Annotated in this window: 112 protein-coding genes and 1 tRNA gene (2 of these 113 running past the window's edge); 55 read left to right on the top strand and 58 right to left on the bottom strand. The window is 62.7% G+C overall.

Annotation, left to right across the window (positions count from 1 at the left end; translation table 11 throughout):
• From AWT76_RS10155 to AWT76_RS10095, 13 genes are all read left to right on the top strand, one after another.
• On the top strand, positions 1-401 hold the final stretch of the coding sequence (locus AWT76_RS10155) for a two-component system sensor histidine kinase NtrB (RefSeq protein WP_072246252.1). 706 nt of this gene lie to the left of the window's left edge; only the last 401 of its 1,107 coding nucleotides appear in the window; its start codon lies off the left edge, out of view; the stop codon is at positions 399-401.
• A complete protein-coding gene (locus AWT76_RS10150; protein ID WP_072246251.1) occupies positions 401-1,795 on the top strand; it encodes a response regulator in 1,395 nt (464 codons plus the stop codon). Before AWT76_RS10155 ends, AWT76_RS10150 begins: the two co-directional genes overlap by 1 nt.
• Before the next feature lie 100 nt (positions 1,796-1,895).
• Positions 1,896-4,157, top strand: a complete 2,262-nt coding sequence (locus tag AWT76_RS10145; RefSeq protein ID WP_141655933.1) for a sensor histidine kinase NtrY-like — start codon at positions 1,896-1,898, stop codon at positions 4,155-4,157.
• Between the two features lie 5 nt (positions 4,158-4,162).
• A complete protein-coding gene (gene ntrX, locus AWT76_RS10140; protein WP_072246250.1) occupies positions 4,163-5,539 on the top strand; it encodes a nitrogen assimilation response regulator NtrX in 1,377 nt (458 codons plus the stop codon).
• A gap of 69 nt (positions 5,540-5,608) precedes the next feature.
• Positions 5,609-6,985 (top strand): Trk system potassium transporter TrkA, encoded by a 1,377-nt coding sequence (gene trkA, locus AWT76_RS10135; RefSeq protein WP_072246249.1) that lies wholly within the window; start codon positions 5,609-5,611, stop codon positions 6,983-6,985.
• Between the two features lie 55 nt (positions 6,986-7,040).
• The gene (locus AWT76_RS10130) at positions 7,041-8,561 is read left to right on the top strand and encodes a TrkH family potassium uptake protein (protein WP_072246248.1); all 1,521 of its coding nucleotides are present in this window, start codon (positions 7,041-7,043) and stop codon (positions 8,559-8,561) included.
• A 147-nt stretch (positions 8,562-8,708) separates the two neighbouring features.
• Entirely contained in the window at positions 8,709-8,942 is a 234-nt protein-coding gene (gene hfq, locus AWT76_RS10125) for an RNA chaperone Hfq (protein WP_072246247.1), read from the top strand.
• Between the two features lie 11 nt (positions 8,943-8,953).
• On the top strand, positions 8,954-10,261 hold the full coding sequence (hflX, locus tag AWT76_RS10120) for a GTPase HflX (protein ID WP_245638803.1): 1,308 nt from the start codon (positions 8,954-8,956) through the stop codon (positions 10,259-10,261).
• Positions 10,262-10,384: 123 nt separating this feature from the next.
• A complete protein-coding gene (locus AWT76_RS10115; RefSeq protein ID WP_176699380.1) occupies positions 10,385-11,245 on the top strand; it encodes a GGDEF domain-containing protein in 861 nt (286 codons plus the stop codon).
• Positions 11,246-11,379: 134 nt separating this feature from the next.
• Positions 11,380-11,616, top strand: coding sequence for a twin-arginine translocase TatA/TatE family subunit (locus tag AWT76_RS10110; protein WP_072246245.1), 237 nt, complete (start codon positions 11,380-11,382; stop codon positions 11,614-11,616).
• Positions 11,617-11,673: 57 nt separating this feature from the next.
• Complete coding sequence (gene tatB / locus AWT76_RS10105) at positions 11,674-12,198, top strand: Sec-independent protein translocase protein TatB (protein WP_072246244.1); 525 nt, start codon at positions 11,674-11,676, stop codon at positions 12,196-12,198.
• The gene (gene tatC / locus AWT76_RS10100; RefSeq protein ID WP_072246243.1) at positions 12,195-13,061 is read left to right on the top strand and encodes a twin-arginine translocase subunit TatC; all 867 of its coding nucleotides are present in this window, start codon (positions 12,195-12,197) and stop codon (positions 13,059-13,061) included. Before tatB ends, tatC begins: the two co-directional genes overlap by 4 nt.
• A complete protein-coding gene (locus AWT76_RS10095; RefSeq protein WP_072246242.1) occupies positions 13,058-13,909 on the top strand; it encodes an ATP-binding protein in 852 nt (283 codons plus the stop codon). Before tatC ends, AWT76_RS10095 begins: the two co-directional genes overlap by 4 nt.
• An 85-nt stretch (positions 13,910-13,994) precedes the next feature.
• Here AWT76_RS10095 and putA read toward each other — a convergent pair whose 3' ends face one another.
• Positions 13,995-17,435 (bottom strand): bifunctional proline dehydrogenase/L-glutamate gamma-semialdehyde dehydrogenase PutA, encoded by a 3,441-nt coding sequence (gene putA, locus AWT76_RS10090; RefSeq protein ID WP_072246241.1) that lies wholly within the window; start codon positions 17,433-17,435, stop codon positions 13,995-13,997.
• Positions 17,436-17,557: 122 nt separating this feature from the next.
• Here putA and AWT76_RS10085 point away from each other — a divergent pair, with 122 nt between their 5' ends.
• Positions 17,558-18,028 carry an Lrp/AsnC ligand binding domain-containing protein gene (locus AWT76_RS10085; RefSeq protein WP_072246240.1) on the top strand — a complete coding sequence of 157 codons (471 nt, stop codon included), beginning with the start codon at positions 17,558-17,560 and terminating at the stop codon, positions 18,026-18,028.
• Positions 18,029-18,049: 21 nt separating this feature from the next.
• Here the strand turns inward: AWT76_RS10085 and hpaR are convergent, their stop codons facing one another.
• Complete coding sequence (hpaR, locus tag AWT76_RS10080) at positions 18,050-18,556, bottom strand: homoprotocatechuate degradation operon regulator HpaR (RefSeq protein ID WP_072246239.1); 507 nt, start codon at positions 18,554-18,556, stop codon at positions 18,050-18,052.
• Between the two features lie 179 nt (positions 18,557-18,735).
• Between hpaR and AWT76_RS10075 the strand changes: the two genes are divergently transcribed.
• The gene (locus AWT76_RS10075; protein WP_072246238.1) at positions 18,736-18,993 is read left to right on the top strand and encodes a DUF2312 domain-containing protein; all 258 of its coding nucleotides are present in this window, start codon (positions 18,736-18,738) and stop codon (positions 18,991-18,993) included.
• A gap of 6 nt (positions 18,994-18,999) precedes the next feature.
• On the opposite strand, the gene AWT76_RS10070 is transcribed toward AWT76_RS10075, so the two are convergent.
• The 16 genes from AWT76_RS10070 to bchF all read right to left on the bottom strand — a co-directional run bounded on the left by AWT76_RS10070 (position 19,000) and on the right by bchF (position 36,120).
• Entirely contained in the window at positions 19,000-19,875 is an 876-nt protein-coding gene (locus AWT76_RS10070) for a hypothetical protein (protein ID WP_072246237.1), read from the bottom strand.
• 174 nt (positions 19,876-20,049) lie between these two features.
• Positions 20,050-20,496 carry a c-type cytochrome gene (locus tag AWT76_RS10065; RefSeq protein ID WP_072246236.1) on the bottom strand — a complete coding sequence of 149 codons (447 nt, stop codon included), beginning with the start codon at positions 20,494-20,496 and terminating at the stop codon, positions 20,050-20,052.
• Positions 20,497-20,563: 67 nt separating this feature from the next.
• Positions 20,564-21,775 carry a 5-aminolevulinate synthase gene (hemA, locus tag AWT76_RS10060; protein WP_072246235.1) on the bottom strand — a complete coding sequence of 404 codons (1,212 nt, stop codon included), beginning with the start codon at positions 21,773-21,775 and terminating at the stop codon, positions 20,564-20,566.
• Between the two features lie 24 nt (positions 21,776-21,799).
• Complete coding sequence (gene puhE / locus AWT76_RS10055) at positions 21,800-22,600, bottom strand: putative photosynthetic complex assembly protein PuhE (RefSeq protein ID WP_072246234.1); 801 nt, start codon at positions 22,598-22,600, stop codon at positions 21,800-21,802.
• A 50-nt stretch (positions 22,601-22,650) separates the two neighbouring features.
• Positions 22,651-23,745, bottom strand: a complete 1,095-nt coding sequence (acsF, locus tag AWT76_RS10050; RefSeq protein WP_072246233.1) for a magnesium-protoporphyrin IX monomethyl ester (oxidative) cyclase — start codon at positions 23,743-23,745, stop codon at positions 22,651-22,653.
• On the bottom strand, positions 23,742-24,038 hold the full coding sequence (locus tag AWT76_RS10045; RefSeq protein WP_072246232.1) for a hypothetical protein: 297 nt from the start codon (positions 24,036-24,038) through the stop codon (positions 23,742-23,744). Before AWT76_RS10045 ends, acsF begins: the two co-directional genes overlap by 4 nt.
• Before the next feature lie 40 nt (positions 24,039-24,078).
• Positions 24,079-24,555, bottom strand: coding sequence for a photosynthetic complex assembly protein PuhC (gene puhC / locus AWT76_RS10040; protein WP_072246231.1), 477 nt, complete (start codon positions 24,553-24,555; stop codon positions 24,079-24,081).
• A 13-nt stretch (positions 24,556-24,568) separates the two neighbouring features.
• Positions 24,569-25,207, bottom strand: coding sequence for a photosynthetic complex putative assembly protein PuhB (puhB, locus tag AWT76_RS10035; protein WP_072246230.1), 639 nt, complete (start codon positions 25,205-25,207; stop codon positions 24,569-24,571).
• A gap of 39 nt (positions 25,208-25,246) precedes the next feature.
• On the bottom strand, positions 25,247-26,050 hold the full coding sequence (gene puhA, locus AWT76_RS10030) for a photosynthetic reaction center subunit H (protein ID WP_072246229.1): 804 nt from the start codon (positions 26,048-26,050) through the stop codon (positions 25,247-25,249).
• Between the two features lie 20 nt (positions 26,051-26,070).
• Positions 26,071-27,504, bottom strand: coding sequence for a PucC family protein (locus tag AWT76_RS10025; protein ID WP_072247632.1), 1,434 nt, complete (start codon positions 27,502-27,504; stop codon positions 26,071-26,073).
• Positions 27,501-28,178 (bottom strand): magnesium protoporphyrin IX methyltransferase, encoded by a 678-nt coding sequence (gene bchM / locus AWT76_RS10020; protein ID WP_072246228.1) that lies wholly within the window; start codon positions 28,176-28,178, stop codon positions 27,501-27,503. Before bchM ends, AWT76_RS10025 begins: the two co-directional genes overlap by 4 nt.
• Positions 28,178-29,077: a ferredoxin:protochlorophyllide reductase (ATP-dependent) iron-sulfur ATP-binding protein gene (gene bchL, locus AWT76_RS10015; RefSeq protein ID WP_072246227.1), complete on the bottom strand. Its 900-nt coding sequence runs from the start codon at positions 29,075-29,077 to the stop codon at positions 28,178-28,180. The genes bchM and bchL overlap by 1 nt, the downstream gene beginning before the upstream one ends.
• Before the next feature lie 91 nt (positions 29,078-29,168).
• On the bottom strand, positions 29,169-32,720 hold the full coding sequence (locus tag AWT76_RS10010) for a magnesium chelatase subunit H (RefSeq protein ID WP_072246226.1): 3,552 nt from the start codon (positions 32,718-32,720) through the stop codon (positions 29,169-29,171).
• Entirely contained in the window at positions 32,710-34,287 is a 1,578-nt protein-coding gene (bchB, locus tag AWT76_RS10005; protein ID WP_072246225.1) for a ferredoxin:protochlorophyllide reductase (ATP-dependent) subunit B, read from the bottom strand. The genes AWT76_RS10010 and bchB overlap by 11 nt, the downstream gene beginning before the upstream one ends.
• Positions 34,288-34,348: 61 nt before the next feature.
• Positions 34,349-35,641 (bottom strand): ferredoxin:protochlorophyllide reductase (ATP-dependent) subunit N, encoded by a 1,293-nt coding sequence (locus tag AWT76_RS10000; protein WP_072246224.1) that lies wholly within the window; start codon positions 35,639-35,641, stop codon positions 34,349-34,351.
• A complete protein-coding gene (bchF, locus tag AWT76_RS09995) occupies positions 35,638-36,120 on the bottom strand; it encodes a 2-vinyl bacteriochlorophyllide hydratase (RefSeq protein WP_072246223.1) in 483 nt (160 codons plus the stop codon). Before bchF ends, AWT76_RS10000 begins: the two co-directional genes overlap by 4 nt.
• Before the next feature lie 268 nt (positions 36,121-36,388).
• Between bchF and AWT76_RS09990 the strand changes: the two genes are divergently transcribed.
• From AWT76_RS09990 to idi, 8 genes are all read left to right on the top strand, one after another.
• On the top strand, positions 36,389-37,225 hold the full coding sequence (locus AWT76_RS09990) for a cobalamin B12-binding domain-containing protein (RefSeq protein WP_072246222.1): 837 nt from the start codon (positions 36,389-36,391) through the stop codon (positions 37,223-37,225).
• Between the two features lie 57 nt (positions 37,226-37,282).
• Positions 37,283-38,710 (top strand): transcriptional regulator PpsR, encoded by a 1,428-nt coding sequence (gene ppsR, locus AWT76_RS09985; RefSeq protein ID WP_072246221.1) that lies wholly within the window; start codon positions 37,283-37,285, stop codon positions 38,708-38,710.
• 98 nt (positions 38,711-38,808) lie between these two features.
• Positions 38,809-40,500, top strand: coding sequence for a magnesium-protoporphyrin IX monomethyl ester anaerobic oxidative cyclase (gene bchE, locus AWT76_RS09980; protein WP_072246220.1), 1,692 nt, complete (start codon positions 38,809-38,811; stop codon positions 40,498-40,500).
• A 6-nt stretch (positions 40,501-40,506) separates the two neighbouring features.
• On the top strand, positions 40,507-41,097 hold the full coding sequence (gene bchJ, locus AWT76_RS09975; protein ID WP_072246219.1) for a bacteriochlorophyll 4-vinyl reductase: 591 nt from the start codon (positions 40,507-40,509) through the stop codon (positions 41,095-41,097).
• Positions 41,098-41,158: 61 nt separating this feature from the next.
• Positions 41,159-42,055: a chlorophyll synthase ChlG gene (gene chlG, locus AWT76_RS09970; RefSeq protein WP_072246218.1), complete on the top strand. Its 897-nt coding sequence runs from the start codon at positions 41,159-41,161 to the stop codon at positions 42,053-42,055.
• Positions 42,052-43,323, top strand: coding sequence for a BCD family MFS transporter (locus AWT76_RS09965; RefSeq protein WP_072246217.1), 1,272 nt, complete (start codon positions 42,052-42,054; stop codon positions 43,321-43,323). The genes chlG and AWT76_RS09965 overlap by 4 nt, the downstream gene beginning before the upstream one ends.
• 3 nt (positions 43,324-43,326) lie before the next feature.
• Complete coding sequence (locus tag AWT76_RS09960) at positions 43,327-44,508, top strand: geranylgeranyl diphosphate reductase (RefSeq protein WP_072246216.1); 1,182 nt, start codon at positions 43,327-43,329, stop codon at positions 44,506-44,508.
• Positions 44,505-45,062, top strand: coding sequence for an isopentenyl-diphosphate Delta-isomerase (gene idi / locus AWT76_RS09955; protein ID WP_072246215.1), 558 nt, complete (start codon positions 44,505-44,507; stop codon positions 45,060-45,062). Before AWT76_RS09960 ends, idi begins: the two co-directional genes overlap by 4 nt.
• Before the next feature lie 56 nt (positions 45,063-45,118).
• Here idi and tspO read toward each other — a convergent pair whose 3' ends face one another.
• From tspO to AWT76_RS09940, 3 genes are all read right to left on the bottom strand, one after another.
• Positions 45,119-45,577, bottom strand: coding sequence for a tryptophan-rich sensory protein TspO (gene tspO, locus AWT76_RS09950; RefSeq protein ID WP_072246214.1), 459 nt, complete (start codon positions 45,575-45,577; stop codon positions 45,119-45,121).
• Between the two features lie 120 nt (positions 45,578-45,697).
• Complete coding sequence (gene crtB, locus AWT76_RS09945; RefSeq protein ID WP_072246213.1) at positions 45,698-46,732, bottom strand: 15-cis-phytoene synthase; 1,035 nt, start codon at positions 46,730-46,732, stop codon at positions 45,698-45,700.
• Positions 46,729-48,270, bottom strand: coding sequence for a phytoene desaturase (locus AWT76_RS09940; RefSeq protein WP_072246212.1), 1,542 nt, complete (start codon positions 48,268-48,270; stop codon positions 46,729-46,731). The genes crtB and AWT76_RS09940 overlap by 4 nt, the downstream gene beginning before the upstream one ends.
• Before the next feature lie 133 nt (positions 48,271-48,403).
• Between AWT76_RS09940 and crtA the strand changes: the two genes are divergently transcribed.
• Genes crtA through bchO form a run of 4 tightly spaced genes read left to right on the top strand, consistent with a single transcriptional unit; the run spans position 48,404 to position 52,765 of the window.
• The gene (gene crtA / locus AWT76_RS09935) at positions 48,404-49,108 is read left to right on the top strand and encodes a spheroidene monooxygenase (protein WP_141655930.1); all 705 of its coding nucleotides are present in this window, start codon (positions 48,404-48,406) and stop codon (positions 49,106-49,108) included.
• Positions 49,105-50,106 (top strand): magnesium chelatase ATPase subunit I, encoded by a 1,002-nt coding sequence (gene bchI, locus AWT76_RS09930; protein WP_072246210.1) that lies wholly within the window; start codon positions 49,105-49,107, stop codon positions 50,104-50,106. The genes crtA and bchI overlap by 4 nt, the downstream gene beginning before the upstream one ends.
• Before the next feature lie 58 nt (positions 50,107-50,164).
• On the top strand, positions 50,165-51,889 hold the full coding sequence (locus AWT76_RS09925; protein WP_072247631.1) for a magnesium chelatase subunit D: 1,725 nt from the start codon (positions 50,165-50,167) through the stop codon (positions 51,887-51,889).
• Positions 51,890-51,892: 3 nt separating this feature from the next.
• Positions 51,893-52,765 carry an alpha/beta fold hydrolase BchO gene (gene bchO, locus AWT76_RS09920; RefSeq protein ID WP_072246209.1) on the top strand — a complete coding sequence of 291 codons (873 nt, stop codon included), beginning with the start codon at positions 51,893-51,895 and terminating at the stop codon, positions 52,763-52,765.
• Positions 52,766-52,797: 32 nt separating this feature from the next.
• Here bchO and AWT76_RS09915 read toward each other — a convergent pair whose 3' ends face one another.
• The 3 genes from AWT76_RS09915 to AWT76_RS09905 form a co-directional block, all read right to left on the bottom strand.
• Positions 52,798-53,571, bottom strand: a complete 774-nt coding sequence (locus tag AWT76_RS09915; RefSeq protein WP_072246208.1) for a gamma-glutamyl-gamma-aminobutyrate hydrolase family protein — start codon at positions 53,569-53,571, stop codon at positions 52,798-52,800.
• Between the two features lie 198 nt (positions 53,572-53,769).
• Complete coding sequence (locus tag AWT76_RS09910; protein WP_141655929.1) at positions 53,770-54,624, bottom strand: TIGR00282 family metallophosphoesterase; 855 nt, start codon at positions 54,622-54,624, stop codon at positions 53,770-53,772.
• Between the two features lie 105 nt (positions 54,625-54,729).
• On the bottom strand, positions 54,730-55,179 hold the full coding sequence (locus AWT76_RS09905; RefSeq protein ID WP_141655928.1) for a D-galactarate dehydratase: 450 nt from the start codon (positions 55,177-55,179) through the stop codon (positions 54,730-54,732).
• Positions 55,180-55,263: 84 nt separating this feature from the next.
• Here AWT76_RS09905 and moaA point away from each other — a divergent pair, with 84 nt between their 5' ends.
• Positions 55,264-56,268, top strand: a complete 1,005-nt coding sequence (moaA, locus tag AWT76_RS09900) for a GTP 3',8-cyclase MoaA (RefSeq protein WP_072246206.1) — start codon at positions 55,264-55,266, stop codon at positions 56,266-56,268.
• A gap of 20 nt (positions 56,269-56,288) precedes the next feature.
• Here the strand turns inward: moaA and AWT76_RS09895 are convergent, their stop codons facing one another.
• Positions 56,289-57,191, bottom strand: a complete 903-nt coding sequence (locus AWT76_RS09895) for a glycosyltransferase 61 family protein (protein ID WP_176699379.1) — start codon at positions 57,189-57,191, stop codon at positions 56,289-56,291.
• Between the two features lie 239 nt (positions 57,192-57,430).
• On the opposite strand from AWT76_RS09895, the gene AWT76_RS09890 reads away from it, so the two are divergent.
• The 4 genes from AWT76_RS09890 to AWT76_RS16985 all read left to right on the top strand — a co-directional run bounded on the left by AWT76_RS09890 (position 57,431) and on the right by AWT76_RS16985 (position 61,262).
• Positions 57,431-58,030, top strand: coding sequence for a (d)CMP kinase (locus tag AWT76_RS09890; protein WP_072246204.1), 600 nt, complete (start codon positions 57,431-57,433; stop codon positions 58,028-58,030).
• A 97-nt stretch (positions 58,031-58,127) separates the two neighbouring features.
• Positions 58,128-58,904 carry a 23S rRNA (adenine(2030)-N(6))-methyltransferase RlmJ gene (rlmJ, locus tag AWT76_RS09885; RefSeq protein WP_072246203.1) on the top strand — a complete coding sequence of 259 codons (777 nt, stop codon included), beginning with the start codon at positions 58,128-58,130 and terminating at the stop codon, positions 58,902-58,904.
• 253 nt (positions 58,905-59,157) lie between these two features.
• Positions 59,158-60,837 carry a 30S ribosomal protein S1 gene (gene rpsA, locus AWT76_RS09880; protein ID WP_072246202.1) on the top strand — a complete coding sequence of 560 codons (1,680 nt, stop codon included), beginning with the start codon at positions 59,158-59,160 and terminating at the stop codon, positions 60,835-60,837.
• 263 nt (positions 60,838-61,100) lie between these two features.
• Positions 61,101-61,262: a glycine zipper domain-containing protein gene (locus AWT76_RS16985; protein ID WP_176699378.1), complete on the top strand. Its 162-nt coding sequence runs from the start codon at positions 61,101-61,103 to the stop codon at positions 61,260-61,262.
• Between the two features lie 429 nt (positions 61,263-61,691).
• Here AWT76_RS16985 and AWT76_RS09875 read toward each other — a convergent pair whose 3' ends face one another.
• From AWT76_RS09875 to AWT76_RS09850, 6 genes are all read right to left on the bottom strand, one after another.
• Positions 61,692-62,156, bottom strand: coding sequence for a PTS sugar transporter subunit IIA (locus AWT76_RS09875; RefSeq protein WP_072246201.1), 465 nt, complete (start codon positions 62,154-62,156; stop codon positions 61,692-61,694).
• 77 nt (positions 62,157-62,233) lie between these two features.
• Positions 62,234-62,806, bottom strand: coding sequence for a ribosome hibernation-promoting factor, HPF/YfiA family (gene hpf / locus AWT76_RS09870; protein ID WP_072246200.1), 573 nt, complete (start codon positions 62,804-62,806; stop codon positions 62,234-62,236).
• Between the two features lie 173 nt (positions 62,807-62,979).
• Positions 62,980-63,741, bottom strand: a complete 762-nt coding sequence (gene lptB, locus AWT76_RS09865) for an LPS export ABC transporter ATP-binding protein (protein ID WP_072246199.1) — start codon at positions 63,739-63,741, stop codon at positions 62,980-62,982.
• Positions 63,742-63,747: 6 nt separating this feature from the next.
• Positions 63,748-64,203: an LptA/OstA family protein gene (locus tag AWT76_RS09860; RefSeq protein ID WP_072247629.1), complete on the bottom strand. Its 456-nt coding sequence runs from the start codon at positions 64,201-64,203 to the stop codon at positions 63,748-63,750.
• A 53-nt stretch (positions 64,204-64,256) separates the two neighbouring features.
• Positions 64,257-64,868: a hypothetical protein gene (locus tag AWT76_RS09855; protein ID WP_072246198.1), complete on the bottom strand. Its 612-nt coding sequence runs from the start codon at positions 64,866-64,868 to the stop codon at positions 64,257-64,259.
• Positions 64,868-65,479: a ribonuclease D gene (locus AWT76_RS09850; RefSeq protein WP_072246197.1), complete on the bottom strand. Its 612-nt coding sequence runs from the start codon at positions 65,477-65,479 to the stop codon at positions 64,868-64,870. The genes AWT76_RS09855 and AWT76_RS09850 overlap by 1 nt, the downstream gene beginning before the upstream one ends.
• A 137-nt stretch (positions 65,480-65,616) precedes the next feature.
• Here AWT76_RS09850 and trhA point away from each other — a divergent pair, with 137 nt between their 5' ends.
• The 6 genes from trhA to AWT76_RS09820 all read left to right on the top strand — a co-directional run bounded on the left by trhA (position 65,617) and on the right by AWT76_RS09820 (position 69,997).
• On the top strand, positions 65,617-66,297 hold the full coding sequence (trhA, locus tag AWT76_RS09845; protein WP_072246196.1) for a PAQR family membrane homeostasis protein TrhA: 681 nt from the start codon (positions 65,617-65,619) through the stop codon (positions 66,295-66,297).
• A 69-nt stretch (positions 66,298-66,366) separates the two neighbouring features.
• The gene (locus tag AWT76_RS09840) at positions 66,367-66,567 is read left to right on the top strand and encodes a hypothetical protein (protein ID WP_072246195.1); all 201 of its coding nucleotides are present in this window, start codon (positions 66,367-66,369) and stop codon (positions 66,565-66,567) included.
• Between the two features lie 166 nt (positions 66,568-66,733).
• On the top strand, positions 66,734-67,717 hold the full coding sequence (locus AWT76_RS09835) for an XdhC family protein (protein WP_141655927.1): 984 nt from the start codon (positions 66,734-66,736) through the stop codon (positions 67,715-67,717).
• A complete protein-coding gene (locus AWT76_RS09830) occupies positions 67,714-68,718 on the top strand; it encodes a molybdopterin-binding protein (protein WP_072246193.1) in 1,005 nt (334 codons plus the stop codon). The genes AWT76_RS09835 and AWT76_RS09830 overlap by 4 nt, the downstream gene beginning before the upstream one ends.
• 274 nt (positions 68,719-68,992) lie before the next feature.
• The gene (locus AWT76_RS09825) at positions 68,993-69,307 is read left to right on the top strand and encodes a hypothetical protein (protein ID WP_072246192.1); all 315 of its coding nucleotides are present in this window, start codon (positions 68,993-68,995) and stop codon (positions 69,305-69,307) included.
• A gap of 237 nt (positions 69,308-69,544) precedes the next feature.
• Complete coding sequence (locus AWT76_RS09820; RefSeq protein ID WP_072247628.1) at positions 69,545-69,997, top strand: MmcB family DNA repair protein; 453 nt, start codon at positions 69,545-69,547, stop codon at positions 69,995-69,997.
• Between the two features lie 18 nt (positions 69,998-70,015).
• On the opposite strand, the gene AWT76_RS09815 is transcribed toward AWT76_RS09820, so the two are convergent.
• Positions 70,016-70,609 carry an invasion associated locus B family protein gene (locus tag AWT76_RS09815; RefSeq protein WP_072246191.1) on the bottom strand — a complete coding sequence of 198 codons (594 nt, stop codon included), beginning with the start codon at positions 70,607-70,609 and terminating at the stop codon, positions 70,016-70,018.
• A gap of 526 nt (positions 70,610-71,135) precedes the next feature.
• On the opposite strand from AWT76_RS09815, the gene AWT76_RS09810 reads away from it, so the two are divergent.
• The 4 genes from AWT76_RS09810 to AWT76_RS09795 all read left to right on the top strand — a co-directional run bounded on the left by AWT76_RS09810 (position 71,136) and on the right by AWT76_RS09795 (position 76,127).
• A complete protein-coding gene (locus tag AWT76_RS09810; protein ID WP_072246190.1) occupies positions 71,136-72,647 on the top strand; it encodes a helicase HerA-like domain-containing protein in 1,512 nt (503 codons plus the stop codon).
• 98 nt (positions 72,648-72,745) lie between these two features.
• Positions 72,746-73,771, top strand: coding sequence for a GTPase ObgE (gene obgE / locus AWT76_RS09805; protein WP_072246189.1), 1,026 nt, complete (start codon positions 72,746-72,748; stop codon positions 73,769-73,771).
• Positions 73,759-74,874 (top strand): glutamate 5-kinase, encoded by a 1,116-nt coding sequence (gene proB, locus AWT76_RS09800; protein ID WP_072246188.1) that lies wholly within the window; start codon positions 73,759-73,761, stop codon positions 74,872-74,874. Before obgE ends, proB begins: the two co-directional genes overlap by 13 nt.
• On the top strand, positions 74,871-76,127 hold the full coding sequence (locus AWT76_RS09795; protein WP_072246187.1) for a glutamate-5-semialdehyde dehydrogenase: 1,257 nt from the start codon (positions 74,871-74,873) through the stop codon (positions 76,125-76,127). The genes proB and AWT76_RS09795 overlap by 4 nt, the downstream gene beginning before the upstream one ends.
• On the opposite strand, the gene hisA is transcribed toward AWT76_RS09795, so the two are convergent.
• The 3 genes from hisA to AWT76_RS09780 all read right to left on the bottom strand — a co-directional run bounded on the left by hisA (position 76,128) and on the right by AWT76_RS09780 (position 78,889).
• Positions 76,128-76,850 (bottom strand): 1-(5-phosphoribosyl)-5-[(5-phosphoribosylamino)methylideneamino]imidazole-4-carboxamide isomerase, encoded by a 723-nt coding sequence (hisA, locus tag AWT76_RS09790; RefSeq protein ID WP_072246186.1) that lies wholly within the window; start codon positions 76,848-76,850, stop codon positions 76,128-76,130.
• Positions 76,851-76,965: 115 nt separating this feature from the next.
• Complete coding sequence (locus AWT76_RS09785; RefSeq protein WP_072246185.1) at positions 76,966-77,433, bottom strand: DNA polymerase III subunit chi; 468 nt, start codon at positions 77,431-77,433, stop codon at positions 76,966-76,968.
• A 4-nt stretch (positions 77,434-77,437) separates the two neighbouring features.
• A complete protein-coding gene (locus AWT76_RS09780) occupies positions 77,438-78,889 on the bottom strand; it encodes a leucyl aminopeptidase (protein ID WP_072246184.1) in 1,452 nt (483 codons plus the stop codon).
• 126 nt (positions 78,890-79,015) lie between these two features.
• Between AWT76_RS09780 and eda the strand changes: the two genes are divergently transcribed.
• On the top strand, positions 79,016-79,657 hold the full coding sequence (gene eda, locus AWT76_RS09775; RefSeq protein WP_072246183.1) for a bifunctional 4-hydroxy-2-oxoglutarate aldolase/2-dehydro-3-deoxy-phosphogluconate aldolase: 642 nt from the start codon (positions 79,016-79,018) through the stop codon (positions 79,655-79,657).
• Positions 79,658-79,660: 3 nt separating this feature from the next.
• Here the strand turns inward: eda and AWT76_RS09770 are convergent, their stop codons facing one another.
• Positions 79,661-80,443, bottom strand: coding sequence for an FkbM family methyltransferase (locus tag AWT76_RS09770; protein WP_072246182.1), 783 nt, complete (start codon positions 80,441-80,443; stop codon positions 79,661-79,663).
• A gap of 208 nt (positions 80,444-80,651) precedes the next feature.
• Here AWT76_RS09770 and rpsB point away from each other — a divergent pair, with 208 nt between their 5' ends.
• Positions 80,652-81,437, top strand: a complete 786-nt coding sequence (rpsB, locus tag AWT76_RS09765) for a 30S ribosomal protein S2 (RefSeq protein ID WP_072246181.1) — start codon at positions 80,652-80,654, stop codon at positions 81,435-81,437.
• Positions 81,438-81,523: 86 nt separating this feature from the next.
• A complete protein-coding gene (tsf, locus tag AWT76_RS09760; protein WP_072246180.1) occupies positions 81,524-82,396 on the top strand; it encodes a translation elongation factor Ts in 873 nt (290 codons plus the stop codon).
• A gap of 270 nt (positions 82,397-82,666) precedes the next feature.
• Here the strand turns inward: tsf and AWT76_RS16755 are convergent, their stop codons facing one another.
• Together AWT76_RS16755 and polA are read right to left on the bottom strand one after the other, a co-directional pair.
• Complete coding sequence (locus AWT76_RS16755) at positions 82,667-83,617, bottom strand: hypothetical protein (protein WP_141655926.1); 951 nt, start codon at positions 83,615-83,617, stop codon at positions 82,667-82,669.
• Between the two features lie 264 nt (positions 83,618-83,881).
• On the bottom strand, positions 83,882-86,911 hold the full coding sequence (gene polA / locus AWT76_RS09750) for a DNA polymerase I (protein WP_082700162.1): 3,030 nt from the start codon (positions 86,909-86,911) through the stop codon (positions 83,882-83,884).
• A gap of 63 nt (positions 86,912-86,974) precedes the next feature.
• On the opposite strand from polA, the gene AWT76_RS09740 reads away from it, so the two are divergent.
• The gene (locus tag AWT76_RS09740; RefSeq protein WP_141655925.1) at positions 86,975-87,439 is read left to right on the top strand and encodes a hypothetical protein; all 465 of its coding nucleotides are present in this window, start codon (positions 86,975-86,977) and stop codon (positions 87,437-87,439) included.
• Positions 87,440-87,441: 2 nt separating this feature from the next.
• On the opposite strand, the gene AWT76_RS09735 is transcribed toward AWT76_RS09740, so the two are convergent.
• Complete coding sequence (locus tag AWT76_RS09735) at positions 87,442-87,624, bottom strand: zinc-finger domain-containing protein (protein ID WP_141656004.1); 183 nt, start codon at positions 87,622-87,624, stop codon at positions 87,442-87,444.
• 115 nt (positions 87,625-87,739) lie between these two features.
• Between AWT76_RS09735 and AWT76_RS09730 the strand changes: the two genes are divergently transcribed.
• Positions 87,740-88,669 (top strand): ABC transporter ATP-binding protein, encoded by a 930-nt coding sequence (locus tag AWT76_RS09730; RefSeq protein WP_072246176.1) that lies wholly within the window; start codon positions 87,740-87,742, stop codon positions 88,667-88,669.
• Here AWT76_RS09730 and AWT76_RS09725 read toward each other — a convergent pair.
• Positions 88,630-89,466: a glycosyltransferase family protein gene (locus tag AWT76_RS09725; RefSeq protein WP_072246175.1), complete on the bottom strand. Its 837-nt coding sequence runs from the start codon at positions 89,464-89,466 to the stop codon at positions 88,630-88,632. The genes AWT76_RS09730 and AWT76_RS09725 overlap by 40 nt on opposite strands.
• 3 nt (positions 89,467-89,469) lie before the next feature.
• The gene (locus tag AWT76_RS09720; protein ID WP_072246174.1) at positions 89,470-90,795 is read right to left on the bottom strand and encodes an HlyC/CorC family transporter; all 1,326 of its coding nucleotides are present in this window, start codon (positions 90,793-90,795) and stop codon (positions 89,470-89,472) included.
• A gap of 111 nt (positions 90,796-90,906) precedes the next feature.
• Here AWT76_RS09720 and prfA point away from each other — a divergent pair, with 111 nt between their 5' ends.
• From prfA to AWT76_RS09705, 3 genes are all read left to right on the top strand, one after another.
• A complete protein-coding gene (gene prfA, locus AWT76_RS09715) occupies positions 90,907-91,962 on the top strand; it encodes a peptide chain release factor 1 (RefSeq protein WP_072246173.1) in 1,056 nt (351 codons plus the stop codon).
• Entirely contained in the window at positions 91,962-92,825 is an 864-nt protein-coding gene (gene prmC / locus AWT76_RS09710; protein WP_072246172.1) for a peptide chain release factor N(5)-glutamine methyltransferase, read from the top strand. Before prfA ends, prmC begins: the two co-directional genes overlap by 1 nt.
• Before the next feature lie 206 nt (positions 92,826-93,031).
• A complete protein-coding gene (locus AWT76_RS09705; RefSeq protein ID WP_072246171.1) occupies positions 93,032-93,712 on the top strand; it encodes a DUF4167 domain-containing protein in 681 nt (226 codons plus the stop codon).
• Position 93,713: 1 nt separating this feature from the next.
• On the opposite strand, the gene AWT76_RS09700 is transcribed toward AWT76_RS09705, so the two are convergent.
• Together AWT76_RS09700 and AWT76_RS09695 are read right to left on the bottom strand one after the other, a co-directional pair.
• Positions 93,714-94,361 carry a MarC family protein gene (locus tag AWT76_RS09700; RefSeq protein WP_072247627.1) on the bottom strand — a complete coding sequence of 216 codons (648 nt, stop codon included), beginning with the start codon at positions 94,359-94,361 and terminating at the stop codon, positions 93,714-93,716.
• Complete coding sequence (locus tag AWT76_RS09695) at positions 94,361-95,437, bottom strand: 2'-deoxycytidine 5'-triphosphate deaminase (RefSeq protein WP_072247626.1); 1,077 nt, start codon at positions 95,435-95,437, stop codon at positions 94,361-94,363. Before AWT76_RS09695 ends, AWT76_RS09700 begins: the two co-directional genes overlap by 1 nt.
• 144 nt (positions 95,438-95,581) lie before the next feature.
• Here AWT76_RS09695 and AWT76_RS09690 point away from each other — a divergent pair, with 144 nt between their 5' ends.
• Positions 95,582-95,863: a sll1863 family stress response protein gene (locus tag AWT76_RS09690; RefSeq protein ID WP_072246170.1), complete on the top strand. Its 282-nt coding sequence runs from the start codon at positions 95,582-95,584 to the stop codon at positions 95,861-95,863.
• Positions 95,864-95,873: 10 nt separating this feature from the next.
• On the opposite strand, the gene AWT76_RS09685 is transcribed toward AWT76_RS09690, so the two are convergent.
• The 7 genes from AWT76_RS09685 to AWT76_RS09655 form a co-directional block, all read right to left on the bottom strand.
• Positions 95,874-95,950: transfer RNA gene (locus tag AWT76_RS09685), tRNA-Pro, on the bottom strand.
• Positions 95,951-96,015: 65 nt separating this feature from the next.
• On the bottom strand, positions 96,016-96,900 hold the full coding sequence (locus tag AWT76_RS09680) for a MerR family transcriptional regulator (protein WP_072246169.1): 885 nt from the start codon (positions 96,898-96,900) through the stop codon (positions 96,016-96,018).
• Between the two features lie 16 nt (positions 96,901-96,916).
• On the bottom strand, positions 96,917-97,222 hold the full coding sequence (ihfA, locus tag AWT76_RS09675) for an integration host factor subunit alpha (RefSeq protein WP_072247625.1): 306 nt from the start codon (positions 97,220-97,222) through the stop codon (positions 96,917-96,919).
• An 83-nt stretch (positions 97,223-97,305) separates the two neighbouring features.
• Entirely contained in the window at positions 97,306-98,283 is a 978-nt protein-coding gene (locus tag AWT76_RS09670) for a beta-ketoacyl-ACP synthase III (RefSeq protein WP_072246168.1), read from the bottom strand.
• Positions 98,280-99,392, bottom strand: coding sequence for a phosphate acyltransferase PlsX (plsX, locus tag AWT76_RS09665; RefSeq protein WP_072246167.1), 1,113 nt, complete (start codon positions 99,390-99,392; stop codon positions 98,280-98,282). The genes AWT76_RS09670 and plsX overlap by 4 nt, the downstream gene beginning before the upstream one ends.
• A 31-nt stretch (positions 99,393-99,423) precedes the next feature.
• Positions 99,424-99,630 carry a 50S ribosomal protein L32 gene (rpmF, locus tag AWT76_RS09660; protein ID WP_072246166.1) on the bottom strand — a complete coding sequence of 69 codons (207 nt, stop codon included), beginning with the start codon at positions 99,628-99,630 and terminating at the stop codon, positions 99,424-99,426.
• Positions 99,631-99,816: 186 nt separating this feature from the next.
• The gene (locus AWT76_RS09655; RefSeq protein WP_141655924.1) at positions 99,817-100,383 is read right to left on the bottom strand and encodes a YceD family protein; all 567 of its coding nucleotides are present in this window, start codon (positions 100,381-100,383) and stop codon (positions 99,817-99,819) included.
• 163 nt (positions 100,384-100,546) lie between these two features.
• On the opposite strand from AWT76_RS09655, the gene AWT76_RS09650 reads away from it, so the two are divergent.
• The 3 genes from AWT76_RS09650 (at position 100,547) to cysE (ending at position 102,745) form a co-directional block, all read left to right on the top strand.
• Positions 100,547-100,993 (top strand): outer membrane protein assembly factor BamE, encoded by a 447-nt coding sequence (locus tag AWT76_RS09650; RefSeq protein WP_072246165.1) that lies wholly within the window; start codon positions 100,547-100,549, stop codon positions 100,991-100,993.
• Between the two features lie 96 nt (positions 100,994-101,089).
• The gene (locus AWT76_RS09645; protein ID WP_176699377.1) at positions 101,090-101,842 is read left to right on the top strand and encodes a GNAT family N-acetyltransferase; all 753 of its coding nucleotides are present in this window, start codon (positions 101,090-101,092) and stop codon (positions 101,840-101,842) included.
• A gap of 90 nt (positions 101,843-101,932) precedes the next feature.
• The gene (cysE, locus tag AWT76_RS09640) at positions 101,933-102,745 is read left to right on the top strand and encodes a serine O-acetyltransferase (protein ID WP_072246164.1); all 813 of its coding nucleotides are present in this window, start codon (positions 101,933-101,935) and stop codon (positions 102,743-102,745) included.
• A gap of 61 nt (positions 102,746-102,806) precedes the next feature.
• On the opposite strand, the gene AWT76_RS09635 is transcribed toward cysE, so the two are convergent.
• From AWT76_RS09635 to pdhA, 4 genes are all read right to left on the bottom strand, one after another.
• Positions 102,807-103,238, bottom strand: coding sequence for an organic hydroperoxide resistance protein (locus AWT76_RS09635; RefSeq protein ID WP_072246163.1), 432 nt, complete (start codon positions 103,236-103,238; stop codon positions 102,807-102,809).
• A 142-nt stretch (positions 103,239-103,380) separates the two neighbouring features.
• Positions 103,381-104,697, bottom strand: coding sequence for a pyruvate dehydrogenase complex dihydrolipoamide acetyltransferase (locus tag AWT76_RS09630; RefSeq protein WP_072246162.1), 1,317 nt, complete (start codon positions 104,695-104,697; stop codon positions 103,381-103,383).
• A gap of 12 nt (positions 104,698-104,709) precedes the next feature.
• Complete coding sequence (locus tag AWT76_RS09625; RefSeq protein WP_072246161.1) at positions 104,710-106,065, bottom strand: pyruvate dehydrogenase complex E1 component subunit beta; 1,356 nt, start codon at positions 106,063-106,065, stop codon at positions 104,710-104,712.
• Positions 106,066-106,081: 16 nt separating this feature from the next.
• Positions 106,082-107,092: a pyruvate dehydrogenase (acetyl-transferring) E1 component subunit alpha gene (gene pdhA, locus AWT76_RS09620; RefSeq protein ID WP_072246160.1), complete on the bottom strand. Its 1,011-nt coding sequence runs from the start codon at positions 107,090-107,092 to the stop codon at positions 106,082-106,084.
• Positions 107,093-107,347: 255 nt separating this feature from the next.
• Between pdhA and AWT76_RS16745 the strand changes: the two genes are divergently transcribed.
• Positions 107,348-107,728: a DUF6455 family protein gene (locus AWT76_RS16745; RefSeq protein ID WP_141655923.1), complete on the top strand. Its 381-nt coding sequence runs from the start codon at positions 107,348-107,350 to the stop codon at positions 107,726-107,728.
• On the opposite strand, the gene AWT76_RS09615 is transcribed toward AWT76_RS16745, so the two are convergent.
• The 4 genes from AWT76_RS09615 to AWT76_RS09600 all read right to left on the bottom strand — a co-directional run.
• A complete protein-coding gene (locus tag AWT76_RS09615; protein WP_072246159.1) occupies positions 107,667-108,518 on the bottom strand; it encodes a universal stress protein in 852 nt (283 codons plus the stop codon). The two genes, AWT76_RS16745 and AWT76_RS09615, sit on opposite strands and share 62 nt — an antisense overlap.
• Positions 108,515-109,447, bottom strand: coding sequence for a Hint domain-containing protein (locus AWT76_RS09610; RefSeq protein WP_072246158.1), 933 nt, complete (start codon positions 109,445-109,447; stop codon positions 108,515-108,517). Before AWT76_RS09610 ends, AWT76_RS09615 begins: the two co-directional genes overlap by 4 nt.
• Positions 109,448-109,551: 104 nt before the next feature.
• Entirely contained in the window at positions 109,552-109,944 is a 393-nt protein-coding gene (locus AWT76_RS09605; RefSeq protein ID WP_072246157.1) for a DUF2147 domain-containing protein, read from the bottom strand.
• A 142-nt stretch (positions 109,945-110,086) separates the two neighbouring features.
• Positions 110,087-111,069, bottom strand: the 3' portion of a protein-coding gene (locus AWT76_RS09600) for a BCCT family transporter (RefSeq protein ID WP_072246156.1). It continues 679 nt past the right edge of the window; the window shows 983 of its 1,662 coding nt (coding positions 680-1,662); its start codon lies beyond the right edge, outside the window; it ends in the stop codon at positions 110,087-110,089.

The following is a 111,069-nucleotide window of genomic DNA, read 5'->3' as shown; positions in this document are numbered from 1 at the left end:
GGGCCGATGGCGACCAGTTGTTGCAGGTGTTCCTGAACTTGCTGAAGAATGCGGCCCAAGCGCAGCCTGATGGCGGCACGATCCGCATTCGCAGTTTCTTTGAACAATCGCTGCGCGTGCGCGCTGCGGATGGGCGCGATGTGGCGCTGCCCATTCATGTTGAAATCATCGATGATGGACCGGGCTTGCCCGCCGAAATTGCCGATGAGGTGTTCGACCCTTTCGTGTCGGGCCGCGAGAATGGCACGGGCCTTGGCCTTGCGCTGGTGTCGAAAATCGTCTCGGCGCATGATGGCTGGGTGTCTGTCGAAAGCCGTCCGGGCCGCACGATGTTTCGCATTTCCCTGCCGCGCGCGACCGATTTGGACGGGCGTTACGCACAACAAGAGGAGCTTTCCTGATGGATGGCACGGTTCTGGTTGCCGATGATGATCGCACCATCCGCACGGTGCTGACGCAAGCGCTGACGCGGGCAGGCTGCAAGGTGCACGCCACCTCCAGCCTGACCACGCTGATGCGCTGGGTCGAAGAGGGGCGTGGCGATCTGGTCATCACCGATGTGATGATGCCCGATGGCAACGGGATAGAGATGATCCCGAAGATCAGCCAGGAACGGCCCGATCTGCCGGTGATCGTGATCTCTGCGCAAAACACGATCATGACGGCGATTCAGGCCAACGAGGTCGATGCGCATGATTACCTTCCCAAACCGTTCGACCTGCCGGACCTGCTGAAACGCGCGGGCACGGCCATGAAGAACCGGAAACTTGTCGCCGCTTCGGCGCAGGTGGGGGCGGCACCCAAACCCGCGCCGCGCGGTGACATGTCCAGCATGGAAGGGCTGCCGCTGGTGGGGCGCACCCCGGTCATGCAGGAATTGTATCGCCTGATCGCACGTGTGATGAATTCGGTCATGCCGGTGCTGATAACCGGCGAATCCGGCACCGGGAAATCGCTGATCGCCCGCACGTTGCACGATCTGTCAGACCGGCGCGGGCAGCCCTTTCTGGCAGCCACGGCAGAGGATTTCCGCAGCCCCGACACGGCGCAAGCCTTGGTGGCGCGCGTGCGTTCAGGGTCGTTGTTGCTGGATGAGCTGGCCTCTTACAGCGCGGAAGCCCAGTTGCGCGTGGCGCGGCTGCTCGACAGCCTGCCCGATGACGGGCCGCGCATTATGGCGACGGCGCAGACCAATCTGACCCAATGCATGAGCGACGGCACCCTGCGCGAAGACCTGTATTACCGGCTAAGCGGTGTCACCCTTGCTGTGCCCCCGCTGCGCGAGCGGATCGACGATCTGGAACCTTTGACGCAGCATTTCCTGTCGCAAGCCGCTGATGATGGCGCGACCCTGCGCGCGCTTTCCCCAGAGGCGCTGGAACTGGTGCGCGGGTATTCGTGGCCCGGCAATGTGCGGCAGCTACAAAATACCTTGCGGCGGCTGACGCTGACTGGGCAAGACCCCTTGATTACGCGCTTGGAAATGGAACTGGCGCTGAAAAGCCAGCCCTCTGCCATGGCGATTGGCGAAGGGATGGGCGGAGAATCGCTGTCGGAATCGGCGGCGCGCCATTTGAAACGCTATTTCGACCTGCACGGCCAAGACCTGCCGCCGCCGGGCCTGTATGCACGGATATTGCATGAAATAGAGGTGCCGCTGATCGAAATCGCACTCGATGCCACAGGCGGCAACCAAGCCCGCTGCGCAGAGCTTCTGGGGATCAATCGCAACACCTTGCGCAAGAAAATCACCGAGCTGGATATAGAGGTATCACGCCGTCGCAAGCTGGCCTGATGGCCCGAGTTTGATGTAGAATTACCACATTGCCTGTGGCATAATCCCCACAACACGGGGCAGCAAAGACCCCTGTAAAACGGTAACTTGCGGGGGCTTTTTGAGGCAGGCGGCGTTTTATTCGGGTGTGCTGGAACACTTGGCCGGCCTGCGCGATCGGCGCAGATCGGTGGGTGGCACGGTCGTTCTGGTTCTGGCAGGCCCGTTTCTGGTATTGCTGACGCTATTGGCGCTGGGCCCGCTGAACGCGGTATTCAGCACGTCCGGCCTTGCCCTGGTGCTGTTGACCGACCTTGTTTACATGTTGCTTGTGGCCGGGCTTGTGGCGGTGCGGGTGGCGCGGCTGGTGGCCGCGCGGCGCAAGGACAGAGCGGGCTCGCGCCTGCATTTGCGGCTGACCACGCTGTTTGGCGCCATCGCCATGGTGCCCACAATCACGGTTGCGGTTTTTGCCGTCATCACGCTCAATGTGGGGCTGGAAGGGTGGTTTTCGGACCGCGTTCAGCGCGTGGTCGGCAATTCGCTGTCAGCGGCAGAGGCCTATCAGTTCGAACAGGAACGCGATCTGCGGACCGATGCGCAGGATCTGGCGGATTATCTTGATGCCGCGCGCAGGCTCTTTCCCATGATGGGCGAGGGCGAGTTGCGCGACCTGCTTTCAGAAGCGCAGGCGCGGGTGCAGCGCGGCTTGCGCGTTGCATTCGTTATCGACGGGGCGGGCGACATCCGGGCGCGCGGGGAACGGTCCTACCGGTTCAACTTTGTTCCACCAAGCGACCCGGACCTTGCCGCTGCGCGCGATGGCGTGGTGCTGATACGCGATTGGCCGCTGAACGAGTTCCGCGCCCTTGTGCCGTTGAGCGAATATTTTGACCGTTACCTGTATGTGTCGCGCGCGGTGGATGGCGATATCCTGTCACTGCTGGATGAAACCCGCGAAACGGTCGATTTCTACCAACAGTTGGAACAGGATCGGGGGCGCATTTTGTTCCAGTTTGGCGCGCTTTACCTTGGTTTCGCGTTGATCCTGATCCTTGCGGCGGTTTGGATGGGGCTGAATTTCGCCGAACGGCTGGCGCGGCCCGTCGGGCGGCTGGTCGAGGCCGCAGAGCAGGTCGGCGCGGGCGATCTGGACGTGCAAGTCCGCATCGCGCGCGAGGATGACGAGGTGGCCCTGCTGGGCCGCGTGTTCAACCAGATGACCCGCCAGTTGAAGGGGCAGCGCGAGCATCTGTTGGAAAACAACCGCCAGATCGATGCGCGGCGGCGGCTGTTCGATTCGGTGCTGGGGTCGGTGACCGCAGGGGTGATCGGCTTGGATGCAAACGGTCGGCTGGCCTTCATCAACCGCGCGGCTGAAACCTTGCTGGAAGTCGCGCCATGCCCCACGACCTCGCCAGAGCTGTCAGAGATTGCGCCGGAATTCGTGCCCCTGATGGAGAAGCTGCGCGCAGCGCCGCCCGGACCGGGACGCGTGCAGGAAGAGCTGCGGCTGGTGCGCTCGGGGCGGTTGGAAACCGTGCTGGTGCGCATTGCCGAACGCCGCCGCCGCGATGGGCAACTGGAAGGCTATGTGGTCGCCTTTGATGACGTGTCGGAACTGGTCAGCGCGCAGCGTATGGCCGCTTGGGGCGATGTCGCCCGCCGGATCGCGCATGAGATCAAGAACCCCTTAACCCCGATCCAGCTTTCGGCGGAACGCATTGCGCGCAAGTTTGGCCGCAAACTGGCCGAGGATGACGCCGAAAGCCTGTCGCAACTGACTTCGGTCATCGTGCGTCAGACGAATGATCTGCGCCGGATTGTGGATGAATTCTCGCGCTTCGCCCGTATGCCGGAACCCGACCGCCGACCGCATGACATGGTGGCGTTGCTGCGGGACTGCGCGCTTTTACAAGAAAGCGGCCAGCCCGATATTGCGTTCAGCCTGTCGCTGCCCGCCGAGCCGGTGGTGGTCGAAGTCGACGACACGATGATGGCGCAGGCCTTTACCAATCTTATCAAGAATGCCGGAGAGGCGATCGAAAGCCGCCGCGCGGAAGATGCCGACAGCCCGCCCGGCACAATCGACATCGCCTTTCATGCAGAGCCAGACCAGTTGCACATCACGATTACCGACAACGGCATCGGCCTACCGGAAGACCGCAATCGCCTGTTTGAGCCTTATGTGACCACGCGCGCAGAAGGGACCGGGCTTGGCTTGTCCATCGTGCGCAAGATCATCGAAGAACATGGCGGCAGCTTGCGCTTGGCCGATGCGACCGACCCCGACGGCACGCCCCGACGCGGCGCGATGGCCGATATTCGCCTGCCACGGCTGGCCGCCGTGCAGATCTCTGACGACCAACAGGAAGATGGTTAACGATTATGGGTGATATTCTGATCGTCGATGATGAACGCGACATTCGCGAACTGATTTCGGAAATCCTGCAAGATGAAGGGTTCAAAACCCGGCTTGCGGCCAATTCCGATCAGGCGATGGCAGCGGTGAATTCCGACCCGCCCGCGCTGATGATCCTCGATATCTGGTTGAAGGACAGTAAGATGGACGGGATCGACATTCTGATGTCGGTCAAGCGGTCGAACCCGGATATTCCCATTGTCATCATCTCGGGCCATGGCAATGTGGAAATCGCTGTCGCCGCGATCAAGCAGGGCGCTTATGATTTCATCGAAAAGCCCTTCAACATTGACAAGCTGCTGGTGGTGATCGGGCGCGCGATGGAAGCCTCGCGGCTGCGGCGCGAAAATCAGGACCTGAAGCGCCGCGATGTTGGATCGGCGCAGCTTTTGGGCGAATCGACCGCCTACCGGGCCTTGTTCGGCCAATTGGAAAAGGTCACGGGGTCGAATGCGCGGCTGATGTTCACAGGCCCCCCCGGCTGCGGCAAAGAGGCCGCCGCCCGCTATGTGCATGAAAATTCCGAGCGCGCCTCTGGCCCCTTCGTGACGGTGACATCGGCATCGGTCGAACCCGAACGCATGGAAGAGGTTCTGTTCGGCCGCGAAGGCCCCGATCGCGGGGTGGAACCGGGGTTGCTGGAACAGGCGCATGGCGGGGTGATCTTCTTTGACGAGGTCGCGGATATGCCGCTTGGCACGCAGTCCAAGCTGTTGCGGGTGCTGGTGGAGCAGCAATTCATCCGCACCGGCGGGGCCGACAAGGTGCGGGTTGACCTGCGGGTGATGTCAGCCACGACCCAAGACCTAAGCGCACGGGTGCGAGAGGGCTTGTTCCGGCAGGAACTGTATGACCGGCTGAACGTGGTGCCGATCCGCGTGCCGGGGCTGGAAGAACGGCGCGAGGATATCCCGCTGCTGGCCGAGCATTTCATCGACATGCTGCACGCCGCGCAAGGCTTGCCGCGCCGCACGCTGGACGACGCAGCGCGCGCGCATCTGCAAACCCTGTCTTGGCCGGGCAATATCCGCCAATTGCGCAACATGATCGAACGCGCGCTGATCCTTGGCGATGCGGGCCGCCCGATCGAGGTGGCCGATCTTCAGGCCGACAGCGTACCCGAGGAGTCGGGGCGCGGCCTGATGCTGTCGGGATCGTTGGCCACCTTGCCGCTGCGCGAAGCGCGCGAATTGTTCGAGCGCGAATACCTGTTGGCGCAGATCAACCGCTTTGGCGGCAATATCAGCCGGACCGCCAGTTTTGTCGGCATGGAACGGTCGGCGCTGCACCGCAAGTTGAAATCGCTTGGCGTGAACACGGCGCGCTTGTCGGCAAAGGGGTAAAGCCTTGCAAGCGCGCGCGCCTGCTGGCACATCAAGGGCTTCGATTTCCGCAACCAAGAGGCGCGGGCCATGAAGATCATCGTATGCGGCGCAGGGCAGGTGGGGTGGCAGATTGCGCGCCACCTGTCGGGCGAACGCAATGACGTCACCATTGTCGACAACAACCCCGTGCTGGTCCGCCGCGCGACCGAAACGCTGGATGTGCAGGGCGTGACGGGCTTTGCCAGCTACCCCGCCGTTCTGGAACAGGCCGGCGTGGGCGATGCCGATATGGTCATTGCCGCGACCTATTCGGACGAGGTGAACATGGTCACATGTCAGGTCGCGCATAGCGTCTTTGGTGTGACCAAGAAAATCGCGCGGCTGCGGGCCCAGACCTATCTGGACCCGAAATATGCCGACCTGTTCCGGCGCGAGCATTTGCCCATCGATGTTATCATCAGCCCCGAACGCGAAGTGTCGCTGGCGGCCATGAAGCGCGTGGCCTATCCGTCGGCCTTTGATGTGCACGAGTTCTTCGACGGGCGCGCGCTGCTTTTGGGGCTGGTGCTGGATGACAAATGCGCGGTGCTCAACACGCCGTTGCGGCAGTTGTCGGAACTATTTCCGACCTTGCGCGTGATGGTGGCGGGGGTGCGCCGGGCAGGCCATATGTTTGCTCCCGAACCCGAGGATCAGCTTTTCGCGGGCGATGCGGTGTATCTGCTGCTGGCGGCCGATGATGTGTCGCGCGTGTTCGAAGTGTTCGGCAAGGAAGCCCCCCGGCAGGAACGCGTGCTGGTCATTGGCGGCGGCAATGTCGGGCTGTCGGTGGCGCGGATGCTGGAAAGCCAGCCCCAGCGCGTGCGGGTCAAGGTTATCGAACGCGACCGCGCCCGCGCCGAGGCGGCAGCCGATGCGCTGGAACGTTCCATCGTGCTGCATGGCGATGCAATGGATTCCGACCTGCTGGAAGAGGCGCGCATCTCGAACACCGATGCCGTGGTCTTGCTGACCGATGACGACCGCACCAACCTGCTGGCGGCGGTGCGCGCCAAAAGCATGGGCGCGCGCATGGCGATTTCGCTGGTCAATGATCCGGGCATGGTGTCGCTGGCCGATGCCATGGGCGTGGATGCCTATATCAACCCGCGCGCGCTGACCGTCAGTTCCATTTTGCGCCATATCCGGCACGGGCTTGTGCGCTCGGTCTACATGCTGGGCGACCGAGAGGCCGAGGTGATCGAGGCCAAGGTGCTGGGCACATCGCAGATCGCAGGCCGGGCGGTGCGCGACATTGCCTTTCCCGAAGGCGCGCTGTTGATCGGGGTGCAACGTGCCGGGAAGTTCATGAAACCCAATAGCAGCATGGTCCTGCAAGAGGGCGATCTGGTGGTGATCTTTGCCCTGACCGAAGATGTGCCAAAGGTGGATGCTTTGTTGCAGGTTTCCTTCGAGCATTTCTGACCGCCATGGCTGCGCCATAGGCAAGCCGGTAAGGTCACAGCGCAAGGGGGCGCAGATGAAAGACAGCGCGCGCGGCACGATTGTCATGGCCGGGTTGATGGCGGTCACAGCCGGGGCAATGATCTTGCCTGCCGCGCTGGGCTTTACCCTGCGTGAGCATGAAAGCGCGCGCGCTTTCCTGTATTCGGCCAGCCTGCTGGGCAGTCTTGCGGGCCTGATCTACCTGTCGCGGCGCAACCTACAGCGCAAACCCGGTGCGCTGTCGCACCCGTTCTACATTCTGACAGTGTCCTACCTTGTCATCCCGCTTTTCATGGCGCTGCCGGTGACAGAGGCGATGCCGGGCGGTTTGCCGCTGTTCGATGCATGGTTCGAAATGGTCTCTGCCTTTACCACCACCGGTGCCAGCGCCTTGGACAGCGCGATGCCGCGCAGCCTGCTTGTCTGGCGCGCGATGGCGGCGTGGTTGGGCGGGTTGTTCGTGCTGGTCTATGCTGCGGCCCTGCTGGCCCCGATGAACATGGGTGGCTATGACCTTTTGACCGCACGCTCCCAAGCCATTGGCGAGGTGCCCGACTGGTCGCGCAAGATGCGCGCTACCCAGATCGGGGCAGAGGCAGGACAGGCCGATCTGGGCCGGCTATGGTCGCATATCCGCCTGATCGCCCCGGCCTATGCGGGTGTGACGGGGCTGTTATGGGTGGTCTTGTCGGTGCAGGGGATGCCGCCTTTGGTGGCGCTGGTCTATGCCATGTCCACCTTGTCCACATCCGGGATCGTGCCACATTGGGGGGCCGCGGACGGGATCGTGCAAGAGGTGGCGATCGCGCTGTTCCTTGGGCTGGCGCTGACCCGGCGCGGCTGGCCCGGTGCGGTGGTGCCGCAAGGCTCTGGCCCGCTCTGGCGCGATGACGAATTGCGCGTGGCGATTTGGCTTTTGGTTGCGGTCACCTTTGGGCTATGGGCTGTCAATGGCGCGGATGCGCTGGGCGCTGCCCCCGCTGCGGCACTGGCGGAACTGTGGGGCACGGGCTTTACCGCGCTGTCGTTTCTTGGAACGGCGGGGTTTGTCAGCACCATCGGCGCGCCCGAGGTGACGGCCTATGCCGGTCCCGGCGGGATCGTGCTGCTGGGGCTTGCAACGCTGGGCGGCGGTATTGCCACCACCGCGGGCGGGCTGAAGCTGCTGCGCGGCTTTGCGCTGCTGTGGCAGGCCAAGCACGAGGCCGAGAAGCTGATTCACCCCTCTGGCATGGGCGGCGACGGGCCGCGCTTGCGCGGGTTGCGCAGCGAAGGCGCGTTTTCCGCATGGCTGTTCCTGATGGTGTTTATCCTGACCCTGACCGCCCTTGTGATGGCGCTGGTCCTGTTGGGCCAGCCGCTGGAAGATGCGCTGATTTTCGCCAGCGCCGCCATAACCACCACCGGCCCTTTGGCGCAGATCGCCGGGCCAGAGCCGTTATCCTACGCAGCCCTTGCCGACCCGGCACGCGCCGTGCTGGCCCTGGGGATGATCCTTGGGCGGCTGGAATTGTTGATGCTGCTATCGGTGCTCTGGCCCCGCTTGGGGCGATAAACATTCAGGAAGGCTTGCAATTTTCGCCCATGGTGCAAATTTGTGCGCCGCAGGGCTGGAAGTTTCGCAAATCACGTTTCATACTGGGCGAATAGGGAGACGAGGCTCTCTGCGTATAGCAAACCGCCCTGACAAAAAGGCAAGCGCATGGCCAGCGATAAGCAAAATCTGCAAGATGCATTTCTGAATCACGTTCGCAAGAACAAGGTGCCGGTTACGGTATTCCTGATTAATGGGGTCAAGCTGCAAGGCGTGATAACCTGGTTCGACAATTTCTGCGTGTTGCTGCGGCGGGACGGGCAAAGCCAGCTTGTCTATAAGCACGCGATTTCGACCATCATGCCGGGCCAGCCGATCTCTCTCTATGAGGGTGAAGCGTAATCGCCCGTGAAGTGATCGACCTGACGGAACTGGGGGGCGAAGGCGGCAAACGTCTGACTCGCGCCTTTGTGCTGCATCCAGAGCTGAAATCGAAACCCGGTTCACGAGAGCCGGAAGATGCCTTGGCCGAAGCCATGGCGCTGGCCCATGCGCTGCCGGGGCTAGAGGTCGTGGGCGGGCAGGTCGTGCGCCTACCGCGCGCCCATCCGGGCCAATTGTTTGGCAAGGGAAAGCTGGAAGAACTGCGCCAAGCGTTGGAAGCGGATGAGATTGATCTGGTCCTGATCGATGGTCCCGTCAGCCCCGTGCAACAGCGCAATCTGGAAAAGGCATGGAACGTCAAACTTCTGGACCGCACCGGGTTGATTCTGGAAATCTTTGCCGATCGCGCGGCCACCCGCGAAGGCGTGTTGCAGGTGGAACTGGCCGCCCTTAGCTACCAGCGCACGCGGCTGGTGCGCGCGTGGACGCACCTTGAACGTCAGCGCGGTGGGCTTGGCTTTGTCGGCGGTCCGGGTGAAACCCAGATAGAGGCCGACCGCCGCGCCATTGACGAGCAGATGACCCGTCTGCGCCGCCAGTTGGACAAGGTTGCCAAAACTCGCGAATTGCACCGCGCCGCGCGGCGCAAGGTGCCCTATCCGGTGGTGGCGCTTGTGGGCTATACCAATGCCGGAAAATCCACGCTGTTCAACCGTTTGACCGGCGCGAATGTCATGGCCAAGGATATGCTCTTTGCCACGCTTGACCCGACCATGCGCGCGGTGCGGTTGCCCACGGGCAAGGATATCATCCTGTCCGACACGGTGGGGTTCATCTCGGAATTGCCGACACTGCTGGTCGCAGCGTTTCGCGCCACGTTGGAAGAGGTGCTGGAAGCAGATCTGATTTTGCATGTCCGCGATATCGCGCATCCCGCGACAGCGGCGCAGGCCGCCGATGTCGCCCATGTGCTTGCCGCTTTGGGCGTGGATGACGAGATCCCGCGCATTGACCTATGGAACAAGGCTGACCAGTTGGATGAAGCGACCCGGTTGCAGGTCGACCGTCAGGCGCAGCGGGCTGAGGGCGTGTTTGTTGGCTCTGCGCTGACCGGGGCAGGGCTGGACGCGCTGTTTGCTGCGATCACGGCACAGCTGGATGACGTGCGCCATCACGATACGGTCACCGTGCCCCATTCTGACGGGCGGTTGCGGGCGTGGCTGTATGGCCAAGGCGTTGTCGAATCCGAAGCGCAAGGCGAAACAGAGACCGTTCTGAGCGTGCATTGGTCTGACCGCCAGCAGGCGCGCTTTCGCGCCTTGCGCGACCGTACCTGACCGCAGCTTTTGCCTGCCGCCGGTTGTGGCTAATTTTTCGTTAACAAAATCTTACCACATTCTTGCCTTGTCCTTTGCATGGTTAAGAGCGACGAAAGACTTCGTTAACGAATGGGTCTTGTCATGAATGTTGCCGCGCAAAATTGCCACGACTTGTTCCCCGCCGCCGGGGCGCAGCCGTCCGAAATGTTTGAGGCCGACGCCCCCGCGCCGGGCCATTATGACACGATTTTCTATCTTGTTCGCCAGACCATTGGCGCGCGCCATGTCACGATCCAGCTTGATGGCGAACCGCGCCCGCCCGCTGACGAGCATATGGCGTGCCTTGAACACCCGCTTGTCACCCAAGGCCGCCGATTCGGCATGTTGCGCGCTTACGCCGAACAGTTCGAATCGGGCGCGTCGCACCTGTTGGCGGGTTTTGCCGTGCTGGTGGCCGAACAACATGCGCTGTGGTCCGAAGCCCATCTGGACGTGTTGACAAAGGCGTTGACCCGTCGCGCATTCATGTCGGACCTTGGGCGCGCGGCTGCAACCTTTCAGCGCAGCGGGCGGCAGTGCAGCCTGATCATGTTCGACCTTGACCATTTCAAGGCGGTCAATGACGTGCATGGCCATGCCGCGGGCGATGCGGTGCTGCGCGGCGTGGCGCATGTGGTGCAAGCCGAATTGCGCCGCTGCGACATTCTGGGCCGTCTGGGTGGCGAGGAATTCGGCGTTCTGGTCACAGCCGACCATCTGACGGCGCTGGACATTGCCGAGCGCCTGCGCGCCGTGATCGAGGCGACCGTGGTGCGCGATTACCCCCAGATCGACTTTACCGCCAGCCTTGGCGTGGCCAGCATGGACGCGCAGACCGACACCCGTGATGCCTTGATCGCACTGGCCGATGCGCGGCTTTATGCTGCCAAGGAAGGCGGGCGCAACCGCGTTCAGGGGGCCGAAGAGATGATGCGCGCCTTCGCGCTTCAGGCCGCTGAATAGCCTGTCGGCGGGCAAAGCCCCGCTGTTTTTGCTCCCAAGCGCAATTTGGGGCTTTGATTAGGGCGTGTTAATCCATAAATGGAATACGAGTAGTCCGGGCCCGCCACATGCTGGCCCGGCGAAGGGAGAATGACATGCTCAACAATATCGGCCCGGCGGGCTTTATCATTATCGCAGTGGTTGTGCTTGTCCTGTTCGGGCGCGGCAAGGTCAGCGCTCTGATGGGCGAAGTCGGCAAGGGCATCACCTCTTTCAAGAAGGGCCTGAAAGACGGCACCGACGAGATCGAGAAAAAGGATGACGACGCGTCCAAGACCGCACGCGACATCACGCCAGAAACCGACAAGGACAACGGCAAGGACCGGGTCTGATTGCCGCGCGCATGAGGTGTCTTGCTGTGAAATCCGCAAGCGGGCAAGGGTGTCGGCATGTTTGATCTGGGCTGGTCAGAACTTCTGGTCATTGGGGTTGTAGCGCTGATCGTGGTCGGCCCTAAAGACCTGCCCAAAATGTTCCGCACATTGGGTCAGATGACCGCCAAGGCGCGGTCGATGGCGCGCGAATTCAGCCGCGCCATGGAAGATGCGGCCGACCAGACCGGCGTCAAGGACGTGGCGCGCGACCTGCGCGGCATGACCAACCCGCAAGGGATGGGGCTGGATGAGCTGAACCAGATGAAAAACTGGAACCCGCTCAAGGACGACCCGAAATCCGACAAAACGGACGACAAGGGTGCCAAACCCTCTGCCCCCGGCGATGATGAGGACGAAATCGACCGTATCGCCGCCGAGATGGACAGCATGCGCAGTGACGCCGCGAAACGCGCCGCACCCAAGCCAGACCCCGCAGCCGCAGAGGCGCAGCCAGCGCCGACGGCCACGCCGTCCGACACGGGCAAACGTGACCAGACCGCCCCATCCAGCCCCAAGAGCGGCACGGACAGCAGCACATGAGCAAGGCGCAGCAAGACGACATTGACGATACCAGCGCACCGCTGATTGAACATCTGGCAGAGTTGCGCAACCGGCTGATAAAATCGGCGCTGGCCTTCATGGTCGGCATGGTGCTGTGTTTCACCGTTGCCACGCCGATCTTCAATTTTCTGACCGCGCCCTTGTGCAGCGCCTTGGCCGAACGTGGGCAGGATTGTGACCTGATCTTCATCAGCCCGCAAGAAGGGTTCTTCGTGGCGGTCAAAGTGTCATTCTTGGGCGGCTTCATGCTGGCCTTTCCCGTGATCGCGACCCAGCTTTGGCGCTTCGTGGCACCGGGGCTGTATCGGTCTGAACAGGGCGCGTTCCTGCCTTTCCTGATCTCCTCTCCGGCAATGTTCTTGCTGGGGGCCTCTTTTGCGTTCTACGTCGTCACGCCCTTGGCCTATGATTTCTTCCTTGGCTTTCAGCAATTCGGCGCAAGTGGCGAAGCCATGGTCGAAGAAGGCGCGGCGGCACCGTTGTCGGTCGTGTTCCAAGGTTCTGCGCAGGAATACCTGAACCTGACGATCCGCTTTATCGTGGCCTTTGGCATGTGCTTTCAACTGCCGGTGTTGCTGACGCTGATGGGCAAGGCCGGGCTGGTGTCCGAAGCGGGCCTGAAAGCCGGGCGCAAATGGGCCGTGGTTGGCATTCTGACGCTGGCCGCTTTGGTCACGCCGCCCGATGTGATAACCCAGATCATCCTGTTCGCGGTGGTTTACGGGCTATACGAAGTGTCGATCTGGCTGGTCGCCCGCGTGGAAAAGGCCCGCAACGAGCGTTTGCGCCGCGAAGGGCTGCTGGATGACGAGGACGAGGGCGAAGAGGCCGATAAGGCATGAATGACGACGCCCTGACGCGGATTGCCGAGGCGCTGGAGCGTCTGTCGCCCCCGCCCGGACGCGCGCCTGATCTGGACAGCGCCGAAGCTTTCGTCTGGCATACGGGGCCGGACAGGCTGCACCCCGTGGCACAGGTCAACCGCGTGGATCTGGATCTGCTGGTCGGCATTGGCCGCGCCCGCGACACCCTTTTGGCAAACACGCTGCAATTCGCACGCGGCTTGCCTGCGAATAATGCGCTGCTTTGGGGCGCGCGCGGGATGGGGAAATCGTCGCTGGTCAAAGCCGTGCATGGCGCGGTTACCGCGCAATTGCCGGATAGCGGGCTGAAACTGGTGGAAATCCAGCGCGAGGACCTGCCCAGCATCGGCCGCTTGCTGGACCTGCTGCGCGTGGCCGATGGCCGGTTCATCCTGTTTTGCGACGATCTGTCTTTTAGCCATGATGACCAGCATTACAAATCGCTGAAAGCGGTGCTGGACGGGGGCGTCGAGGGGCGGCCCGACAATGTGGTGCTGTATGCCACGTCGAACCGCCGTCACCTGATGCCGCGTGACATGATCGAGAATGAACGTTCATCCGCGATCTCGCCATCCGAGGCGGTGGAAGAAAAAGTCTCGCTCTCGGACCGTTTCGGGCTGTGGCTGGGCTTTCATGCCTGCGATCAGGATGATTTCCTTGCCATGATTGAAGGCTATTGCGCGGCCTATGGCCTGACGATTGACCCCGCGCGCCTGCGGGCCGAGGCGATTGAATGGCAAGCGACACGCGGCAGCCGATCGGGCCGCGTGGCATGGCAGTTCTTTACCGATCTTGCGGGGCGCGAAGGCGTGAGTCTGACCCGCTAGGCGTGTGGCCATTGTTGCCGGGGGCTTTGCCCCCGCCGCGGCTGCGCCGCGCCTCCCCCAGGATATTTGGGCAAGGATGAATGGGTCATGCCGCGACCTCTGCCAAAAGTTGCGCATTCCCGCCCGAAGCGGTGGTGTCGATGCACAGGTGGCGTTCAAACGCAATATGGGCGCGGTCGGGCCGGTCGGTGATAAGTGGCAGAATCGGCCCCTCGCGCCGTGCCAATGCCTGTGCAAGCTGGCGTGCGGTACTGTCATTGCCCCAATAGAGCACGCCGGAAAAGCCTTCGGCGCGGTCAAGGTCTTGCGGGATGCCCTGCAAGGCGACCGCGCGGCCACCAAGCGCCTGCACCGCCTGAACCTGTTGGTCCGCCAGATCGCGCCCCGGCCCAAGGCAGAGCAGTGGCGCACGGGTGACATCGCGCAGGCGGTTCGATTCGCCTGTCGGGCCGGGCAGGCCGTGTTCGCACAGCACGGTTTCCGGCGCAGGGGGTAGCGCCTTGGCCAAGGCAGCGGCGGGCAAAGGCGCAAGCTGCATGGCGGCTTGCGGCGCGGTGGGTTTGGTAAAGCGGGTCAGGTATTGGGGACCGCCCGCTTTGGGGCCGGTGCCTGACAGGCCCTCGCCCCCAAAGGGTTGGCTGCCCACGATGGCGCCAATCTGGTTGCGATTGACATACATGTTGCCCGCGCGGATGCGGTCCATCACATGCTGCACGCGCCCGTCTATCCGGGTGTGCAACCCGAAGGTCAGCCCATAGCCGGTGGCGTTCACATCGGCAATCACGCAGTCCAGATCGGCAGCTTTGAAGCGGGCGATATGCAGGACCGGGCCAAAAACCTCGCGCGTCAGATCGGCGATCCCGCGCACGCGCAGGGTGACGGGGGCGATGAAATGGCCCTCGGTCGGGGCGGTCAGGTCGTGCAGCACGCGGCCATCAGCGCGGGCTTGGGCGATATATTCAGCGATCTGGGATTGTGCCTGAGGGTCGATGACGGGACCGATATCAGTGGCCAGATGCCACGGGTCGCCCAGACGAAGCTCATCCATCGCACCAAAGAGCATTGTCTCGAACTCCTCTGCCACATCCTGTTGGATGTAGAGGCAGCGCAGCGCCGAACACCGCTGGCCCGCCGATTGAAAGGCAGATGCCAGCACATCGCGCACAGCCTGTTCGGGCAGGGCGGTGCTGTCCACGATCATGGCGTTCAGCCCGCCGGTTTCGGCAATAAGCGGTGCGCCGGGGGCAAGGTGTTCGGCCATGGCGGCCTGAATGCTCTTGGCGGTTTCGGTCGAGCCGGTGAAGGCCACGCCATTCACCCGCGGATCCGAGGTGAGCGCGGCCCCCACCGTGGCACCATCGCCCGGCAGCAATTGCAGCACGTCGCGCGGCACGCCGGCCTCGTGCAGCAGGCGCGTGGCGTAATGCGCGATGATGGGCGTCTGTTCGGCGGGTTTGGCCAGCACGCCATTGCCTGCCGCAAGCGCGCCTGCAATCTGCCCGGTGAAAATGGCCAGCGGAAAGTTCCACGGGCTGATGCAGGTGAAGATGCCGCGCGCGGGGTGCTCAAGGCTTTCGGCTTGGCCTGCATAATAGCGCAAGAAATCCACCGCTTCGCGCAATTCGCCCAGCGCGTCGGCTTGGGTTTTGCCGGCTTCGCGCGCAAGGATGGCAAAGATCGCGCCGAAATGGTCTTCATACAGATCGGCGGCCTGGGTCAGGATACGGGCGCGGCTGGCGGCATCCGTGCCCCACGGGTGCGCGGCGGCGAGGGCGGTCTGCACATCCTCGGGGCTGGCTTGGGTGACTGTGCCCAAACGGTCGCCGGGCCGGGCAGGGTTCTGCGCGGTATGGCTTGCCCCGCCCTTTGCGGTGCCTGCCATAAGCGGCGCGACCGTGAAGCTTGCCGTTTCCCATTCGGCGCGGGCCTTGGCAATCGCGTCCAGATCTTGGGCACTGGTCAGATCCCAGCCGCGCGCGTTGCGGCGGTTTGGGCCGAACAAATCTGGCCCATTGGCGATTTTCGGGTTTCCCCCGGTCACACCGTCAAGTGCGGCAAAGGGGCAGGCGGCGACGGTTTCGGGCGGCACGTTCTTATCTACGATCTGGTTTACGAAGGATGAATTCGCGCCGTTTTCCAGCAGGCGGCGGACCAAATAGGCCAACAGATCCTTGTGCGCGCCGACGGGTGCATAGATGCGGCAGCGCGTGCCCTCGCGCTTCAGGACAATGTCATGCAGCGCCTCTCCCATGCCGTGCAGGCGTTGGAATTCGAAATCGGCAGGGTCCACGCGCATCGCTTCGGCCATATGCAGCACTGCGGCGACGGTATGGGCGTTATGCGTGGCGAATTGCGGATAAAGCCGCGCGCGCGCCGCCAGCAATTGGCGCGCGCAGGCAATGTAATTCACATCGCTTGCGGGCTTATGGGTCAGCACCGGAAAGCCGCCCAGCCCCATGACCTGCGCGCGCTTGATTTCCGTGTCCCAATAGGCACCCTTGACCAGCCGCACCATCAGCTTGCGATCAAGGCTTTCAGCCTTGGAGGCCAGCCAGTCGATGACATTGGCGGCGCGGGGGCCATAGGCCTGCACGACCACGCCGAACCCGTCCCAGCCTTCCAAAGCGGGGTCGTCCAGCACGCGGTCTATGACCTGCAAGGACAGCGCCAAGCGGTCGCTTTCTTCGGCGTCTATGTTGAAGCCAAGCCCCAAGGCCGCCGCCAGCCGCGCCAATTCGCGGGCGCGGGGCACTAATTCGGATAGAACGCGGTCCTCTTGCGCAACCTCGTAGCGCGGGTGCAGTGCGCTAAGTTTGACCGAAATGCCCGGATTGGTGCGGATGTCATTGCCGGTGGCGCGCGCGCCAATGGCGCGGATCGCGCGCGCATAGGCGCTGTGGTAGCGCCGCGCATCTTCCATGGTGCGCGCGGCTTCGCCCAGCATGTCGTAGGAATAGCTATAACCGCGCGCTTCCATCTTGGCGGCGCGGGTCATGGCGCTGTCGATGCTTTCGCCCAGCACGAATTGACGGCCCATTTCCTTCATCGCGCGGGCAACGGCGGTGCGGATCACCGGCTCTCCCAGCCGCTTGACGGCACCGCGCAACGTGGCGGCGGCGGATGTGCCGCGCTCATCCAGCACGCGGCCCGTCAGCATCAGCGCCCAAGTGGACGCATTCACAAGGCTGGACGAGGACCGCCCCAAATGCTGGCCCCAATCCGAAGGCGCGATCTTGTCTTCGATCAGGTCGTCAATGGTGGCTGCATCGGGCACGCGCAACAAGGCTTCGGCCAGACACATCAGCGCTACACCTTCGGATGTGGACAGGCCATATTCCGCAAGGAACACTTCCATCAGGCCGGGCGCGTCAGAACTGCGGATATCGCGCACCAAGGCGCTTGCCCGGTCGGAAATCTGCGCGCGGGCGGTCGCATCCAGCCCGCAATCGGCAATGGCTTGGGCAATATGCGCGCCCTCGTCGCGCAGAATCTGCTGTGTTATGCTGTCGGGAACAGGAAAGGCCATTGCACGCTCCATGTGGCTTGATTGCCAATTTTCCGGATTATGACGGTTATGCCATTTCATTTCTCTCTATTTTGTGGTTTTTAGCAGTCATCTTTGCTGAATAATATGAGAAACGCAAAACAATGACCCGTATCAAGTTGGACAGCTTCGATCATGCGATTCTGCGCAATCTGGCGGTGGATGGCCGTGTCAGCGTAACGGAATTGGCCAATCGGATCGGGCTGACAAAATCGCCCACGCAAGCCCGTTTGCGGCGGCTGGAAGAGCAAGGCGTGATCCTTGGCTATCGGGCGCTGATTGACCCGCATCAGATTGACGCAGCGCATATCGCCTTTGTCGAGGTCAAGCTGTCGGACACCCGCGAATCCGCGCTAAGCGCCTTCGAGGCCGCGGTGCGCAAGGTGCCGGAAATCGAGGAATGCCACCTGATCGCGGGCGCGTTCGACTATCTGCTGAAGGTGCGTTCGCGCGATATCGCAACCTATCGGCAAGTGTTGGCCGAGCATATTTCGGGCCTGCCCAGCATTACCTCGACCTCGACCCATGTGGTGATGGAAGCGGTCAAGGAAACCGGGGCGAAACCGCCGGGCTAAGCGCAAACGGGGGGCGCGCCGTTAGCGGCCTGCGGCAAGTTTACGCCGGGGTTCCGCGATATCGCGCGCATCCTCGGCGTTCAGGGTTTCGACCGTGTCGCGCAATTCGCTAAGCAGGTTCATCAGGCTGTCCAGCCGTTCGGCGCCGAACGCGGCGGCAAGACGTTGATAATGCGGCTCGGATTCTTCCATCACGGCTTCAAACAGCGCGCGGCCGGTTTCGGTCAGCATAACGCGGTGGCGACGCGCATCAGAGCAGTCGACCTGCGAAATCAGGCCGCGCTGGGTCAGGCTGCGGAAGATGCGCGTCAAGGATGGTGGCAGGATAACGCAACGTTCAGACAAGGTGCGCGCGTCCAGACCTTCTTCTTCGGCCAAAGCGCGCAAGACCCGCCATTGCGGCATGGTCAGGTCACGTTGGTCAATGAAGGGTTTGAAGTAACGCGTTGTCGCCTCGCGTGTGCGCAACAGGGAAATCGGCAAGGATTTCTCGTATCTGCGCAGCTCGGTGGCTTTTCTATCGGACATCGCACCGCCTTTGCTGGTTTAAGAAAAAGGGTAACAGACTGGCCGCTGCTTTCAAATGAAAATTATTTCGCAGCTGCGATACCGCGCATTGCGTGGCAGTCTTGCCTCTTGCGCGTGCTGGCTTGTTTGGGCAAACCGGGGCGGAGCAACCCCAAGAGCCACCAGAAAGGCCAGACCCCATGTCCGACATCGCTGCCGACGCCTATAATGTGACCGCCGAAGAACTGCGCCAATTCGTAGAGCGGTTCGAGCATTTGGAAGCCGAAAAGGCCGACATCGCCGAACAGCAAAAAGAGGTCATGGCAGAGGCCAAGGGGCGCGGCTATGACACCAAGGTGTTGCGCAAGATCATCGCGCTGCGCAAGCGCAAGCCCGATGACATCGCCGAGGAAGAGGCGGTTCTGGAACTATACAAAACCGCCCTGGGCATGGTCTAAGCGCCGTCAGGGCTGAAGCAGCGTCACCCCGTCCATCGCGCCGAGGGTGGCGACATCATCGTCGTAAAGCTCTGATAGCAGGTCGACCATGTCTTCGGACCAGCCTGTGGTCGACACGTCGACATCAATTTTCGCTTCGTCGCAGAACTTGTCAAGAAAGGCCGCGATCACCCGTTGCCGTTGGTTGCGGTCCATGGGCGGGGCATTTTCCATATACTCTGCCAGTTTGGCCGCGCCGCCATCGACCAAGACGGTGTCAAACCAGTCATAGACATGGGCCAGCGGTTCGGGCCCGGCATAGCCAGAAACCGCGTGCAGCACATCTTCCCACAAGAAGGGGGTGTCTTCGTCGCACCAGATGGTGATCGGCGCTTCGGGAAACTGGTCGCGAATGGTGCGCACAAGGTCGGACCAGCGCAGTGCGGTTGGTTCCAGATCGCCGCGGATGATATTCGCCTGCTCGTCATTCACCGCGCCCAGCAGTGCCGGGATAAAGGATGCCGGGTTGCGGATGGACAGGAACAAGGACACGTTGTGCTCGCCAAACAGCGCACGCAGGGCTTTCACCCGTGGTTCCGCCATGGGGCATAATTGCGCGCGGCGCACGGCACTGGGCAGGGGCGCCAGGAAGCGCGCGGTCGACAGAACCAGACGTTCCGTGGTGTCAGAGGTGACGATGCTGTCAAGCAGCATCTCGCCTGCATCCGGGTCAAGCCCATGCTGCGCGTGCGATTTGATGGCATCAAGGATGCTCGTGCGAAACTGCGCCGCTTCCGGAACCTCTATTCCGACAGAGTGCAACAGTGGTTGGTTTTTTTCCAAGGTGCTGCGCAGCCGACCGTCATCGGTCAGATGTGCGCCCATATGTAAAGCAATGTCCATCGCGTGAAACCTCTTGTCGCCAATGGGTTTATTTCAGCGAATTGTGACAAGTTCTAGCTACAATTCGGGCCATATTCCGGCTTTGACCATCCGTGAAGGCAAAGGCCCCCGAGCGCAGGGGCGTCCGGGGGCCTGTTTGCAAAAGATGTGGCTTGCGCCAGCCGGCGGGCCGTTTTAGCCTTCTTCGACACCAAAGGTGGCAAGATAAGCAGCAACATCGGCCGCATCGCTTTCCGAACGCACCTGGAACGCCATCTGGCTGCGCGCGCGGTTGTCGTCCAGCGTTTCGCGCAGATAGCCGCGCGGGTCTTGCAGATAGGCGACAAGCTCTTCTTCGGACCAGACCACACCGGCTTCGGCCCCGGCCTCGACCAGCGAGTCGCCGTAGCGGAACCCGTCGACGATCCCGGCCTGACGCCCGATCACGCCATACAGGTTCGGACCGGTGCGCATATTGGGGCGCCCGGCAAGCACCTCGCCAGAATCGTCCACGACGTTGTGGCAGTTCTGGCACTGGCGCTGGAACACGGTTGCGCCATTCTCGGTATCCTGCGCGAAGGCTGGCAGGCCGGTCATGGTCAGCGCGAAGGCACCGATGGCGGCTTTGCTTGCGAATGTCATAGTAAGTTACTCCCTTGTGTTTCCCAGTATTGATGATGACCCGCGACAAGCACGAGTCAAGGAACGATTATGCGACCGCATGGGCGATTGCGCATTGCTTCCAGAGCGAGGCCAGCGCCTCGACCAGATGATCGATATCGGCATCCGAATGCAGCGGCCCGGGGGTGATGCGCAACCGCTCGGTGCCCTTGGGCACGGTCGGGTAGTTGATGGGCTGCACATAGACACCCCAGTCGCGCATCAGGATATCGGACAGCATCTTGCATTTGACCGGGTCGCCGATCATGACCGGAATGATATGGCTGTCGCTGGCCATATGCGGAATGCCGCGCGCATCCAGCTTGGCGCGCAACCGTGCAACCCGGTCGCGCTGCGCCATGCGTTCGATATCCGATTGCTTCAGGTGCCGGATAGAGGCGGTCGCCGCCGCCGCCACTGCCGGGGGCAGGGCGGTGGTAAAGATGAAGCCCGAGGCAAAGGAGCGCACGAAATCGCACATCGCCGCCGTGCCGGTAATGTAACCGCCCACCACGCCAAAGGCCTTGCCCAATGTGCCCTCGATCAGGTCAATGCGGTGCGCCAGCCCGCGTTCCTCGGAAATGCCGCCGCCGCGCGGGCCATACATGCCGACCGCGTGAACCTCATCCAGATAAGTTAGCGCGCCATGGGCTTCGGCCACTTCGACGATCTCGCGCATGGGGCAGATATCGCCATCCATGGAATAGACGCTTTCAAACGCCACGATCTTGGGGCGGTCGCCCACGGCTTTCAGCTTGCGGTCCAGATCGCGCCAGTCATTGTGCTTCCAGATCACCTTGTCGGCGCGCGAGTGGCGGATGCCTTCGATCATGCTGGCATGGTTGCCTTCGTCCGACAGGATCACGGCATTGGGGATCTTGGCGCCCAGCGTGGACAGCGCCGCCCAGTTCGACACATAGCCGGAGGTGAACAGCGTGGCCGCTTCCTTGCCGTGCAGGTCGGCCAGTTCTTCTTCCAGAATGCGGTGATAGTTGTTGTTGCCCGAAATGTTGCGCGTGCCACCGGCGCCGGTGCCACAATTCAGCACGGTCTGGACCATGGCATCCACCACATCGGGGTGGTGGCCCATGCCCAGATAATCATTCGAACACCAGACCGTGACCTCGTTCACGTCATCGCCATTGAAATGCCGAACCTTGGGAAAACTGCCGCATTGGCGCTCTACCTCTGCGAAAATGCGGTAATTGCCTTCGCTTTTCAGATCGCTCAGGCTGGCTTTGAAATGGGCGTCGAAGTCCATCTGGGTATCCCCTCGGTCGTTATTTCAGGTTTTTGTTTTGTCATTTGCCGGGGCCGGAAGCATCCAGCGCCAGAGTTTGTCGTCTTGCACGCGCCAGACCATGAACCAATGTTCCAGCAGCGCGAGTGCGGCCAGCATCGACAACAGCGTGAAGCCGATGATGTCGCCCATGTCGCCCGCCTGATGCGCGCGCCATAGCCGTTCCAGAAAACAGCCCACTGCAAGCGCCAGAAGCGTGACAGAGGCCGGGAAGAACCCGCTGACCGGGCCATGCCGAAAGTAGCTGGCCAGATGCGCGAGCGGCGAGGGCAAGAACGCCGTGTTGATATACGGCACCCCCAAAAATAGGTTCAGCTTGGCAGAAACCCGCGCGAAGAACAAAAGCGCGAAGGTCCAGAGCGCGAACGGGTTGGCCGCACCCCAAGCCGCATAGGCCAGTGACACAAGTGCCACGACCAGCACCGTTTCATGCCACGCGACCGTTCGGAATGCGGCAATAAAGCGCGCACGCGCCGCCAACCCCGGCGGGCATAGCCGCGTGTTCGGCCCCGTAATGATGCCCGACAGGAACGCCAGTTCCACCCAGCCCCAGATCGCCAGCGCCGACAGGAACGCGAACCACGCGCCTTGCGGGCTTGGATCGGCCAGCGTGGCATTCACCCCCAGCACACCGCCCGCGAACAAGGGCAGCGACAGGATGACCGACCACACATGGCTATCCGGCCCGCCCCGGTCGGCCGCATGCACGCGCCATAGCAGAATGCCCGTGGCAAACCACCACAGGAACAGCGCAGCCAGTGCAGCAATCCAAGGCGTGTCGAACATGCGCGCTCCCGTCAGGGGTGGGGTGCGCAACCGTCACGCACCCCACGGTTTCAATAGGCCGGTTCCAGCCGCACCGAGGCGGGCGGGGTCGATTTCTTGACCGGCAGCAGGTAAAGCCGCGCAAAGCCAAGCCCGGCGCTGGCCATGGCCGACCATTTCGCCAATTTGCCGCCCACACCGCCTTGCTTTTCCGCCGCTTCCATCTTGCGGAACGCGCGTTCAATCTTTTTCAGCGTGGGCATCCAGGCCGGGTGATCGATGTCCAACTCCATCGGGAAGACCTGCTTGGCGATCTCTCCGGTTTTGCGGAACACTTCCTGGTCATACCAGTCGATATCGACCCCCAATGCCTTGTGGAACTCTGGGCGCGCATGGTCGCGCACATACATCGTGGCGAAGACGGCGGTCAGGAAGAAACGAATCCACAGCCTGTTGGCAAAGCTGGTCGTCAGCTTGGGGTCGGTGCGCATCAGCAGGGCGAAGGCCTCGCCATGGCTGAATTCATCGTTGCACCATTCCTTGAACCATTTGAAAATCGGGTGAAAGCGCTGTTCGGGATGGGCCTCTAGGTGGCGGTAGATGGTGATATACCGCGCATAGCCGATCTTTTCCGACAGATAGGTCGCGTAATAGATGAATTTGGGCCGGAAATAGGTGTATTTCTTGGCCTTGGTCAGAAAGCCCAGATTCACCGCAACGCCCGCTTCGCGCAAAGCATCGTTGATGAAGCCTGCATGGCGCGCCTCGTCGCGGGCCATGTAGTTGAACAGCTCGCAAATATCGGGGTTGTTGCCGCGCCGCTTCATTTCCTTATACAGCACGCAGCCCGAGAATTCGGCGGTGCAGCTTGACACCAGAAAGTCGATGAACTCGCGCTTCAGGCCCGGCTCCATCCCGTCCCAATCGACCGTGTCCCAATCGGCGTTTTTCTTGAAATGGCCCTTGTTGGGGTCCGCTTTCATCTGCGCGATCAGAATATCCCATTCGGCGCGCACAGGCGTTACGTCGATGCGGTCCAACTCGTCGAAATCGGTAGTGTAGAAACGCGGGTTCAGCAGGGTGGATTCCTGCGCCATGGCGTTGGTGTCGAAACGGTCGCCCATTTCGGCGGCAAGTTCGTCATGGGTGGTGGCATGCATGTTCATAGCGTGATCTCCTCGGAAAATGAGAACTCGCAGAGTTCCATGAATTCGAAATCCCCCGTCATGCGGGTCCAGAACCGTTCCAGCGCGGTCGCGCGGGTGATGACGGCGGTGCGGTCTTCGGAAATGACCTCGCCCCAAGCGGCCAGCACGGGCGGGCCTTGGACCAGCACCTCGTCGCCGGGCTGAATGACAGAGCCGTCATTGAACCGCACATGTGCGTGCAGCGCTTCAAAGCGGTGGCTGACCTCTACGGTGCAGGGGACGTGTTCGACCTTTCGAGAGAAGAGTGACATTGTTTGGTTCCCTTGGTTTTTTATGGGTCGTCTGGTCGGCTTAGTAATCTTGCAGCATCGCTTCAAAAGCGGCGTGGTTTTCCGGGCCGAAGACCGTCAGTTCCACGCGGTAATCGGTCAGCGGGTCGATTGCGGCCAAGCGGCCATTTTCGAAGCGGATAATGTCAACCGGCAATGTGGGGTCTATCCCGTGGCGGCGGCGCATGGTCATCAGCCCATTCTGGATGACGGTAACGAAACCGCCATGATCCATGTCAGCCAAGACGCTGCCATCTTCGCGCAGCACGGTGACGGCTTGCGCGTCATGCCCGATCATGCGGATGGACCACTCTTCCAGCACGGGGGCCGGGGGCGGGATGGCGGCTTTCTCGCGGCCCGTGACGGCGGCGAAGGTGACAAGGACCAGCGCCAGAACCGGCAGCGCGAACATGGCGCGCACCAATCCGGTGGGGATCATGTCGTTCTTGTCTTCGCGCTTGAAGCCGGGCTTGAAACCACTGTTATCGGTGCTGGACATGTGCGTGCCCTCCTTATTCGGCGGCAACCAGATCGCCTTGCGGCGCGGTCTTGCGTTCGATAACGGGCTGGCTGATGCGCGCTTCGGCGGCTTCGGCCAGAATGCCTGCCACTTTCGCCGCGTCCGGGATGCAGCGCAAAGCCGGTTTGGTGACCTTCACATGGCCGGGGCGCAGATGCGGCCAAAGAACAAGGTAGGAAAACTGTGTTTCCCCAAGTGTTTCCAGCGCAATGGTGCCCGTGCCATTCTTGCGCAGTTTCAGATCGGCATTGGCAATCTGGCGGAAGGGCAGGTTCAGCGTAACCGTCAGCGCCGCCCCGATCCGCATGGCAACCCGCGCGGTGGTAATGGTATAGACGGTTGCGCGCGCCTGCACCCATGCCAGCAGCAGCACCACGGCAAAGGCCATGGCCCAAAGGATCGCATAGGGCAGGCCAAAGGCGAAGGCCCCCGCGCCCCCGCTTTCGGCCGCGCCGACACCGGCGCGCCACAGCACGATCACCGCGAAATAGGCGCTGATCCAGTTGATCTTGTAAGCCTCGACCGCCAGCGCCCAAGTATCGGGCCGGCCCTGCCACAGGATGTGTTCGTGTTCGGGGGGGCGCTCGGGCAACCCCTTCACGGGTTCGAATGCGAAATCATCATGTGACATGGGCCGGTTCCTTGTTTTCTTGGCGTTACGCGCGGTCGGTCAGGCAGGCTTCGACATCATGCCAGACAGGATTCGCAGCTTGCTCATGGGCGAGACACGCTTGTCATTGCGATACATGTAGCCACCCGCGTAGAAGGCCGAGACCTTCTCTTCTTCCAGCTTGGTGACCTGCGCGTCCGAGCTGATCTTCGGCGCATCGGTGAAAGAGCCCGAGTCGATCGAGTTGACATAGGCCATCGTCGCTTTCAGCCGCACCATGGTCATGGGCACAAGGCGCTTGCTGCCGTCATCCAGCGTCACTTCAAGGTAGCGCACAAGCTGTTCGGGCACATCCACCCACATATCAGTGACCTTGCCCGCCGGTTTCTGGTCATTGCCGACAACCGGCAGACCGCGCGGGTCGCGCCCGGCAGACACGGCGAATTCGCCGACCTTGGCCATGGGCTGGATCTTGGGGTGGCCGTGGCCGTCCAGTTCCGCCTCGTCGCGGCGCGCCGCCCAAGATGCCGGGCCAACACCGTCCAGCATCGGATCACCCGTGGGCGCAAAGGGAAAGCCGCCCGATTTCGCGGTGGGGGCCAGCGCCAGATCGCGGGTTTCGCGCTCGACCGGCGGGGCAAGGTATTCGCCGCGGCCATGCGGCAGCAAGAAGGTCTTGGGCTCTGGCACCGACAGGTTCGATCCCGCAGGGCTGCCATCGTCATTTTCCAGCGGGTAGCCTTCGCGCTGGTTCTCGCGCTGGATGTAGTAGATCAGCCCTGCGAAAAACAACCAGAAGGCATAAAGCGAGATCAACGCCAGATCGAAATTGCCAAAGAATATCCAGCCATATGGGGTTTCCATGGGTAGTCCTCCGTTTCAGGTCAGGTCGGAAAATCGGCAAGGCCGATCCGTTGGTTGCGTGGTTCGGTGGTAACGATACGGGTCCGCACCAGCGGCCCGAGGATGATGAGGGTCAGGAACAACAGCCCGATCTCCAGGTGGTAGACGACGGAATAGCCGATATCGGGGGTCATCAGGCCCGCGCCCAGATGGCCTGCATCGGCCAAGGTCTGAACCGTGTCGCGCAGCCCGCCGCCGATGATGGTGGCCAACCCCGCTGCCGTGGCTTGCGCAGCCCCCCAGGCACCCAGCGCCAGCCCGCCGCCGACACCGCCCCGGCGCGGCATTTCCATGGCGGCGGTCAGCGTGGTCACGGCAAACAGCCCCAGCCCCAGCCCGATCCCGAACGCCCCCGCAAAGAACAGCGGCGCAAATTGCAGCGGGCCTGCGAAGATGACGGCGGAAAAGGCCAAGATGCCGAACAACAGGCCCCGTCCGGCCAGCCGGAACGGGTCTGCATCTTGCCCCAACCCGCGCGCGGCCCACAAAAAGCCGATCAACGCGCCCACGGCCCAAACGGCGGTCAGCGTGGTCGTGGCGGCAACCGACAGGCCCAGCACATCGCCGCCATAAGGTTCCAGCAGCACATCCTGCATGTTGAAGGCCAGCCCGCCCACGAACACGACCGCCAGCAACCGGCCCGCTTGGCCGCCCTTGATGTAATCATTCCATGCATCGCGAAAGGACGGTTGCGGCGCCGCGCGCTCTGCGCGGGTCATGGGGCGGACATGCTCTTGCTTCCACAGCGCGACAATGTTCAGCGCCAGCGTGACCACGGCGCAGCCCTGCACCACGCGGATCAGGGTCAACTCGCTGAAATCGCGCAGCAAATAGCCCACGATCAGCGCTGAAATCGCCATGCCTGCAAGGTAGGTGACGTAAAGCAGCGCCACCACACGCGGGCGGGTTTCATCCGTCGCGCGGTCTGCGGCCAAGGCCACGCCGGCGGTCTGGGTCATATGCAGTCCAAGGCCGGTCATCAGAAAGGCCAGTGCCGCCAGAACCTCGCCTGCAAATGGCACGTCATAGACATTGTCGCCATTCAGCACGATCAGCGCAAACGGCATGACCGCAAGGCCCCCGAACTGCCAGAGTGACCCGAACCACAAATACGGTATGCGCTTCCAGCCAATGGCAGAGCGGTGATTGTCCGACCGGAACCCCAGAAACGCCCGAAACGGCGCGATCAGCACCGGCAGCGCGATCATGATTGCGACAAGGCTTGCGGCCAGTGACAACTCCACGATCATCACCCGGTTCAGCGTGCCCAGCAGCAGCACCGTGGCCATGCCCACGCTGACCTGAAACAGGCTCATCCGCCAGATCTGCGCCAGTGTCAGATCGGCGCTTGCCGCATCCGCGAAGGGCAGCCAACTGGCGCTCAGGTTCTTGATCGTGCCTTTGCCGATAATCATGGCCGCACCTTCAGGCATTCGGAAATGTAGAATCCGCGCGACACGCGGCCCACGCGGCCCAGACCCGTGACGTTCATGCGCCGCCAGTCATGCGGGATCATGGTGGGCGAGCGGTCCGAGCGCGGGAATATCTTGCCCGCGTTCCACATCGCCATCAGCAGCGGCGTGCGCGGGGCGACGGTAAACACGACCTGACCCGCGCGCGCCGACAAACCGTCGAGCGCCGCTTCCAGATCGGGCTGCGCGTAGTAGATCAGGCTGTCCATCGCGATCACATGGTCGAACCGGCCCAGACCTTCGGCCAGCATATCGCCGGAAGCGAACGTCACATTGCCGGCCAAACCCTTGGGCAAGCGAGTTTCTGCAATCTCGACCAGCTTGGGCGAGATATCAATCGCCACCACATCCGCCCCGCGTGCGGCAAGTTCCGCGCTTGCCGCCCCGGTGCCGCAGCCCGCATCCAGCACGCGTGCACCGCGCAGGTCGTCGGGCAACTGCGCCAGCATCATCGCGCGCATCGCGTCGCGGCCCTCGCGCACGGTCTGGCGCACGCGGCTGACCGGCGCGTCCGATGTCAGACGCTCCCACACGCGCGTGGCCGTGCCATCGAAGTAGCTGGCAACGCGAAGGCGCGTGGCGTCATAGCTCGCGCTGGAAGTGGCGGTGTCGCGCATCAATCGAACCCCAAAAGCTCAAAGATTTCGCGGTCGGGCAGGGATTGCGGGTTCAGCTCTTCCTTGGTGCCGGTCAGAAGCGCATTGGCCAGCCGCAGATATTCCGCGCGGCAAGCCAGAATGTCCTCATCCGCGTCCATCTCGAAAAGGGTCTTTTTCTTCAGGCGCGAACGGCGGATCGCATCCACATCCGGCATATGCCCGATGCGTTCGAACCCTGTCACGTCACAAAAGCGGTCCACCTCATCGGTTGCTTTCGAACGGTTGGCAATGCAGCCCGCCAGCCGCACCTTGTAATTGGCTCTTTTGGCTTGCACGGCGGCAATGATCCGGTTCATCGCATAGATGCTGTCGAAATCATTGGCGGTCACGATCACGGCCTTGTCGGCATGTTGCAAGGGTGCAGCAAACCCGCCGCAGACCACGTCGCCCAGCACGTCGAAAATGACCACATCGGTGTCATCCAGCAGATGGTGCTGCTTCAACAGTTTCACCGTTTGGCCCACGACATAACCGCCGCAACCGGTGCCCGCGGGCGGCCCGCCCGCTTCCACGCACATAACGCCGCCCCAACCTTCGGTCACGAAATCCTCGGGGCGCAGTTCTTCCGGATGGAAATCCACCTCTTTCAGAATGTCGATCACGGTGGGTTGTAGCTTGCCCGTTAGGGTAAATGTGCTGTCATGCTTTGGGTCGCAGCCGATCTGCAACACACGTTTGCCCATGCTGGCAAAGGCCGCCGACAGATTAGAGGAGGTGGTCGATTTGCCGATCCCGCCCTTGCCGTATATGGAAAACACCGTGGCGCCTTCGATCTTCTGCGCGGGGTCCAGATGCACCTGCACCGAGCCTTCGCCGTCTTGCCCATTCAGGCGCGGTATTTCGTCTCTCGGGCTCATGGCGTGTTTCCCTTCATCCTTGCAAAAATATCCCGGGGGTGCGGGGGCTGGCCCCCGCGGGTCGGAATGGGCGATATGGCGGCGGGGTGGCTCATTCGGCGGCTATCCCTTCCACGCGGTCTTCGATTTCGTCTGCGGCATCTTGCAACGCGGCCAAGGTGGCGGCGTCAGGTTGCCAGTAGTTGCGTTCCGATGCCTCGATCAATCGGCCCGCCATGCGGGCGCTGGCTTGCGGGTTCAGATCGGCCAGACGGCGGCGCATCGCCTCGTCCAGAACGAAGGTTTCGGACAGGCGCTGGTAAACCCATGGCTCCACCGTGCCGGTCGTGGCCGACCAGCCCAGCGTGTTCGTGACCTGCGCTTCCAACTGGCGCACGCCTTCGGCCTTATGCTCCAGCAGCGCTTCATAAAACTTGGGGTTCAGTGCGCGCGAACGGGTTTCCAGCGCGATCTGGTCGCGCAATGTGCGCACTTGCCCCGCGCCGCGCGTCTGGTCGCCAATATAGACCGGCGTGTCCTGCCCGCCGCGCGCGCGTTTCACGGCGCGGGCAATCCCGCCCAGCGTGTCGAAGTAATGGTCCACCGTGGTGACGCCCAACTCGACCGACTCAAGGTTCTGATAGGCGCAATCGACATTTGCCAGCGTCGCTTTCAGCAGGTCCGGTTGTGCAACGGGTTTGCCGTTCACGCCATACGCAAAGCCCTTGCGGGTCTGGTAGGCATCGGCCAATTCGTCTTCGTCGCCGAAGGTCGAGCTGTCGACCAGCGCGTTGACGTTCGACCCATAGGCCCCTTCGGCGTTGGAAAAGACCCGCAAGGCGGCTTCTTCCAAGGGGATGCCAAGCTCCTGCGCCGTGGCCATGGCATGCGCGCGGATAAAGTTTTGCGACGCGGGTTCCTCTGCCATTGCCGCTTTCAGCGCGGCTTCGGCCAAAAGGCGGGTTTGCAGCGGCAACAGATCGCGGAAAATGCCCGACAATGTCATCACAACGTCAATGCGCGGGCGGCCCAATTCGGCCAGCGGAATCAGGTCCGCGCCCGACAGGCGGCCATAGGCATCAAAGCGCGGGGTCGCGCCGATCAGCGCCAAGGCTTGCGCAATCGGCCCGCCATCGGATTTGATATTGTCCGACCCCCACAGCACCATCGCCACCGAACGCGGCAGGGTCGGGTGCGCATCCAGCAGCTTTTGCGCCTGCACGCGGCCTTCGCGCAGCGCGAAAGCGGTGGGCATGCGGAACGGGTCGAAGGCATGGATGTTGCGCCCCGTGGGCACAATCTGCGGCGCGCGGATCAGATCACCGCCGGGCACCGGCGCGATATACTGCGCAGACAGCGCGCGCATGATGCCGTCCAACTCGGCATCGCCCTGTAGCGCCAAATCCATCGCCGCGCGGGTGTCGTCGTCGCAATCGACCTGCGCCAGCAGGCGGGCACGGGCAGCCGCATCCATCTTGCGGCCCACGATGTGCAGACCTTCGGGGATCAGCGCGTCTTCCAGTTCGAGCAGTTTCAGCCACAGCGTCTCGGGCGCGCCTGCCATGTCCAGCGCCGCGGCCTGATCGGCAATCAAGGCTTCCAGATCGGCGCGGCTGTCGGCGTCGTCTTGCACGCTGCGCCAGCGTTGCAGGCTGTCCTTCAGTTCTTGCAGGCCCTTATACAGGCCCGCATGGGCAACCGGCGGGGTCAGGTGGGTGATGGTCACCGCACCCGAACGGCGCTTGGCAAGCGATGCCTCTGACGGGTTATTGGCGGCATAAAGATAGACATTCGGCATTTCACCAATCAGCCGGTCGGGCCAGTCGCGGGCCCCCATGCCAGCCTGTTTGCCGGGCATGAATTCCAAAGCGCCATGCATTCCGAAATGCAGCACCACATCGGCATTGTAGGTGTTGCGCAGCCACAGGTAGAACTGCGTGAAGGCGTGTGTCGGCGCAAAGCCGCGTTCGAATAGCAGGCGCATCGGGTCGCCCTCATATCCGAAGGTGGGCTGCACGCCGACAAAAACGTTGCCGAACTGGCGGCCAAGGATGAACACGCCGCGCCCGTCGGACTGGATGCGACCGGGGGCCGGGCCCCAGACCGCTTCGATGGCCGAAAGCGGCGGGCAGTTGCGTACCATCTCATCGGCGCTGATATGGGCCGCGACATTGGCCTCTTGCCCGTATTGCGCGGCATTGCCTTGCAGCACCATCTCGCGCAGCGCACCGACATTCTCTGGCAGATCAAGGGTATAGCCCTCGGCCTTCATGCGGGTCAGGGTGTTGAACAGGCTTTCAAACACGCTGAGATACGCCGCCGTGCCGACCGCGCCCGCATTGGGCGGAAAGCCGAACAGCACGATGCCCACCTTTTTCGCGGCATTCGCCTTGCGGCGCAGTTGCACCATGCGCAGGGTCTTTTCGGCCAGCGAGATGATGCGCTCATGGCAGGGCGCCATTTCGCGCGACCCGGTGGTCACTTGGCACCCCATATGGCAACCGGTGCATTTTTCCGCGCCGTGGCGTCCGGCAAAAACCGTGGGGCAGGTCGCGCCGTCAATCTCTGGCAGCGCGATCAGCATGGTGGTTTCCACGGGGCCAAGGCCGGTGCCCGACCCGCCCCATTGGCCAAGTGTCTGAAATTCCAACGGGTGCGCGACCATATAGGGCACGTTCAGCCCTGTCAGCGTTTCCACGGCGGCGGGGCTGTCATTATAGGCAGGACCACCGACCAAGCTGAAACCCGTCAGCGACAAAAGCGTGTCGACCTGGCCTTTGTGATAGGCGTCAATCGCAGGGCGGCCATCCAAGCCCCCGGCAAAGGCCGCGCGCACGGTCAGCCCTTTGGCTTCCAAAGCGCGTATCACCGCGTCGTAATGCGCGGTGTCATGGGCCAGCACGTAAGAGCGCATCAGCAGCACGCCCACGGTGCCAACCGACTGCGCCGGGCGCGGCAGGTCGTCGGGGTTGGTGGTAATGCGGTCGGGAAGGTCGGGGTGATAAAGCCCGACCTCTGGGTAGTCGATGGGCGCGGCGGCTTTGACCTGCGCCCAATCGGCGCGGCCCGAATAGCGCCCGATCAGGAAGCGCATCATGGATTCGATATTGTCGTCGGACCCGCCCAGCCAATATTGCATGGACAGGAACCAAGCGCGCAAATCCTGCGCCTTGCCGGGGATATACCGCAAAATCTTGGGCAGGCGGCGCAGCATGCTCATCTGTTTCGCGCCAGAGGCGGGTTTCGATTTGTCGCCGCCCCCGCGCAGTTTTTTCATGATCTTGGCGATGCCCGTGGCGGGCTTGGCCATGTCCAGATCGCCCATCTTGGTCAGCTTCACGATCTGGGGGTCGGAAATGACGCCGACGAACGCATCGCAGCGCGCACGCGCGGCCTGCATTTCGGGCAGGCAGGCTTGCACATGTTCTTCTATGAACAACAGGTTCGCGCAGACAATATCGGCGGCGTTGATCGCGGCCTTGGCGCGGGCCAGCGCTTCGGGGTTCTCGGCGAATTCCGCAGCGGCATGGATCGAGACGTCCAGCCCCGGAAAATCGGCCTGCAAGCGCGGCAGGACGCGTTCGGCAGGGCCGGCCGCATGCGCGTCGAGCGTGACGACGACAAAGCGGTAAGGCTTGGGCTGGATGTGCTGACTATCGAGCATAATGCGCCTTCGCTTCATAAAGCGTGTCGACCGAAATCTCGTGCAGGCCTTTTTCGGTGGCGAAGGCCTCGGTATTGCGCCGCGCCTTGCCGCGCACGAAAAAGGGGATTTTCTTCAACTCGCGTTCGGCACAGGACAGCCAAACCACGTTCTGATGCGCGGCGCTGACCTGTGAAGGGGGGGCGTCCGCCGGGGGCATCGAGCCCCCGCCCGCCGCGGCCGCAGGTGCGGCGGGCGCGCTGGCCTCTGCCCGTGGTGCGTGGCCGCCATGGTGCGAAGGGCCTGCGTCGTCGTGGAATTCGAAATCCTCGCGGAACATGTGCAATAGGTGCTCTTCCAGCCCCATGACCAGCGGATGCACCCATGTGTCAAACAGCACATTCGCGCCCTCGAACCCCATCTGGGGCGCGTAGCGGGCGGGGAAATCCTGCACATGCACAGGCGCGGAGATGACCGCGCAGGGAATGCCCAGACGCTTGCCGATATGGCGTTCCATCTGGGTGCCCAAGATCATCTCGGGCGCGGCGGCCTCGATCGCGGCTTCGACATCGAGATAATCATCGGTGATCAGCGCCTCTAGCCCGAATTCGCGGGCCAGCGCGCGCAGGGGCCGCGCCTGTTCGCGGTTGTAGCAGCCCATGCCGCAAACCTCGAAGCCCATTTCATCACGGGCGACCTTGGCGGCGGCCATGACATGCGTGCCATCGCCAAACAGGAACACGCGCTTGCCGGTCAGATAGGTGCTGTCCACGCTTGCTGCCCACCAAGGCTGGCGCAGGCGGGTTTCGTCCACCTGCAGGGTGCTGCCCGACAGCGCGCGCACTTCGTCGATAAAGGCGCGGGTGGCGTTTGCGCCGATGGGGATGGTTTTCGTAAACGGCTGGCCGTGTTCCTTTTCCAGCCAGCGCGCGGCGGATTCGGCGGTTTCCGGGTAAAGCAGCACGTTGAAATGCGCGGCCCCCATGCGCTTGATGTCCGCAGGCGACGCGCCCATAGGGGCCGCCACGTTCACCTCTATGCCCATTTCCGACAGCAGGCCGGTAATTTCGGCCAGATCATCGCGGTGACGGAAGCCCAAGGCGGTGGGTCCAAGGATGTTGCAGGTCACGCGGTCGGTGCGGGCCATGGGCGCGGCGAGGGCGCGGCAGATTTGCAAGAACGCCTCGTCGCAGCCGAAATTTTCCTTGCGCTGGTAGCTGGGCAATTCCAGCGCAATCGCGGGCACCGGCAGGCCCATGGTTTCGGCCAGACCGCCGGGATCATCCTGGATCAGTTCAGCGGTGCAGGACGCGGCGACGATCAGCGCTTCGGGCTGGAAGCGGTCATAGGCATCTTGGCAGGCGGATTTGAACAGACCTGCCGTATCGGCGCCCAGATCGCGCGCCTGAAAGGTGGTGTAGCTGACAGGCGGGCGGTGGTTGCGCCGTTCGATCATGGTGAACAAAAGATCGGCATAGGTGTCGCCCTGCGGGGCGTGCAGCACCATATGCATGTCGCGCATGCCGGTGGCGACGCGCATCGCGCCAACATGGGGCGGGCCTTCATATGTCCAGACGGCGAGCTTCATAGCTGATCTCCGGGGCGCTGCCCCGGACCCCGGGATATTTTTGCAAGGATGAAAGAGGCGGTCATTCAGCGGCCTCCAGACGGTTGGGATGCTGGCGCGCGAGAAGCGCGCGGCGGCGCAACGGGCGGGCGAAAAGCGACGCCAGATCGCCTGCCTGTTCGTAGAAATGCACCGGCGTGAAGACGAGTTCGATGGCCCATTTGGTGGCCAACCCCTCTGCCTCTAACGGGTTGGCAAGGCCCAGACCGCACACGGTCAGGTCCGGGCGCGCAGCGCGCACGCGGTCGAGTTGCAGGTCCACGTCTTGGCCTTCGGAAATGACCGGGCCTTGGGCGATCAGGTCCAGTTCCGGGCCGTGCAGATCGGCATGCAGATAGGGGGTGGAGATTTCCACCGCTTCCATGCCGCATTCGCGGGTCAGGAAACGCGCGAGTGGCAGTTCCAACTGGCTGTCTGGCATGAAGAAAACGCGTTTGCCGCGCAGCGTGGTCGCAGCCGCCGCGATGGCTTTTTCGGCGCGGGCACGGGGGGCGGCCACAACTTGGTCAACATGTTCGGGCGCGATGCCGAATTCGGCGGCGACAGCTTTCAGCCAAAGCGTGCTGCCTTCGGCGCCAAAAGGGAAGGGCGCGGCGATGCGCTTGGCACCCCGGCGCTGAAGGGCTGCGTGGGTTTCGCCCGCGAAAGGCTGGGTCAGCGCATAAACCGTGTTCGGGCCGATGCTGGGCATCGCTTCCGCGCGGCGGGCGGGCAGGCAGCGCACCGGCGAGATGCCGATCTGGGCCAGAAGGGCCAGCGCCTGATCTTCGACCACATCGGGCAGGGCGCCCACCAGCAGCAATTCACGCGCCTGCGTCTTGGGCAGCGAGGGCACGAGCGCTGCAAGGCAGGCATCCTCACCCTCGGTAAAGGTGGTTTCAATGCCCGAGCCCGAATAGTTCAGCACCCGGACCGAAGGCCCGTGCTGCGCGGTCAGACGTTCGGCGGCGCGGCTCAGGTCCAGCTTGATAACTTCGGACGGGCAAGATCCGACCAGGAACAACTGCTTGATGTCGGGGCGGCGCGCCAGCAGGCGGGCCACTTCGCGGTCAAGCTCTGCATTGGCATCGGCCATGCCCGCTAGGTCTTTTTCTTCCAGAATGGCGGTGCCGAAGCGGGGTTCGGCAAAGATCATCACCCCTGCTGCCGATTGCAGCAAATGGGCGCAGGTGCGCGACCCGACGACCAGAAAGAAGGCGTCCTGCATTTTGCGGTGTAGCCAGATAATGCCGGTCAGGCCGCAAAACACCTCGCGCTGGCCGCGTTCGCGCAGAACCGGGGTGTCGCGGCAGCCGGTATTCAGGGGGGCGTTCATGCGGGCACCTCTAACGTGCCGCCCATCCGCGCCATGCGCAATTTCCACAGAAACTGCCCGGCATTGATGAAATAGGCGATATAGGCCACGAGCGCGAGGATCATCAGGCTGGTCGGCCCCATGGAACCTGCGAACAGCGCGACAATGTAAATGGTATGCAGCGCGATCACGCCAAAGCTGACGACATCTTCCCAAAAGAAGCTTTCGGCGAACAGGTATTGGCCGAAGACCTCTTTCTCCCAGATCGCGCCGGTGACCATGATGGTGTAAAGGGCTGCGGTCTTGACCACGACCGAGATGGTCGCCGCGGTGTAGCCGTCGCCCGTCATCAAATAGCGGATCACCAGCGCGGCAGAGATAAGGCAAATCACCAGTTGCAGCGGGGCCAGAATGCCTTGCACCAGCGTCCAGCGCGAGGCGTCGCGGCGGGCGCGCTGCTCTGCGGTGTAAAGCGGTTTGTGGGTCCTCGTCCCGCCCATTTGGCGTTCCCTTCTCGATTCCTTGTCATGATGTTACTGCCCTGAATGGCAAAGTGTCAATTAAAACTTACAATCCTTAGGGCTGCTTGGCAGGCGTCCGAAATTCCAGCATATGGGGTTATATTCTAAGCAAAGCCCAAGTTTTACTGTAGCGAAGCTATGGATTTCCGATGGCTTTTGCGATGCTACCGAATTTGGTGTAAGTTTCTTTTGACATTCTTTTGGCCAACTGCGAAACTTGAAGCTGAAAATTGCTCTGGGCTGTTCGATGAGCGAACCCGCGCCCGGCGCAACCTGTGAGGGCGATGTGGAGTATCACGGCCAGACAGATCAGCGAGACAGAGGCGCATCGGGTGGTGCATTGACACAGTTCGCGCTGCGCGTCGTGTCGGAGTTGCAACGCAACACGCCCATCGCGACCGGTGTGCCGCAAGAGGACGTTCTGGCTTTGCTGCTGCGTCACGCCGTGAATGGCGATACCGAACCGCTGGGTCGCCTGTATACCGAGATGAAGCGCTTCGGCATCGCGGCCGAACAGATTATCGACATATACTTCCCCGCCGCCATCAGCCGGATCGGCAATGACTGGCACGAGGGCGATCTGGATATTCTGCAAGCCACGCTGCGCATGTCGCGCCTACAGGCGCTGTTGCGCGAATTGGGGCGGGCCTGGGTGTCGGACAGTATCGGCGATCCGCATGGCCCGCGTGTCCTGCTGCTGATGCCCGGCGGCGAGCAGCATACCCTTGGCGCCATGGTGGCCGCGAACCAGATGCGGCGTGTCGGGGTGTCCGTTCGCGTCTGTCTTGTGCCGACGCCGTCATTTTTAGAGCAACAATTGCAAAATAGCCGCTTCAATGCGGTTTTTGTCTCTGCGTCAAACCGTTCTTGCCTTGCGTCTTGTATCGAATTGGTGAAGAAAATTCGTAGGTTGCCGGTGAGTGATCTGCCGATAGTCTTAGGTGGCGGTATATTGAAAGAGTTGCAGAAAGACATGGATTTAAAGTCTTTGGCCAGCCATGTCGGGGCCGACTTGGCGACGTGTGATGTGACCAAGGCACTTGCGGTATGCGGCTTTAACAAAAGGGCGCAGGCCGCCGAGTAGGCGGGACGTCAAGCTTAGGTTTACCTCCGGTGAACCCTGTAAGGGAGCAAGTCGCACGTGTCGAATGATGGTGCCAATTTTCAGTCGGACGGCGCGGTCCCTATCCTAAGGGACCCGGTCGTCACCTCTGTGGTGGCAACACTGTCCGATGTGTCGATTGTGGTCGGGCATGACGGACGGGTGCGCGCCGCCGTTGCCAAGCCCGATTCCGGCTTTGCAGGGGTTGTGAAAGCTTGGGTCGGGCAAGAGTTTTCGGCATCTTTGGACGGCGATTCCGCCGACCGGTTCCGCGCGCGCTGCGCGGATCTGGCCGAGCGGGCCAAGACCGGAGAGGCGTCGCCTTTCCGCTGGGTCGAACTGGTGCATAAGGGCGTGGGCAGCGGCGGCGTGCCGGTGCGCTATGCCATGCATTGGGTCGCCCAAAGCGAAGAAGTGCTGCTGCTGGGACAAGACCAGCGCCCGGTCATGGAAATGCAGCAACAGCTTATGAATGCGCAAATCGCGCTGGAGCAGGATTACGAATCGCAACGCGAATTGGACACCCGCTACCGGCTGCTGATGGATTTCACATCTGACGCGGTGGCGCTGGTGTCGGCGACAACCGGGGCGATCGTGGACCTGAACCATAACGCGGCGTCGTTATTCGGTGCCTCGCGGGCCGATCTGCTGGATACCCCCTTTTCCGAACGGTTCAACGGGCGGCGGCGCGGAGAGTTGATGTCGGCGCTGACCTCGCCGCTGGCGATGGATGCGCCCAGCCCGATAGAGGTGGAACTGAAAATCTCGCAGCGCCAGCTTTTGCTGTCGTCCAAACTGTTCCGCGCGGCGGGCGAACAGCTTGTTCTTGTGCGGCTGAGCGACCCGGAATTGGGGTCGGTTGCCGATGGCAAGCTGGTGGCGAACCTGCGCCAGTTGTTCTATCGCGGCCCGGATGCCATTGTGTTCACCGACCGCGACGGCAATATTCTGGCCGCCAACGAAACCTTCCTGAACCTGACCGACGTGTCGAACCCCAGCGCGGTTCAGGGGCGTTCTGTCGCGGATTTCTTGGCGCGTGGCGTTGTGGACCTGAAAGTGCTGTTGGAGAACGCGCAGCGCGCGGGCCAGTTGCGCATGTATTCCACCAAGCTGAAGACCGATTTTGACGCCACCGTGGCCGCCGAAATTTCGGCCACATGGCTGGATGACCGCTTGACGCCGGTTCTGGCGCTGGTGATCCGCAATGCCTCTAACGCGGCGGCCCGGCGCGGCGATGCGGGCGCGCAAGATGCCGATATGCGCGGCGTGATGGAACTTGTCGGCTCCAGCACGCTGAAAGACATCGTGGCCGAAACCACCAACGTGATCGAGAGAATCTGCATCGAAACCGCCATCGAGCTGACGCGCAACAACCGCGTGGCCGCCGCCGAAATGCTGGGCCTGTCGCGCCAGTCGCTTTATCTGAAGCTGCGCAAATACGACATGCTGTCGCGCGATGAGGATTGAGGCGTTTTTTCCGCCCGAACCGCGCCTATCTTGATCTGTGTCAATTCATCTTGTCACCCTATGTGTAAACCTATGCTTACATATAGGGGAGTCGTCACATGCGGATCGTTTTCATCCACCCGAACTACCATTCCGGCGGCGCCGAGATTGCCGGGAACTGGCCGCCCGCTTGGGTGGCCTATCTGACCGGGGCGCTGAAGAATAACGGCTTTGACGACATCCATTTCATCGACGCGATGACCAACCATGTCGGCCCGGATGAATTGCGCGCCAAGCTGGCGGAACTCCAGCCCGATGTGGTGGGTGCCACCGCGATCACCCCCTCCATCTATGAAGCCGAAGAATGCCTGCGCATCGCGAAAGATGTGTGCCCTGATGCCCGCACCGTTCTGGGCGGCATTCATGCCACTTTCATGTTCCGGCAGGTTCTGTCGGAAGCGCCTTGGATCGACGTTATCGTGCGCGGCGAGGGTGAAGAGATCATCGTCGCCCTGATGCAGGCCATGGCAGAGGGGCGCTGGCCCGCAGACCGCCACAAGATCAAGGGTTTGGCCTTTGTCGATGACGGTGAAATCACCGCCACCCAAGCCGCCCCCACGGTCAAGGATCTGGACGGGATCAAACCCGACTGGTCCATTCTGGAATGGGATAAATACATCTATATCCCGCTGAACCGCAAAGTGGCCATTCCCAATATGGCGCGGGGCTGCCCCTTCACCTGTTCCTTCTGTAGCCAGTGGAAATTCTGGCGCGATTACCGCGTGCGCGACCCGAAAAAGGTCGTGGATGAGATTGAGGATCTGGTCGAAAACCACGGAGTGGGTTTCTTCATCCTCGCCGATGAAGAGCCATCCATCAACAAGAAGAAATTCGTCGAATTCTGCGAGGAATTGATCGCCCGCGGCCTGCCAGAGCGGATTCAATGGGGTATCAATACCCGCGTGACTGATATCATGCGCGACAAGGATTTGCTGGGCTTCTACCGCAAGGCGGGGCTGGTGCATGTGTCTTTGGGCACAGAGGCCGCCGCGCAGATGAAGCTGGATGTGTTCAACAAGGAAACCACCGTCGCCGAGAATAAAGAAGCCATTCGCCTGCTGCGCGAGGCCGATATTTTCGTGGAAGCGCAATTCATCGTGGGTTTGGACAATGAAACCCCCGAAACGCTGGAAGAAACCTACCAAATGGCGTGGGATTGGCAGCCAGACTTGGCCAATTGGGCGATGTATACGCCTTGGCCCTTCACGCCGCTGTTCCAAGAACTGCGCGATCAGGTCGAGGTGTTCGACTATTCCAAGTATAATTTCGTGACCCCCATCATGAAGCCCGCCGCCATGACGCGCGGCGCACTGCTGGAAGGGGTGCTGAAGAATTACCGCCGCTTCTACATGAAAAAGGCGCTGTTCCATTACCCGTGGCGCGGCACCGGCTACCGGCGCAAATATTTGCTGGGTTGTCTGAAAGCCTTTCTGAAAGCGGGCGTGCAGCGCCAGTTCTACGATCTGGGCAAGACCGATTATTTCACGATGAAATCGCGCGATGATATCGAGTTCGGCTTCGACATGACCCGCACCATTGCCGATGCGCAAATGGCCGATTGGGAAGATCACGCCGACAAGAAGCGCAAGGCGCAGGAACGCCGCGACGCGCTGCGCGCCCAAGGCAAAGCGCGGGCGGTCGAGCGCAACGCCGCCAAGGCCTGCGGCGGCGGGGCGCAGCAGATGGACGGGGCGCGCAGCTTCAAGATGCCCAATGGCGCAACCGCCACCCGCACAGAACCGGCAGAGTAATCGGCCATGTCTGCCCTTGCACCAGATAGGGCACGGATCGGGCCGAATGCGATCTTGCAGCATTTGCCTGTGTTGGATGCCGCCATCGGCGAAGCCCTGCGCGGCGCATTGTTGCACCGCGCGGGCGTCGCAGAACCGCCCCCGCATGCTGGCATGTTGCCAGAGGAAGATGTCGCGCGCCTGCACCATGCGGTGCGCCTGTTCCTGCCCGACCGCGCCCCCGCGATTCAGCGCGCGGCGGGGTTGGCGACGGGCGATTATATTTTGGCCCACCGCATTCCAAAGCTCGCGCAATGGCTGATCCGCGCCTTGCCAAGCGCATTTGGTGCGCGCTTGCTGGCCATGGCTATCACGAAACACGCCTGGACCTTTGCCGGGTCGGGCGTGTTCCGGGTGCTGGGCTATGGGCCGTTGCGGGTGGAAATCCGCAACAACCCCTTGGCGATTGGCCCGTCCGATCATCCCATCTGCGATTGGCACGCTGCGGTGTTCGAACGCCTGTTCGGCGCGTTGGTCTGGCCCGATGTGCAGGTTGTGGAAGAAGATTGCACCGCCATGGGCGCGCCTGCCTGCATTTTCAGGATCGCGCCCCGCTAAAAGCATCTGTCAATCCAACTTTACACTTGCGCGACTCAAGGTTGACAGGCAAGATTTACAGATGACCGTAAGCGATAGTATACAAGCGCGGCTGCCGCACCCCGCCGCCATGTTGGAGCTGATAAAGCCCATCACATGGTTTCCGCCCATGTGGGCCTATCTATGTGGCGTCATCTCTGTCGGCGTCTGGCCTGATAGCTGGGCCTTGGTGGTCTTGGGGGTGCTTCTGGCTGGTCCCATCGTGTGTGGCATGTCTCAGGCCGCCAATGATTGGTGTGACCGGCATGTCGATGCGATCAATGAACCCCATCGGCCCATCCCCTCGGGCCGTATTCCGGGCCGCTGGGGGCTGTATATCGCGCTGGCGATGAGTGTGCTGTCGCTGGGCGTTGGCTGGTTGCTGGGGCCGTGGGGTTTTGGCGCGACCGTGGTGGGCGTGCTGGCCGCTTGGGCCTATTCGGTCGAACCCATCCGCGCGAAACGCTCGGGCTGGTGGGGGCCGGGGCTTGTCGGCCTGAGCTACGAAGCCTTGCCATGGTTCACCGGCGCGGCCGTCATCGCCGCAGGCGCGCCGCGGTTCGAGATCGTGGCGATTGCCGTGCTCTATGGTCTGGGCGCGCATGGGATTATGACGATCAATGATTTCAAGGCAATCGAGGGCGACCGCCAAATGGGCCTGCGCTCTTTGCCGGTCACGCTTGGCCCGGTCAATGCCGCGACGGTCGCGGGCACGGTGATGGTGCTGGCGCAACTGGTTGTCGTCTGTCTGCTGGTGATCTGGGGCAAGCCATTGCACGCAGCCGCCATAGCCGTTGGCATCGGCGTGCAGATCTGGGCGCTGGGGCGCTGGCGGACGGACCCCGCAAAACTGGCCCCATGGTTCAACGGCACCGGCGTTGGCCCTTATGTTCTGGGCATGATGGTGGCCGCGTTCGCACTTCAAGGACTGCCTGCATGACATTGTCTTGGCTACAGATTTTCCGCCTTGGTCTGGTGCAGGCCGCGCTTGGGGCGATCGTCGTTCTGATGACCTCTACCCTCAACCGCTTGATGGTGGTCGAACTGGCGCTGCCCGTGGTTCTGCCCGGTGCGCTGGTTGCGTTGCATTACGGCGTGCAGATCACCCGCCCGCAATGGGGCCACTTGGCCGACCAGGGCGGCAACCGCACCCGCTGGATTATCGCGGGCATGGCGCTGCTGGCGTTGGGCGGTGTGGGTGCGACGCTGGCCATTCCGCTGCTGGAAAGCAACCTCGCCCTTGGTCTGGCTGTTTCGGTCGTGGCTTATATCGTGATCGGCCTTGGCGTTGGCGCGTCCGGCACCTCGCTTCTGGCGCTGTTGGCGACCGCGACCGCCGAACGCCGCCGCCCGGCGGCGGCAACGATCACATGGCTGATGATGATCGCGGGCATCGCGCTGACGGCGATCACGGCGGGCAGTTTTCTGGACCCCTATAGCCACGCGCGGCTGCTTATGGTTGTTTCGGTCATCTGCACCGGCGCGGTCGCCGTGACCATTCTGGCCGTCTGGGGCATAGAACGCCGCGTCATCGCGCGCCCGGCACCCCCCGCGCAAAGCTTTCGCGACGGGATGCGCGATATCTGGGCCGACCGCGCCGCGCGCAACTTCACCTTTTTCGTTTTCCTGTCCATGACTGCCTATTTCATGCAGGAACTTATCCTAGAGCCTTATGCGGGCCTTGTATTCAACTTCACGCCCGGCCAATCCACATCCATGTCGGGGGCGCAAAATGGTGGCGTGTTCCTTGGCATGGTGCTGGTGGGCGTGGCGGCCACGGGCTTTCGGCTTGGCAGCCTGCGGGCATGGGTTGTGGCGGGCTGTGGCGGCTCTGCCGTGGCGCTGGTCGCGATTGCCGGGGCCAGCACTTGGGCCTTGCCGCTTGTGCCGCTGGTTGTCACACTGGGGTTCTTCAACGGTATGTTCGCGGTCGCGGCCATCGGGTCGATGATGCAGCTTGCGGGCGAGGGCGCGGACAAGCGCGAAGGTGCGCGTGTGGGCCTGTGGGGCGCGTCCCAAGCCATCGCGGCGGGTTTTGGCGGGCTGACAGGTGCTGCGCTGGTGGATGTCGCCCGCGCGTTGATGCCCGTGGCAGATGCTTTTGCTGCCGTGTTTCTATTCCAAGCCATCCTATTCGTCGCGTCGGCCAGTCTGGCTGCGCGCATCATGACAGCGCGAGAGAACGCCGCGCTGGTTCCGGGGGAATAACCTATGACCTTTGATGTTTTCGTTGTGGGCGGTGGCCCTTCGGGCGCAACTGCCGCCGATGATCTGGCGCGCGCCGGGCACAAGGTCGCGCTGTTGGACCGGGCCGGGCGGATCAAGCCTTGCGGCGGGGCCATTCCGCCACGCGCGATTGCGGATTTCGACATTCCCATGTCTCAGGTCGTCGCCCAGATCACCACGGCGCGGATGATTTCGCCCACCGGGCGGGCGGTGGATATTCCCATCGAGAACGGTTTTGTGGGCATGGTTGACCGCGAGCATTTTGACGAATTCCTGCGCGCCCGCGCCGCCGAGCATGGGGCAGAGCGCCTGACCGGCACCTTTCTGCGGATTGAACGGGATGCGGCGGGCACCCATGTCGTCTGGCGCGACAAGGCCACAAAGGAAGAGCGCCGCAGCCTGACCAAGCTGGTCATCGGCGCGGATGGCGCGCGCTCCAACGTGGCCCGCGCCGAAGTGCCGGGGGGCGACAAGATCCCCTATGTGATTGCCTATCATGAGATCATAAAGGCACCGCCTGCCAATGACAGCTACAACCCCGACCGCTGCGACGTGATCTATGATGGCCGTATTTCACCCGATTTCTACGGCTGGGTTTTTCCGCATGGCAAAAGCTGCTCTGTCGGCATGGGCACCGAAAAGCCCGAAGCGGACCTGAAAGCCGCCACCGCCGATCTGCGTGCCATGTCGGGGCTGACGGGCTGCGAAACCATCCGCCGCGAAGGCGCACCCATTCCGCTGCACCCTATGGACCGTTGGGACAATGGCCGCGACGTGGTGCTGGCGGGCGATGCGGCGGGGGTGGTTGCACCCTCTTCGGGCGAGGGGATTTATTACGCCATGGTCGGCGGGCGCGTGGCCGCGACCGCGGCGCAAGCGGCGCTGGCATCCGGCAAGCCCAAGGATCTGGCCCTGGCGCGCAAGCTGTTCATGCGCGAGCATAAAACAGTGTTCAAGGTGTTGCGCTCCATGCAGGACGCTTATTACAAATCGGATGATCGGCGCGAGCGCTTCGTCAGCCTGTGCCACGATATCGATGTGCAGCGCCTGACATTCGAGGCTTATATGAACAAGAAACTTGTCGCGGCCCGACCGCTGGCCCATGTGAAAATCGGCATCAAGAACCTGCTGCACCTGACCGGGCTTGTGCGCCCCAATTTCACATGAGCTGGCTGATCCCCGCATGGGAAGACGGGGTTTTGCGCCCGCTCGACAAGCTGGACGTGCATCGCCGTGGGCTGAAACACAAGGCGATCAGCGTCTTTGTGACAGAAGGCGACAGGGTTCTGTTGCAACGCCGTGCCGTGCAGAAATACCACACGCCGGGGCTGTGGACGAATACATGCTGCACCCATCCGCATTGGGGCGAGTCCGATCTGGTCTGCGCCAACCGGCGACTGGACGAAGAAATGGGCATCACCGGGCTGCATCTGCGCCATGTGGCCGAAATTGAATACCGCGCCGATGTCGGTGGCGGGCTGGTCGAGCATGAACTGGTGCAGGTCTATACCGCGCGCGCCATGCCAGACCTGACCATTGCGCCCAACCCCGAAGAGGTGTGCGATATTGACTGGATCAACCTGTCATCTTTGAATGCCGTGATCGAACGGGTGCCAGAGCGGTTTACGCCTTGGCTGCGGATTTACCTACGCGACCATGCCGCGCAGATTTTCGGGGCAGACCGCGCGCAGGAAATGGCAGGGGCAACGCTGCACCACTAGCTTGGGCTGCCTGCGGCCTTGCGCAAGGCCGGTCCCAAGGGTTTCGCCAGATTGCCTTAGGCAAATTGCGGGTTGCGCTGCCAGACAGAGAAATTCAGCGCCCCCGCGATCGTGACCCAAAGCAGATAAGGCGCGATCAGGTAACCTGCAAGCGGGTCAAGCAGGTAGAAGCTGACAAGGGTCAGCGCCACTGCGACCCAAAGACAGCTTAGAATGACCATTGCCGCGCGCATCCGCCGCAGCCCGAAAAACACCGGCGACCACAGGGTGTTGAACGCGATCTGCATAGCCCAGAAAGCCAGCGCCTGTTGCGACCCATCGACCTGCGCCACGCGCATTGCGGCATAGGACATGGCGACATAGAGCGACAGCCAAACGATGGGAAATACCAATCCCGGCGGCGTCCAGACGGGTTTGTCAAGGTTCTCATACCATTTGCCCGGCTCGAACATTGCCCCGGTGGCCCCTGCGGCCCCGCAAGCCGCAAGAAAGGTCAGAAACAGCATCCAATCCATACGCGCACCTTTTCCGGCCAAGTGGGTTTGACCTAACTGCGCCCCCTTGCGGGGGCAAGACTTATCTTGGGCGCCCTTGCGGGCGCGCGCTCTTTGCTCGGTATTTGGGCGACATTTATGTCAGGCGCTGCGCTGGTCCAGACCGATTTGCGCATTGCGGCGTTGCAGGTCTTGCGCGCGCAGGCGGGTCAAGGCGTCGATCAGCGTGTCAGAGCGGCTGGCCGGTGCGTGCCCTGCTGCGGCATCGACCAGAAAGGCCACTTCGGGGGCGGGCACGGCATAAAGCGTCGCCATGCGCGGCTGGATGGTGCTAAGGCCCGCGCGCAGGCCCGACAGCGCCAGCCAGCCCAGTTTGCGCGCGCGGCCCGTATGCGCGCGACCCGTGACACTGTCGTATCCGCGCGCACGCACGGCCCTGCCAATGCCTGCATAGATATGGCGCGCGGCGAAAATGCCGGGGCGACAGGCCAGCGGCAGATCGGCAATTCCGGGCTCAGCGCGCAAATACAGGCGGTCGGCCTGCTGAAGCAGGCGCGCGGTCATGGCGCGGATTTCGGGCGTGGCCGTGGGGCGTTGCAGAAAGGTCTGCGCATTCACACCGGCTGCGGCAAACCAGTCGCGCGGCAGATAGATGCGGCCCAGTGCAGCATCTGCGCCCACATCGCGGGCGATATTGGTTAGTTGCATGGCCAGCCCCAGATCGCAGGCGCGGGCCAACCGGTGCCGGTCGCGCACCCCCATGAGCACGCACATCATGACGCCGACGACTGCGGCCACGCGGGCGGAATAGGCTAGCACGTCCGACAAACTATGATACTGGCGCTCTTGCGCATCCCATGCCAGCCCTTCCAGCAGCGCGTCAGGCAGGGCGCGGGGCAGGGCATGCGCTTCGATCATGCGGGTGAAACAGCGGTCGATCGGCGCGTTGAACGGCTGGCCCGCATAGGCGCGGTCCAGCCGCTCTTGCAAGTGCAGCACGGCTTGAACGGGGGCTTTTCCCTCATCCACCGCGTCATCGGCCAGCCGACAAAAGGCGTACAGCACCAGCGACGGGTCGCGCACCTTCGCGGGCAGCAGTTTCGACGCCGCATGAAACGACAGCGAGCCCGTGCGGATCGCCGCGCGGCATTCGGCCAGATCGCTTTCGGCGCTCATTCTGCGGCCATGGGCAAAGGCGGGGCCATCGGGCGCGGCGCGTCCGGCACAAGCTGGCCCATCACCTCTGCGGTGCCGATCACGCCGGGCACGCCCGCGCCGGGATGGGTGCCTGCACCCGCCAAGTAGAGGCCCGGCAGTTCTTCGGACACGTTATGCGGGCGGAAATAGGCGCTTTGCAGGATGCGCGGTTCGATGGAAAAGCCCGCGCCCAGCGGCGACAGATAGCGATCGCGAAAGGTTTCGGGCGTGAAGACAAGGCTCTCGGACACGCGGTCGGTCAGGCCGGGCAGCAGACGCTCTTCCAGCATGGCCAGCATTTTTTGGCGGTAGGGTTCCGCTTCGGTGGCCCAATCCACCCCGTTGTCATGGCCCAGATGCGGCACGGGGCTTAGCACATAGAACGTGTCATCCCCGTCCGGGGCAACCGACGGGTCGGTGACGGATGGGCGGTGGACATACAGGCTCATATCTTCGGCCAGCCTGCCGCGAATGAAGATATCCTTGATATGCTCGCGGTAGCGCGGCCCGACGACAATGGTGTGATGCCCCACATCGGGCCACATATCCGCTGTGCCCCGCGTGCCGAAATACCACACGAACAGGCCCATCGACCAGCGCTGGCGCTTGACCTTGGCATCGGTCCAGCGGCGGCGCGTGCGATTGCGCAGCAGGCGGGTATAGGTATGCCCGGCATCTGCGTTCGAGATGGTCACATCGGCGCGAAGCTGTGTGCCATCGGCCAAGCGAACGCCAGAGGCCCGCCCGTTTTCCACCGTTATTTCATCAACTTCCGTGTTCATCTTAATGTTGCCACCCTGGTCGCGAATGACCTGCGCCATGGCCTCGGCAATCGCCTGCACCCCGCCCATGGCGTAATGCACGCCGAATTGGCTCTCCAGATGGCTGACAAGGATATACATGGATGTCACGCGAAACGGGTCGCCCCCGATAAACAGCGGGTGAAACGACAGCGCGAAACGCAAGCGCGGGTCACGCACGCGGCGGGCGGCATGGGCATAGACGGAGCGATCCGCGCGCAGCCAAACAAAGCGCGGCAGCACCTTTATCAGCTCCCACAGCTCGTTCATGGGGCGGCGGCCAAGGTCTTCATAGCCGAACCAGTAGCGGTCCTCGGCATCTGACAGGAACTTGCGGAACCCCGGTAGGTCGCGGGGTGACAGCGCCGCGACCTCGGCCTCTGTCGCGGCCTTGTCGGCATGTAGCCGAAACGATGACCCATCCGGCCAGCGGATTTCGTAAAACGGTTTCATGGGCTTAAGCGTAACCTCGCGGTCAAAATCGCGCCCGCAGGCCGCCCATAGATCGCGCAGGCCCTGCGGCACGGTCACGATGGTTGGCCCAAGGTCAAACCGGTGCCCGCCCATGGTGATGGATGACCCGCGCCCGCCGACGCGGTCCAGCTTGTCAATGACCGTGACCTGATAGCCCTTGGCCCCAAGCCGCATGGCGCTGGCCAAACCGCCCAATCCTGCCCCGATCACGATTGCCTGCGAGGGCGCGATAGAATCACTCATCTTCGGTTCCCGTGCCTTTTCATTCAGGTCAGCCTACACCGCGCCGATGTGTCAATCAAGGTTTACATTTGTTCCTTTACTCTGTCTATCTGTTGTGACAGACTTCCGTAGAAGTCGCAGGATGGAATCGCCCATGCAGACGGTTACGCTCAGCTTGTTCCGCTTTGACAGCCCGCTTTCGCGCCTGTGGGTGCTGGGGCAAATGGGGGCGGCACGTTTCGTGCTGCCGCGGGTGCCCGGCCTTGCCTTCTGGAAGCTGTGCGGCTCTGGCACGGGTGAAGGCTTCACGCCGCGCCCGAATTGGGGTGTTTGGGCGATCCTTTCTGTCTGGGATAGCATGAAAGCCGCACGCGAAGGGTTTGAGAAAAAACCTTTTTCCAGTTGGACGGCGCGTGCGGATGAACGCTACACCATTTTTATGGAACCCGCATCTGCGCGCGGCCATTGGGGCGGCGTGCGCCCGTTTCAGCCGGCGGGCGAGGTAACCGGTCCCGTCGCGGCCATGACCCGCGCCACCGTCAAACCCGCCCGCGCGCTGCGCTTTTGGGGGCGGGTGCCGGATATTTCCGCCAAGGTGGGCGCCGATCCGAATGTCATGTTCAAGATCGGCATCGGAGAGGTGCCGCTGTTGCACCAAGTCACCTTCTCTGTCTGGCCCGACACGGCCACCATGGCCGCTTTCGCCCGCCGTGGTCCTCATGCAGATGCCATCCGCGCCGTGCGCGATGAAGGCTGGTTCAACGAAGAGCTTTACGCCCGGTTCCGCCTGACCGGCACAAGCGGCACATGGCAAGGGCATGACCCCTTGGCCCACAGTATTCAACAGGAGGCCGCATGACGCCGTTCCCCTTCGCTGCCATCGTCGGACAGGACGAGATGAAAACCGCGATGGTGCTGACCGCCATTGACCCGAAAATCGGCGGGGTTCTGGTCTTTGGCGACCGCGGCACCGGCAAATCCACCGCCGTGCGGGCACTGGCGGCGCTTTTGCCGCCGATTCAAGCGGTTGCGGGTTGTCCTTGCAACTCTGCCCGGCCAGAGGATTGCCCCGATTGGGCGCAGGTCAGCGACACCGCCTTGGTCCAACGCCCCACGCCGGTCGTGGACCTGCCCTTGGGCGTGTCCGAGGATCGGGTGACGGGCGCGCTTGATATTGAACGCGCGCTGACGCGCGGTGAAAAGGCGTTCGAGGCGGGGCTTCTGGCCCGCGCGAACCGGGGCTACCTGTATATTGATGAGGTCAACCTGCTGGAAGACCACATTGTCGATCTGCTGCTGGACGTGGCGCAATCGGGCGAGAACGTGGTCGAGCGCGAGGGGCTGTCCATCCGCCACGCCGCGCGTTTTGTGCTTGTGGGGTCCGGCAACCCGGAAGAAGGGGAACTCCGCCCGCAGCTTCTGGACCGTTTTGGCCTGTCTGTCGAAGTGACCAGCCCGAAAGAGATCGAGACCCGGATCGAGGTTATCCGCCGCCGCGATGCCTATGAAAACGACCATGCGGCCTTTATCGCCGAGTGGCAGCCAGAGGATGCCGCCCTGCGCGAGCGTATCCTTGCCGCCCGCGCCGCCTTGCCCGCGCTGCAAACCAGCAATGTCGTGCTGCATGACGTGGCCTCTGTTTGTCTGGCGCTTGGGTCTGACGGGTTGCGCGGAGAGTTGACGCTATTGCGCGCGGCGCGTGCGCTGGCTGCCTATGAAGGAGCGTCCGAGTTCACGCGCGACCATATTCGCCGCGCCGCGCCCATGGCGCTGCGCCACCGGCTGCGCCGCGACCCGCTGGATGATGCAGGGTCCACCGCGCGCGTGGCCCGGCAATTGGCCGAAGTGCTGCCATGATGCTGCGCTTCAACTGGCCCCAAATACGCGGTGGGGTGCCCCGCATATCGCAGCCCAGATGACCCCGTTCGACGATACCAGCGGATCGCGCCGCCCAGCCCCGCCGCCCGACCCTTGGGCGCAAGTGGGGCTGGCGCTAAGCTTGCTGGCCATTGACCCCAAGGGCCTGCGGGGGCTGTGGCTGCGTGGGCGCGCCGGGCCGGTGCGCGACCGCATTCTGGCCGCGATTACCCCGCTTGAGCCGCGCAAGCTGCACCCGTTCATGCCCGAAGATGCCCTGTCGGGCGGTTTGGACCTGTCGGCCACGCTGGCGCTGAACAGCGTGCAGCGCCATGCCGGGCTGTTGGAACGTGACGGGTTCCTGACCCTGACCATGGCCGAACGCTGCCCGCCGGGGCTGTCGGTGCGGCTGGGGCAGGCTTTGGATGCGCGGCCCGCGCTGACCCTGATCGCGCTGGACGAGGCCGCCGAAGAGGGCGAGGGCCTGCCGCAAGCCCTGGCCGACCGCTTGGCGCTGTTTCTGGATATTGACGCGTTCGGGTGGTCCGATAGCGCCGATCTGGCGCTGGACCGCGCCCGCATTGCCAAGGCGCAAGCGCGGCTGGCCCATATCCCCCTGACCCCCGACGCGTTGGAACAATTGACCCGCGTCGCGCATGGCCTTGCCATTGACAGCCTGCGCGCGCCGTGGCTGGCGCTGATGGCGGCACGCGCCCATGCCGCGTGGCGCGGCGGGCAGGCGTTGAGCGAGGATGATCTGAAAACCGGCGTGGCACTGGTACTGGCGCAGCGTGCGCGTGCGCTGCCCCCCGACGACGCCCCGCCGGATGACACGCCGTCCCCGCCAGAGCCACCGGAGAACGACCCCGAAGAGGGGCGCGACCGCGAGCAACAAGAGCCGCAACTCCCCGACGATCTGCTGATTGACGCGGCCTTTGCCGCGCTTCCGCCCGGCCTGCTGGCGCGGCTGCAAGCCGCGAAAGCGGCGCGCGTGGGGGCGGGCAATAGCGGCGCGGGGGCGGTGCGCAAGTCGCTCGCGCGCGGGCGGCCCATCCCGTCGCGCCCCGGCAAACCCGGATCGGGCGCGCGGGTTGATGTGATCGCCACCCTACGCCAAGCTGCGCCGTGGCAGGCCATGCGCCGCGCAGCCCGGCCCGATGCCCCGGCGGATCGGCTTTTGCTGATGCCCGATGACATCCGCATCAAACGCTACCGCGACCGCACCGACCGGGTGCTGATCTTCGTGGTCGATGCCTCCGGCTCTGCCGCCGTCGCCCGTCTGGCCGAAGCGAAGGGCGCGGTAGAGATCATGCTGGCCGAAGCCTATTCCGCGCGCGACCATGTGGCGCTTGTCACTTTTCGCGGCGACACGGCGGAACTGGCGTTGCCGCCCACGCGCTCGCTTGTGCAGGCCAAGCGGCGGCTGGCGGGCTTGCCGGGGGGCGGTGCCACGCCTTTGGCGGGCGCGATGCAGGTGGCCTTTGAAGCCGCCTTGCAGGCCCGCGCGCGTGGCATGGCGCCGACATTGGCCTTCCTGACCGACGGGCGCGGCAATATCGCGCTGGATGGCACGGCCAATCGCGCGCAAGCCGCCGAGGATGCGACCACGTTGGCCCGTGCCATTGCCGCGCGCGCCATTCCGGCGCTGGTTATCGACACCAGCCTGCGCCCCAAACCACAACTGTCGGACCTGGCCGCGACCATGAAGGCCACGCGGATTGCCTTGCCCCGTGCCGATGCACGCGCCATGGCGACGACGCTGGGCGCGGCTTTGGGGGACTAGGCCATGGACAACCTGCCCGCCGATTGGCCGCTGCGCGAGCGTTCGCGCATGATCCGCTGTCGCCCGCATGTCTGGCATGTGCAGACCATGGGGCAGGGACCGGATGTGCTGTTGTTGCATGGGGCGGCGGCCTCGGGGCACAGTTTTCACCGGCTGGGTCCGCATTTGCCCGGTTTTCGGCTGATCATGCCCGATTTGCCGGGGCATGGCTACACGCGCGCGGGCGGTCATCTGCGGCTGGGGCTGGATGCCATGGCCGATGATCTGACCAGCCTTTGCGCCGATCAGGATTGGCGGCCCATGGCGATCATCGGCCATTCGGCAGGGGCGGCGGTTGCCTTGCGCATGGCAGAGATCATGCCACGCCCGCCCTGTGCGGTGGTGGGGATCAACGCGGCCCTTGGCCCGTTTGACGGCTTTGCAGGCTGGCTGTTTCCAAAACTGGCGCGGGCCATGGCCACGGGGCCATTTGCGGCGGCGGTGGTGACGAAACTGTCGTCATCGCGCGCGCAGGTGGCACGGCTTTTGGCGGGGATGGGCTCGCCGCTGGATGCTGAGGGCGTCGAGATGTACCGCCGTCTTGTCAGCCGCACCCGGCATATCGAAGGCACTTTGGGCATGATGGCCCAGTGGCAGTTGGAACCGCTGCTGGAACGTTTGCCGCAGATCGCCGTGCCGACGCTTCTGATAACGGCGGCAGGCGACAAGGCCGTGCCGCCCCGCGTGTCGCAAGAGGCCGCAGCGCGGATGCCGCGCGCGCGCCATGTCGCGTTGCCGCGTTGGGGGCATTTGCTGCATGAGGAAGCGCCAGAGCAGGTCGCCGCGCAGATCCTGCCGTTTTTACAAGACAATCGCGGCGCGCTAAGCGCGGTCTAGCGCCTGCCGCCCATGTGCCGTCCGCGCGCCGTCTAGGCGCTGAGTCGCCATTCGCGCAGGCCGCTGGCCCAAGCGCGAGCGGCTTGGCCGAAAGCCTCGAACAGGGGGCGCGACACAGGGTCATCGCCCGCGCGCCATTCGGGGTGCCATTGCACCGACAGCGTAAAGCCCGGCGCACCGTCCACATACAGCGCCTCTGGCGTGCCATCGGGCGCGTGGCCGTCGATGACAATGCGCGCGCCTTCGCGTTTCACCCCTTGGCCGTGCAGCGTGTTGGTCATCACTTCCGGTGCGCCCATCAGGCGGTGGAACACGCCGCCGTCGGTAAAGCGCACGACATGGCGCAGGGCGAATTTCTCTTCCAGCGTGCCATCGGGGGGCATGCGGTGGTTCATCCGCCCCGGCAGGTCGCGGATTTCGGGGTAAAGCGTGCCGCCCATGGCGACATTCACTTCCTGAAAGCCCCGGCAGACGCCCAAGAAAGGCTGGCCGCGTTCGACACAGGCACGCACCAAGGGCAGGGTGATGGCGTCGCGTGCGCGGTCGAAGGCGCCATGGGCGGGGGTTTCCGCTTCGCCATATTCCTCTGGGTGCACGTTGGGGCGACCGCCGGTCAGCAAGAACCCATCGCAGACATCCAGCAATTCATTCACCGAGACGAGCGCCGGATCGGCAGGCACTAGCAGCGGAATGCCACCCGACACTTGCGAAATTGCTTCGGAATTCATCGTGCCGCCAGCATGGGCGGGGTATTCGTCGTTTATAAGATGTGAATTGCCGATAATGCCAATAACGGGCCTGCGCATGTCAAATCCTTGCGGTTATGTCCGTAACGTAACAATTTCCGCGCAAAGGTCGAGAGGTTGCGCGCCGCTTTGCCCATTTACACGCCACCGTGCCCGGCCATTGGGCGCAGCAATGCCACCATCCTTGTGAAGGTCGGCACCCTCCAGCTGCGCTTGCCCCGCACAGCCCGAACATGCGGGCGCGGGTAGCCGGCGTGGTCAGCCCGCGCCTTGGGCTAGGGGCGGCAGTTCTACCGAGGCGGGGCCAGAGGCGGCCAGCCGCCCGCCCGCCCGCACCATCTGGGCGCGCGTGGCGCGTCCGGTCGCGTCGTCGGTTTCGACATATAGACCGCAGAGCGTGGCCTCGCCCATGGCCGGCTCGAACCGGGTGCGCGCCATGCCGGTGATGAAGCGGCGCATGGGTTCGTCTTTCTTCATGCCAATGACCGAATCGTAGTCGCCACACATGCCAGCATCCGACTGATACGCCGTGCCGCCGGGCAGAATCTGCGCATCTGCCGTCGGGATATGGGTATGCGTGCCCACCACCACACTGGCGCGCCCGTCGCACCAATGGCCCATGGCGGTCTTCTCGGATGTGGCCTCGCAATGAATGTCGATCAGGCTGGCCTGCACCATGCCGCCGGGCGGGTGGGCGCGCAGAACCGGGTCCACCGCCGAAAACGGGTCGGAATAGGGTTGTTTCATGAACACCTGCCCCAAGGCCTGCGCCACCAGCACCCGCCGCCCGCGCGCATCGGTGAACACATGCGCGCCATGGCCGGGCGCTCCGGATTTGGCAATGTTCAGCGGCCGAATAATGCGCGGTTCCTGCGCGCAGTATTCGCGCATGGCGCGTTGGTCGAAAGCGTGGTCACCCAGTGTCAGGCAATCCGCGCCGGCGGCAAGCAGCGCCTTGGCGTGCTCGGGCGACAGGCCCGCGCCGCCCGTCGCATTCTCGCCATTGACCACCACGAAATCGAGCGCCCATGCCGTGCGCAGCACCGGCAGCCAGCCGGTGAGTGCAGCGCGGCCCGCCCGGCCCATCACATCGCCAAGAAAAAGCAGTTTCATGGCGCAAGGCTTAGGGCCGATAGCAGGGCAGGGCAAGAGCGAAGCCGCATGGCGCTGCCCAGCGCGCGTAAAGCGCGGCAACCTCTGCGCGTTCTGGCCTGCTTGCTACTCGGCAAAGACCTCTAGCGGCAGTAGCTGTGTCAACGGCACGTCCAATGCCCGGAATGCGGCCAGCGACAACTGACTGCCTGCGCCGGGGGGCGCGCCAGAGGGGCGCAATTCCACCCGCAGCGCGCCGCCGCCATCTGTCCGCACCACGCGGCCCGGTTCTACGCGTGTCACCAGCCCGGTGCGCAGCCATAGGCCCTGTTCGGTCGGGCTGCCAAGGCTGGCCAGCGTGGTCCCCAAAGCTGCCGCCCCTGCGTTGCCCGGTGTGTCAGGCATGTCGCGCGACCCGTCCGGGCGTGCTTCGGGGCGTGGCGTATCGCCATCGGGGCTTGCCACGGCGACGCGTGGCGCATCTGGCGGCGTGCCTGTGCCAAAGCCGCCCAAGGGCGAAAGTTCGCACCCGGCCATGATAGCACCCGCACAGCATAGAAGGACAACAAGTTTCATGCGCGCCAGTCTAATGCCAATGTGCAGTTGCGGCAATCACATATACTCTTGTCCGGGGGCGGGTCAGTGGCTAGTTTGCCCGCTATGACAGCCCCTTTGATCGACCCGTTCGCCCGTCCCATCTCTTATTTGCGCGTGTCCGTGACGGACCGCTGCGATTTTCGATGTGTCTATTGCATGGCCGAGAACATGACCTTTCTGCCCAAGAAGGAATTGTTGACGCTGGAAGAACTGGACCGGATGTGTTCGACCTTCATCCGGCTTGGGGTGAAAAAGCTGCGCATCACCGGGGGTGAACCGCTGGTGCGCAAGGGGATCATGACGTTTTTTCGCGATATGCGGCGGCATCTGGACAGTGGCGCGTTGAAAGAACTGACGCTGACCACCAATGGCAGCCAGCTGCGCAAATTCGCGGCTGAGCTTGCCGATTGCGGCGTGCGGCGTATCAACATCTCGCTTGACACGTTGGATGATCGCAAATTCGCCGAGGTTACGCGCTGGGGCAAGCTGGCACAGGTGATGGACGGGATCGACGCCGCGCAGGAAGCGGGGCTGCGTGTGAAGCTGAACGCGGTGGCACTGAAAGGCTTTAACGAAGCAGAGCTGTTCACCCTGACCGAATTTTGCGCGCGCCGCGACATGGACCTGACTTGGATAGAGGTCATGCCCATGGGCGATCTGGGCAACGAGGACCGGCTGGACCAGTATTGGCCGCTGTCGGACCTGCGCAAGCGGTTGGCCGAGCGCTACACGCTGAGCGATCTGGCAGAGCGCTCTGGCGGGCCTGCGCGCTATGTCCGGCTGGAGGAAACGGGCCAGAAAATCGGCTTTATCACGCCGCTTACGCATAATTTCTGCGAAAGCTGCAACCGCGTGCGGCTGACCTGCACCGGGGAATTGTATATGTGCCTTGGGCAAGAGGACATGGCCGACCTGCGTGCGCCCTTGCGGGCCAGCGCCAGTGACGCGCCCTTGGAAGCCGCCATCCGCGCCGCGATCAGCCGCAAACCCAAAGGCCATGATTTTGACTATTCGCGCCAAGCCGTGGACGGGCAAATGACCCGCCACATGAGCCATACGGGCGGTTGACGCCACGATCCGAGCGCGCGTCACGCCGAGAATAGGCAATCCGACAGCATGGACCCGAACCGTGCGGCATTGATACCCTGAGCGGCTATCATCTGCGCATGGGGTATGAAATGTGTTCTTTGCGCAAAGCCTTTTGCCCGCGCGATGGTGACGTAGTTTTGGTTCATGCGCTCTTCGGACCCGTAGGGCTCGGGGACGAACAGGTCCACCGGCAGACCTTCGGCATCGCGCATTAGAATTAGCGCATGAAAAGCCGAACCCACGGGACCGGCGATACGTTCGGACCGCGCATAAATCGCCAGTTGTTCGGAAACTGACAAGGTCTCGGGCGCGATTATAGTCCATCCCTCAGAGGCTAGCCGCTCCTCGAATTCCGCCATGCCGGGCAGGAATCGCCGTGACTGTATCCCGCGCGATAGCCACGTGCGACGTCCGGGTTCTGGACGCCATGGGACTTTCGCGAGGAAACTGCGCTGTGGCGCGGTGAACTCGTGCTGGATGACGTAGCCGGGCACCGAAAGCCGCAGGTCGCCCACGTGGCACGGCTCCACAACGAAGACATGCGGCCCTGCCACGCCGAGAATGCTTAGTAGCTCAGCCTGCCAAGGCAGAAACCCATGCGTCGCCTGATCGGCACGGGCCGACCAGATCAGCGGGTAGTCGGGGGCATGGTCGCGATCGTGCAGACGGCTCAGGCTTTCCAGCAGGAAATGGCCGAACCGATGATCGAGAATCCCAGCGTACAACCCGCGCGCGTGTGAATCGGCGACTTGGACGACCGGCGCAGGGTCGAGCGTGGCGTAGCGCGATCCGTCCTGGAATACGCGCGTCAGCCGCGTCTGCGGCAGGAACTGGCCGTCCGGCCCTTGGATACCCGCGCTCATAGTTTCCGGCGTCCAGCCGACAAGACGGGTCGGGTGCACGATGGCATCCGCAATGTGGATTGTCCCACATTCTGCTTGGAGTTCTTTTCCGTTTTCCATAGCTTGATGCATATGTCTCGCGCGCTCGTTTTATTCTTGCCGTTGACGGCCATGCCTATGCTGCACTATTGCTACTTTAAATTCAATTGTAATGCGAAATTCGGCATTACGAGTTTTGCTTTCGCCGCAAGCTTTGCGATATTATGCGATTGGCACTTACTGGGAAAGTCGATCCAGATATGCGCTTTACCGTTGCAATAGACGGCCCTGCAGCCGCAGGAAAAGGCACGATCTCTCGCGCTATCGCGCGCGAGTTCGGGTTTGCGCATCTCGACACGGGTTTGTTGTATCGGGCCGTCGGCATGAAAGGCGGCGACCCGGTTCTGGCAGCGCGCAGCCTGTCGCCTGACGATTTGGCGCGCGACGGGTTGCGCAGCCTTGCCGCAGGAGAGGCCGCAAGCCGCGTGGCGGTCTTGCCGGAAGTGCGCGCAGCACTTGTGGCCTTTCAGCGCGATTTCGCCCGGCGCGAGGGCGGCGCGGTGCTGGATGGGCGCGATATCGGCACGGTTATCTGCCCCGAAGCCGAAGTAAAGCTGTTTGTCACCGCCAGCGCCGAGACGCGCGCGCGGCGTCGTTGGCTGGAAGCGGGCGAAGATGGCAGCTACGCGGACGTGCTCGCGCAGGTTCGTGCCCGCGATGCCCGCGATATGGGACGGGCCGATGCGCCGTTACTTGCGGCGCCGGATGCGATCTTGCTGGACACGACCGAGATGACGGTCACGCAGGCAATCGAGGCGGCGAAAGCCGTGATCGCCACGCGCCTGGCAGAGAATGCATGATCTGGCGCCTGTTACCCTGCATGTTGGTTTTGGGCCGTTTGCAAATCCTTGATCCCGGGGCTTATGTCGGCCCCGACTCTCTGGATCGTTAGTCCCCATGTTGTCGTATCAACACCTGTTTCATGCGGGCAACCCGGCCGATGTGCACAAACACGCGCTGCTGGCGTGGTTGCTGGCCTATATGACCGCCAAGGACAAACCGCTCAGCTATATCGAAACCCATGCCGGGCGGGGGCTATACGACCTTGACGCGCCGCAAGCGGTCAAGACGGGCGAGGCAGCCGCGGGGATCACCCGTGCCCAAGCGCTGTTTGCACCAGCTCATCCCTATATCCGCGCGCTGGCGGCGACCCGCGCGGCGCATGGCGCCGCCGCCTATCCCGGCTCTCCGCTGATTGCCGCGCATGCTCTGCGCGCGATGGACAGAATCACATTGGCAGAACTGCACCCGCAGGAATACGACGCCCTGTCGCGTAACATGGCAGGGCAGGGCGCGCGGGTTTACAAGCGCGACGGGCTGGACATGGCAGTCGCCATCTGCCCGCCCACACCCCGGCGCGGCGTGCTGATGGTGGACCCGTCCTACGAGGTGAAATCGGATTACGCCACGCTGCCCCGCGTGTTGGGCCAGATCGCGCGCAAGTGGAACGTGGGCGTTCTGGTGCTGTGGTATCCCATTTTGCGTGATGGGCCGCATGATGCGCTGACCGCTGCCCTGCGGGCCGAAATGCCCGAGATTGCCTGTTTCGAAGCGCGTTTCCAGCCCGCGCGGCCCGGCCACCGCATGATCGGGTCTGGCATGGCGGTGCTGCGCGCGCCTTGGGGCATGGCCGAAGAAGCCACCCGCATCGCGGGATTTCTGCAAAACCTGTAGCAAAGCCCCGCCGATTACGCCGATTCCGCGCTCAAACCCTTGCCACGACGGCCCTGACCCCTTATGGACACGCGCAATCAGGGGGCTTTTCACGCCTTATGCGCAACTGGAACAGGGCCGGGCAGATGCCATGGCCTGTATGTGTGTTTTCATGTTCCGCGCGCGGCGTGGTAATCATGCCCCACTGGTGCCAACCCAAGACCGGCGGAGTCAACCGTCTGGCCAGCAACATGAACAAAGGAAACTGATCTGAATGTGCGCTAAAGCAACCATGGAAGACTTCGAGGCAATGCTCAACGAGAGCCTCGAAATGGACACGCCCGCTGAAGGCAGTGTCGTGACCGGCAAGGTCATCGCTATCGAGGCCGGACAGGCCATCATCGATGTCGGCTACAAGATGGAAGGCCGCGTCGAACTGAAAGAATTCGCAAATCCGGGTGAAGCCCCCAATGTCGCCGTTGGTGACGAGGTTGAGGTGTTCCTGGAGCGTGTCGAGAATGCCCGCGGCGAAGCCGTGGTCAGCCGCGACAAGGCCCGCCGCGAAGCCGCGTGGGACAAGCTGGAAAAAGCCTATGCCGACGAATCCCGCGTCGAAGGCGCGATCTTCGGGCGCGTCAAGGGTGGCTTCACCGTCGATCTGGGCGGTGCCGTGGCCTTCCTGCCCGGCTCTCAGGTCGATGTGCGCCCCGTGCGCGACGCAGGCCCGCTGATGGGTCTGAAGCAGCCTTTCCAGATTTTGAAAATGGACCGTCGCCGCGGCAATATCGTCGTGTCGCGCCGCGCCATCCTGGAAGAAAGCCGCGCCGAACAGCGCGCCGAAGTCATTGCCAAGCTGGCCGAAGGTCAGACCGTGGACGGTGTGGTCAAGAACATCACCGAATATGGCGCATTCGTGGATCTGGGCGGCGTTGACGGTCTGCTGCACGTCACCGACATGGCATGGCGCCGCGTCAACCACCCGTCCGAGGTTGTCACCATCGGCGAATCGATCAAGGTGCAGGTCATCAAGATCAACAAGGACACGCACCGCATTTCGCTGGGCATCAAGCAGTTGCAGGCCGATCCGTGGGATTCGGTCGAGCGCGATTACCCGCTGGAATCCGTCCATATGGGCCGCGTGACCAACATCACCGATTACGGCGCATTCGTCGAACTGGAAGCCGGTGTCGAAGGTCTGGTCCATGTCTCGGAAATGAGCTGGACCAAGAAGAACGTGCATCCCGGCAAGATCGTTTCCACCTCTCAGGAAGTGGAAGTCATGGTGCTTGAAATCGACAGCGCCAAGCGCCGCGTGTCGCTGGGCCTAAAGCAGACTCTGCGCAACCCGTGGGAGCAGTTCGCCGAAAGCAACCCGACCGGCACCCAGATCGAGGGCGAGGTCAAGAACATCACCGAATTCGGTCTGTTCGTGGGGCTGGAGGGCGATATCGACGGCATGGTGCACCTGTCCGACCTAAGCTGGGACCAGCGCGGCGAGGATGCGATCCAGAACTACCGCAAGGGCGATATCGTTCAGGCGGTCGTGTCCGAGGTCGATGTCGAGAAAGAGCGCATTTCGCTCTCCATCAAGGCACTGGCCAATGACAACTTCTCGGAAGCTGTCGAAGGCGTGAAGCGCGGCTCGATCGTGACCTGCGAAGTCACCTCTATCGAGGATGGCGGCATCGAGGTCATCTATAACGATATGAAAGCCTTCATCCGCCGCTCCGACCTGGCCCGCGACCGTGCCGACCAGCGCCCGGAACGCTTCCAGGTGGGTGACAAGGTTGATGCGCGTGTGACCTCGGTCGACGCCAAGACCCGCCGTCTGGGCCTGTCGATCAAGGCGCGCGAGATCGCGGAAGAGAAAGAGGCCGTGGAACAGTTCGGATCGTCCGACGCAGGCGCAAGCCTGGGCGATATCCTGGGCGCCGCGCTCAAGGACCGCGACTGATCTTAGCGGATCGAAGGAACAAGAACGGCCGCAGCGAAAGCTGCGGCCTTTTTGGTTTTGAGAGCAACCATTGAGGAGACGCGCGGTTTGCCGCCGAGTTTAAGTTATCCGGCAAGAGGTTACTTGCCAGTGATATATCGTTTGGTATTCCCGGCGATATTGCGCGGTAAAGTTCGTCAAAGGCGAAACAAACCTGCGCAAGTTAAAACGCGCTATTTTGGCTATTTGCCAGATTTCTAGCAGTTACTCGGAAGGACAAGATCATGGGCATCGGGATCGGAACCGGATTGGCAGTCGGCGTCGCAGTCGGATATGCTATAGATAACATCACCTTAGGCATCGTCGTGGGGATAGCGATGGGTGCGTCTTTGGGCGCTGTCCTGTCGAGAACCAGTCGCGATCACGACGATGACGGTAAATCCTGACACACTTTTGGGTTTCGATTTTTTCGCAGAATCCCTGTGAAAAACTCATATTGTGAATTAGCAAGGATCAGTGATCAGGCCGATGAATAAGCGCTGAGTGTGGATATTATCGCGCTCGCGAAACAGTATGCTCGCTATGGCTGCCGCCGGATTGCGGCTTTGCTAACTGGACAGTGACCGCGCCGCTTGCGGCAGAGTGAGAAATCCTTCGCGAAGCCAACAGAGGTCGTTCATGCTTGACACAGCGAAGGTCTAGCAAGAGCATTTGAAGCTGCGTGGTGCGGAAGCTTTCAACGTTGGGTTTGTGTTCAAAGTTGCCTGTGAGCTATTGGCGCTCAACCAAAGCGGACTTTCCGAAATTGAGACCAGCGTCCGTGCCGTCTCGTGAAGCGGACTATTGGCCGCGTGTCAGATTAAGGAAATCCGCCCTCACGCCGCCTTCGTCACGCCTTCGCTCGACAAGATCTCGATGAATTTCGCAGGCTCGTCATTAGCGCGCAGTTTTTCGCACACCGCTGGGTTGCGCAGGGTGCGCGACACAAACGCCAGCGCTTTCAGGTGGTCCACCCCGGCATCGCGCGGGGCAAGCAGTGCAAAGACCAGATCGACCGGGCTTTTGTCGACCGAACCGTAATCCAGCGGGCGGTCCAGCTTCAGAAACACGCCCAGCACCCGGTCCAGCCCGTCCAGCCGGGCATGGGGCAGCGCCACGCCATGGCCGACACCCGTGGGGCCAAGGCTTTCGCGTTCCTGCAAGGCCTCGACCACGGCGCTTGCGTTCAGACCATAGACCGTGTGCGCCATCTCTCCCAAGGTTTGGAACAGGCGTTTTTTGCTGGTGGCCGATCCGATCACGCGCAGGGCCTCTGCATCCAGAAGCTGTGACATCTGCATAGGCTGTCTCCGTTCGGCGAAATGCAAAGCCGCGCCGAAGCCCGAAGGCCATGGCGCGGCGGGTCATTCGGGGTAGGTTATTGTTGCTGCGGGTCAACCCAGCCGACATTGCCGTCATCCCGACGGTAGACCACGTTCAGGCCGCCATGGCGTTCGTTGCGAAACACCAGAACGGGCGCATGGGCAAGTTCCATCTGCATCACGGCTTCCCCGGCAGAGAGGGAGGGAATCTTGGTCTCCATCTCGGCAATAATGATCGGTTGCAACGTGTCAGGCTCATCCGCCGATTCGTCATCGCTTGAGGCCAGCACATACGATGACGCGCCGCCAAACTCAACCGGGGTCGTGCGCTCGCGGTGGTGGTCTTTCAGGCGGCGCTTGTAGCGGCGCAGCTGCTTGTCCAGCTTTTCGCGGCATGATTCGAAGGCGGCGTAAATCTCGCCGGACTGCCCGCGCGCCTGCGCTGTCAGCCCGGTCGACAGATGCAGCGTGGCTTCGCAGACCATGTTATGCGCATCGCGGGAAAACACCACCACGGCTTCGGTCGGGCGCTGCTGGTATTTTTCAACCAATTCGCCGAATTCCGCTTTCACATGGGTTTGCAGCGCATCTCCGATGTCGATTTGCTTGCCGCTGATCTGGTAGCGCATGGGCCACTCCTTCTTGTTATCGGGGCGCGCGGACGCGACCCCGCTTGGGTCATTCTGCTCTGTCGCGCAACTTGGGGCGGTCGACAGTGCCCCCGAAGCGTCGGACCTTTTTGTGTATTTGGTGACAGATCGGGGGGCTTTGTCAACGGATGGCTGGGGACAGGATGAAAATCTCAGTCAAAGCCATCGGGACTGTCCAACCGGAAATCTTGGCCCAGATAGACGCGGCGCACGTCTTCATCGGCCACAACTTCGGCGGGTGTGCCGGCGCGCAGCACGCGACCGTCGTGCAGAATATAGGCGCGGTCCACGATGGCGAGGGTTTCGCGCACATTGTGGTCGGTAATCAGCACCCCCAGCCCGCGCGTTTTCAGATCGGCGACCAGCGCGCGGATTTCACCCACCGCGATCGGGTCAACGCCTGCGAATGGCTCGTCCAGCAGAACATAGCGCGGATTGGCGGCCAGCGCGCGGGCGATCTCGACCCGACGCCGCTCGCCGCCTGACAAGGCAAGGGCGGGCGCATCGCGCAGATGCGTGATCGAGAATTCGGTCAGCAAATGGTCCAGCGCATCCGCGCGCGCGGCTTTGTCACGCAGCCGGATTTCCAGCACTGACAGGATGTTTTGCGCCACGCTCAGGCCGCGAAAGATGCTCATTTCCTGCGGCAGGTAGCCCAGCCCCATCCGCGCGCGGCGAAACAGCGGCAGCCCGGTCGCATCTGCGCCGTTCAGGTGCACAGAGCCGCCTTCGTGTTTCACGATCCCGGCAATGCAATAGAAACAGGTGGTCTTGCCGCTGCCATTGGGGCCAAGCAGGGCGACCACCTCTCCGGGGTGAACATGCAACGAGATATCGCGCAGGATCAGCCGTTTGCCATAGCTTTTCTGAAGCTGAGACACTTCCAGCGCGTCATGCCCGTATTGCCCGTCCATACCGGGTTAACGGTCTGTCTGGATGATGGTGCGCACGCGGCCATCAAGCTGGCCCTGTCCGCTGCGCAGATTGACCGTCAGACGGTCGCCCGACAGCACATTGGGGCCTTGCGTCAGGATCACCGACCCGGTCATCCGCACGGTGCCTGCGTCTATGTCATAAACGGCTTCAAGCGCCTCTGCCGCTTCGACCGCAGTGACAAGGGTCACCCCGCCCGATGCTTCCAGCCGCGAAATGCGCGTGTCGTCGCCGCGAATATAGACCACCGTAATGGTCTGCGCCGCCAGCCGCATGTCGCCCTGTCCCAGCACGGCATTGCCGGAAAACGTGGTTGTGCCGCTGCTGTTATCGACCGTCAGCTTGTCCGAGCGCACCTCGACCGGTTTGCCGCGCACCGCGTTCAGCCCTTCAAAAGACAGGCTTGTGCCCTGCGCCACGGCCATCGGGGCAAGGCTTGTCATAAAGGCCGCCACGAGGGTGATATGTGCCAATGTGCGCAAGGTCGGTCCTCCGGTCAGTCTGGGCTGTATAACAGCCTGACATTACCCGTAAAGGCAAGTCTGTATCCACCGTCCGGGCCACCGCTGCGCGTCAGTTCCAGCGCATCGGCGCGAATTCTGCCCGCCGGGGCTGTTCCGTTTATGCCATCGGTGCCGGTCAGGCGGGTCTGGTCCAGTTGCGCCGTCAAGGCGCCCAGTTCCAGATCATAGCCATCGGAATTTTCCAGCATCACCGGCCCTTGCGCGGTCAGAACGCCTTCGGTCTGGTCCAAAAGCGCGCGGCTGGCGTCAAAGCGCAGGCTGCTGCTATCGGGAAAGCGCATCACGCCCTCGGGGTCGAGGAAGGTCAGCATCAAAGGGCCGGCCTCTATGGTCTGCGTGCCCGAGCGCACCGACCCTGCCGAGATGGTCAGCGCGGTGCCGTCGCGCGTGACACCTGCAAAGCGCGCCGTGGCAATGCGCGGCTCTCGGGTCAGGTCCGCAGGGTCCATGTCGGCAATGCCGGGGGCGCTGCTGGGGTCAATCGCGCGCGATACCAGAAATACGGTCATCAGCAGCAGCACCGCGCTTAGCGGCAGCCCAAGACGCAAGGCTCGCGTCAGGGTTTCGCGCAGCGGCGCGGTCATCAATGCGCGAAAATGTCGATGTCGGGCCAGCCGGCAATATCCAGCGTGGCACGGGTTGGCAGAAAGTCGAAACAAGCCTGTGCCAGATCGCGGCGGCCCTCTCGCACCAGCATGGCATCCAGCGCCTCGCGCAGCCGGTGCAAATGCAGCACATCAGACGCCGCATATGTCTGTTGCGCGTCGCTCAGCACTTCTGCCCCCCAGTCAGAGCTTTGCTGCTGCTTGGAGATATCGACGCCCAGCAATTCGGACAGAAGGTATTTCAGCCCGTGCCGGTCGGTATAGGTGCGCACCAATTTCGATGCGATCTTGGTGCAATAGACCGGCGCGCAGGTCACGCCATAGCTATGCGCCAGCAGCGCAATGTCGAACCGCCCGAAATGAAACAGTTTCAGCACGTCCGGATCGGCCAGCAAGCGGCACAGGTTTGGCGCGGGCTTGATGGGCAGCGACACCTGCACCAGATGCGCATCGCCATCCCCGCCCGACAATTGCACCACGCAAAGCCGGTCACGATGCGGATGCAGCCCCATGGCCTCGCAATCAATGGCCACGACCGCGCCCATGTCCAGCCCATCGGGCAGATCGTCCTTGTGAAGATGTATCGTCATTGACCCTGCGTATCCTTTGCGTGCGCCTTATTAACCCGGCTAAGAGGAATTGCGGCCAAAATCAAGGCAGCCGCACAACTGGCCTGCCATGGTCTGGTCATGTTTCCGGGCTAGGCTGTCGCCAGAAAGGACCGTTTATGGCTTGGATGCTTGCCCATCGTGACAGTTATTCGCCCGCCGAAACCCGGCTGGATGCCGGCATTCATGTTGCGGGGCTTGTGCTGGTGGGGTTGGGCGTGCCGGTGCTGTTGGCGATTGCCTTCGTGGTTGCGCGGCAAGATGGCGATGTGCGCCCGCTATGGGCCTGCGGTGTTTACGGGCTGGCGCTGGTAGCGATGATCGGGGCTTCGGCGCTGTTCAACCTGCTGCGCGAGGCGCGGCTGGCTTGGCTGTATCAACGGTTGGACCACAGCGCGATTTTCCTGAAAATTGCAGGCAGCTACACGCCGCTGACCTTCATTCCCGGCCACGGCATTGGCCTTGCGACGGCGCTTTGGCTGACGGCTTGCGCCGGTGTGGCGCTCAAGCTCTACTCTCCGGTGCGGTTCCGCGCGCTGGGGCTGGCGCTGTATCTGGGCATGGGCTGGGCCGGGGTCATGATCCTGCCGCAGCTTTGGGGCAGTCTGCCGCCTGCCAGCCTTGCGCTGATCCTTGCAGGCGGGGCGGTCTATACCTTGGGCGTTGTGTTCTATCTGGCCACGCGGCTGCGCTACCATTACGCGATCTGGCATGTCTGCGTTCTGGTGGCCAGCCTGATGATCTATGCCGCCATTCTGGGGCTGCTGGTCGCGCGTTGGGGGCAGTTGGCAGAAATTTGATCCAGATCACCCACAAAAGGTGATTCTCGTGTTAGGCTGGTCGTCAGGTTCTCTTCAAGAGGGCGACCCATGTTCGACGACACCAATCTGAACGGGCTTTATGGCGACCCCACAGTCGCGCATAACGCGATGATCGCGGCCTTGGCTGCGAAGGCGCTGGGGAAGATCTGCAACGACTCGGCCAAATGTTGCGAGCGGGAACGCGTGACGCGTTCTGCCGCGCGCAAGGCGAACCGGATCGTGCAACGCTGCAAGATCACCCGCAGCTAGCGCCGATCGCGTTGGATCGCAGCCACGCGCCCCGCGCTGGCGTTCCGCTTTTGCATGTCATTGCGCAAATCCACCCGTTTGGCCCGATATGGTCTAGGGCCTTTGTCCTACTGGCGTGCGGCGCGACATTCGGCCAACCTGCGGCAAAGCCGAGGGGGCCATGGCCATGACAGATCACGACAGCATTCCCGAAATCGCGCTGGCATGGGCGCAGGCGGGCGCGCGTGCGGCGCTTGCGACCGTGGTGCAGACATGGGGGTCCGCGCCGCGCCAACCCGGTGCGCAACTGGCCATCCACGAAGATGGGACGATGATGGGCTCTGTCTCTGGTGGCTGTGTCGAAGGCGCGGTGGTGCTAGAGGCGATAGAGGCGCTGGCCGATGGCCGCCCGCGCGTGCTGACCTATGGCGTGGCCGATGATACCGCTTTCGAGGTTGGGCTGGCCTGCGGTGGCACCATCCGCATTATGGTAGAACCGATTGGCCCGGACGCGCCCGCGCTGCACCCGGGCATGCTGGCCGATCTGGTCGCCGCCCGCGCCGCGCGCCGACCCATGGCGCTGCTGACCGATCTGGACACATTCGACCGCCAGTTGGTTGGCCCCGACGCGCCGGGGTTGGCCGCGCGGTTCCGCGCCGATCAATCCGGCCCTGATGCGGCGGGGCAGATGGTCACGCTGCACAACCCGCCCTTGCGGCTGGTGATCGTGGGTGCTGTGCATATTGCCCAAGCCTTGGTGCCCATGGCGCGGCTGGCGGGCTATGACCCGGTCGTGGTGGACCCGCGCGATGCCTTCGCCTCGGACGCGCGCTTTCCCGGTGTCACGCTGGCGCGCGATTGGCCGGATGAGGCGCTTGCGGCCATTGGCCTTGATGGTCGCACAGCGGTGGTAACGCTGACCCATGACAGCAAGCTTGATGACCCCGCGATCATTGCGGCGTTGCGCTCGGACGTATTCTATCTGGGCTGTCTGGGGTCCAGCCGCACCCATGCCAAACGGGTGGACCGTTTGCGCGCGGCGGGGCTGGGTGATGCCGATCTTGCGCGCATCCATGCGCCCGTGGGCCTGAATATCGGCGCGCGCAGCCCGTCCGAGATTGCCGTGGCGGTCATGGCGCAGATCACGCTAGCGCTGCGGGGCGCGACGTGAGGTTCGGCCCGGTTTCCTTGGACGAAGCCCTAGGCGCGGTGCTGGCCCATTCGCTGGCGCTGCCCGATGGGCGCTTGCGCAAGGGGTGCCGTCTTGACCTGCCAGAGATTGCCCGCCTGCGGGCCGCGGGCGTGACAGACCTGGTCGTGGCCCGGCCCGACCCCGGCGATATGCCCGAAGATGACGCGGCGCTGGCTGTCGCGCATGCCGTGGTGCGGGACGGTGCAGGCCTAAGCCTGCGCGCGGTCGGCACCGGGCGGGTGAATATTGTGGCGGATGTGCCGGGGCTTGTCGGCCTGGATGCAGATGCCATCCATGCGGTCAATGCCGTGGATGCGGCGATCACGCTCGCCACCTTGCCGCCGCTGATGCGGGTCGAGGCGGGGACCATGGTCGCCACTGTCAAGATCATTCCCTATGCCGTTGCAGGGGCGGCGGTCGCGCATGCGGCGCGGGCCGCGACGGATGCGCTGTCGCTGCACCGGCCCACCATTTCGCGCGCGGCGCTAATTCTGACCCGCGCGGGCGGGGCAGAACCGGGCGAAAAGGGCGCACGCGTGACCGCTGACCGGTTGGCCCGCTTGGGCGTAGCCATGGACCCCGCCCGCGTGGTGGATCATGACGCCAATGCGCTGGCCCAAGCCTTGCAAGACGCCCATGCGCCACTTGTGCTGATCCTGACCGGATCGGCCACATCCGACCTGCACGACACAGCACCCGAAGCCTTGCGCCGTGCGGGGGGCCATGTGCATCATTTCGGAATGCCCGTGGACCCCGGCAACCTGCTTTTCCTTGGCAATCTGCGGGGCCGCTCGGTGATCGGCCTGCCCGGATGCGCCAAAAGCCCCGCGTTGAACGGGGCCGATTGGGTGCTGGAGCGGGTTCTCTGCGGAATAACGGTCACCGCGTCCGATATTATGCGTATGGGGGTGGGCGGGCTGCTGACGGAAATCCCCTCGCGCCCGCGCCCGCGCAGGCAAGGGGAGAGGGGCGCAGAGTAACCCATGCGCCCCGGTGCTGGGCACGTTTCTAAGCATCCTTGCACCGCCTGTTGCCCCCAAAAGCGCGCAGCATGGTGCCGAAACACCCCCGCGTTCGGTGCAGCTGCCATGTTTGCAGGCAGGCCAGCCGCCGCACCGCCGATGCCAAGGAACTGCCGCGCGCCCCTACAAGCAGGTCGGGCGACATCTTGCCGCAAATGGCCCCGGCGCGGTTCCGGGCCTTGCTTTTATGGGGGAAAGGCGTATGTCCATAAACAGCAAAGGAGGCGCGACAATGCCCAAACTTGTGAAGGTTTATCTTCAGCAAATCGCCATCGGGTTTGGTTTGTCCGCCGTGTTTACCGCGATTTTGCTGTATATGAATGTCGGCAATCTGGGGCATCTGGTGTTCAACTCCAGCGACGGGCTGTTGGGCCTGTTCCTGATTTTCTTCTTCAACGGGCTTGTTTTCGCGGGTGTGCAATTTGCCATTCGCATTATGCGCATGGGCTATGACGATGACGATGACGACGATGATGATCGCGGCACGTCCATTCGCAGCTTTGACCCTGTGCCGGTGCGTGTCTCTGCGCAGGACGGGCGCAGATAAACGGGTGGCAGGCCCGCAGCGACCGTGGCGGCGTGAATTTCCGAGAACCTGAAGTTCAGGTGGGCGCCAGATAACACGGCCAGGACCGTGCCAGAGCCAGCCCCCTCGGACATGCGTATAGGCCACTGGAAAAGGGCCACGCACGCGAAGAGCAGAACCTGCCTGTATCACATCTAATGCGCCGCCCTGCGGCATTCAAGCGCCATCGCAGACTTGACCAATGTTCCCGATGTGTTCATGCTTGGCCCTATGGAAGAACAGGGCGTCGCACAGGGCATTTTGTTGGCGCGCGGCGTGTGCCGCGCCTTGGATGCTTTGGGCTTTGTCCCGATCTGCGAATATCCGGTGACGCGCAGCTTAAGGGTCGATGTGCTGGCGCTTGGCCCAAAAGGAGAGGTCTGGATCATCGAGTGCAAATCCAGCTTGGCCGATTTTCGGGCAGATCAGAAATGGCAGGGCTATCTGCCATGGTGTGACCGGTTTTTCTGGGCGGTTGGCCCGGATTTTCCCTGCACCATTTTGCCAGAGGGGCATGGCCTGTTCCTGGCCGATGCTTATGGCGGTGAAATGATGCGTATCGGGCCGGAAACACGGCTGGCCCCGGCGCGGCGCAAGGCGCTGTTGCTGGGGGTGGCGCAGGCGGCAGGGCGGCGCCTGCACCGAATGACAGATCCGCAAGGGCGCGGCTAGGCGCGCCCTTGCATGCGTTTATTCAAGGTCTTCAGACAGGTCGTTGAACGCGGCGGTAAAGCCGGTCAGCGACATGTTCAAGGTCACGGTCTGGTCAGGGGCCGCCACGGGGACAAGCTGCCATGTCGCTTCGGCACCGCCGCGGAATGCGTCCACTTCCTCGGCGGTAAAGCCTACGCGCGCGATGCAGCCGATCGCAGTGCAGAAGGTGAAAGGGTAGCGCTTGGCTGCGCCATCATCGACCTGCATGACAAGCTGCGCGGTCAAAAGCGTTTCCAAGGGCGTCAGCACGGTTGCACCTGCCACGGCCTCTTGCCCCTCGGGCAAGGGGAACAGCGTGATCTCTGCGGTGGCATTGCCATCTGCATCGCGCAGAAGCTGATACATCTGGCAGGGGTCTTCACCCTCTTCGGCGCGCATGCACACCAGTTCCCAATCGCCATGGGTCGCACCGGTATAGCTGGCATCGTCATCCGTGGCGCCGATCACCTCTCCCGTTGACAAATCCAACTCCGGCGTCTGCGCCTCTTCCTGGGCATGGGCGGGCAGCCCCAGCATGACAGCAATGGCGATGGCGGCGGGCCCGAAAGCACCTGCGGTTTTATTGGTCATGTTCGTCCTCGAATTCCAGCGAATTTCCTTGCGCCATAACATGGGGCTGGGGGCATGTCAGGCAAAAAAACCCGTATTCCTGTTGCTGAAATGGGGATTGGCGGTCCCTTGCCACCATGTCGGCCCGGCACCTGATAGGGCACAGCGCACATATGCAAACAGGGGCCCGAAGACCCCTGTTTATTTTATTTTTCGTTCTCTCCCTGTCGGACCGGCCGACTATTGAAGCAGAGCCTATGGTGAAAAAAATGTACCGTCAACACCTAAGATCACGGTTTTTTCACATCCTGTTTAGGGGGCTTGACCGAATTTTACCACGCGCCGCGTACTTGAAAAAAAGGCCGCACCCAAGGGCGCGGCCAGTCTGACAGGGAGGAAAACACATGCCCGGCAGGATGGTTGCAGCAAACACTGCCGGACAGATTTTTTGACCATGCCATGAAAAGGTAAACATCCCCTTTCCAAGATCGTGCGCGCTGGCCATACTTCGCACGATTTTGGGTAACTGCGACAAGGGTCGGGCAGAATGCATGTGCAAGTTCAAGGGGTTTTCGTGGGCGGTGGCGGGGCGGATCAGCGCGCGCCGCAAACACTGGCCCACAAGTTTGGCAACCGTCACGGGTTGATTGCCGGGGCGACCGGCACGGGCAAGACCATCACCATGCAGGTCTTGGCAGAGGAATTCGCCCGCGCAGGCGTGCCGGTCTTCCTAACCGACATCAAGGGCGATGTCAGCGGCATCGCCGTGGCCGGGCAGCCGAAGGATGTGCTGTTCAAGCGCGCCGACACGATCGGGCTGGAAGGCTACCATTTCGCTGGCAACCCAACCATCCTGTGGGATTTCTTCGGCGAGCATGGCCACCCGGTGCGCGCCACCATTGCCGAACTTGGCCCGCTTTTGCTGTCGCGGATGCTGGACCTGACAGAAGCGCAGGAAGGGGTTATTAACGTCGCCTTTCGCATTGCCGATGACGAAGGATTGCCGATCCTTGATCTGGACGACCTGCGCGCCGTGCTGATCCATCTGGGCGAACACCGCGCCGAGGTTTCGGCGCGCTACGGCAATGTGACAACCGCCAGCATTGGCGCGATCCAGCGCAAGCTTTTGGTGCTGGAAAACCAAGGTGCGGCGCATTTCTTTTCCGAACCCGCGTTGGAATTGTCGGATCTGATGCGCACAACCCCCGAGGGGCGCGGGGTTATCAGCATTCTGCACGCAGAGCGCCTTATGCGCAGCCCGCGGCTTTATGCGACCTTCTTGCTGTGGCTGCTGTCGGAATTGTTCGAGGAACTGCCAGAGGTCGGCAACCCCGACAAACCCAAGCTGGTTTTCTTCTTCGATGAAGCGCATTTGCTGTTCGACGGCGCGCCCAAAGCCCTGATCGACAAGGTCGAACAAGTGGCGCGGCTGATCCGGTCCAAGGGGGTGGGGGTGTATTTCGTAACCCAGAACCCCGATGACGTGCCCGATGACGTGCTGGGCCAGTTGGGCAACCGGGTGCAACACGCGCTGCGCGCCTTTACCGCCCGCGACCAGCAGGCGCTGCGGCGGGCGGCGGAAACCTACCGCCCCAACCCACGGTTCGACATTGCCGATGCGATCCGCGATGTCGGTGTGGGCGAGGCGGTGACATCCTTTCTGGAAGGCAAGGGCGTGCCCGGAATGGCCGAGCGTACGCTGATCCGCCCGCCCAGCAGCCAGATGGGGCCAATCGATGCCGCAACACGCGCGCAGGTTATGGCGTCCTCGCCGGTGTCGGGGAAATATGACCGCACCCTGAACCGCGAGTCCGCGCATGAAATACTGGCGCGACGGGCAGAGGCAGCGGCAGCGCAGGCCGAACAGACGCAAGAGGACCGCGAATTTACCGCCGCGCGGCGCTATGATCCGACCATGCCCAAAACCCGTGCCAAGCGGGTATCGCGCCGCGACACCCCGGTCGATGCTTTCGCCAAGTCCTTGGCGCGCCAGTTGGGCACGCGCACGGGCCGCGCGATCATGCGGGGTGTCTTGGGCGGGTTGTTCAAAGGGCGCTAGGCGCGGGGGGTATACGGGCACGCGCGGTGCGCGCGGCCCCTTTCGCTTTAGCCGATCCTGCGCTAAAGGCTGCGACTTACGGTTACGGAGCACGCGCCATGAAATTCCTCGATCTAGCACGAGTCACGATCCGCTCTGGCGGCGGCGGCTCTGGCTGCGTGTCGTTCCGGCGCGAGAAATTCATCGAATATGGCGGCCCCGATGGCGGCGATGGTGGGCGCGGCGGCGATGTCTGGGCGGAATGCGTGGACGGCCTGAACACGCTGATCGACTTTCGCTATCTGCAGCACTTCTTTGCCAAATCCGGCCAGCCCGGCATGGGCAAGGGCCGCACCGGGCGCGATGGGGACAGCATTGTCTTGCGCGTGCCCGAAGGCACAGAGATTTTGGACGAGGACCAAGAAACCGTCATCGCCGATCTGACAGAGGTCGGCCAGCGCGTGCTTTTGGCCAAGGGCGGCAATGGCGGCTGGGGCAATTTGCAGTTCAAATCCTCGACCAACCAATCGCCGCGCCGCGCCAATTCCGGCCAGCCGGGGGTGGAGCGCGAAATTTGGCTGCGCTTGAAGCTGATCGCAGATGCCGGGCTTGCGGGCCTGCCCAATGCGGGCAAATCGACCTTTCTGGCCGCGACCTCGAACGCGAGGCCCAAGATTGCGGATTATCCGTTTACCACGCTGCATCCCAACCTTGGGGTTGTGGGGGTTGATGCGCGCGAATTCGTCATGGCCGATATTCCCGGCCTGATTGAGGGCGCCTCTGAAGGGCGCGGGCTTGGCGACCAGTTTCTGGGCCATGTCGAGCGTTGCGCCGTGCTGTTGCAACTTGTCGATGGCACGGCGGAAGATGTGGCCGAGGATTGGCGCATTATCGACACCGAGCTGCACGCCTATTCGCCCGATGTGGCGCTGAAGCCGCGCATCGTGGCGATGAACAAGATCGACGCGCTGGATGACGAGGAACGCACCGAGAAACTGGCGGCCTTGGAAGCGGCCAGCCGCCGCAAGGTGATGATGTTGTCGGCCGTGTCGGGCGAAGGGGTGCAGGACGTGTTGCGCGCCGTGATCCGCCAGATCGACAAGGGCCGCGAGGCGCCCGAGGATGAGGGCGCATGGCAACCCTGACCCCCGCTTCTGTGCTGACCTCTGCGCGCCGCGTGGTGGTCAAGATCGGCTCTGCGCTGCTGGTCGAACAGGGCCAGTTGCGGGCCGCGTGGCTGGCCGCTTTGGCCGGTGATGTGGCAGCTTTGCGCGCGGCAGGGGCAGAGGTGGTGATCGTGTCGTCCGGCTCGATTGCGCTGGGTCGCGCGGTGCTGGGCCTGCCCCAAGGCGCGCTGGCGCTGGAACAAAGCCAGGCGGCCGCCGCCGTGGGGCAGATTCAATTGGCCCGCGCCTATGAAGAAGTGCTTGCCCCTCATGGCATCAGCGCAGGGCAAGTGCTGCTGACGTTGGACGACACTCATGACCGCCGCCGCTACCTGAACAGTCGCGCCACGCTGGCCACGCTTTTGGGGCTGGGTGTGCTGCCGATTGTGAATGAAAACGACACCATCGCCACCGATGAAATTCGTTATGGCGACAATGACCGCTTGGCCGCGCAAGTGGCCGTGACCATTGGCGCGGACCTGTTGGTGCTGCTGTCGGATGTGGACGGGCTATATACCGGCAACCCGCAATCGGACCCTAACGCGCGGCACCTGCCTGTGATAGAGGCGATCACGCCCGAGGTCGAGGGCATGGCGGGCGATCCGCTCTCGCCCTTTTCCAAGGGCGGGATGAAGACCAAGATCATGGCCGCGCGCACTGCCACATCGGGCGGTTGCGCCATGCTGATCGGGGCAGGGCAGGCGCTGAACCCCTTAGGCGCGCTGGCAAATGGCGCGCGTGCTACGCTGTTTCTGGCGCAAGGCGACCCGCGCTCTGCCCGCAAGGGCTGGATTGCCGCGATGAAGCCCAAAGGTGCTGTGCATGTCGATGCGGGTGCGGCACGCGCGTTGGCATCGGGCAAATCGCTGCTGCCTGCGGGCGTGGTGCGCGTGGAAGGACAGTTTCACCGGGGCGACCCGGTCAGCATCGTGGGGCCAGAGGGGCCGCTGGGCCTTGGGCTGGCAGGCTATGACGCCGCTGAGGCGCGCGCCATCGCGGGCCACCATTCGACCGAGATAGAGACAATCCTGAACCATCCGGGCCGCGTGGCCCTGATTCACAGAGACGAGATGGCGCTATGACCGAGATCAGCCAAGAGATGTTGCAAATGGGTGCCCGCGCCCGCGCTGCTGCAAGCGTGTTGGCAAGTGCCGCGCCACAGGCCAAGACACAGGCGCTGATGGCCGCTGCCGACGCGCTGGACGCCACGCGCGCCGATGTGCTGGCGGCGAATGCGCTGGATATGGCCGCAGGGCAAAAGAAGGGGCTGTCGCCCGCCATGCTGGACCGGCTGTTGCTGGACAGTGCGCGGATAGACGGTATCTGCGCCGCGCTGCGCGCGATTGCTGCCCAAGACGACCCGGTCGGGCAAGTCATGGCCGAATGGGACCGCCCCACCGGTCTGCATATTCAGCGCGTGCGCACGCCTTTGGGCGTGATCGGGGTGATCTATGAATCGCGCCCCAATGTGACCGCCGATGCCGGGGCCTTGTGCCTGAAGGCTGGGAATGCCGTTATTCTGCGTGGTGGGTCCGAAAGCGCGCAGTCCTCGCGCGCCATTCACGCGGCGCTTGTTGCGGGGCTGCGCGCGGGCGGGCTGCCAGAGGATGCGATCCAGCTTGTTCAGACCACCGACCGCGCCGCCGTGGCGGATATGCTGCGCATGGTCGAGCATATTGACGTGATCGTGCCGCGTGGCGGCAAGGGGTTGGTCGGGCTGGTGCAGCGCGAAGCGCGGGTGCCGGTTTTCGCGCATCTGGAAGGTATCTGCCATGTCTATGTCGATTCCGCCGCTGACGCCGCCAAAGCGCGTGCCGTGGTGCTGAACGCGAAAACACGCCGCACCGGCATTTGCGGGTCGGCGGAATGCTTGCTGTTGCACCGCGATATTGTCGATGGGCTGGGTGCCGATATTCTGGCCGATCTTGCCGCTGCGGGTGTGGAACTGCGCGTGGGCGACGGCTTGCAGCACCTGCCCGGCACTATCCCTGCCAAGCCCGATGATTTCGGGCGCGAGTTCCTTGATATGATCCTTGCCGTCGCCGTGGTCGATGACGTGGCGGGCGCGATTGCGCATATCCGGCGCTACGGGTCCAGCCATACAGAGGCGATTATCACCGAGGATGACAGCGCCGCCGCCGAGTTCTTCGCCCGGCTGGACAGCGCCATCCTGATGCACAATGCCTCGACCCAATTCGCGGATGGGGGCGAGTTTGGCTTGGGCGGCGAGATCGGCATCGCCACGGGCAAGATGCATGCGCGCGGCCCGGTGGGGGCAGAACAACTGACCAGCTTCAAATACCTGGTCACGGGCGACGGGACGGTGCGGGCGTAACTACGCCCGCAGCACCGCCATCGCTTCGGCCAAGTCCAGTTTGCCGTCATACAGCGCGCGGCCCGAAATCGCGCCATCAAGCGCGGCGCCGCAATCGCGCAGCGCGATCAGATCCTCCAACCGCGATACACCGCCCGAGGCGATGACGGGAATGCTGACCGCCCGCGCCAGTGCCGCCGTGGCGTCGACATTCGGGCCTTGCATGGCCCCGTCGCGGTTGATGTCGGTATAGATGATCGCGGCCACGCCCGCATCCTCGAACTGGCGGGCAAGCTCTGTCACCTCGACATTGGTTTCCTCGGCCCAGCCCTTGGTCGCGACCATTCCGTTGCGCGCGTCAATCCCCACGGCCACCTTGCCCGGAAACGCGCGCGCGGCCTGCCACACCAGATCGGGGTTTTCCACCGCGACCGTGCCAAGGATGACGCGGGCCAACCCCTTGGCCAGCCACCCTTCGATTGTGACCATGTCGCGGATGCCGCCGCCCAGTTGGCACGGCACATCCACCCCGGCCAGGATCGCCTCCACCGCCGCGCCATTCACCGGTGCGCCTGCGAATGCGCCGTTCAGATCAACCAAGTGCAACCATTCGGCACCCTGATCGACAAAGGCGCGCGCCTGTGCAGCCGGATCGTCGCCGAACACCGTCGCCTTCTCCATATCGCCTTTATACAGGCGCACGCATTGCCCGTCCTTCAGGTCAATCGCGGGATAGAGAATCATGACACAGCCCTTTCACGTTGCTTGCGGCGTTCCATACAAAGGCGCGGGGCAGGGGAAAACCCTTGCTCGCTTCATCTTGCCCCAAATACTCAAAATGCACCGCGGGCCACAGGCGTTATCCGCCGCCGGATTGCGCTTTCTTGGCCCAGGCGCCCCCGTCCTGCGACCAGTATTCGGCCTGCACGCCAGCCGCTGTCATCGCCTTCCATTGACCGCGCGCATGCGCGAGCGACGCCTCATCCTGCCCGTCGAACAGGATCCACATGCGTTCCAGCCCAGCGACCTCTGCCGGGTCCACGTCGGCGCGGTCCACGGCCATCACGCAGGCGGGGCGGTTGGGCGCGTCGGGCGCGGTGGTCAGCAAGATGGGCTGGTCGGCATCATGCGGGCCGCCCGCCAGCCCATGTGGCAGAAAGCTGTCTGTTGCGCCCAGCCAAAGCTGCGCGTCCAGCCATTCCAACCGCGCCATGTCGCCCCCCCGCAGGGCCACGCGCCAGCCCGCGCCAAGCGCGCGGGTCAGCAGCGTTGCGGCGGTCACCTCTACGGGATCGCGCGTCAGGTGGTAGAACATGGCCTTGCCCATGGCACTAACCTTCGAAGCGCGCGCGGATCAGCGCGTCCAGCGTCAGCACGCCCCAGCCGGATGCCCCTTTGGGCGCGTGTGCGCTGTCGCCCTTGGTCAGCGCCACGCCTGCAATGTCCAGATGCGCCCATGGCATGCCTTCGGGCACGAAGCGCTCTAGAAACGCCGCTGCGGTGCAAGACCCGGCAGGCCGCCCGCCGGTGTTCTTGACATCGGCAAGGCGCGAATCGATCTGGCGCTGGTATTCCGCGCCCAAGGGCATGCGCCATGCGCCTTCGCCCACGGCGCTGGCCGCGCCCAGAATGTCGCTGGCCAAGCCATCATCATTGCAGAACAGGCCCGCGCGGTCATGCCCAAGCGCGATGATGATCGCGCCGGTCAGCGTGGCAAGGTCGATCATCGCGCGCGGCGCAAATCGGTCGGCGGCGTAATGCAGCATATCGCACAGCACCAAGCGCCCTTCGGCATCGGTATTGATAACTTCTATCATGTCGCCCTTCATGGACCGCACAATGTCGCCCGGTCGCTGCGCGCGCGCATCGGGCATGTTTTCGACCAGCCCGACCAGCCCGATGACATGCGCGGGCGCTTTGCGCAGTGCCAAAGCCTGCATCAGCCCGACGGTCACCGCCGCGCCGCCCATGTCCATCGTCATCTCTTCCATGCCCGCACCGGGTTTCAGAGAGATGCCGCCGGTGTCGAACATCACCCCCTTGCCCAGCACGCACAGGGGCGGCCCTTCGGCCCCTTTCCAGTGCAGGATTGCCAGTTTCGGCGGGTTGTCTGACCCTTGGGCGACGGCCAGCAGCGCGCGCATCCCCAGCGCTTCCATCTTGTCGCGGTCAAGGATTTCGACGGTCAGCCCCAGATCGGCCAGCCCGGCAATTTGCGCCGCGAAGCTTTCAGTATTCAGCACATTGGCCGGGGCATGGACCAGATCGCGCGTCAGGTGCACCGAACTTGCCAATGCACTGGCATCTTCCAGCGCGGCGGCGGCACTGTCCGGGTCTTTGACCGCCATCAAGACGCTGCCAAGCGGGCCTTTGGGCGCGGCTTTCATGGCCTGATAGCGATAGGCGCGCAAGGCGGCGTGCAGCGCGATATCGCGCGCGGGCAGGGTGTCTAGCGCGACCAGCGCGGCATCCTCATCCTGTGCGCGGCCTATGCTGTTGCCAGCCTTGCGCAACTGCTCTGGTGTGGCGCGGCGCGGCAGGCGGATGATCTGCAACGCCCGCGCCTTCATGCCCACGGGGTAGGCCAATGTCAGGTCTTTGCCGGGGGCCAGCGCGCCGAATTCGGCGCTGCCCACCGCCCGCGCCAGGGCGCCCTTGGTCAGCCGGTCGCAGCGCTTGGTGGCGCGTGGCAAGGGCGCGTCGGGATCGGCAAAAACGACCACGCGGCCCGGATGGGTGGCAAGCTGGTCAAGGTCTAGCAGCAGGGCAGAGAGATGGGTCATGGCGGCTCCGGCGTTGTTCTGCGGCAAAGCTAGTCCAGCGCGCGGGGGATGACCACCGCTCTTGCGAAAAGGCACACGAAGCGTTAGACCTGTTAACGCTAACGGCCCAGACAAGGAGCACGTCCCATGACCCCCAACCAGCAAAGCGATGCCGCCCTTGCGCTATGCCGCATGGCTCCGGTGATTCCGGTTATCGTGGTTGATGATCTGTCCCATGCCCGCCCCTTGGCCGAGGCGCTTGTGGCTGGCGGCCTGCCGGTGCTGGAAGTGACCTTGCGAACCGATTGCGCGCTGGATGCGATTGCCGCCATGGCAGAGGTGCCGGGGGCGGTTGTCGGCGCGGGCACGGTGCTGACTGCGGCGCAGATGAAAGCGGTCAAGGATGCGGGCGCGCGGTTCGCTGTTTCGCCCGGAGCGACGGCGGCGCTGCTGGACGCCGCGCGCGTCGAGGAACTGGCGCTACTGCCCGGCGCGCAAACCTGTTCCGAGGTGATGGCGCTTCTGGAACAGGGCTATCATGTGCAAAAATTCTTTCCGGCGGAATCCATCGGCGGGGCGGGGGCGCTGAAATCCATCGGCGGACCGTTGCCACAGGTCACGTTCTGCCCCACGGGCGGGATCACGCCGGAACTGGCGCCGGGCTATCTGGCGCTACCCAACGTTGCCTGTGTGGGTGGGTCTTGGGTGGCCCCCAAAGCCTTGATGCAGGCGGGCGACTGGGCGCAGATTACCGATCTGGCGCGCGGGGCGGCAGGGCTGGCGCGCTAGCCGTCACCCGCCGCGATAGCGCGCCAGCGAATGCTGCAATTCCAGCACTGGCAGCACCTCTGGCAGGGTCAGTGCGGGCTCTGACATCAGCAGGATGTTGAACTGGTGCTTACGTTCGAAATCGCGGGCAATGGGCACCAGCCCGCGCCCCATCAGATGCGCCAGCACATCATGAACCAGCCATTGCCCTTGCCAGAAGGGCGCGCTTTCGACCTCGATCATCATCAGTGCGGTCTTGTCCAGCAGCGCGCCTGCGCCCGCCAGCACCTTTTCGCTTGCGCCCTCAACATCGACCCACAGGGCGGCACGCGTCACATCCTTGGCCAGACCGTCCAGCCGCAGCCCCGGCACGGTGACGGTCTCATATTCTGCCTTCGGGTCCTCGCGCAGCAGCAGCGAAGAGCGGCCCGAATGAACCCCTTGCGCCGAATGCCGGTCAGCGGTCAGCACCTTGAAGGTCTGCGGCGTATCCGTGTCCGACAGGGCCGACAGCACATATTCCACCCCAAGCGCTGCGAAATCGTGGTTTTTGGAGAACCGCGCGTGGTTATGCGGGTTGCCCTCATAGGCGACAACGCGGGCTTTGGGCAGCAAGCGCCGCGCGCGCCGTGCGCCCGCCCCGTCATGCGCGCCAGCTTCGACAAACAGATCGGGATCGACCACCGGCAGCAACGCGAAAAACATCTTGCGCAGATCGGCGGCAGAGCGTGCGCGCGCCGCGCGGTCGCGCAGGTCATAAAGCGATGCGCGCGCGCAAAGCTGCGCAAGGGCCTGTGCGGGGGTCATGGATCGTCCTTCACTGCTCGGGCACCAGATTGAGCAGGCTCAAGGGCGCGGTCAAGCCCTCTTGCGCCCTGTGCGCAAACCGTCTAAGGGACACGCACTTCACAGGTGGGGGTCGGGCCGCGCGGGCAGAAAAATCCGCAACGGTCCACCGGTTGAGGCATTTGCCTTGAAACCCCCCACTCAGGCGCAAACCGGAAAGGAACACGTTATGGCGCTTCCCGATTTCTCCATGCGTCAGCTTTTGGAAGCTGGCGTTCACTTTGGCCACCAGACGCAGCGCTGGAACCCGCGCATGGCGCCGTATATCTACGGCGAGCGTAACGGCATCCACATCATGGATCTGACGCAAACCGTGCCCATGCTGGACGCGGCGCTGAATGTCATCCGCGAAACCGTCGCCAAGGGTGGCCGCGTGCTGTTCGTCGGCACCAAGCGTCAGGCTTCCAAGGCCGTGGCCGAAGCGGCCGATCGTTCGGCCCAGTTCTACATGAACCACCGCTGGCTGGGCGGCACGCTGACCAACTGGAAAACCGTGTCGCAGTCGATCCAGCGCTTGAAAGCTCTGGACGAGAAGCTGGAAAGCGGTGCCGAAGGCCTGACCAAAAAAGAGCGTCTGGGCATGGAACGCGAACAGGCCAAGCTGCAAGCCTCGCTGGGCGGTATCCGCGAAATGGGCGGCCTGCCGAACTTGCTGTTCGTCATTGACGTGAACAAGGAAGACCTTGCCATTCAGGAAGCCAAGAAGCTGGGCATCCCGGTTGTGGCGGTGGTCGATACCAACTGCTCGCCCGATGGCGTCGATTACATCATCCCCGGCAATGACGACGCGGCGCGCGCGATTGCGCTGTATTGCGATCTGGTCAGCCGCGCGGCGCTAGACGGCATGAGCGCGCAGATGGGTGCCGCTGGCATCGACCTTGGCGCGCTGGAAGACGCCCCAGTCGAAGAGGCGCTGGCCGAAGAGGCCCCGGCAGAGACACCCGCCGAAGGCTGATCGCTTTTTGTCAGGATTTGACATGAAACTGTGACAGGGGCGCGTCATGCCCCCTGTCATATCCTCGATATTCAGGAGTGAGAGACATGGCAATCACCGCAGCAATGGTGAAAGAACTGCGCGAATCCACCGGCGCAGGCATGATGGACGCGAAAAAGGCCCTGACCGAAACGAATGGCGACATGGAAGCCGCCACCGATTGGCTGCGCACCAAGGGTCTGGCGAAAGCCGCCAAAAAATCGGGCCGCACGGCAGCCGAAGGTCTGGTCGCCGTGGCCGTGGATGGCGGCAAGGGCGTGGCAGTTGAAGTGAACTCGGAAACCGATTTCGTCGCCAAGAATGCCGAATTCCAGTCGATGGTGGCAGGCATTGCCGCGACCGCGCTGACCGTATCGGACGTGGACGCGCTGGCAGCGGCAGAGCTGAACGGCAAGCCCGTCTCGACCGTGCTGACCGACGCGATTGCCAAAATCGGCGAGAACATGACCCTGCGCCGCATGGCGGTTGTGGAAGGCGACACGGTTGTGTCCTATGTCCACAATGCCGCGACCGATGGCATGGGCAAGATCGGCGTTCTGGTCGCCATGACCGGCGGGGATGAGGCGTTTGGCAAGCAGGTTGCGATGCATATCGCCGCGACCAACCCGGCGTCCTTGGACGAAGCCTCGCTCGACCCGGCGATTGTCGAGAAGGAAAAGCAAATCCAGATCGAGATCGCGCGCGAATCCGGCAAGCCAGAAGCGATCATCGAGAACATGATCGTTGGCCGCATGAAGAAATTCATGGCCGAGGTCACGCTGATGGGCCAAGCCTTTGTCATCAACCCCGACCTGACCGTGGCGCAAGCCGCGAAAGAGGCGGGCGCGACGATCACCGGCTTCATCCGCATGGAAGTCGGCGAAGGGATCGAGAAGAAAGAAGAAAACTTCGCCGAGGAAGTGGCGAAGATGCAGGGCTAAAAGCAATTTCAGAAAAAGTTGACAGACTTTTTCGGTTCGAAATTGCGTAAATGATACCCTTCTCTGAGTTTTCTGGAAGATTGGCGGCGCTCCGAGGGATCGGGGCGCCGTTTTTTGTGGGCCTATTCTTACGCTTGGCGTCGGACGATAGCTGTCTTGACAAGAAAGCCTCAATCTCAACTGAGCGCATTGCAGATGAAGCGGTTGTTCAGTAATATGCTATTTATACTAAATACCAGTCACGCCGCGATCGGAATAATGAACAAAATACTATTGAACGACTTTAGCTTCGACCTCTCGGAAAATCAAAAGTGGAGTAACGCCGAACGCGCTTTCTGGTCTACCAAATAACTGCCGAACAAGCGGGGCCATTGCTCTAAAGATACCAGCAACCATATCATTAGGTCCAAGCTCATCAGAAATCGAATTATGATCCTCGTGATCCGGGGCTGCGTCCAAAATACCCAAAACGGCCCATGTCCCAGGTACATTCATCCCGTGTTTCAGTAATATATCAGAAGTTGTCATGTTTAGGCCGTCTCGCGCTAGCGTGCACCAGATTTCGTCGTGCGAGCCGTTTCTGACGATTGCCTGAACTGTATGAGGAAGGTGGGGGGCCAATTCTGAAAAGAGCTCAAGTCCCTGCTCTGCCTGAGACTTTGCCCTATGGGCAGACACGAGCATTTGTTTCACTTGTGGGTTGTTCTTTTGCGATTTGCTTACGCTCGGAATTTGTGGAAGTGATGCGTTCATCATTCTTTTTACGGATTTCAAATTCCACATTTTCCCGACTAAATCTAAATCATAAACTGAAAGGGTGCCTTGTAATAGAACGAATTGCCCAAGTTCTGCTGATCCAAGATTTCTCTCAATCAGCCCGTTTGATTGTAGAAGATTTAGGAACTCCCGAGCGTTTGCCCAAGTGGGATCATACACTCTTGAAATCTCCTGTTCCACAGACTTACTAACCGCGAGCGAATCTGATCCTTCGATACGAGCTACACCAGGGATCCCGCCTGCCGTCTGAAAATCGTTCGTTTCGCTACTTGAGCGGTGCGCAGATTTTCCTTGAGTGAGTTGAGTCAGTAGACCAGAAGGATCAAACTGAGCAAGAAACGATGCAATTCTTCTGCCATCATGATAAATAAAATCATAAGCGGAACTTATCGTCTGTTCTTCGTGCTCCCCTTGCGATTTCATCTTCGGCCTTGTTGACGTCATGCTCGACCCCTTCTGCTTTTATAATCAATGCTTTTTTGCGTTTCTGCTGCTCAAGAGAAGCCGTCCTCAAGCGACGAAAAAATGACAACTTCTTGCTCTTTGAGGCTTCGCGACTTGACATGTGATCAACCTCGGTGATCAGCTGAATGTGGTATTCTTGTAGCAGAACTAAGCCTTAAAAGTCGAGGCCGCCATTTTAAGATATCCGAACGTGTAGTTCAGTTTCGATGTGTAAACCGAGCATCTTGAATCAGGTGAATGACACTAATGCGCCTCCGCCCAACTCTCCCCCACGCCTGCATCCACCACCAGCGGCACGTCCAACTCCACCACCGGCGCTGCGGCCCCTTCCATCACCTCGCGCACCACGGCGATCACCTCGTCCACCGCGCCCTCTTCCACCTCGAACACCAGTTCGTCATGCACCTGTAGCAGCATCTGCGCGGGCAGGTGCGCAATCGCGTCCGGCACCCGCACCATGGCGCGGCGGATGATGTCGGCGGCGGTGCCTTGGATGGGCGCGTTGATCGCCGCGCGTTTGGCAAAGCCCGCAGCGGGGCCTTTGGTGTTGATCTCTGGTGTGTGAATACGCCGCCCGAACAGCGTTTCCACCCGGCCATGTTTTTTGGCGAATTCCACCGTGTCATCCATATAGGCGCGGATGCCGGGGAAACGCTCGAAATAGCGGTCGATGAAGCCCTGCGCATCGGCGCGCGGAATGCGCAGATTGCGGGCAAGGCCAAAGCCCGAAATGCCGTAGATCACCCCGAAATTGATCGCCTTGGCCTGACGGCGGATTTCGGGTGTCATCTGGTCCATCGGCACATCGAACATTTCCGACGCGGTCATAGCGTGGATATCTTGCCCCTCGCGGAAGGCTTGCTTCAACGCGTCAATGCCAGCGATATGGGCAAGGATGCGCAACTCGATCTGGCTATAGTCCAGCGCCACCAGTTTATGCCCTTCGGCGGCAACAAAGGCGGTGCGGATGCGGCGGCCTTCTTCCGACCGGATGGGAATGTTTTGCAGGTTCGGATCGGTCGAGGACAGCCGCCCCGTAACCGCACCCGTAATCACATAAGACGTGTGCACGCGGCCCGTATCGGGGTGGATATGGTCTTGCAGCGCGTCGGTATAGGTGGATTTCAGCTTGGACAGTTGCCGCCAATCCAGCACGCGGGCGGGCAGGTCGTGGCCTTCGGCGGCCAAGTCTTCCAGAATATCCGCGCCGGTGGCATAAGCCCCGGTCTTGCCCTTTTTACCGCCGTCCAGCGACATCTTGTCGAACAGGATTTCGCCCAATTGCTTTGGGGAGCCCACGTTGAACCGCTCGCCCGCCAGTTCGTGGATTTCCGCTTCCAGCCCGGCCATTTTCTGCGCAAAGGCGTTCGACATGCGCGACAGGATATCGCGGTCCACCTTTATGCCCCGCCGCTCCATCGCGGCCAGAACCGGCACCAGCGGGCGTTCCAGCGTCTCATAGACGCGCGTGACCTGCGCCGCGTGTAGGCGCGGTTTGAACATCTGCCACAGGCGCAGGGTGATGTCGGCGTCTTCTGCGGCGTATTTTGTTGCATCCTCTATCGGCACACGGTCGAAGGTGATGGCGGATTTACCGCTGCCCAGCAGCGTTTTGATGGCGATGGGCGCGTGGTTCAGATAGCGGTCCGAGAGCGCATCCATCCCATGCCCGTGCAGGCCGCCATGCAATGCGTAGCTCATCAGCATGGTGTCATCTATCGGGGCAACGCTTATGCCATAGCCTTTGAGGATCTTGGCGTCATACTTCATGTTCTGCCCGATTTTCAGAATGCTCGGGTCTTCCAGAAGGGGTTGTAGCGCCTTTAACGCCTCGGCCATGGGGATTTGCCCGTCGCTGAGGGCGGGGTCATCGAACAATCCGTCGCCGCCCGCGCGGTGCGCCAGCGGGACATAGGCGGCGTGACCGGCTTCAATACACAGCGAGACGCCGACCAGGTCGGCGCGCATTTCGTCCAAAGCCGTGGTTTCGGTATCGACCGCGACATAGCCGCGTTCGCGCGCCGCTGCGATCCATGTGTGCAGCGTGTCCAGATCGCGGATGCAGTCATATTTTGCGTCGGCAAATGCGGGCGCTTCGGGCGTGTCTGCCTGCGGGGTAGGGGCAGCTTCGGGCAGGGCGGGCGTGTCCGCCCCCAAGCTGTCGGCAATGCGGCGGGTGAGGGTGCGAAATTCCATCTGGTTCAGGAAGGCCAGCAGGGCGTCCGCATCGGGCTTGCGCACCGCCAGATCGTCCAAGCCGAAGGTGATCGGTGTCTGGTCGTCCAGCCGCACAAGGCTTTTTGACAGCAGCACCGCCTCTTTCGCCTCTGCCACTTTGGGCGCGACGTTGCGCAGCACTTTCAGCCGTTCGCGCATGGTGACAAGTTGTTTCGCGGCGTCATTGCCGCCCATTGCGAGATCGCTCAATTCCTTGGGCGAAAGTTCCGCACCCACCTCTGCCCCGGATAGCGCGACGATGGCGGCGGCATCGGCCTTTGACCCCAGCTTGACCTTGCGTTCCAGCCGGGTTTCCAGATCCAACACATAGGCGTCAATCTGCGCGGCCAGTTCGGATAGCGCCGCCTCGCGCGTGCCTTCGTCGAACAGCCGGTCCACCGGGCCAATCGCTTGCAGCAGGATCGACGCGGTCGCCGCGCCCACGCCCCGCACGCCGGGAATATTGTCGACCGAATCGCCTGCGATGGCTTGCAGGTCGATCATCAGTTCCGGCCCCACGCCGAACCATTCCACCACGCCGCCTCGGTCCACAAGCTGATCGGGCTTGCCCTGCATGCCGGGGCGGATCATCGACACCCGGTCATTGACCAGTTGCGCCAGATCCTTGTCGCCGCTGATGATGGTCACGCGCCCGCCCGCCTCTGTCGCTTGCCGCGCTAGCGTGGCGATGATGTCGTCGGCCTCATAGCCTTCCAGCTCTTCGCAGGCGATGTTGAAGGCGCGCGTGGCCTCCCGGGTCAGCGGTATCTGCGGGCGCAGGTCTTCGGGCATGTCGGGGCGGTGGCCCTTGTAATCCGAATACAGATCATTGCGGAAGGTGTGGCTGCCTTTGTCGAAAATCACCGCGACATGGGTTGGCGCGTCCGGTCCGTCATTGCCCTGCACATAGCGCCACAGCATGTTGCAGAACCCCGCAACCGCCCCGACCGGCGCGCCATCGGATTTGCGCGCAAGCGGCGGCAGCGCGTGATAGGCCCGGAAGATATAGGCCGAGCCGTCGATCAAATGCAGGTGGCTATCCTTGCCGAATGTCATCTTGCGCGGTTCCTGTGGGTTGGGCAGATTGGCCCTGATTATATTTGGTCAAAGGTATTTCACATGCGACTTCTCTGTTCAATCGCCACTCTCTGCGCGCTGGCGGGCGCCGCCCCGGCGATGGAGTTGCCCGATTGCGCGCTGATCCCCGGCAGCCCCGATTCGTGCAGTCCGATCGTGGCCTGTATGCCGGGCGAGGATAGCTATTTCGTGGGCCGCGCAATTGGGTGGGACGAGGGCACGCTGTCGGGTGTCACGAATACCGGCATCATTTGCATCGGCACATGGCGCGTCACCGGCCTTGGGGTGGGGCTGGCGCGCTTTGCCTGTGATGACGGGTTGGAAGGGCGGTTGGTCTATTACTATCAAGACGGCGAAACCGGCACCACGCATGGGCGCGGGCTGATTAGCGGCTTTGGCTTTGTCGAAGCTTGGTCAGGCCACAATATAGAACAGTTTCTGGACCAGACAGGTCGCCGCGTCGATGGCGAGTTGATGTGCGGCGCCGCGCCAATGCTGATGAGCTAGCGTCAGGCCGCATCATCCGCGAAATCGGCATGGATGAAACGCTTGTCGCAATAGGGACATTCGACCATGCCGGTGTCATGGCTGATCGACAGCCAAACGCGCGGATGCCCCAAGGCACCTTCGCCGCCATCGCAGGCCACGCGCATGGTGGTCACGATCTGGGTCTCTGGGGCGTCATGGGGCAGGGGAGCGGTCATGAGGGCTGTCCTTGTCGCTGGCGGCGCGCTGGCCTAGGTATGGTCGGGACAATACCAAATCCGGCGCGCGCGACAAGACATGTTGCCCCCGGCAGGAGCAAACATGAGCAGACAGGCAATCGAGATCACGGGCCTTCGCAAGACCTATGCGGGCCAAAAGGGCGAACCGCCCAAGGACGCGCTGAAAGGCATCGATCTGAGCATTCCCGCAGGCAGCATCTTCGGGCTGTTGGGGCCGAACGGGGCGGGGAAATCGACACTCATCAATATCCTTGCCGGTTTGGTGAACAAGACCGCAGGGCAGGTCAGTATCTGGGGGTTTGACCAAGATGTGAACCCGCGCCAATCGCGCGCTGCCATTGGCGTCATGCCGCAAGAGTTGAATATTGACCCGTTTTTCACCCCGCGCGGCGCGCTCGAAGTGCAGGCGGGCCTGTATGGCGTGCCCAAATCCGAGCGCCGGACCGACGATATTCTGGAACTGATCGGCCTGTCGGACAAGGCCGAAGCCTATGCGCGCACGCTATCGGGCGGGATGCGGCGGCGCTTGCTGCTGGGCAAGGCGCTGGTGCACAGCCCGGCGGTGCTGGTGCTGGACGAACCCACTGCGGGCGTCGATATCGAATTGCGCCAAATGCTGTGGGACAATGTGCGCGCGCTGAACAAGCAGGGCATGACCATTATCCTGACCACCCATTACCTGGAAGAGGCCGAGGAGATGTGCGACGAGATCGCCATCATCAACCACGGTGAAGTCGTGGTGCGGGACAGGACCGCAACGCTGTTGGGCCAGTTGGACGCGAAAACACTGGTGCTGACGCTAGAGCACGAGACCGCGCTGACCTTGCCCGAAGGCGTGACCCAAGAGCGCAAGGCAGATGGGCGGGTGTCGCTGACCTATCGGCGCAGCCAGATCAGCGCCGGGCAGATCTTGGCGGCGGTTGCGGATGCGGGCGGCGTCGTTGTCGATGTCACCTCAGAGGAACCCGACCTTCAGGATGTGTTCCTGTCGCTGACCCGTTCTGCCGCGTAAGCGCTCAGCGAGGGGCGCAGGTCCATCCAACCGCAGGCCCGCGCATAATCGCGCGGATCGCGCGCATCGGGCGCGGCCTGCGCGCGGCGCTGTTTGCGCGACCGCCACAGGTTCCAGCGCCATTTATACAGGTCGCGCGCGCTGCGGGTGATCTTCACCACCGGTGTTTTCAGCGGCAGCATGTTGGACCATTTCCGCGCCATGTAGCGAAAGGCGGCTTCGAAATTGGCGTCCAGCGTTTCCTTGTAGCCATCATTATGGATCAGCGGCAGCGCCACCGAATAGGCCCCCAGACCCTTGGCGCGGGCTTGGCAAACAATATCGGTTCCATACATGTGCCAGCCCGTCAGCCCCGCGTCAAAACGCAGGCCGGACGCGCGGCGCAGCACGAACAGCAATTCGTCGAAGGATTGCACCGGTACCGGGGCCAAGGGCATCAGCCCGGCAATGAAGTCGATGGAGCTGGACCAAACCGGGCCGTAGGCGCGGCTGTCCATGGCAATGCCGAACGCCCCTAGCAGCGCCCAGTTCGGATCGACTGCCTCGACCTCTGCAATGCGTTGGCGCAGCAGGTCGTCCCAGCCCAGCGGCAAGTAGACATCATGGTGCAGGAACACGATGATATCCGCCTTGGTGCGGTCCAGCCCCAAATTATAGGCTTGGGTGGCCGAAGCTGCGTTCTCGATCACCTCTAGCGGGTAGGCACCTGACGCGATGGCGGGCGAGCGCAGAAGGTTCTCGGCCAGAATGCGCGGATTGTTTGACGCGCAGACAAAAGCAATGCTGGGGCTGGACATTGGTCAGTCAACTGCCTCAAGTTTTTGCTTGCGAATGCTCAGCTTGGTCACACGGTTGTCAACCCGTTCCAGAACCGTAAAGCGGAACCCATGGAACAGGAAACTTTGGCCTTCTTCGGGGATGGTCTGCGCTTCGTGAATGACAAGGCCCGCCACGGTCACCGCTTCGTCATCGGGCAATGACCAATCTGCGGCGCGGTTCAGGTCGCGGATCGTCATCGCCCCATCGACCACCACTTCGCCATTGTCCAGCCGAACCAGATCGGGGTCTGTCGGCACGTCATACTCATCCTCGATATCGCCCACGATCTCTTCCAGAATGTCTTCCAGCGTTATCAGCCCGTGCAGCGCGCCGTATTCATCCACCACCAGCGCAAAATGCCGTTTTTGGCGCAGGAATTCGCGCATTTGTTCATCCAGCGGCGTGGTTTCTGGCACGAAATAGGGCTCGCGCAGCAGCTTGGACAGGTCCAGCTTGGCGACCGCGTCGTAATCGCCGCCCGCTTCTGTCACAAGGCTATGCATCTCTCGGACAAGGTCGCGGATATACAGAATGCCGATAATATTCTCGGGGTCTTCGCGGTAGACCGGCAGGCGCGAATGCGGCGCGTTGATGCAATAGGCGATGATCTCTCGGATGGGCAGATCGGCATCCAGAACGTCAATCTGACTGCGGTGCAGCATGATCTCTTCGACCGTGCGCGCCGACAGGTCCAGCGCGCCCAGCACCCGGTAGCGGTCCTCTTTCTCGACCGACCCGGTGGAATGCCCCAGCGCCAGCGTGCCCGCGATTTCCTCATGGACCGACAATACCTTGCTGTCCGGGTCAATATTGACCCCGAACAAGGCCAGCACTCGGCGCACGATAAAGCGCACCACCGCCACCACGGGCGAGAAAATCGCCACCACCACGCGCAGCGGCGGCGCCACTTTCAGCGCGGTGCGCTCGGGGTTGGAAATAGCATAGGTCTTTGGCAACACCTCGGAGAAGATGAGCACCAGAACCGTCATGACCAGCGTCGCAAAGGCCACGCCGCTATCGCCGAACAACCGGGTGAACAAAGCCGTTGCCAAAGACGCGGCCAAGATATTGACCATGTTATTGCCCAGCAAGATCGCGCCGATCATGCGCTCGCTGTCCTCGGTCAGGGTCAGTGCGCTTTGCGCGCCACGTTCGCCCTTGTCGGCCTGTGACTTCAACTTGCCCCGGCTAGAGGCCGTCAGCGCAGTTTCCGAACCAGAAAATAGGGCAGACATAATCAGCAGACACAGGATAGCGCCTACGGTCAGCCAAAAGGCCATATCCAAAACGACGGCCGTGTTTTCCATGTAACTCACGAATGTTGCTATACTCTCCTACTATCTACGCGCAACGGCGGCGCGCGTAAAGTAGAGCCGCGGACTTGACCACGGCGCGGCAAGCCGTCATTTGCCTAATTCATGTTCGCCAAAGACGCACTTGACCAAATTCTGCAACGATTCGAATTCCTAGAGGCGCGGCTTATGGCCGGGGCGTCGGGGGCCGATATGGTGCAACTGTCGCGCGATTATGCCGAACTCAAACCCGTCGCGGCCCGGATCAATGCCTATTATCAGGCGCTGCGCGACCGCGAAGAGGCTGTGGCGCTGCGCGATGACCCGGATATGCGCGCGCTGGCCGAGGAAGAACTTGCGCGCCTAGAGGCCGAATTGCCGGAACTGGAACAAGGCTTGCGCATTGCGCTGTTGCCGCGCGACAGTGCCGATGCGCGCCCTGCGTTGATCGAATTGCGCCCCGGCACTGGCGGGGATGAGGCCGGGTTGTTCGCCGCCGACCTGTTGCGCATGTATCAGCGTTATGCCGATGCGCGCGGCTGGCAGGTGCAAACCATCAGCTATTCCGAAACCGAACTTGGCGGTCTGCGAGAGGCCGTGATCCGCGTGGCGGGGGAAGGGGTGTTCGCGCGGCTGAAATTCGAATCCGGCGTGCACCGTGTGCAGCGCGTGCCGGTCACGGAATCGGGCGGGCGCATTCACACCTCTGCGGCAACCGTCGCCGTGCTGCCCGAAGCCGAAGAGGTCGAGATCGACATCCCCGCAGGGGATATCCGCATCGACACGATGCGCGCATCGGGCGCGGGCGGGCAGCATGTGAACACCACCGATTCGGCAGTGCGGATCACACATATTCCGACCGGGTTGGTCGTTACCTCGTCCGAGAAATCGCAGCACCAGAACCGCGCGATTGCCATGCAGGTTCTGCGCGCAAAGCTCTACGACATGGAACGCCAGCGCGCCGACACTGAGCGCGCCGATGCGCGGCGGGCGCAAGTGGGCAGCGGCGACCGTTCTGAGCGGATTCGGACCTATAATTTCCCACAAGGGCGGATGACCGACCATCGCATAAACCTGACGCTCTATAAGCTGGATGCGGTCATGGCCGGTGATCTGGATGAAATGATCGACGCGCTGATAGAGGCCGACCAGGCCGCGAAGCTGGCGGCGATGGATGCGTGATGCGTGCCGCTGAGCTGCTGGCCGACGGCATCGCCCGCCTGCGCGCGGCTGGGCTGGACGGGGCCGCGGGCGATGCGCGTGTGCTTTTGGCCTATGCGCTGGACATCCCACGCGATCGGCTGACATTGGCGATGGGCGATGACGTATCTACCCCGGCGCAACACCGCTTCCAGACCGCGATCACAGCGCGCGCGGCCTACCGGCCCGTGGCGCAGATTATTGGGCGGCGCGCCTTTTTCGGGCGTGACTTCGCCGTCACCCCCGATGTGCTGGACCCCCGCCCCGATACCGAAACCCTGATAGAGGCCGCGTTGGAGCAGCCGTTTTCGCGCCTTCTGGACCTTGGCACAGGGTCCGGGGCCATTGCGCTGACGCTGCTGGCCGAACGCCCCGATGCGCAGGCGGTTGCGGTGGACCTGTCACAACCCGCGTTGAAGGTCGCAGCCCGCAACGCAAAAGCCCTTGGGCTATCAAGCCGGGTCACGTTTCTGCGCTCGGACTGGTTTGGCGCGGTTGGCGGCGTCTTTGATCTGATCGTGTCGAACCCGCCCTATATCGGGGTGCCCGAATTGGCCGATCTGTCCCGCGATGTGCGCGACTACGAACCGCGCATGGCCTTGGTTCCCACGGATGATGATGGCTCTGGGCTGGCCGCTTACCGCGTCATTTGCGCACAGGCGCAGAATTACCTGCGGCCCGGCGGCTGGCTGCGCGTTGAAATCGGCTATCGGCAGGGCGCTGCCGTTCAGGCGCTTTTCACAGAGGCTGGTTTTGACCATGTCAGCCTGCGCAAGGACCTGTCGGGCCATGCCCGTGTCGTGTCAGGGCAGGCCCCGCTGGGCCAGTCGCCCTCAGAACTATGACAAATAAGCCATAACTTGCCATATCCCCTGATTTTATGCCCCTTTGGGCTTGCCATACGCGGCGCGGCATGGCACCAACGTGTGGCAGGTTTGTTCGGCACCGTTTCGCTGCACCTGTCATCCCGATCAGCGGCTTGTTTGCGTGGCCTTAGCCGGCCCGCCAAGACGCGCGAGATTAGTCCCTACATGGCTGGACATTTTACGATATGAGATCACCCAACAAACGTTCGCGTTCAAAGTCGAACCGCCCCAAAACGCTTGGAAACATCGTCAACCGCGTGTTCGACAGTTCCGGGCCCGAAGGCAAAGTGCGCGGCACGCCGCAGCAGATCATCGAGAAATACCAGTTCCTTGCGCGCGACGCGCAATTGGGCAATGACCGTGTTGCGGCGGAAAACTTTCAGCAACACGCTGAGCACTATACCCGCATGTTGGCGCAGGCCCAGAAAGAACAGGCCGCCGAGCAAGAGGCACGCCGCCAACAGCAGGAAGACCAGCGCGCCCGTAACGAGGATCGCAATCGTCACCAGCACGGCCAGCAAGGCGGGCAGGGTGGCCATCACGCCCAGACCCAGCCCGATCAGCCGACCGAGGCGCATGCGGCAGAGCAGCCATCCACGGGCACGGGTTTTGATCTGGCCCCGGCAGAAAGCAGCGATGACAGCGCCTTGGTGGTCGATACGCCCGAAGGCAACGCGCGCTTTGATGCCCCGGCGGGCGATGATACGCCCCGCAAGCCGCGCAACACCCGCAAACCGCGCGCGCCCAAGGCAGAGGGCGAAGATGCCCCTGCCAAGCCTCGCCGCGCGCCCCGCAAGCCGCGCGCACCCAAGGCAGAGGGCGACACGGCCCCCGCCCCCGAGATGAAATCTTCGGCGGCGGAATAAGCTACATCGGCACGGCGCTTGGCAAGATACCAAGCGCTGTTGCGCCATTCAGCACGAATTGCACCGATAGCGCCGACAGAAGCAGCCCGAACAGCCGCGTCAGCACCATGGTTCCGGTGCGGCGCAACATGCGTTCCAAGGGCGCGGCGGCCAAGAACGCCAGCAATACCAGCGCGATCACGGCCAGCATGACGCCCGAAATCAGTGCCGTGCCTTCCCATGTGCCGCCGGTGTCGTTTATCAGCAGCACCATTGTTGCCATCGCCCCCGGCCCAGCGATCAGGGGCATGGCCAGCGGAAAGACCGACGGGTCATCGGCCAGATTGCCCGTCCCCTCATCCGCGTGGTTCTGACGCCGTTCCGAGCGGCGGTCGAACAGCATGTCCAGCGCCGTCAGAAACAGCAAAAGCCCGCCCGCGATCTGGAAGGCCGGCATCGAAATGCCGATGAAATTCAGGAAATCCTCGCCCGCCACGGCAAAAGCCATCAGCAGCAGTGCTGCAATGAAACAGGCGCGCAGGCCCACCGTGCGGCGCTGCTTGGCGGTCATGCCTTGGGTCAGCGCCAGAAACAAGGGCGCGGTGCCGATGGGGTCAATGACCACGAACAGCGTAACGAAGGCCGAGATCAGGAAAGGGATTTCCAGCATCATGCCGCCTTGAAATGCTTGGCCAGTTTCAAACCCTGCCCTTGGTAGTTCGAGGCCAGATCCGCGCCATACAGGCGTTCTGGCCGCGCGGCCATGCGTTCGTATATCAGCCGCCCGACGATCTGGCCATGTTCCAGCGCGAAAGGCGCTTCGTGACAGCGCACTTCCAGAACACCGCGCGCGCCGCTGCCCCCGGCGGCGGCATGGCCGAAACCGGGGTCGAAGAATCCGGCATAATGCACCCGGAATTCGCCCACCATGGCCAGGTAAGGGGCCATTTCGGCGGCGTAATCGGGGGGAATATGCACCGCCTCGCGGCTGACCAGAATGTAGAACGCACCGGGGTCAAGGATGATCTGCCCGGTATCACTGTGCAGCTCTTCCCAGTAGTCGCGCGGCGCATAAGCGCCGATGCGGTCAAGGTCTATCACCCCGGTATGGGGTTTTGCGCGGTAGCCTACCAGCGTGCCTTGCGCCGGTTTCAGATCGACCGAAAAGCCCAGCCCGTCAGAGATGACCGGCTCGCCCGGCACCAGCGTATCGGTGCTGTGCAGCGCGTGCAAAGCGGTGTCATCCAGCACCGCATGGCCGCGCCGAAAGCGGATCTGGTTCAGCCTTTGGCCGGGGCGCACCAGCACCGAAAAGGACCGCGGGCAGATTTCGGCATAAAGCGGGCCTTGGTAGCCATCGGGCACACGGTCGAATTCGGTGCCGTTATCGGCAATCACGCGGGTCAGCAAATCCAGCCGCCCGGTCGAACTTTTGGCATTGGCCACCGCTTGCAGGGCCGGGGGCAGGGCCAGCCGTTCCATCAGTTCCACGACATAAACGCAGCCCTTTTCCAGAACCGTGCCGCCCTCAAGGCGCATTTCGTGCATTTCGAAATCGGCCAGACGGTCGGCCACTCGCCGCCCCTTGCCCGCCAGAAACGATGCGCGCACCCGCCATGCCCGGTGGCCCAGACGCAGGTCAAGGCTGGCAGGTTGCACCTGTTGTGCCGTGACCGGGGTGTCGGCCGTGATTTCGGCGCGCGCAATCATCTCGCGCAGGGTCTGGGATGGCAAAACGCCTTGCATATCGGTCATCTGTCCTTCGCGCCGGTTTCCCGAACTGTCTTAGCGAAGGCCGCAAGGCTTGGGAAGGGTGGCCAGCCCCGGGTTGCATGACGCGGAACGGGTTCCTACGTTCTAGGTATTCGCTTGTAATGAAAGGAGGGTCCCATGGACCGTGACGCATTCATAGAGAAAACCAAAGCCAAGATCGACGAGTGGAATGCAGAGATTGCCAAGCAGGAAGCGCAGATACGCGGCGCGCAGGCGGATATGAAGGTAAAATACGAAGCCCAGTTGGCCGAAATGAAAGAGCAGCGCAACAAGGTCGAGAAGAAACTGCACGAGGCGCGCGACGCCAGCGAACAGGCGTGGTCCGACATGCAGAGCGGTTTCGTCTCTGCATGGAACGATATTTCCAGCGCCTTCGAGAAGGCCGCAAATCGCTACTGAAGTAGATGAATGGTCGGGCTAGCAGGACTTGAACCTGCGACCTTCCGTCCCCCAGACGGACGCGCTACCAGACTGCGCTATAGCCCGACAGGCTATGCCCGGCCTTCTAACCGATTCAGCGCCGAGGGCAAGGGGCAATCCGCCGCTTTGTGCTAATCGCTGCGTTCCGCGAGCGTTCGGGCAAGCTGTTCCAGCCGGGACAGCGCCGGGGCAAAGCGGGAAACATCGCGCGGCGGGTTGACACGCAGCGCATGGGCGATGCGCGCAAAGCGGGCGGGTTCTGGCGGCGCAGGATCGGTGTCTGGGACTGGTGCCATAACCGGGGCCGGTGCCTTGGTCGGTGTTGGGGGGACTGCTTCTTCGGCTTGCTCTGACGCTGACTGAACGGCATCCGGCGTCAATTCGGCACCTGCGTCTTGCTCTGGCGCTGCTGCGGTTGCGTCTGGCGCGGGTGCTGCGGCATCGGGCAGGTCTGGTTCCGGCGCCGTGTCGCGCGGCGACCTTGGCTCTGCGATATTTCCTGCGCTGTCGCCTATTGGCCCAGTCTGGTCATCCTGTGGCGGCAGTGCGGGTTCTTCTGGCACCTCTTCTGGTGTGTCGCTGCTTTCGGGCAGCGGCTGCGCGCCTTGCTCTGCAACGGGCCTGACGCTTTCGACCTTCGTGGTGTCCACCGCGGGCGGCAGATCCGGGGCGATGTCAGGCTTGGGCACCATCACCGTGCCCATGTCCGCAGGCGGGTCTAGCGGCAGTTCCAGCACATCGGCGCTGATCGGGGCCAGCCCGGCGACATGGCGCGCGCCTTTTTCCTGCAACAGCTTTTGCACGCCGCGAATCGTCATGCCCTGATCGTGCAGCAGCAGCTTTATGCCCGACAGAAGGTCAATATCGGCGGGGCGGTAATAGCGCCGCCCGCCCGCGCGTTTCACAGGTTTGACATGGGTGAATTTGCTTTCCCAAAAGCGCAACACATGCGCCGGGGTGTCCAAGGCTTCCGCCGCTTCGCTGATGGTGCGGAACGCCTCTGGTGCCTTGCGCATGAACTTGCCTTACTGGTTATTGCCCGGCATTGCCTTGTGCCACGCGGTCTTTCATCAGGTGCGACGGGCGGAAACTAAGCACGCGGCGTGGTGAAATCGGCACTTCTTCGCCGGTTTTGGGGTTGCGCCCCATGCGGGCATTCTTGTCGCGCGTGGAAAATGTGCCGAAAGAAGAGATCTTGACCTGTTCACCGGCCACCAGCGCATCAGAGATGTGCTGCAACACGCTATCCACCAAGGACGACGATTCGTTGCGCGACAAGCCCACTTCGCGGAATACCGCTTCGGTCAGGTCCATTCGTGTAAGTGTTTTTTCCGACATCATGCCCTCCGGCGTTTCACACCATCCTGAGCGAAAGCAATTTCCGAGTCAATATCAGGGGGTTGCGCCGCCGCCTTAAAGCGCTACCAGCGCAGCACAACCGCGCCCCAGCTTAGCCCGCCGCCGATGGCTTCGGTCACGATGCAATCGCCGGGTTGAAACTGCCCGCGCGCAGCCGCAACCGACAAGGCCAGCGGGATGGATGCGGCAGAGGTATTGCCATGGTCCTGCACGGTCACAACGACCTTTTCCATCGGCACGCCCAGTTTCTGCGCCGTGCCACGGATAATGCGCAAATTGGCCTGATGCGGCACAACCCAATCAACATCGCCCGCGCCAAGCCCTGCGCGGTCCAGCGCGGTGGTGGCGGTTTGCGCCAGTTTCTCGACCGCGTGCCGGAACACCTCGCGGCCCTGCATTTTCAACACGCCCGCCGTGCCGGAACGCGACACACCACCATCAACATAAAGCAGCTCGCGGTATTGGCCGTCGGAATTCAGGTCCACGCCAAGGATGCCGCGATCATCGGACGTGCCGTCGCTTTCGACCGCTTCCAGCACCACGGCACCGGCACCGTCGCCGAACAGCACACAGGTGCCCCGGTCGGTCCAATCCATGATGCGCGAGAAGGTTTCGGCCCCAATGACCAAGACGCGCTTGGCCTGCCCCCCAAGGATCAACCCGTTGGCATTGGCCAGCGCAAAGACAAACCCCGCGCACACTGCCTGAATGTCAAAGGCGAACCCCTGCCGGATGCCCAATGCGGCCTGAACTTGCGTGGCAACGGCGGGAAATGTGAAATCGGGGGTCGATGTTGCGACCACGACGGCATCAATCTGGTCGGGCGTTATGCCGGACGAGTCCAGCGCGCGGCGCGCGGCATGGGTCGCAAGGTCGGAGGTATACTCACCCTCGGCCGCGAAATGCCGCCGTTCGATCCCAGAGCGCGAAACGATCCAGTCATCCGAAGTGTCAAGCGTGGCTGCGAATTCCGCATTCGGCACGACCCGCTCTGGCAGGTAATGGCCGCACCCGCGAATGACCGCCCGGATCGTGCTCATTCTGTGCCCCCCGCGCTTTCGGTATTGGTGTCCTGCCGGCCCGACACCGATTCCATGACCGCGCTCAGCCGGTCCGACATCCGCTCTTGAAAGCCCGACCGCGCCAGCGTGAAAGCCAGCTTGATCGCAGAGGACACGCCCGTCGCATCGGCAGAGCCGTGTGATTTGACCACGGTGCCGTTCAGGCCAAGGAACACGCCGCCATTCACGCGGCTGGGGTCTGTGCGTTTCTTGGCGCGGCGCATGGGGCGCAGCGCCAAAAGCCCGGCAATCTTGGCCCAAGGCGTGGCGGTCAATTCGCGGCGCAGCAGGTCGGAAATCAGCCGGGCCGTGCCTTCGCCGGTTTTCAGCGCAACATTGCCGGTGAAACCGTCGGTGACGATCACGTCAACACGTTCTGACGGGATGTCGCTGCCTTCCACGAAGCCCACGAATTCGAACTGGCCGATCTGCGCGGCCTGCGCGATCAAAAGCGCGGCTTCTTTTATTTCAGCGCGGCCCTTGTGGTCTTCTGTGCCTACGTTCAGCAAGCCCACGCGCGGGCGCGGCATATTGAACGCGTTGCGATAATAGGCAGCCCCCATCATCGCGTATTGCAACAGCGATTCCTCGTCGGCGCGCACATCTGCGCCAACATCCAGCATGGTGTTGAAGCCGGTCTTGCCGCGCGACGGCCACAGGCAGGCAATGGCCGGGCGGTGCACGCCGGGCAGTTTGCGCAACTGCAACATAGACACGGCCATCAGCGCGCCGGTATTGCCGCAAGACACGGTCGCTTGCGCGTCGCCCTTGCGCTGTGCGCCAAGGGCGTTCCACATAGAGGTGCCACGCCCATGGCGCATGACCTGCGCGGGCTTGTCGTCCATCTTGACGGTGTCGGGGCTATGTTGCAGCGTCAGCCGCTTGGCCAGACCCGGCTTGCGCGCAACCAGCGGCGCAAGAACGGCCTCGTCACCATGCAGCAGAATGTGCAGTTGCGGATTCTTTGCCAAAGACAAGGCGCAGCCGTCAATGACAGCTGCGGGCCCTTGATCGCCGCCCATAGCATCCACCGACACGGTTATCATGTCGGAGAAGCCTGTGGCGCTGGTGTCGCGCGCGTCTGACATTATAGACCCTGACGCGTGACAGCGGCCACGATCAGGCCGCGTCGTCTTCCAGGTCGATCTCAGTTGCCTGAGCAACCACTTCGCGGTCGGCGTAATGTCCGCAGGACGGGCAAACGTGATGCGGGCGCTTCAGCTCACCGCAATTGCTGCACTCGTTGGGGTTCGCGGCAACCAGCGCGTCATGCGAGCGGCGCATGTTACGGCGAGAGCGGGTAACGCGATTCTGTTGAACGGCCATGTCAAACCTCGGATGTCAGTGGCGCTTTGGCGGCCCAGATGCAAAGGGCCGGTGCGGCGCAGGTGTCAGTGATTGCGAATTTTTGGCCGGATACACGGAATATGGCGCAGTTCCAAGCCCTGTTCGTATGAACCGGCGAAAATACAGGCGATTTTTTAACCTGCAAGCCCGAATAGGGGGGGCACCTTAGCTCCGGTCAAGCTTGTCGCGCAATGCCGCCAGCCCGGCAAACGGCTTGACGGCGTCGTCATCCAGCGGCGTTTCGCCCTCCGGTGCGGTGCGCAAAACCCCCTCGGGGTTCAGCGCGGCACCCTCGGCACGGGGAAATTCCGGCAAAGCCAGCGCCAGCGCTTCCACGACGATGGCCGACAGGTCAATCCGGCCGCCCAGTGGTTCTTGCCGGTCATCGAGTGTCATCTCGACCTCTTCGCCCTCTGGTTCGGACCAGTCGGCGATGAAATGGCGCTGAATGCGCTCATCGATTCGCGTGGTGACGGGGGCCAGCGTGACGGCGCAAGGCTGCACAACCGTTGCCCCCAGACTGCCAGACACTTCCCAATCGCGTGCGCCCAAAGGCGCAAGCTGGCCATGAAAGCGCATTTTGCGCACGGCGCTCAGGCCCAGATACTGCGCGATTGCGGCGCAGGTGGCGGCATCGGGTTCGATCAGGATCTCTCTGGGTTTGCGCCCGTTCAGCGTGCCCACGGCGACGGACGGGGCCAGATGGGGCAATTCGGGTAGGTCATGGGTCATGGTCTGAACCCCTTTCATAGGTTTGCCTGCCGCATTGCGGTGCCGCAAAGATATAGGCCCATGGTTTCCATTCTTGAAGTGCCGGGCGTCCTTATGTATCCCTTTGGCGAATGATGCGCCCCTTTTGCCGGGGTGCCGCGTGTGACAAGGGGCGGGTTGGCTGATGAAACAGGGTGTTTTTGCGCTTTTCGCTGTGGTGGCGCTGGCCCTGAGCGCCTGCTCGCCGGTGCAACGCTATCATGGCTATGCCCCCGATGACACGCAACTGGCCGAAATTGAAGTTGGTCAGGACACCCGCGAAACAGTGGCCGAGAAGATCGGCCGCCCCGGCGTGTCGGGCGTGATGGAAGGTGGCGATTGGTATTATGTGCAAAGCGACTGGATCGAGCAAGGCTGGCGCGCCCCGGTCGAACAGCGCCGAGAGGTCGTTGCGATCAGCTTCGACAGCCGTGACCGCGTCAGCAATGTCGAACGCTTCGGGTTGGAAGACGGGCAGGTCGTGGCGCTGTCGCGCCGTGTAACCGAAAGCGGACCGCGCGGGCAGTCGGTCTTGCGTCAGATCCTTGGCAACCTTGGCCAGTTCAACCCTGCCCAAATGCTGGGGAACTGAGCGAAGGGCAGGGCGGGGCAAGGCGATGAGTGCACCGCGATACGGTCAGGCACAGGTTGGGTTCGGGCATGGCTTATGCGCGCAGGGGGCGGCGTGATGGCAATGGCAAGCCGCTTTCCCGACCACAAATTCGGCCGCCTGACATTGCGCATTGCCCGCGATGACGCCGATTTGGCGCAGGTCGCGCAGCTGCGCCGGGTGCGCTTTCGCGACAATCGCGGTGCCGACATGGACCAATTCGACCCGCTTTGCGCGCATCTGCTGGTGGTCGAAGGGGATGACCCGGCCGCGCTGGCCTGCGCGCGATTGCGCCTGCTGGACGGGCCAGAGCTGGATGACTGCTACAGCGCGCAATTCTATGATCTGTCGCCATTGGCGCGCGCGGGGCTGCGCGGGCTGGAATTGGGGCGTGTCTGCATAGCCAGCGACCGGCGGCAAGACCCGGATATTCTACGCGCGCTGCTGGCCGGGATCGCGCTGCATTCCGATGCCGAGAAGGTCGATCTGCTTTTGGGCTGCGCGTCTTTCAAGGGCGATGACCCGGCCCGACATGCGGCGGCACTGGGCTGGCTGAAGGCGCGGCATACCGGCCCCTCTGGCCTGTGTCCGCTCAAGCGTGCGCCCTTGGCCTTTGATCTGCCCATGCCCGGTGATCTGGCCGACCAGAAGGCCGCGATGCAATCCATCCCGCCGCTGTTGCGGCTGTATCTGGGGCTGGGGGGCTGGGTGTCTGACCATGCCGTGCGCGATCCCAATCTGGACACGCTGCATGTGTTCACGGCGGTTGAAGTGGCACGCATTCCGACCGCGCGCAAAAAGCTGCTGATGGGCATGACCCAGCCGCGTTAACGCGCGCGCGCGAAAGTCCTGCATGGCAATTGTTTTTAGCGCCTTTGCGGTTATATGCTATCCCAGATTGTTCCGAAAGGAGGGCGGATCATGGCCCAATCACCGAAACCCAACCTGCACAGGCTTGACCCGGTCTGGGAACGTATCCGCCGCGAAGCCGAACAGGCGCTGGACGCAGAGCCGCTGCTGGGGGGGATGTTTCACGCATCGGTCCTGCACCACAAGACGCTGGAACAGGCGCTGGCATTTCGGCTAAGCCAGAAGCTCAGCACGGCGGAACTGTCCGAGCAGATCCTGCGCGAGATCATGGATGCCGCCCATGCCGATGACCCATCCTTGGGCGAGGCGGCGCGCGCCGATATCGTCGCCACCTATGAACGTGACCCGGCCTGCAACCGGTTCCTGAAACCGCTGATGTATTTCAAGGGGTTTCAGGCGGTTCAGGCCTATCGCATCTCGCATTGGCTGTGCCGTCAGGGGCGCAGTGACTTCGCAAGCCTGATCCAGATGCGGGTGTCGGAATGCTTCGGGGTTGATATTCACCCCGGCGCGAAAATCGGCAAAGGCATTATGATCGATCACGCCCATTCCATCGTGATCGGGGAAACGGCGGTGGTGGGCGACAATGTGTCGATGCTGCATTCGGTCACGCTTGGCGGCACCGGCAAGGAAGATGGCGACCGCCACCCCAAGATCGGCAATGGTGTGCTGATCGGGGCCGGGGCCAAGGTGTTGGGCAATATCCGCGTGGGCGACTGCGCGCGCATCGCTGCCGGGTCTGTGGTGCTGGAAGAAGTGCCGCCGCGCAAGACCGTCGCGGGCGTGCCCGCGCGCATCGTGGGCGAGGCGGGCTGCGCGCAGCCTTCGCTGACCATGGACCAGTTGTTCCGCGGCGAAATCTGAACGCGCCATCGCCGGAAAAGACATGGGGCGCGCAAGGTCACTGCCTTGCGCCCTTTTTGTATCAGCTTGCACGGCGCGGCGTGATGGTCAGGGAACCGCGCGTTGCGTCTGAATAGGGGCAGACATGATGCCCGCCTGCGATCAGGTCATCGGCCACGTCATCGGGTAGACCGGGCAGCGATACATCAATCTCGACCGCGATGCCGAAGCCGTTATCATCGCGCGGGCCAATGCCAACCGTCGCGGTGACAGCCGCATCGCTGGGCACATCAATTTTCTTGCCACGCGCATAGGCGCGCATGGCCCCCAGAAAACAGGCGGCATAGCCTGCGGCGAACAACTGTTCAGGGTTCACGCCATCGCCAGAGCCGCCCATTTCCGTGGGCGGGGCCATCTTCAGGTCCAGCGCCCCGTCATGGGTTTTGCTCGTCCCGTCGCGGCCGCCGCCAGTTGCTGTGGCCTTGGTGCTGTAGACGATTTTCGATGCGGGCATGGAAGCCTCCTTTCTTCGACTGCTCCACCCTACCTATGGGCGCTTGGCTGTAATTCAACCGGGTCAGGTTGCGGAGCGCGCAACGCAAAACCCCGCCCGGGCGTGCCGGACGGGGCTATTTTTCTTGGCGCGCGACCTTGGATCAGGCCAGCATCGTAACCGGGCTTTCCAGATAGGCCACCACCTCGCGCAGGAATTCGGCCCCCAGCGCGCCGTCGATCACGCGGTGATCGACCGACAGGGTCATGGACATGACGGTGGCGACTTTCAGCTCGCCATCGGCGCCGACCACCGGCTTTTTCACGCCCGCGCCCACGGCCAGAATGGACCCGTGCGGAGGGTTGATGACGGCATCGAAATTCTCGATCCCGAACATGCCAAGGTTGGAAATCGCCATCGACCCGCCGACATATTCATGCGGGGCCAGCTTTTTCGAGCGCGCGCGGGTGGCAAGGTCTTTCATCTCTGCCGACAGCGCCGAGAGCGATTTCAGATGCGCGTCTTTCAGCACCGGTGTGAACAAGCCGCCCTCTATGGCGACAGCCACGGCCACATCAGAGGGTTTCAGCCGCAAGATACGGTCGCCCGCCCAAACCGCGTTGCAATCCGGCACGGCTTGCAGCGCCATGGCGCTGGCCTTGATGATGAAATCGTTGACCGACAGTTTCACACCGCGCGGTTCCAACTGTTTGTTCAGATCGGCGCGGAACTTCATCAGCGCGTCCAGCTGCACTTCGCGGCGCAGGTAGAAATGCGGGATGGTCTGCTTGGCTTCGGTCAGGCGGCTGGCCACCGTCTTGCGCATGCCGTCCAGCGCGACTTCGTCATAGTCGCGCCCTTCATACATGCGCGCAACCATATCGGCGCTGGGGCCGCTGGGCATGGCGGTGGCGGCTTTTGCGGGCGCGGCCTTGGTGTCGGGCGCAGCGGCGGCCTGCGGGGCCGTGGCAGCACCCGGCTTGGCATCGACCACATCGGCTTTGACGATGCGGCCATGCGGGCCAGAGCCTGCGATCTGCGCAAGGTCCAGCCCCTTTTCGGCAGCGATGCGCCGCGCGAGCGGCGAGGCGAAGACCCGCCCACCATCCTTGACCGGGGAAGGGGGGGCGGCCACGGCGGAGCTCCCTTCGGGAGCCGCCTTCGTGGCCGCGTCAGCCGCGGGCGCGGCTTCCGGCGCTTTTGCCTGTGAGGGGGCTGCGATGTCATCCGCGCTTTCGCCATCGTCAAGCAGCACGGCGATGGGGGTGTTGACCTTCACCCCTTCGCTGCCAGCAGGCACCATGATCTTGCCGATCACGCCTTCATCGACGGCCTCGAATTCCATCGTGGCCTTGTCGGTTTCAATCTCGGCCAGAATATCGCCCGAGGACACGGTATCGCCCTCTTTGACCAGCCATTTGGCCAGCGTCCCTTCCTCCATCGTGGGGGAGAGCGCGGGCATCAGGATTTCCGTTGGCATCTGTGCCCCTCCTTAGCGATAGGTGACTTTGCGCACGGCTTCGACCACTTCATCGGTCGTGACCAGCGCCAGTTTTTCAAGGTTGGCCGCATAGGGCATGGGCACATCTTTGCCGCATAGATTCAGAACCGGCGCATCCAGATGGTCGAAAGCCTGTTCCATCACGACAGAGGTGATGTAATTGCCCACCGAGCTTTGCGGGAAACCTTCTTCCACGGTCACAAGCCGGTTTGTCTTGCGCACAGAGGCAAGGATCGTGTCGGTATCCATGGGCCGGATGGTGCGCAGGTTGATGACCTCTGCCCGGATACCGTCCTTGGCCAGCCGCTCGGCGGCTTCCAAGGCATAGGTCATGCCAATGCCGAAGCTGACAATGGTCACATCCTCGCCCGCGCGCTCAACCTTGGCCTTGCCGAAGGGGATGGTGAAATCATCCAGCACCGGCACGTCAAAGCTTTTGCCGTAGAGGATTTCATTTTCCAGAAAGATCACCGGGTTCGGATCGCGGATGGCCTGTTTCAACAAACCTTTCGCGTCTGCCGCCGAATAGGGCATGACCACCTTCAGACCGGGGATAGAGCTATACCACGCGGCATAACACTGGCTGTGCTGCGCGCCGACGCGCGCCGCCGCCCCGTTCGGGCCACGGAACACGATGGGACAGCCCATCTGCCCGCCCGACATATACAGCGTTTTCGCGGCAGAGTTGATGATCTGGTCAATCGCCTGCATGGCGAAGTTGAAGGTCATGAATTCGACAATCGGGCGCAGCCCGCCAAAGGCGGCACCCACCCCGATCCCGGCAAAGCCATGTTCGGTGATGGGCGTGTCGATCACGCGCTTGGCGCCGAATTCGTCCAGCAGCCCTTGGGTGATCTTATAGGCACCCTGATATTCGGCCACTTCTTCGCCCATGACGAAAACTTCTTCGGTGGCGCGCATTTCCTCGGCCATGGCGTCGCGCAGGGCTTCGCGCACGGTCTGTTTCTTCATCTCTGTGCCCTCTGGCCAGTCGGGGCTGGCATCGGGGGCAGGGGCTTCGGGCGCGGGTGCGGGTGCGGCCGGGGCCGCAGGGGTGGCGGCCGGGGCTGGTGCGGGCGCAGAGGTATCGGCAGGAACCGCCTCGCCATCTTCGACCAGAACCGCGATGGGGGTGTTTACCTTCACGCCCTCTGTCCCGGCTTCGACCAGAATTTTGCCGATCACGCCTTCATCGACCGCCTCGAATTCCATCGTGGCCTTGTCGGTTTCGATTTCCGCCAGAATATCGCCCGCGGACACGGTGTCGCCTTCTTTCACCAGCCATTTCGCCAGTGTGCCTTCTTCCATGGTCGGAGAGAGGGCGGGCATGAGAATTTCGGTTGCCATATGTTTAACCCTCCACTCAGGCGGTCTGCGGCACTTCGGCCGCGTAAATATCTGTCCAAAGCTCGTCCAACGCAGGCTCCGGGCTTTCCTTGGCGAAATCGGCGGCCTCGTTGACGACGCCCTTGATCTCTTTGTCGATGGCTTTCAGGTCATCCTCTGACGCGTGTTTGCCTTGCAGCAGCAATTCGCGGACATGTTCGATGGCGTCACGTTCCTCGCGCATTTTCTGCACTTCGTCGCGGGTGCGATATTTCGCGGGGTCGGACATGGAATGGCCGCGATACCGGTAGGTCATCACTTCCAGAATATACGGGCCCTTGCCCGCGCGGCAGTGGGCGACGGCCTTTTCGCCTGCGGCTTTCACCGCCAACACATCCATGCCGTCCACCTCTTCCCCGGCAATGCCGTAAGCGGCGCCGCGCTGCCACAGGTTGGGGCTTTTTGACGCGCGCTTGGTCGAGGTGCCCATGGCGTATTGGTTGTTTTCGATAACGAAGATGACCGGCAAATCCCACAGCTCGGCCATGTTGTAGGTTTCGGCAACCTGGCCCTGGTTGGCCGCGCCATCGCCGAAATAGGCGAAGGTCACATTGTCATTGCCGCGATACTTGTCTGAAAACGCCAGCCCTGCGCCCAGCGGCACTTGCGCGCCGACAATGCCGTGGCCGCCATAAAAATGCTTGTCGCGGCTGAACATGTGCATGGAGCCGCCCTTGCCCTTGGAATAACCGCCCTCGCGCCCGGTCAGTTCGGCCATCACGCCCTTGGGGTCCATGCCGCAGGCCAGCATATGGCCGTGATCGCGGTAAGAGGTGATGCGCTTGTCGCCGTCTTTCGCGGTCGCTTCCAACCCGACAACGACCGCTTCTTGCCCGATATACAGGTGACAGAAGCCACCGATCAGGCCCATCCCGTAAAGCTGGCCCGCTTTTTCCTCGAACCGGCGGATCAGCAGCATGTCGCGATAATAACTCAGCAATTCCTCTGCCGAGACATTGGATTTCGGTGTCGTCTTGCGTGTCGCCATGCCCGGACATTCCTCCCGTAATGAGAATAGTTCAACGTTAAACAACTCTTTATCGCATATTTATATGCGTTGCGAGGGTTTTATGGCAAGGCTGCCATGCGCCATATGCAAGGCCAGCCTGCTGGTCAGAAAAACACAAGCGCTTAGGGCAGTGTTAAGCAATTTCTGTGCAGTCTTGGCTGTCGGGAACGCAACGGTTTGGGTCCGGGTGTCAAAGCCGTTGCCGCGTCAGCGCAAGATAAGGCAGAGAATTTCATGAATCATAACGGCAACGCCATGGCATTGGCAAAGACAAGGCAGCCTTTCGGAAATGTCGTGGTCTATCCGGGGCGTGCGGGGACAGATCCAAGCATGACGCGCCCGAAAACAGAGTTGAACATCTGGCAGATGGCGGCGGCGTTGCAGATCGATCTGGTCGCGGCGATCAGAACCAGCGCGCTGAGCCGCGACAAACCGCTTGACCTGTTGCAGTCTATGGCGCGGCGTTGCGGGGCGTGCGAACAGGCCGAGGCGTGTAGCCGCAGGCTGTGCTCTGACATGGGGCGGCGTCAATCGCCGCCGGAATTTTGCGCCATCAAGTCGTGCCTGACGGATCTGGCGGCACAGCATGCTCCAGCCCGGCATATGGCTTCGTAACCAGTATATCGGTGGGCGGGGCGCGCATCAGGTCGCGCGCGTAATTGCCCAAGCGTGACGGGTCGCGCCCGGATTGGCTTGCGATGACCAGCAGATCGGTCTGCCCTTCGGCCATACGGTAGCGCAGCACCTCGTGCACGCCCCCGCGCACGATTTCGGGGGGCGTCATTTTCGGCGGCAGGCCGGGGTCGGACATGAAGCGGTCCCGCAACTGTTCCGCCGCGCGCCGTGTTTGGTCGCGCCGCGCCGGCGTGTCGGGCAACGGCATGGGCAAGGCATGAATGGCGTGAAATCGGGCGTCCGGTGCGACGCGGGCCGCCAGCGCCACGCCGCCGGTGCAGACCGGGTCGAAGCTGAGCGCGGCAAGAACCCGCGCATAGGGCCGCGGTGGCATGGTTTTGGCAATCAGCACCGGGCAGGTCACAGCAAGGGTGATCCGCTCCATCGTGGTCATGCGCAGCACGTCCAGCACGCGCCGTTCGCGGTGCAGTCCCATGACCAGAAGCGCGGGCTGAAGCCGTGCCACCAATGCTGCGATGCGTTCCGCGGGTGCGCCTTCCAACATATGCAAAGCGGCCGCGTCGCCGCCATGTGCCGCAAGCTCTTGCGCCAGTTCGTGCCGCGATGTGCGCGCAAGGCGCAGCCGAAACCGCGCCGCGCCCGCTTTGCGCACATGGACCAGCGCCAGCCGCGCGCCCCAATCCCGCGCGATCAGCGCCGCGCGTCCCAGCACCGCTTGCGACCGTTCCGTTCCGTCCGTTGCGGCAAGGATGACCGGTGCTCTTGTCATGTGCCGGATGAGCACTTGGCCTTGGTCAGCGCCGCCATGTCGATGGTCTGCGCGAAATGCGCGCGATGGTTCAGATGCGGGTAGCGTTCCGACAGATCGCGCGCGAAGGCTTCGGGCAGGCGGGCGACAGTGGCGCGCGACACCAGCAGGCTTTCGACGGGTATCCCTTCGGCATAGATGATCTGATGATCCTCGAACACCAAGGCGTGATAGGTCACAAAGCCGCCTTCGCGCTGATTCACGCGATTACCATCGACAAGGTGGCGGGCCTGAATAAGCGCCTCGGAGCGGCCATTGGCCGTCAGGCCCCCGCGCTGATACAGGAAAATCCGTTGCAGCGGCGCGACGACAAGCGGGCCAAGGTTGCCCATATATCCGGCAGGCAGGCATACCGGCGCGAACAAGCCCACCGCGCGCACCGTTGTCTTGCCCACCCACAGCAAGGGTTGCGCGCCGTTGTCGCGCGTCAGCACATAATCACCGGCGCTAAGCGCTTCGATCGGGGTCAGATGGCCATCGCCCGACATGATGCGGGTGCCTGCACAAAAGCAGCCATAGACCAATTGCGACAGGCGCAGCCGGGTCTGGCCGGGCTCAATGCCGATCAGCGTATAATGCGCATCATGGCGCAGCGGCGACAGCGGCAAAAGGCTAAGCGCCCCTTGCACATCCAAAAGCACTGAATCGACCACATCATTGTCCTGCGCCATCCAGCGCAGTTCGGCCAGCACCGTCACCGATCCTTCGGATGTGCGATACGCATCCTGCGCGATCTCGACAGAAATTGTACGGGCCTGTGCGCCCGGACAGAGCTGATACATGTCGCCCAAATACAGCGACTCTGCCGGCCCGAGCGGTTCGCCTTCGTTTATACCCCATAGCCCACGCAGCGCCGCTGCGTCGAATATCTCGCAATCATAATGCGTCATTTCGGATTATCCATGCGTTCCGCTTGGCCCCCCTCCTGCGCGAGGGGCCAGTGTAATCCGATCTACGCTGCCGTCAAACAGCTTCGCTGCGGCAAGCGACAGGTTCAGCGCGCGCGCGTCCAGACGGATTCGCGGCAGATGCCAAACACGCATCCTGATACGCCAAGACGGTCGCCGCGCAGGTCCATTTTCGCGGAATAGGTTTTGTCACGGTCCGGGGCATAGACCTTGCCGTCCGCGTAGCGGCCATTGGTGCCGGGCACCATGTCCCAGACAATCGCGCGGCCAATATTGTCGGACGGCACGGGCTGCCCATTCGGCCCGAAGGCCGCGACCAGCCCGCCGCAGATGCGGCCATTGGAACAGGTCTGCATCTGGACATGGCCGAAATTGCCATTGTCATCGGGTTGGGTTTTCCACAGCCCGTGGCTGGGGTCGGCCAGTGCGGGTGCGGCGGTCAGGGCCAGGGCGGCCAGTGTCAAAGCAGTGCGGCGCATGATGTCTCTCCTCCCATCAAAGCAGGGTGTATGACAGCGCGGGGCAGAGGCGTCGAGCAAGTGCGACCTTGGGTCAGGTAACGCAACGTCACATGCAAAACGGGGCCCGCTTGGGGCCCCGTTCCATGTGTTGTGTCTTGTGTTAGCGCGGTTCGGACATCAGCCCGCGGATCAGCGCGTAACAGGCAAGAAGCAGCACGATCGCAAAGGGCAGACCTGTCGAAACAGAAGCCGCTTGCAACGCCACCAAGCCGCCGCCCAGCAGCAAGGATGCCGCGACCAGCCCTTCGAAGATCACCCAGAACACGCGCTGGCTGACCGGCGCATTGATCTTGCCGCCCGCTGTGATCGTGTCGATCACCAGCGACCCGGAATCGGACGAGGTCACGAAGAACACGATCACAAGGATGATCGCCAGCACCGATGTGATGCCCGCCAGCGGCAGTTCCGACAGCATCCCGAACAGCGACAGTTCCGGCACATAGGAATCGATCACGTAGCCAAAGACCGCCGCGTCCGAGGCGTTCTCGATCAGTTGCTGGATCGCGGTGCCGCCGAAAGTGGTCATCCAGATTGCAGAGGCAAGCGTCGGGATCAGCAACACGCAGGTGATGAATTCGCGCACCGTTCGGCCCCGGCTGACGCGGGCGATGAACATGCCGACGAAGGGCGACCAGCTGATCCACCACGCCCAGTAGAACGCGGTCCAGCCTTGGCGGAAGCCGTCATCCTCGCGGCCCACCGGGTTCGACAGCGCCACGACTTCGCTGAAATAGGCACCGATATTGCCAAACAGATTGCCAAGCAGCACCAGCGTCGGGCCGACCAGCAGCACGAATAACATCAGCAGCAGCGCAAGGCCCATGTTGATTTCGGACAGCACCTTCACGCCGCCATCCAGACCGCGCAGCACCGAGATAAGCGCCATCCCGGTGATGACCGCAATCAGCACAAGGGACGTGGTGATGCTGGTGCCAAGATCGGGCATGTTCAGCACGAAGCCCAGACCGGCCGAGGCTTGTTGTGCCCCAAGACCCAAAGAGGTGGACAGGCCGAAGATGGTCGCAAACACTGCCAGAATGTCGATGATATGGCCCGGCCAGCCCCAGATCCGTTCGCCAAAGA

Origin of the sequence: Roseibaca calidilacus, from assembly GCF_001517585.1 — a bacterium.
GTDB classification, from domain to species: Bacteria; Pseudomonadota; Alphaproteobacteria; order Rhodobacterales; family Rhodobacteraceae; genus Roseinatronobacter; species Roseinatronobacter calidilacus.
Note: the sequence above shows the minus strand (reverse complement) of the source record. Positions and strands in the feature narration are given on the sequence as shown.

Excerpts from the sequence above, each read along its gene's own strand:
- AWT76_RS10150 (WP_072246251.1), top strand. The coding sequence starts at position 401 with ATGGATGGCACGGTTCTGGTTGCCGATGATGATCGCACCATCCGCACG.
- ntrX (WP_072246250.1), top strand. The coding sequence starts at position 4,163 with ATGGGTGATATTCTGATCGTCGATGATGAACGCGACATTCGCGAACTG.
- trkA (WP_072246249.1), top strand. The coding sequence starts at position 5,609 with ATGAAGATCATCGTATGCGGCGCAGGGCAGGTGGGGTGGCAGATTGCG.
- AWT76_RS10130 (WP_072246248.1), top strand. The coding sequence starts at position 7,041 with ATGAAAGACAGCGCGCGCGGCACGATTGTCATGGCCGGGTTGATGGCG.
- hfq (WP_072246247.1), top strand. The coding sequence starts at position 8,709 with ATGGCCAGCGATAAGCAAAATCTGCAAGATGCATTTCTGAATCACGTT.
- AWT76_RS10115 (WP_176699380.1), top strand. The coding sequence starts at position 10,385 with ATGAATGTTGCCGCGCAAAATTGCCACGACTTGTTCCCCGCCGCCGGG.
- AWT76_RS10110 (WP_072246245.1), top strand. The coding sequence starts at position 11,380 with ATGCTCAACAATATCGGCCCGGCGGGCTTTATCATTATCGCAGTGGTT.
- tatB (WP_072246244.1), top strand. The coding sequence starts at position 11,674 with ATGTTTGATCTGGGCTGGTCAGAACTTCTGGTCATTGGGGTTGTAGCG.
- tatC (WP_072246243.1), top strand. The coding sequence starts at position 12,195 with ATGAGCAAGGCGCAGCAAGACGACATTGACGATACCAGCGCACCGCTG.
- AWT76_RS10095 (WP_072246242.1), top strand. The coding sequence starts at position 13,058 with ATGAATGACGACGCCCTGACGCGGATTGCCGAGGCGCTGGAGCGTCTG.
- putA (WP_072246241.1), bottom strand. The coding sequence starts at position 17,435 with ATGGCCTTTCCTGTTCCCGACAGCATAACACAGCAGATTCTGCGCGAC.
- AWT76_RS10085 (WP_072246240.1), top strand. The coding sequence starts at position 17,558 with ATGACCCGTATCAAGTTGGACAGCTTCGATCATGCGATTCTGCGCAAT.
- hpaR (WP_072246239.1), bottom strand. The coding sequence starts at position 18,556 with ATGTCCGATAGAAAAGCCACCGAGCTGCGCAGATACGAGAAATCCTTG.
- AWT76_RS10075 (WP_072246238.1), top strand. The coding sequence starts at position 18,736 with ATGTCCGACATCGCTGCCGACGCCTATAATGTGACCGCCGAAGAACTG.
- AWT76_RS10070 (WP_072246237.1), bottom strand. The coding sequence starts at position 19,875 with ATGGACATTGCTTTACATATGGGCGCACATCTGACCGATGACGGTCGG.
- AWT76_RS10065 (WP_072246236.1), bottom strand. The coding sequence starts at position 20,496 with ATGACATTCGCAAGCAAAGCCGCCATCGGTGCCTTCGCGCTGACCATG.
- hemA (WP_072246235.1), bottom strand. The coding sequence starts at position 21,775 with ATGGACTTCGACGCCCATTTCAAAGCCAGCCTGAGCGATCTGAAAAGC.
- puhE (WP_072246234.1), bottom strand. The coding sequence starts at position 22,600 with ATGTTCGACACGCCTTGGATTGCTGCACTGGCTGCGCTGTTCCTGTGG.
- acsF (WP_072246233.1), bottom strand. The coding sequence starts at position 23,745 with ATGAACATGCATGCCACCACCCATGACGAACTTGCCGCCGAAATGGGC.
- AWT76_RS10045 (WP_072246232.1), bottom strand. The coding sequence starts at position 24,038 with ATGTCACTCTTCTCTCGAAAGGTCGAACACGTCCCCTGCACCGTAGAG.
- puhC (WP_072246231.1), bottom strand. The coding sequence starts at position 24,555 with ATGTCCAGCACCGATAACAGTGGTTTCAAGCCCGGCTTCAAGCGCGAA.
- puhB (WP_072246230.1), bottom strand. The coding sequence starts at position 25,207 with ATGTCACATGATGATTTCGCATTCGAACCCGTGAAGGGGTTGCCCGAG.
- puhA (WP_072246229.1), bottom strand. The coding sequence starts at position 26,050 with ATGGAAACCCCATATGGCTGGATATTCTTTGGCAATTTCGATCTGGCG.
- AWT76_RS10025 (WP_072247632.1), bottom strand. The coding sequence starts at position 27,504 with ATGATTATCGGCAAAGGCACGATCAAGAACCTGAGCGCCAGTTGGCTG.
- bchM (WP_072246228.1), bottom strand. The coding sequence starts at position 28,178 with ATGCGCGACACCGCCACTTCCAGCGCGAGCTATGACGCCACGCGCCTT.
- bchL (WP_072246227.1), bottom strand. The coding sequence starts at position 29,077 with ATGAGCCCGAGAGACGAAATACCGCGCCTGAATGGGCAAGACGGCGAA.
- AWT76_RS10010 (WP_072246226.1), bottom strand. The coding sequence starts at position 32,720 with ATGCTCGATAGTCAGCACATCCAGCCCAAGCCTTACCGCTTTGTCGTC.
- bchB (WP_072246225.1), bottom strand. The coding sequence starts at position 34,287 with ATGAAGCTCGCCGTCTGGACATATGAAGGCCCGCCCCATGTTGGCGCG.
- AWT76_RS10000 (WP_072246224.1), bottom strand. The coding sequence starts at position 35,641 with ATGAACGCCCCCCTGAATACCGGCTGCCGCGACACCCCGGTTCTGCGC.
- bchF (WP_072246223.1), bottom strand. The coding sequence starts at position 36,120 with ATGGGCGGGACGAGGACCCACAAACCGCTTTACACCGCAGAGCAGCGC.
- AWT76_RS09990 (WP_072246222.1), top strand. The coding sequence starts at position 36,389 with ATGAGCGAACCCGCGCCCGGCGCAACCTGTGAGGGCGATGTGGAGTAT.
- bchE (WP_072246220.1), top strand. The coding sequence starts at position 38,809 with ATGCGGATCGTTTTCATCCACCCGAACTACCATTCCGGCGGCGCCGAG.
- bchJ (WP_072246219.1), top strand. The coding sequence starts at position 40,507 with ATGTCTGCCCTTGCACCAGATAGGGCACGGATCGGGCCGAATGCGATC.
- chlG (WP_072246218.1), top strand. The coding sequence starts at position 41,159 with ATGACCGTAAGCGATAGTATACAAGCGCGGCTGCCGCACCCCGCCGCC.
- AWT76_RS09965 (WP_072246217.1), top strand. The coding sequence starts at position 42,052 with ATGACATTGTCTTGGCTACAGATTTTCCGCCTTGGTCTGGTGCAGGCC.
- AWT76_RS09960 (WP_072246216.1), top strand. The coding sequence starts at position 43,327 with ATGACCTTTGATGTTTTCGTTGTGGGCGGTGGCCCTTCGGGCGCAACT.
- idi (WP_072246215.1), top strand. The coding sequence starts at position 44,505 with ATGAGCTGGCTGATCCCCGCATGGGAAGACGGGGTTTTGCGCCCGCTC.
- tspO (WP_072246214.1), bottom strand. The coding sequence starts at position 45,577 with ATGGATTGGATGCTGTTTCTGACCTTTCTTGCGGCTTGCGGGGCCGCA.
- crtB (WP_072246213.1), bottom strand. The coding sequence starts at position 46,732 with ATGAGCGCCGAAAGCGATCTGGCCGAATGCCGCGCGGCGATCCGCACG.
- AWT76_RS09940 (WP_072246212.1), bottom strand. The coding sequence starts at position 48,270 with ATGAGTGATTCTATCGCGCCCTCGCAGGCAATCGTGATCGGGGCAGGA.
- crtA (WP_141655930.1), top strand. The coding sequence starts at position 48,404 with ATGCAGACGGTTACGCTCAGCTTGTTCCGCTTTGACAGCCCGCTTTCG.
- bchI (WP_072246210.1), top strand. The coding sequence starts at position 49,105 with ATGACGCCGTTCCCCTTCGCTGCCATCGTCGGACAGGACGAGATGAAA.
- AWT76_RS09925 (WP_072247631.1), top strand. The coding sequence starts at position 50,165 with ATGACCCCGTTCGACGATACCAGCGGATCGCGCCGCCCAGCCCCGCCG.
- bchO (WP_072246209.1), top strand. The coding sequence starts at position 51,893 with ATGGACAACCTGCCCGCCGATTGGCCGCTGCGCGAGCGTTCGCGCATG.
- AWT76_RS09915 (WP_072246208.1), bottom strand. The coding sequence starts at position 53,571 with ATGCGCAGGCCCGTTATTGGCATTATCGGCAATTCACATCTTATAAAC.
- AWT76_RS09910 (WP_141655929.1), bottom strand. The coding sequence starts at position 54,624 with ATGAAACTGCTTTTTCTTGGCGATGTGATGGGCCGGGCGGGCCGCGCT.
- AWT76_RS09905 (WP_141655928.1), bottom strand. The coding sequence starts at position 55,179 with ATGAAACTTGTTGTCCTTCTATGCTGTGCGGGTGCTATCATGGCCGGG.
- moaA (WP_072246206.1), top strand. The coding sequence starts at position 55,264 with ATGACAGCCCCTTTGATCGACCCGTTCGCCCGTCCCATCTCTTATTTG.
- AWT76_RS09890 (WP_072246204.1), top strand. The coding sequence starts at position 57,431 with ATGCGCTTTACCGTTGCAATAGACGGCCCTGCAGCCGCAGGAAAAGGC.
- rlmJ (WP_072246203.1), top strand. The coding sequence starts at position 58,128 with ATGTTGTCGTATCAACACCTGTTTCATGCGGGCAACCCGGCCGATGTG.
- rpsA (WP_072246202.1), top strand. The coding sequence starts at position 59,158 with ATGTGCGCTAAAGCAACCATGGAAGACTTCGAGGCAATGCTCAACGAG.
- AWT76_RS16985 (WP_176699378.1), top strand. The coding sequence starts at position 61,101 with ATGGGCATCGGGATCGGAACCGGATTGGCAGTCGGCGTCGCAGTCGGA.
- AWT76_RS09875 (WP_072246201.1), bottom strand. The coding sequence starts at position 62,156 with ATGCAGATGTCACAGCTTCTGGATGCAGAGGCCCTGCGCGTGATCGGA.
- hpf (WP_072246200.1), bottom strand. The coding sequence starts at position 62,806 with ATGCGCTACCAGATCAGCGGCAAGCAAATCGACATCGGAGATGCGCTG.
- lptB (WP_072246199.1), bottom strand. The coding sequence starts at position 63,741 with ATGGACGGGCAATACGGGCATGACGCGCTGGAAGTGTCTCAGCTTCAG.
- AWT76_RS09860 (WP_072247629.1), bottom strand. The coding sequence starts at position 64,203 with ATGACAAGCCTTGCCCCGATGGCCGTGGCGCAGGGCACAAGCCTGTCT.
- AWT76_RS09855 (WP_072246198.1), bottom strand. The coding sequence starts at position 64,868 with ATGACCGCGCCGCTGCGCGAAACCCTGACGCGAGCCTTGCGTCTTGGG.
- AWT76_RS09850 (WP_072246197.1), bottom strand. The coding sequence starts at position 65,479 with ATGACGATACATCTTCACAAGGACGATCTGCCCGATGGGCTGGACATG.
- trhA (WP_072246196.1), top strand. The coding sequence starts at position 65,617 with ATGGCTTGGATGCTTGCCCATCGTGACAGTTATTCGCCCGCCGAAACC.
- AWT76_RS09840 (WP_072246195.1), top strand. The coding sequence starts at position 66,367 with ATGTTCGACGACACCAATCTGAACGGGCTTTATGGCGACCCCACAGTC.
- AWT76_RS09835 (WP_141655927.1), top strand. The coding sequence starts at position 66,734 with ATGACAGATCACGACAGCATTCCCGAAATCGCGCTGGCATGGGCGCAG.
- AWT76_RS09825 (WP_072246192.1), top strand. The coding sequence starts at position 68,993 with ATGCCCAAACTTGTGAAGGTTTATCTTCAGCAAATCGCCATCGGGTTT.
- AWT76_RS09820 (WP_072247628.1), top strand. The coding sequence starts at position 69,545 with ATGCTTGGCCCTATGGAAGAACAGGGCGTCGCACAGGGCATTTTGTTG.
- AWT76_RS09815 (WP_072246191.1), bottom strand. The coding sequence starts at position 70,609 with ATGACCAATAAAACCGCAGGTGCTTTCGGGCCCGCCGCCATCGCCATT.
- AWT76_RS09810 (WP_072246190.1), top strand. The coding sequence starts at position 71,136 with ATGCATGTGCAAGTTCAAGGGGTTTTCGTGGGCGGTGGCGGGGCGGAT.
- obgE (WP_072246189.1), top strand. The coding sequence starts at position 72,746 with ATGAAATTCCTCGATCTAGCACGAGTCACGATCCGCTCTGGCGGCGGC.
- proB (WP_072246188.1), top strand. The coding sequence starts at position 73,759 with ATGGCAACCCTGACCCCCGCTTCTGTGCTGACCTCTGCGCGCCGCGTG.
- AWT76_RS09795 (WP_072246187.1), top strand. The coding sequence starts at position 74,871 with ATGACCGAGATCAGCCAAGAGATGTTGCAAATGGGTGCCCGCGCCCGC.
- hisA (WP_072246186.1), bottom strand. The coding sequence starts at position 76,850 with ATGATTCTCTATCCCGCGATTGACCTGAAGGACGGGCAATGCGTGCGC.
- AWT76_RS09785 (WP_072246185.1), bottom strand. The coding sequence starts at position 77,433 with ATGGGCAAGGCCATGTTCTACCACCTGACGCGCGATCCCGTAGAGGTG.
- AWT76_RS09780 (WP_072246184.1), bottom strand. The coding sequence starts at position 78,889 with ATGACCCATCTCTCTGCCCTGCTGCTAGACCTTGACCAGCTTGCCACC.
- eda (WP_072246183.1), top strand. The coding sequence starts at position 79,016 with ATGACCCCCAACCAGCAAAGCGATGCCGCCCTTGCGCTATGCCGCATG.
- AWT76_RS09770 (WP_072246182.1), bottom strand. The coding sequence starts at position 80,443 with ATGACCCCCGCACAGGCCCTTGCGCAGCTTTGCGCGCGCGCATCGCTT.
- rpsB (WP_072246181.1), top strand. The coding sequence starts at position 80,652 with ATGGCGCTTCCCGATTTCTCCATGCGTCAGCTTTTGGAAGCTGGCGTT.
- tsf (WP_072246180.1), top strand. The coding sequence starts at position 81,524 with ATGGCAATCACCGCAGCAATGGTGAAAGAACTGCGCGAATCCACCGGC.
- AWT76_RS16755 (WP_141655926.1), bottom strand. The coding sequence starts at position 83,617 with ATGACGTCAACAAGGCCGAAGATGAAATCGCAAGGGGAGCACGAAGAA.
- polA (WP_082700162.1), bottom strand. The coding sequence starts at position 86,911 with ATGACATTCGGCAAGGATAGCCACCTGCATTTGATCGACGGCTCGGCC.
- AWT76_RS09740 (WP_141655925.1), top strand. The coding sequence starts at position 86,975 with ATGCGACTTCTCTGTTCAATCGCCACTCTCTGCGCGCTGGCGGGCGCC.
- AWT76_RS09730 (WP_072246176.1), top strand. The coding sequence starts at position 87,740 with ATGAGCAGACAGGCAATCGAGATCACGGGCCTTCGCAAGACCTATGCG.
- AWT76_RS09725 (WP_072246175.1), bottom strand. The coding sequence starts at position 89,466 with ATGTCCAGCCCCAGCATTGCTTTTGTCTGCGCGTCAAACAATCCGCGC.
- AWT76_RS09720 (WP_072246174.1), bottom strand. The coding sequence starts at position 90,795 with ATGGAAAACACGGCCGTCGTTTTGGATATGGCCTTTTGGCTGACCGTA.
- prfA (WP_072246173.1), top strand. The coding sequence starts at position 90,907 with ATGTTCGCCAAAGACGCACTTGACCAAATTCTGCAACGATTCGAATTC.
- prmC (WP_072246172.1), top strand. The coding sequence starts at position 91,962 with ATGCGTGCCGCTGAGCTGCTGGCCGACGGCATCGCCCGCCTGCGCGCG.
- AWT76_RS09705 (WP_072246171.1), top strand. The coding sequence starts at position 93,032 with ATGAGATCACCCAACAAACGTTCGCGTTCAAAGTCGAACCGCCCCAAA.
- AWT76_RS09700 (WP_072247627.1), bottom strand. The coding sequence starts at position 94,361 with ATGCTGGAAATCCCTTTCCTGATCTCGGCCTTCGTTACGCTGTTCGTG.
- AWT76_RS09695 (WP_072247626.1), bottom strand. The coding sequence starts at position 95,437 with ATGCAAGGCGTTTTGCCATCCCAGACCCTGCGCGAGATGATTGCGCGC.
- AWT76_RS09690 (WP_072246170.1), top strand. The coding sequence starts at position 95,582 with ATGGACCGTGACGCATTCATAGAGAAAACCAAAGCCAAGATCGACGAG.
- AWT76_RS09680 (WP_072246169.1), bottom strand. The coding sequence starts at position 96,900 with ATGCGCAAGGCACCAGAGGCGTTCCGCACCATCAGCGAAGCGGCGGAA.
- ihfA (WP_072247625.1), bottom strand. The coding sequence starts at position 97,222 with ATGTCGGAAAAAACACTTACACGAATGGACCTGACCGAAGCGGTATTC.
- AWT76_RS09670 (WP_072246168.1), bottom strand. The coding sequence starts at position 98,283 with ATGAGCACGATCCGGGCGGTCATTCGCGGGTGCGGCCATTACCTGCCA.
- plsX (WP_072246167.1), bottom strand. The coding sequence starts at position 99,392 with ATGTCAGACGCGCGCGACACCAGCGCCACAGGCTTCTCCGACATGATA.
- rpmF (WP_072246166.1), bottom strand. The coding sequence starts at position 99,630 with ATGGCCGTTCAACAGAATCGCGTTACCCGCTCTCGCCGTAACATGCGC.
- AWT76_RS09655 (WP_141655924.1), bottom strand. The coding sequence starts at position 100,383 with ATGACCCATGACCTACCCGAATTGCCCCATCTGGCCCCGTCCGTCGCC.
- AWT76_RS09650 (WP_072246165.1), top strand. The coding sequence starts at position 100,547 with ATGAAACAGGGTGTTTTTGCGCTTTTCGCTGTGGTGGCGCTGGCCCTG.
- AWT76_RS09645 (WP_176699377.1), top strand. The coding sequence starts at position 101,090 with ATGGCAATGGCAAGCCGCTTTCCCGACCACAAATTCGGCCGCCTGACA.
- cysE (WP_072246164.1), top strand. The coding sequence starts at position 101,933 with ATGGCCCAATCACCGAAACCCAACCTGCACAGGCTTGACCCGGTCTGG.
- AWT76_RS09635 (WP_072246163.1), bottom strand. The coding sequence starts at position 103,238 with ATGCCCGCATCGAAAATCGTCTACAGCACCAAGGCCACAGCAACTGGC.
- AWT76_RS09630 (WP_072246162.1), bottom strand. The coding sequence starts at position 104,697 with ATGCCAACGGAAATCCTGATGCCCGCGCTCTCCCCCACGATGGAGGAA.
- AWT76_RS09625 (WP_072246161.1), bottom strand. The coding sequence starts at position 106,065 with ATGGCAACCGAAATTCTCATGCCCGCCCTCTCTCCGACCATGGAAGAA.
- pdhA (WP_072246160.1), bottom strand. The coding sequence starts at position 107,092 with ATGGCGACACGCAAGACGACACCGAAATCCAATGTCTCGGCAGAGGAA.
- AWT76_RS16745 (WP_141655923.1), top strand. The coding sequence starts at position 107,348 with ATGAATCATAACGGCAACGCCATGGCATTGGCAAAGACAAGGCAGCCT.
- AWT76_RS09615 (WP_072246159.1), bottom strand. The coding sequence starts at position 108,518 with ATGACAAGAGCACCGGTCATCCTTGCCGCAACGGACGGAACGGAACGG.
- AWT76_RS09610 (WP_072246158.1), bottom strand. The coding sequence starts at position 109,447 with ATGACGCATTATGATTGCGAGATATTCGACGCAGCGGCGCTGCGTGGG.
- AWT76_RS09605 (WP_072246157.1), bottom strand. The coding sequence starts at position 109,944 with ATGCGCCGCACTGCTTTGACACTGGCCGCCCTGGCCCTGACCGCCGCA.